103 protein-coding genes (2 of these 103 running past the window's edge) are annotated in these 114,076 nt (G+C 71.6%); 67 read left to right on the top strand and 36 right to left on the bottom strand.

Annotation, left to right across the window (positions count from 1 at the left end):
* A protein-coding gene (locus PCC79_RS05260; protein ID WP_342373210.1) for a phospholipase D-like domain-containing protein crosses the window boundary here: on the bottom strand, positions 1-1,101 show its 5' portion. Its footprint begins 132 nt before the window's first position; only the first 1,101 of its 1,233 coding nucleotides appear in the window; the start codon lies at positions 1,099-1,101; its stop codon lies beyond the left edge, outside the window.
* A gap of 100 nt (positions 1,102-1,201) precedes the next feature.
* Between PCC79_RS05260 and PCC79_RS05265 the strand changes: the two genes are divergently transcribed.
* Positions 1,202-3,706 carry a UvrD-helicase domain-containing protein gene (locus tag PCC79_RS05265; RefSeq protein WP_342373211.1) on the top strand — a complete coding sequence of 835 codons (2,505 nt, stop codon included), beginning with the start codon at positions 1,202-1,204 and terminating at the stop codon, positions 3,704-3,706.
* Between the two features lie 208 nt (positions 3,707-3,914).
* Here PCC79_RS05265 and PCC79_RS05270 read toward each other — a convergent pair whose 3' ends face one another.
* Both PCC79_RS05270 and PCC79_RS05275 read right to left on the bottom strand, forming a co-directional pair.
* Positions 3,915-4,820 (bottom strand): type IV toxin-antitoxin system AbiEi family antitoxin domain-containing protein, encoded by a 906-nt coding sequence (locus tag PCC79_RS05270; RefSeq protein ID WP_342373212.1) that lies wholly within the window; start codon positions 4,818-4,820, stop codon positions 3,915-3,917.
* Between the two features lie 217 nt (positions 4,821-5,037).
* Positions 5,038-5,922: a M23 family metallopeptidase gene (locus tag PCC79_RS05275; RefSeq protein ID WP_342373213.1), complete on the bottom strand. Its 885-nt coding sequence runs from the start codon at positions 5,920-5,922 to the stop codon at positions 5,038-5,040.
* A 249-nt stretch (positions 5,923-6,171) separates the two neighbouring features.
* Here PCC79_RS05275 and sucC point away from each other — a divergent pair, with 249 nt between their 5' ends.
* Together sucC and sucD are read left to right on the top strand one after the other, a co-directional pair.
* Positions 6,172-7,374, top strand: a complete 1,203-nt coding sequence (gene sucC / locus PCC79_RS05280) for an ADP-forming succinate--CoA ligase subunit beta (protein ID WP_342373214.1) — start codon at positions 6,172-6,174, stop codon at positions 7,372-7,374.
* A gap of 2 nt (positions 7,375-7,376) precedes the next feature.
* A complete protein-coding gene (gene sucD, locus PCC79_RS05285) occupies positions 7,377-8,258 on the top strand; it encodes a succinate--CoA ligase subunit alpha (RefSeq protein WP_342373215.1) in 882 nt (293 codons plus the stop codon).
* A gap of 15 nt (positions 8,259-8,273) precedes the next feature.
* Here sucD and PCC79_RS05290 read toward each other — a convergent pair whose 3' ends face one another.
* Complete coding sequence (locus tag PCC79_RS05290) at positions 8,274-10,088, bottom strand: hypothetical protein (RefSeq protein WP_342373216.1); 1,815 nt, start codon at positions 10,086-10,088, stop codon at positions 8,274-8,276.
* Positions 10,089-10,181: 93 nt separating this feature from the next.
* On the opposite strand from PCC79_RS05290, the gene PCC79_RS05295 reads away from it, so the two are divergent.
* The 5 genes from PCC79_RS05295 to PCC79_RS05315 are packed head-to-tail and all read left to right on the top strand — an operon-like array spanning position 10,182 to position 15,026.
* Positions 10,182-11,564: a DUF6350 family protein gene (locus tag PCC79_RS05295; RefSeq protein ID WP_342373217.1), complete on the top strand. Its 1,383-nt coding sequence runs from the start codon at positions 10,182-10,184 to the stop codon at positions 11,562-11,564.
* Between the two features lie 21 nt (positions 11,565-11,585).
* Positions 11,586-12,170, top strand: a complete 585-nt coding sequence (purN, locus tag PCC79_RS05300) for a phosphoribosylglycinamide formyltransferase (protein WP_232548878.1) — start codon at positions 11,586-11,588, stop codon at positions 12,168-12,170.
* Positions 12,167-13,723 (top strand): bifunctional phosphoribosylaminoimidazolecarboxamide formyltransferase/IMP cyclohydrolase, encoded by a 1,557-nt coding sequence (gene purH, locus PCC79_RS05305; RefSeq protein ID WP_342373218.1) that lies wholly within the window; start codon positions 12,167-12,169, stop codon positions 13,721-13,723. The genes purN and purH overlap by 4 nt, the downstream gene beginning before the upstream one ends.
* Positions 13,724-13,770: 47 nt before the next feature.
* Positions 13,771-14,625, top strand: a complete 855-nt coding sequence (locus PCC79_RS05310; RefSeq protein ID WP_342373219.1) for a bifunctional methylenetetrahydrofolate dehydrogenase/methenyltetrahydrofolate cyclohydrolase — start codon at positions 13,771-13,773, stop codon at positions 14,623-14,625.
* Positions 14,622-15,026: a DUF3017 domain-containing protein gene (locus PCC79_RS05315; RefSeq protein WP_232548875.1), complete on the top strand. Its 405-nt coding sequence runs from the start codon at positions 14,622-14,624 to the stop codon at positions 15,024-15,026. Before PCC79_RS05310 ends, PCC79_RS05315 begins: the two co-directional genes overlap by 4 nt.
* Before the next feature lie 16 nt (positions 15,027-15,042).
* Here the strand turns inward: PCC79_RS05315 and PCC79_RS05320 are convergent, their stop codons facing one another.
* Positions 15,043-16,764: an AMP-binding protein gene (locus tag PCC79_RS05320; RefSeq protein ID WP_342373220.1), complete on the bottom strand. Its 1,722-nt coding sequence runs from the start codon at positions 16,762-16,764 to the stop codon at positions 15,043-15,045.
* A 97-nt stretch (positions 16,765-16,861) separates the two neighbouring features.
* On the opposite strand from PCC79_RS05320, the gene dhaK reads away from it, so the two are divergent.
* The 3 genes from dhaK to dhaM are packed head-to-tail and all read left to right on the top strand — an operon-like array spanning position 16,862 to position 19,204.
* On the top strand, positions 16,862-17,860 hold the full coding sequence (gene dhaK, locus PCC79_RS05325; RefSeq protein WP_232548873.1) for a dihydroxyacetone kinase subunit DhaK: 999 nt from the start codon (positions 16,862-16,864) through the stop codon (positions 17,858-17,860).
* The gene (gene dhaL, locus PCC79_RS05330; protein WP_232548872.1) at positions 17,857-18,474 is read left to right on the top strand and encodes a dihydroxyacetone kinase subunit DhaL; all 618 of its coding nucleotides are present in this window, start codon (positions 17,857-17,859) and stop codon (positions 18,472-18,474) included. Before dhaK ends, dhaL begins: the two co-directional genes overlap by 4 nt.
* Before the next feature lie 7 nt (positions 18,475-18,481).
* Complete coding sequence (gene dhaM, locus PCC79_RS05335; protein WP_232548871.1) at positions 18,482-19,204, top strand: dihydroxyacetone kinase phosphoryl donor subunit DhaM; 723 nt, start codon at positions 18,482-18,484, stop codon at positions 19,202-19,204.
* A gap of 7 nt (positions 19,205-19,211) precedes the next feature.
* Here the strand turns inward: dhaM and PCC79_RS05340 are convergent, their stop codons facing one another.
* From PCC79_RS05340 to PCC79_RS05350, 3 genes are all read right to left on the bottom strand, one after another.
* A complete protein-coding gene (locus PCC79_RS05340) occupies positions 19,212-20,258 on the bottom strand; it encodes a PHB depolymerase family esterase (protein ID WP_342373221.1) in 1,047 nt (348 codons plus the stop codon).
* A 265-nt stretch (positions 20,259-20,523) separates the two neighbouring features.
* Complete coding sequence (locus tag PCC79_RS05345) at positions 20,524-21,513, bottom strand: malate dehydrogenase (RefSeq protein WP_342373222.1); 990 nt, start codon at positions 21,511-21,513, stop codon at positions 20,524-20,526.
* A 127-nt stretch (positions 21,514-21,640) separates the two neighbouring features.
* Positions 21,641-22,201: a DUF421 domain-containing protein gene (locus PCC79_RS05350; RefSeq protein ID WP_342373223.1), complete on the bottom strand. Its 561-nt coding sequence runs from the start codon at positions 22,199-22,201 to the stop codon at positions 21,641-21,643.
* An 80-nt stretch (positions 22,202-22,281) separates the two neighbouring features.
* Here PCC79_RS05350 and PCC79_RS05355 point away from each other — a divergent pair, with 80 nt between their 5' ends.
* A complete protein-coding gene (locus tag PCC79_RS05355) occupies positions 22,282-22,962 on the top strand; it encodes a histidine phosphatase family protein (RefSeq protein ID WP_232548867.1) in 681 nt (226 codons plus the stop codon).
* Between the two features lie 97 nt (positions 22,963-23,059).
* Here PCC79_RS05355 and purU read toward each other — a convergent pair whose 3' ends face one another.
* Genes purU through PCC79_RS05370 form a run of 3 tightly spaced genes read right to left on the bottom strand, consistent with a single transcriptional unit; the run spans position 23,060 to position 25,886 of the window.
* On the bottom strand, positions 23,060-23,911 hold the full coding sequence (gene purU / locus PCC79_RS05360; protein WP_425325665.1) for a formyltetrahydrofolate deformylase: 852 nt from the start codon (positions 23,909-23,911) through the stop codon (positions 23,060-23,062).
* A gap of 2 nt (positions 23,912-23,913) precedes the next feature.
* The gene (locus PCC79_RS05365; protein ID WP_342373225.1) at positions 23,914-24,867 is read right to left on the bottom strand and encodes a glycosyltransferase family 2 protein; all 954 of its coding nucleotides are present in this window, start codon (positions 24,865-24,867) and stop codon (positions 23,914-23,916) included.
* A 38-nt stretch (positions 24,868-24,905) separates the two neighbouring features.
* Positions 24,906-25,886: a patatin-like phospholipase family protein gene (locus PCC79_RS05370; protein ID WP_342373226.1), complete on the bottom strand. Its 981-nt coding sequence runs from the start codon at positions 25,884-25,886 to the stop codon at positions 24,906-24,908.
* 158 nt (positions 25,887-26,044) lie between these two features.
* Here PCC79_RS05370 and glf point away from each other — a divergent pair, with 158 nt between their 5' ends.
* The 4 genes from glf to PCC79_RS05390 are packed head-to-tail and all read left to right on the top strand — an operon-like array spanning position 26,045 to position 30,868.
* Positions 26,045-27,232, top strand: coding sequence for a UDP-galactopyranose mutase (gene glf, locus PCC79_RS05375; protein ID WP_342373227.1), 1,188 nt, complete (start codon positions 26,045-26,047; stop codon positions 27,230-27,232).
* Positions 27,229-29,235, top strand: coding sequence for a glycosyltransferase (locus tag PCC79_RS05380; protein WP_232548862.1), 2,007 nt, complete (start codon positions 27,229-27,231; stop codon positions 29,233-29,235). The genes glf and PCC79_RS05380 overlap by 4 nt, the downstream gene beginning before the upstream one ends.
* Positions 29,235-30,092 carry an ABC transporter permease gene (locus tag PCC79_RS05385; RefSeq protein WP_232548861.1) on the top strand — a complete coding sequence of 286 codons (858 nt, stop codon included), beginning with the start codon at positions 29,235-29,237 and terminating at the stop codon, positions 30,090-30,092. The genes PCC79_RS05380 and PCC79_RS05385 overlap by 1 nt, the downstream gene beginning before the upstream one ends.
* Positions 30,092-30,868: an ABC transporter ATP-binding protein gene (locus PCC79_RS05390; RefSeq protein WP_232548860.1), complete on the top strand. Its 777-nt coding sequence runs from the start codon at positions 30,092-30,094 to the stop codon at positions 30,866-30,868. Before PCC79_RS05385 ends, PCC79_RS05390 begins: the two co-directional genes overlap by 1 nt.
* Before the next feature lie 58 nt (positions 30,869-30,926).
* On the opposite strand, the gene PCC79_RS05395 is transcribed toward PCC79_RS05390, so the two are convergent.
* A complete protein-coding gene (locus PCC79_RS05395) occupies positions 30,927-31,775 on the bottom strand; it encodes a glycosyltransferase (RefSeq protein ID WP_342373228.1) in 849 nt (282 codons plus the stop codon).
* Positions 31,768-32,727, bottom strand: coding sequence for a glycosyltransferase (locus PCC79_RS05400; protein ID WP_232548858.1), 960 nt, complete (start codon positions 32,725-32,727; stop codon positions 31,768-31,770). Before PCC79_RS05400 ends, PCC79_RS05395 begins: the two co-directional genes overlap by 8 nt.
* A gap of 51 nt (positions 32,728-32,778) precedes the next feature.
* Between PCC79_RS05400 and PCC79_RS05405 the strand changes: the two genes are divergently transcribed.
* From PCC79_RS05405 to PCC79_RS05435, 7 genes are all read left to right on the top strand, one after another.
* The gene (locus PCC79_RS05405) at positions 32,779-34,110 is read left to right on the top strand and encodes a hemolysin family protein (RefSeq protein ID WP_332836180.1); all 1,332 of its coding nucleotides are present in this window, start codon (positions 32,779-32,781) and stop codon (positions 34,108-34,110) included.
* 38 nt (positions 34,111-34,148) lie between these two features.
* A complete protein-coding gene (locus PCC79_RS05410) occupies positions 34,149-35,360 on the top strand; it encodes an aminoglycoside phosphotransferase family protein (protein ID WP_342373229.1) in 1,212 nt (403 codons plus the stop codon).
* 167 nt (positions 35,361-35,527) lie between these two features.
* Positions 35,528-36,613 carry a BMP family lipoprotein gene (locus PCC79_RS05415; RefSeq protein WP_232548856.1) on the top strand — a complete coding sequence of 362 codons (1,086 nt, stop codon included), beginning with the start codon at positions 35,528-35,530 and terminating at the stop codon, positions 36,611-36,613.
* A 93-nt stretch (positions 36,614-36,706) separates the two neighbouring features.
* Positions 36,707-38,260, top strand: coding sequence for an ABC transporter ATP-binding protein (locus tag PCC79_RS05420; RefSeq protein ID WP_232548855.1), 1,554 nt, complete (start codon positions 36,707-36,709; stop codon positions 38,258-38,260).
* The gene (locus PCC79_RS05425) at positions 38,253-39,428 is read left to right on the top strand and encodes an ABC transporter permease (protein ID WP_342373230.1); all 1,176 of its coding nucleotides are present in this window, start codon (positions 38,253-38,255) and stop codon (positions 39,426-39,428) included. Before PCC79_RS05420 ends, PCC79_RS05425 begins: the two co-directional genes overlap by 8 nt.
* On the top strand, positions 39,425-40,717 hold the full coding sequence (locus tag PCC79_RS05430) for an ABC transporter permease (RefSeq protein ID WP_332836179.1): 1,293 nt from the start codon (positions 39,425-39,427) through the stop codon (positions 40,715-40,717). The genes PCC79_RS05425 and PCC79_RS05430 overlap by 4 nt, the downstream gene beginning before the upstream one ends.
* 4 nt (positions 40,718-40,721) lie before the next feature.
* Entirely contained in the window at positions 40,722-41,117 is a 396-nt protein-coding gene (locus PCC79_RS05435; RefSeq protein WP_269779367.1) for a cytidine deaminase, read from the top strand.
* A 19-nt stretch (positions 41,118-41,136) separates the two neighbouring features.
* Here PCC79_RS05435 and PCC79_RS05440 read toward each other — a convergent pair whose 3' ends face one another.
* From PCC79_RS05440 to PCC79_RS05455, 4 genes are all read right to left on the bottom strand, one after another.
* Complete coding sequence (locus PCC79_RS05440; RefSeq protein WP_342373231.1) at positions 41,137-41,820, bottom strand: class I SAM-dependent methyltransferase; 684 nt, start codon at positions 41,818-41,820, stop codon at positions 41,137-41,139.
* A gap of 47 nt (positions 41,821-41,867) precedes the next feature.
* Positions 41,868-42,749 (bottom strand): ROK family protein, encoded by an 882-nt coding sequence (locus tag PCC79_RS05445; protein WP_342373232.1) that lies wholly within the window; start codon positions 42,747-42,749, stop codon positions 41,868-41,870.
* Complete coding sequence (locus PCC79_RS05450) at positions 42,749-44,548, bottom strand: class I mannose-6-phosphate isomerase (protein ID WP_342373233.1); 1,800 nt, start codon at positions 44,546-44,548, stop codon at positions 42,749-42,751. Before PCC79_RS05450 ends, PCC79_RS05445 begins: the two co-directional genes overlap by 1 nt.
* A gap of 64 nt (positions 44,549-44,612) precedes the next feature.
* The gene (locus PCC79_RS05455) at positions 44,613-45,662 is read right to left on the bottom strand and encodes a LacI family DNA-binding transcriptional regulator (RefSeq protein WP_342373234.1); all 1,050 of its coding nucleotides are present in this window, start codon (positions 45,660-45,662) and stop codon (positions 44,613-44,615) included.
* A 120-nt stretch (positions 45,663-45,782) separates the two neighbouring features.
* On the opposite strand from PCC79_RS05455, the gene PCC79_RS05460 reads away from it, so the two are divergent.
* The 10 genes from PCC79_RS05460 to PCC79_RS05505 all read left to right on the top strand — a co-directional run bounded on the left by PCC79_RS05460 (position 45,783) and on the right by PCC79_RS05505 (position 57,217).
* On the top strand, positions 45,783-46,856 hold the full coding sequence (locus PCC79_RS05460; RefSeq protein WP_342373235.1) for a DUF4185 domain-containing protein: 1,074 nt from the start codon (positions 45,783-45,785) through the stop codon (positions 46,854-46,856).
* Positions 46,820-46,972 (top strand): hypothetical protein, encoded by a 153-nt coding sequence (locus tag PCC79_RS05465; protein ID WP_342373236.1) that lies wholly within the window; start codon positions 46,820-46,822, stop codon positions 46,970-46,972. The genes PCC79_RS05460 and PCC79_RS05465 overlap by 37 nt, the downstream gene beginning before the upstream one ends.
* Before the next feature lie 18 nt (positions 46,973-46,990).
* Positions 46,991-48,280, top strand: a complete 1,290-nt coding sequence (locus PCC79_RS05470; RefSeq protein ID WP_342373237.1) for an ABC transporter substrate-binding protein — start codon at positions 46,991-46,993, stop codon at positions 48,278-48,280.
* A 70-nt stretch (positions 48,281-48,350) separates the two neighbouring features.
* Positions 48,351-49,295, top strand: a complete 945-nt coding sequence (locus PCC79_RS05475) for a sugar ABC transporter permease (protein WP_342373238.1) — start codon at positions 48,351-48,353, stop codon at positions 49,293-49,295.
* A gap of 1 nt (position 49,296) precedes the next feature.
* On the top strand, positions 49,297-50,109 hold the full coding sequence (locus tag PCC79_RS05480) for a carbohydrate ABC transporter permease (protein WP_232550167.1): 813 nt from the start codon (positions 49,297-49,299) through the stop codon (positions 50,107-50,109).
* 9 nt (positions 50,110-50,118) lie between these two features.
* Positions 50,119-52,227, top strand: a complete 2,109-nt coding sequence (locus tag PCC79_RS05485; protein ID WP_342373239.1) for a hypothetical protein — start codon at positions 50,119-50,121, stop codon at positions 52,225-52,227.
* A 326-nt stretch (positions 52,228-52,553) separates the two neighbouring features.
* The gene (locus PCC79_RS05490; RefSeq protein WP_342373240.1) at positions 52,554-53,708 is read left to right on the top strand and encodes an adenosine deaminase; all 1,155 of its coding nucleotides are present in this window, start codon (positions 52,554-52,556) and stop codon (positions 53,706-53,708) included.
* Between the two features lie 67 nt (positions 53,709-53,775).
* Entirely contained in the window at positions 53,776-55,563 is a 1,788-nt protein-coding gene (gene metG, locus PCC79_RS05495) for a methionine--tRNA ligase (protein ID WP_342373241.1), read from the top strand.
* Positions 55,564-55,604: 41 nt separating this feature from the next.
* A complete protein-coding gene (locus tag PCC79_RS05500) occupies positions 55,605-56,267 on the top strand; it encodes an O-methyltransferase (RefSeq protein WP_232550162.1) in 663 nt (220 codons plus the stop codon).
* Positions 56,264-57,217: a formylglycine-generating enzyme family protein gene (locus tag PCC79_RS05505; protein ID WP_342373242.1), complete on the top strand. Its 954-nt coding sequence runs from the start codon at positions 56,264-56,266 to the stop codon at positions 57,215-57,217. The genes PCC79_RS05500 and PCC79_RS05505 overlap by 4 nt, the downstream gene beginning before the upstream one ends.
* Positions 57,218-57,229: 12 nt before the next feature.
* On the opposite strand, the gene PCC79_RS05510 is transcribed toward PCC79_RS05505, so the two are convergent.
* Positions 57,230-58,174, bottom strand: coding sequence for a bile acid:sodium symporter family protein (locus PCC79_RS05510; RefSeq protein ID WP_232550169.1), 945 nt, complete (start codon positions 58,172-58,174; stop codon positions 57,230-57,232).
* A gap of 76 nt (positions 58,175-58,250) precedes the next feature.
* On the opposite strand from PCC79_RS05510, the gene PCC79_RS05515 reads away from it, so the two are divergent.
* Positions 58,251-59,033, top strand: a complete 783-nt coding sequence (locus PCC79_RS05515; protein WP_232550160.1) for a maleylpyruvate isomerase N-terminal domain-containing protein — start codon at positions 58,251-58,253, stop codon at positions 59,031-59,033.
* A gap of 4 nt (positions 59,034-59,037) precedes the next feature.
* Positions 59,038-59,835 carry an RNA methyltransferase gene (locus PCC79_RS05520; RefSeq protein WP_342373243.1) on the top strand — a complete coding sequence of 266 codons (798 nt, stop codon included), beginning with the start codon at positions 59,038-59,040 and terminating at the stop codon, positions 59,833-59,835.
* A 40-nt stretch (positions 59,836-59,875) separates the two neighbouring features.
* Here PCC79_RS05520 and def read toward each other — a convergent pair whose 3' ends face one another.
* On the bottom strand, positions 59,876-60,490 hold the full coding sequence (gene def / locus PCC79_RS05525; protein WP_425325666.1) for a peptide deformylase: 615 nt from the start codon (positions 60,488-60,490) through the stop codon (positions 59,876-59,878).
* An 84-nt stretch (positions 60,491-60,574) separates the two neighbouring features.
* On the opposite strand from def, the gene PCC79_RS05530 reads away from it, so the two are divergent.
* Positions 60,575-61,537: a tyrosine recombinase XerC gene (locus PCC79_RS05530; RefSeq protein WP_425325667.1), complete on the top strand. Its 963-nt coding sequence runs from the start codon at positions 60,575-60,577 to the stop codon at positions 61,535-61,537.
* Between the two features lie 77 nt (positions 61,538-61,614).
* Here PCC79_RS05530 and PCC79_RS05535 read toward each other — a convergent pair whose 3' ends face one another.
* On the bottom strand, positions 61,615-62,640 hold the full coding sequence (locus PCC79_RS05535) for a peptidoglycan DD-metalloendopeptidase family protein (RefSeq protein WP_342373245.1): 1,026 nt from the start codon (positions 62,638-62,640) through the stop codon (positions 61,615-61,617).
* A gap of 264 nt (positions 62,641-62,904) precedes the next feature.
* Here PCC79_RS05535 and rpsB point away from each other — a divergent pair, with 264 nt between their 5' ends.
* The 6 genes from rpsB to rlmN all read left to right on the top strand — a co-directional run bounded on the left by rpsB (position 62,905) and on the right by rlmN (position 68,332).
* Entirely contained in the window at positions 62,905-63,933 is a 1,029-nt protein-coding gene (rpsB, locus tag PCC79_RS05540; protein ID WP_342373246.1) for a 30S ribosomal protein S2, read from the top strand.
* A 32-nt stretch (positions 63,934-63,965) separates the two neighbouring features.
* Positions 63,966-64,778, top strand: coding sequence for a translation elongation factor Ts (gene tsf / locus PCC79_RS05545; protein ID WP_232550154.1), 813 nt, complete (start codon positions 63,966-63,968; stop codon positions 64,776-64,778).
* Between the two features lie 147 nt (positions 64,779-64,925).
* On the top strand, positions 64,926-65,636 hold the full coding sequence (pyrH, locus tag PCC79_RS05550) for a UMP kinase (protein WP_342373247.1): 711 nt from the start codon (positions 64,926-64,928) through the stop codon (positions 65,634-65,636).
* Positions 65,637-65,662: 26 nt separating this feature from the next.
* The gene (frr, locus tag PCC79_RS05555; protein ID WP_232550151.1) at positions 65,663-66,220 is read left to right on the top strand and encodes a ribosome recycling factor; all 558 of its coding nucleotides are present in this window, start codon (positions 65,663-65,665) and stop codon (positions 66,218-66,220) included.
* A complete protein-coding gene (locus tag PCC79_RS05560; protein ID WP_342373248.1) occupies positions 66,220-67,113 on the top strand; it encodes a phosphatidate cytidylyltransferase in 894 nt (297 codons plus the stop codon). The genes frr and PCC79_RS05560 overlap by 1 nt, the downstream gene beginning before the upstream one ends.
* Before the next feature lie 58 nt (positions 67,114-67,171).
* A complete protein-coding gene (gene rlmN / locus PCC79_RS05565) occupies positions 67,172-68,332 on the top strand; it encodes a 23S rRNA (adenine(2503)-C(2))-methyltransferase RlmN (protein WP_342373594.1) in 1,161 nt (386 codons plus the stop codon).
* A gap of 164 nt (positions 68,333-68,496) precedes the next feature.
* Here the strand turns inward: rlmN and PCC79_RS05570 are convergent, their stop codons facing one another.
* Positions 68,497-69,636 (bottom strand): LOG family protein, encoded by a 1,140-nt coding sequence (locus PCC79_RS05570; protein WP_342373249.1) that lies wholly within the window; start codon positions 69,634-69,636, stop codon positions 68,497-68,499.
* A gap of 17 nt (positions 69,637-69,653) precedes the next feature.
* Between PCC79_RS05570 and dxr the strand changes: the two genes are divergently transcribed.
* From dxr to PCC79_RS05605, 7 genes are all read left to right on the top strand, one after another.
* A complete protein-coding gene (gene dxr, locus PCC79_RS05575) occupies positions 69,654-70,814 on the top strand; it encodes a 1-deoxy-D-xylulose-5-phosphate reductoisomerase (RefSeq protein ID WP_232550148.1) in 1,161 nt (386 codons plus the stop codon).
* On the top strand, positions 70,811-72,094 hold the full coding sequence (locus tag PCC79_RS05580) for a M50 family metallopeptidase (protein WP_342373250.1): 1,284 nt from the start codon (positions 70,811-70,813) through the stop codon (positions 72,092-72,094). Before dxr ends, PCC79_RS05580 begins: the two co-directional genes overlap by 4 nt.
* An 8-nt stretch (positions 72,095-72,102) precedes the next feature.
* Entirely contained in the window at positions 72,103-73,248 is a 1,146-nt protein-coding gene (gene ispG / locus PCC79_RS05585; RefSeq protein ID WP_232550146.1) for a flavodoxin-dependent (E)-4-hydroxy-3-methylbut-2-enyl-diphosphate synthase, read from the top strand.
* Complete coding sequence (locus PCC79_RS05590; RefSeq protein ID WP_232550145.1) at positions 73,245-74,075, top strand: GNAT family N-acetyltransferase; 831 nt, start codon at positions 73,245-73,247, stop codon at positions 74,073-74,075. Before ispG ends, PCC79_RS05590 begins: the two co-directional genes overlap by 4 nt.
* A gap of 266 nt (positions 74,076-74,341) precedes the next feature.
* Positions 74,342-75,367: a TerC family protein gene (locus tag PCC79_RS05595; RefSeq protein ID WP_342373251.1), complete on the top strand. Its 1,026-nt coding sequence runs from the start codon at positions 74,342-74,344 to the stop codon at positions 75,365-75,367.
* 518 nt (positions 75,368-75,885) lie between these two features.
* On the top strand, positions 75,886-77,685 hold the full coding sequence (locus PCC79_RS05600) for a proline--tRNA ligase (RefSeq protein ID WP_342373252.1): 1,800 nt from the start codon (positions 75,886-75,888) through the stop codon (positions 77,683-77,685).
* Positions 77,686-77,770: 85 nt separating this feature from the next.
* The gene (locus PCC79_RS05605; RefSeq protein WP_342373253.1) at positions 77,771-78,565 is read left to right on the top strand and encodes a sulfite exporter TauE/SafE family protein; all 795 of its coding nucleotides are present in this window, start codon (positions 77,771-77,773) and stop codon (positions 78,563-78,565) included.
* 33 nt (positions 78,566-78,598) lie between these two features.
* Here the strand turns inward: PCC79_RS05605 and PCC79_RS05610 are convergent, their stop codons facing one another.
* Positions 78,599-79,546 (bottom strand): DUF4439 domain-containing protein, encoded by a 948-nt coding sequence (locus PCC79_RS05610; RefSeq protein ID WP_342373254.1) that lies wholly within the window; start codon positions 79,544-79,546, stop codon positions 78,599-78,601.
* A 141-nt stretch (positions 79,547-79,687) separates the two neighbouring features.
* Between PCC79_RS05610 and rimP the strand changes: the two genes are divergently transcribed.
* Positions 79,688-80,221, top strand: coding sequence for a ribosome maturation factor RimP (gene rimP / locus PCC79_RS05615; RefSeq protein WP_232550140.1), 534 nt, complete (start codon positions 79,688-79,690; stop codon positions 80,219-80,221).
* A gap of 1 nt (position 80,222) precedes the next feature.
* Positions 80,223-81,191, top strand: coding sequence for a transcription termination factor NusA (gene nusA / locus PCC79_RS05620; protein WP_232550139.1), 969 nt, complete (start codon positions 80,223-80,225; stop codon positions 81,189-81,191).
* Between the two features lie 63 nt (positions 81,192-81,254).
* Here nusA and PCC79_RS05625 read toward each other — a convergent pair whose 3' ends face one another.
* The gene (locus tag PCC79_RS05625; RefSeq protein ID WP_232550138.1) at positions 81,255-81,821 is read right to left on the bottom strand and encodes a hypothetical protein; all 567 of its coding nucleotides are present in this window, start codon (positions 81,819-81,821) and stop codon (positions 81,255-81,257) included.
* 118 nt (positions 81,822-81,939) lie between these two features.
* Complete coding sequence (locus PCC79_RS05630) at positions 81,940-82,530, bottom strand: hypothetical protein (RefSeq protein WP_232550137.1); 591 nt, start codon at positions 82,528-82,530, stop codon at positions 81,940-81,942.
* A 133-nt stretch (positions 82,531-82,663) separates the two neighbouring features.
* On the opposite strand from PCC79_RS05630, the gene PCC79_RS05635 reads away from it, so the two are divergent.
* The 6 genes from PCC79_RS05635 to PCC79_RS05660 all read left to right on the top strand — a co-directional run bounded on the left by PCC79_RS05635 (position 82,664) and on the right by PCC79_RS05660 (position 89,234).
* Positions 82,664-82,936, top strand: coding sequence for a YlxR family protein (locus PCC79_RS05635; protein WP_232550136.1), 273 nt, complete (start codon positions 82,664-82,666; stop codon positions 82,934-82,936).
* 144 nt (positions 82,937-83,080) lie between these two features.
* Entirely contained in the window at positions 83,081-86,038 is a 2,958-nt protein-coding gene (gene infB, locus PCC79_RS05640; RefSeq protein ID WP_342373255.1) for a translation initiation factor IF-2, read from the top strand.
* Between the two features lie 136 nt (positions 86,039-86,174).
* Positions 86,175-86,636, top strand: coding sequence for a 30S ribosome-binding factor RbfA (gene rbfA, locus PCC79_RS05645; protein ID WP_232549785.1), 462 nt, complete (start codon positions 86,175-86,177; stop codon positions 86,634-86,636).
* On the top strand, positions 86,633-87,631 hold the full coding sequence (gene truB, locus PCC79_RS05650) for a tRNA pseudouridine(55) synthase TruB (RefSeq protein WP_342373256.1): 999 nt from the start codon (positions 86,633-86,635) through the stop codon (positions 87,629-87,631). The genes rbfA and truB overlap by 4 nt, the downstream gene beginning before the upstream one ends.
* 8 nt (positions 87,632-87,639) lie before the next feature.
* Complete coding sequence (locus PCC79_RS05655) at positions 87,640-88,560, top strand: bifunctional riboflavin kinase/FAD synthetase (protein ID WP_342373257.1); 921 nt, start codon at positions 87,640-87,642, stop codon at positions 88,558-88,560.
* Between the two features lie 221 nt (positions 88,561-88,781).
* Positions 88,782-89,234: a hypothetical protein gene (locus tag PCC79_RS05660; protein WP_232549782.1), complete on the top strand. Its 453-nt coding sequence runs from the start codon at positions 88,782-88,784 to the stop codon at positions 89,232-89,234.
* Between the two features lie 21 nt (positions 89,235-89,255).
* Here PCC79_RS05660 and PCC79_RS05665 read toward each other — a convergent pair whose 3' ends face one another.
* The 7 genes from PCC79_RS05665 to PCC79_RS05695 form a co-directional block, all read right to left on the bottom strand.
* The gene (locus PCC79_RS05665) at positions 89,256-89,765 is read right to left on the bottom strand and encodes a GNAT family N-acetyltransferase (protein WP_232549781.1); all 510 of its coding nucleotides are present in this window, start codon (positions 89,763-89,765) and stop codon (positions 89,256-89,258) included.
* 134 nt (positions 89,766-89,899) lie between these two features.
* A complete protein-coding gene (locus PCC79_RS05670) occupies positions 89,900-91,297 on the bottom strand; it encodes an NAD(P)(+) transhydrogenase (Re/Si-specific) subunit beta (RefSeq protein WP_232549780.1) in 1,398 nt (465 codons plus the stop codon).
* Between the two features lie 2 nt (positions 91,298-91,299).
* On the bottom strand, positions 91,300-91,608 hold the full coding sequence (locus PCC79_RS05675; protein ID WP_232549779.1) for an NAD(P) transhydrogenase subunit alpha: 309 nt from the start codon (positions 91,606-91,608) through the stop codon (positions 91,300-91,302).
* On the bottom strand, positions 91,605-92,822 hold the full coding sequence (locus tag PCC79_RS05680) for an NAD(P) transhydrogenase subunit alpha (protein WP_342373258.1): 1,218 nt from the start codon (positions 92,820-92,822) through the stop codon (positions 91,605-91,607). The genes PCC79_RS05675 and PCC79_RS05680 overlap by 4 nt, the downstream gene beginning before the upstream one ends.
* Before the next feature lie 81 nt (positions 92,823-92,903).
* Positions 92,904-93,569, bottom strand: coding sequence for an ABC transporter ATP-binding protein (locus PCC79_RS05685; RefSeq protein ID WP_342373259.1), 666 nt, complete (start codon positions 93,567-93,569; stop codon positions 92,904-92,906).
* 4 nt (positions 93,570-93,573) lie between these two features.
* Complete coding sequence (locus PCC79_RS05690; protein WP_232549776.1) at positions 93,574-94,536, bottom strand: hypothetical protein; 963 nt, start codon at positions 94,534-94,536, stop codon at positions 93,574-93,576.
* A complete protein-coding gene (locus PCC79_RS05695) occupies positions 94,533-95,048 on the bottom strand; it encodes a hypothetical protein (RefSeq protein ID WP_342373260.1) in 516 nt (171 codons plus the stop codon). Before PCC79_RS05695 ends, PCC79_RS05690 begins: the two co-directional genes overlap by 4 nt.
* Before the next feature lie 837 nt (positions 95,049-95,885).
* Between PCC79_RS05695 and rpsO the strand changes: the two genes are divergently transcribed.
* The 5 genes from rpsO (at position 95,886) to PCC79_RS05720 (ending at position 103,731) form a co-directional block, all read left to right on the top strand.
* A complete protein-coding gene (gene rpsO, locus PCC79_RS05700; RefSeq protein WP_232549764.1) occupies positions 95,886-96,149 on the top strand; it encodes a 30S ribosomal protein S15 in 264 nt (87 codons plus the stop codon).
* A gap of 338 nt (positions 96,150-96,487) precedes the next feature.
* Entirely contained in the window at positions 96,488-98,719 is a 2,232-nt protein-coding gene (locus tag PCC79_RS05705) for a polyribonucleotide nucleotidyltransferase (RefSeq protein ID WP_232549763.1), read from the top strand.
* A gap of 398 nt (positions 98,720-99,117) precedes the next feature.
* Complete coding sequence (locus PCC79_RS05710) at positions 99,118-100,068, top strand: hypothetical protein (protein WP_342373261.1); 951 nt, start codon at positions 99,118-99,120, stop codon at positions 100,066-100,068.
* A gap of 711 nt (positions 100,069-100,779) precedes the next feature.
* Positions 100,780-101,760, top strand: a complete 981-nt coding sequence (locus tag PCC79_RS05715; RefSeq protein WP_342371676.1) for an IS3 family transposase — start codon at positions 100,780-100,782, stop codon at positions 101,758-101,760.
* A gap of 258 nt (positions 101,761-102,018) precedes the next feature.
* Positions 102,019-103,731 (top strand): long-chain-fatty-acid--CoA ligase, encoded by a 1,713-nt coding sequence (locus tag PCC79_RS05720; protein ID WP_342373262.1) that lies wholly within the window; start codon positions 102,019-102,021, stop codon positions 103,729-103,731.
* On the opposite strand, the gene PCC79_RS05725 is transcribed toward PCC79_RS05720, so the two are convergent.
* Positions 103,715-104,506: an HAD-IIA family hydrolase gene (locus PCC79_RS05725; protein WP_232549760.1), complete on the bottom strand. Its 792-nt coding sequence runs from the start codon at positions 104,504-104,506 to the stop codon at positions 103,715-103,717. The genes PCC79_RS05720 and PCC79_RS05725 overlap by 17 nt on opposite strands.
* Positions 104,507-104,615: 109 nt before the next feature.
* On the opposite strand from PCC79_RS05725, the gene dapB reads away from it, so the two are divergent.
* Together dapB and PCC79_RS05735 are read left to right on the top strand one after the other, a co-directional pair.
* The gene (gene dapB, locus PCC79_RS05730) at positions 104,616-105,350 is read left to right on the top strand and encodes a 4-hydroxy-tetrahydrodipicolinate reductase (RefSeq protein ID WP_232549759.1); all 735 of its coding nucleotides are present in this window, start codon (positions 104,616-104,618) and stop codon (positions 105,348-105,350) included.
* Positions 105,347-106,045, top strand: a complete 699-nt coding sequence (locus tag PCC79_RS05735) for an LmeA family phospholipid-binding protein (RefSeq protein WP_342373263.1) — start codon at positions 105,347-105,349, stop codon at positions 106,043-106,045. The genes dapB and PCC79_RS05735 overlap by 4 nt, the downstream gene beginning before the upstream one ends.
* A 48-nt stretch (positions 106,046-106,093) precedes the next feature.
* Here PCC79_RS05735 and PCC79_RS05740 read toward each other — a convergent pair whose 3' ends face one another.
* On the bottom strand, positions 106,094-107,128 hold the full coding sequence (locus PCC79_RS05740; protein WP_232549757.1) for a glutathione S-transferase family protein: 1,035 nt from the start codon (positions 107,126-107,128) through the stop codon (positions 106,094-106,096).
* Between the two features lie 95 nt (positions 107,129-107,223).
* Positions 107,224-108,174, bottom strand: coding sequence for a sugar-binding transcriptional regulator (locus PCC79_RS05745; RefSeq protein WP_342373264.1), 951 nt, complete (start codon positions 108,172-108,174; stop codon positions 107,224-107,226).
* A 114-nt stretch (positions 108,175-108,288) separates the two neighbouring features.
* Between PCC79_RS05745 and PCC79_RS05750 the strand changes: the two genes are divergently transcribed.
* The 3 genes from PCC79_RS05750 to glpK all read left to right on the top strand — a co-directional run bounded on the left by PCC79_RS05750 (position 108,289) and on the right by glpK (position 112,526).
* Entirely contained in the window at positions 108,289-110,013 is a 1,725-nt protein-coding gene (locus PCC79_RS05750) for a glycerol-3-phosphate dehydrogenase/oxidase (RefSeq protein ID WP_232549755.1), read from the top strand.
* Positions 110,014-110,120: 107 nt separating this feature from the next.
* Positions 110,121-110,888 (top strand): MIP/aquaporin family protein, encoded by a 768-nt coding sequence (locus tag PCC79_RS05755; protein ID WP_332836201.1) that lies wholly within the window; start codon positions 110,121-110,123, stop codon positions 110,886-110,888.
* Positions 110,889-111,011: 123 nt separating this feature from the next.
* Entirely contained in the window at positions 111,012-112,526 is a 1,515-nt protein-coding gene (gene glpK / locus PCC79_RS05760; protein WP_342373265.1) for a glycerol kinase GlpK, read from the top strand.
* A gap of 292 nt (positions 112,527-112,818) precedes the next feature.
* Here the strand turns inward: glpK and PCC79_RS05765 are convergent, their stop codons facing one another.
* Together PCC79_RS05765 and PCC79_RS05770 are read right to left on the bottom strand one after the other, a co-directional pair.
* Positions 112,819-113,373: a GNAT family N-acetyltransferase gene (locus PCC79_RS05765; protein WP_232549753.1), complete on the bottom strand. Its 555-nt coding sequence runs from the start codon at positions 113,371-113,373 to the stop codon at positions 112,819-112,821.
* Positions 113,374-113,468: 95 nt separating this feature from the next.
* Positions 113,469-114,076: the 3' portion of a cytidylate kinase family protein gene (locus PCC79_RS05770; protein WP_232549752.1), read on the bottom strand. It continues 13 nt past the right edge of the window; the window shows 608 of its 621 coding nt (coding positions 14-621); the start codon falls outside the window, past its right edge — the gene reads right to left on this strand; its stop codon occupies positions 113,469-113,471.

Raw genomic sequence — 114,076 nt, forward strand, 5'->3', positions numbered from 1 at the left:
GGCCAGGGCCTCGTCGATCACCTGGGCGTTGACCTCGTAGTTGCCGATGAGGCTGAGCGAGTCGAGGTTGGCCGTGCCGATGGTCGACCAGATGCCGTCGATCGTGGCCGTCTTCGCGTGGACCATCGTGCCGCGGTAGAGGAACAGCCGGACGCCGCCGCGCAGCAGGGTGCGGTAGAAGCCGCGGCTCAGCCAGTCGGCAACGATGTGGTTGGACGCCGCCGGGACGATCACGCGGACGTCGACGCCCCGGGCGGCGGCGTCCGTGAGCGCGATCACGAGGTCGTCGTCGGGGATGAGGTAGGCGTGGGTGAGCCAGATGTGGTCGCGGGCGCGGTCGATCGCCTCGAGGTACATGTACCGGATGGGGTACACCCCGACGCTGGGCACGTTGCGCACCACCGAGAAGGTCGAGTGCCACAGGCGGGCCGGCGGCTGGGGCAGGGCGGCGTGGCGGCGTCCGCGTGCCCCGTTCCAGTAGTCGACGAACGCGTTCTCGAGCTCGGCCGCCGCCGGGCCACGCACGCGCAGATGGGTGTCGCGCCACTGCGTGGCGTAGAGGGAGCCGATGTTGTAGCCGCCGACGAAGGCCTCGCGGCCGTCGACGACCAGGATCTTGCGGTGGTTGAGGCCGGGGCTGCGGACGACCCGGCCGCGGAGCCCCGTCCAGGGCTGGTGGGGCATGACGGTCACGCGGTGGTCGAACCGAAAGAACTGCTGCGGCACGACCAGGTTGGCGAACCAGTCGTAGACGACGTGCACTGCGACGCCCCGGCGCGCTGCGCGGGTGAGGGCATCCTTGAATCGACGCCCCTCGGCGTCGGCCTTCCAGATGTAGGTCTCGAAGAGAATGTTCTGCGTCGCGCCGTCGATGGCGTCGATCATCGCGTCGAACAGGTCGCTGCCGCGGGTGAACACCGCCATCTCGGCCACCTCGTCCAGGCTGACGTCGACCGGCGGGGCGCTGGGAAAGCTGACGTCCCGGCGGTCGCGCTTGCGTTGGTGGTCCACGACGGCGAGCCCGGCGATCGTCGCCGCCTGCGCGGCGAGGCCGGCCCCCAGGGTCACGCGGATCGCCGTCTGCACGCGCCGGGCCACCATGGGCGCCACTGTACCTGCGCGGGGGTGGACGCCCGCGGGGTGCTGGCGGGCGCTGCCGCGCCGGTGGCCTGTCGGGGGTGACCAGTAGGCTGGCAGGGCCATGACGAACCCGTTTCCTGACCTGTTCACCTTTGCCGCGCCCCCGGAACCGTCGGTCGGACGCCCGGGCGGGTCCCCGCGGGACGAGGGGTCCGGGGACGCCCCGCGCAGGCGCCGGCGTCCGGACCCCGAAGAACTGTTGGCCGGGCTGAACCCGCCGCAGCGCGAGGCCGTGGTGCATGCCGGCTCGCCGGTGCTGGTGGTGGCAGGCGCCGGGTCGGGCAAGACGCGCGTGCTGACGCGGCGTATCGCGTGGCTGATCGGGCAGCGGGGCGTCCACCCCGGCTCGGTGCTCGCGATCACGTTCACCAACAAGGCCGCCGCGGAGATGCGCCATCGCGTGGAGGAGCTGGTGGGCAACCGGGCGCGGTTGATGTGGGTGTCCACGTTCCACTCGGCGTGCGTGCGCATCCTGCGCTCCGACATCGACCGGTTCGGCATGAGCCGGACGTTCTCGATCTACGACGACACCGACTCGAAGCGGCTCATGACCCTGGTGACCAAGGAGCTGGGGTTGGACCCGAAGCGGTACCCCGTGCGCGTGGTGATGAACGCGGTGTCGAACTGGAAGAACGAGCTGGTCGACCACGAGTCGGCCTCCTCGGCGGCCCAGACCCAGGCCGAGGAGGTGTACGCCGAGGCGTACTCCGAGTACCAGCGTCGGCTGATTGCGGCAAACGCGTTGGATTTCGACGACCTGATCATGACGACGGTGCACCTGTTGCAGGCGTTCCCCGATCTGCGGGAGACGTACCGGCGGCGCTTCCGGCACGTGCTGGTCGATGAATACCAGGACACCAACCACGCGCAGTACGCGCTGGTGCGCGAGCTGTGCGGCGACGTGGCGGGCCTGGAGGGTGCCGTCGAGGCGCCGGAGTTGCTGGTGGTGGGCGACTCCGACCAGTCGATCTACGCGTTCCGCGGCGCGACGATCCACAACATCTTGGACTTCGAGGCTGACTTCCCGGGGGCACGGACGATCCTGCTGGAGCAGAACTACCGCTCGACGCAGACGATCTTGACCGCGGCGAACGCCGTCATCACGAAGAATCCGCACCGCCCCGCGAAGAACCTGTGGTCGGACGCGGGTGATGGTGAACTCATCACGGGGTACGTGGCGGACACCGAGCACGAGGAGGCCCAGTTCATCGCGAACGAGGTCGACCGGCTGACCGACGCCGGCGTCCAGCCCTCCGACGTGGCCGTGTTCTACCGCACCAACGCGCAGTCGCGGGCCTTCGAGGAGGTGTTCATCCGCGTCGGGCTGCCGTACAAGGTGGTGGGCGGCGTCCGGTTCTACGAGCGGCGCGAGGTGCGCGACGCGATCGCGTACCTGCGGGCGATCGCCAACATTGACGACGACGTGAGCGTGCGGCGCATCCTGAACGTGCCGAAGCGGGGCATCGGCGATCGCGCCGAGGCGATGGTGGAGGCGTTCGCGACCGGGGAGCAGATCTCGTTCGGCCGGGCGCTCGACAAGGTGGACGAGGTCGTGGGCCTGGCGCCGCGCTCGGCCAAGCAGCTGCGCGGCTTCGCGGAGATGATGGCCAAGCACCGCGCGATGGTGGCCGAGGGCATCAGCGCCGATCGGATCCTGGCGAGCATCCTGGGCGATTCGGGGTATCTCGCCGAGCTGGAGGCGTCCAGTGATCCGCAGGACGCCACCCGATTGGAGAACCTGATCGAGCTGGTGAGCGTGGCCGGGGAGTTCGTCGCCGCGGCGCACACCATCGACGTGACGCCGGGGTCGTCGGGGCTGCTGGACGGGGTGTCGGGGGCGGGGTCGGACGACGCCGACGTGACGGGGGGGGGCGCCGAGGAGGGTGAGGACGAGGCCGACGGCACCGAGCTGGCCGCCGGTTCGCCGGAGCCGGACGACTCGTTGCCGGCGTTCCTGGAGCGGATCGCGCTGGTGGCCGATTCCGACCAGATCCCGGACGCCGACGGTGGCGGCGGGGTCGTGACGCTGATGACGCTGCACACGGCGAAGGGCCTGGAGTTTCCGGTGGTGTTCCTGACGGGCTTCGAGGACGGGATCTTCCCGCACCTGCGGGCGCTGACCGACCCGAAGGAGCTCGAGGAGGAGCGGCGACTCGCCTACGTCGGCATCACCCGGGCGCGGGAGCGGCTCTACCTGTCACGGGCGGCGGTGCGGGTGATGTGGGGCCAGCCGCAGTACAACCCGCCGAGCCGGTTCATCGACGAGATTCCCGACCGGCTGATCGACTGGCTCCGCGTGGGTGCCGCGGCCGGCACGTGGGCGTCGGGGGCGTCCCGGCGCCGGGAGGAGTCGTGGCGCTCGACGGTCGGCTACGGCCAGGCGGCCCCCAAGCCCAAGGCGCCCGCGGCGCTCTCGGTGGGGGACCGCGTGCTGCACACCACCTTCGGGATGGGCACGGTGACGGAGACGGCTGGTGCAGGAGACACCCTCAAGGTGGTCGTGGACTTCGGCTCCGCTGGTCTCAAGAAGCTTTCCGTCAAGCACGCCCCGATGGAGAAGCTCTGAGCCCGGCCCCGGGGTGGCGGCGACACGCTCACTCCGGTCTCAAACTCCGGTTCCGGTGGCGGAGTTTGAGACCAGAAGTGGAGTTTGAGTGCGGCAGGCACCGCGCAGCCGGCGCGAAAAACACCAGGACGCCACCGCCGGACGTCCACGCTCGGACCGCGCCGCGCTGACCGGCGCCGGCCCCACTCGGCCGGCCGAAAGGGCGACCCTAGGGCAGTCGCAGCGGCGTCTGGAGGAGGGTGCGGCTGATGCGCCGCTGCACCTGGGCCGGATGATCGAGCTCGGACCACACGACGCGAAGGAAGCCGAAGCCTCGCTCGCGGATCCAGTCCTCCCGCGCCTTCTCGGCCAGCAGGGCGGAGCGCCCTGCAGGCCCGTCGTACTTCACCGCACCGTCGAATTCCACGACGAGCCGTCCCTCCACGAGGTGGTCGACGCGGTAACCCGCACCGGGTCCGCCGACGTTGGCCTGGATCTCGAAGTGCCACGGGCTGTTGGACAGAATCCAGCGCAGACGCGATTCCCCTGGTGACTCAGTGCGCTCATCGGCCAGCTCAACGGCCCGCCGCGCGGCAACCACACCGCGGCGCAGGCGTCCGGACGCGAGCACGGAGGCCACATCATCACGGGTGCAGCAGCCCCGGTGCAGCGCGTCGTCGATCGCGACCAGTCCGGCCGTAATGCCGAATTGAGCTGCGACTTGGGCCAGCGCCAACGGCACGCCGGCGACTCGGTAGCCGTCGACCTCGACCACCTGGTCGGCCGCGCGCAACACGTGCCAGTGCCGGTGGTCGCGGATGCGGCTGCTCGTGCGGGCGTCCAACAGGTGCACCTGGCCCCAGTCGACGTCGAACAGGGCGATCCCGTGCAGGGCCAACGCGGAGTGGTGGCTCGCGACGGCGAACGGGTCATCGTCCAGCGTCGCGCGCACGAGCAGCGCATGGGTCTGGGGCCGGAACCGGCTTGCGGGCGGCAGATAAATGCCGCGGGAGGCCCGGACGAGACGGCCGTCCGCCACGAGGCGTCCGAGCGTGTGGCTGGCGCGTCCCAGATCGGACACCTGGGCGGCGGTCACGTAGCCCTGGCGCTGGGCCAGATCGATGATGTGCTGCACGCCCCCACATTTGGCCAAGGAGGGCGGAATCCGTCATCGTCCAGTGCCGCCTGTGGAGCGGGGGCGGCGTTGTCCACAGGGCGGGCATCGCCGGGGCGGATGCCCAAACGCCGCTTTGGGTCTCAAACTCCGCGACCAATCGTGGAGTTTGAGACCCAAGTGTGCGTGTCGCCGGCCCTCGGCGGGCCGGGGCCGGCCCTCGGCGGGCCGGGGGCGGTCAGGCCTGGCCGCGGGCCAGGTAGGGGGCCGGGTCGGAGTTGACGCCGTTGACGTACACCGAGAAGTGCAGGTGGGGGGCCGTCGAGAGGCCGGTGTTGCCGACGTAGCCGATCAGCTGACCGCGCTTGACGCTCTGCCCCTCGGCCACCACGAAGCTGTCCATGTGCAGGTAGGCGGTCTCCAGGGCCTCACCGTCCACCGTGCCGTGGTCGATGCGCACGTTGTTGCCCGACCCGCTGTTGTGACCCGACGCGGCCTTCGTCACCACACCGTCGAGCACTGCGTAGATCGGGGCGCCCACGGCGCCGCCGATGTCCGCCCCGCCGTGCAACCGGGTGTAGTGCAGGATCGGGTGCAGCCGCATGCCCCACGGGGAGCTGATGCCGCCCTCGGTGGGCCAGAAGAACGTGTCCGCCTCCGCGATGCGCTGGGCCTCGGAGTCGATCGCCGTCACGGTCGAGGCCAGGGCCTCCGAGCGGGCGGCCGCCGCGGCGGACGTCTGCGCGTCGGCGACCTGCTCGCCCACCTCGTCCAGCACCGCCGCGCGGTCGGACGCCGCGGCCGCGACGTCCCCGGCCGCGAGCTCCTCGCGGATCTGGTCGCGCGACGTGGAGGTCTCGCGCCCGGTGAAGGCGTCGGTGCTGCCCGCCACGGCCGCGGCCGGCGACGGCGTGGTCGCCGTCGGGGCGGCGTTGGACGCCTGGGCGTCCAACCCGGGGCTCACCAGGGCCAACGCGCCCACGGCGGACGCCGCCGCCACGGCGATGCCGATCCGGACAACCCGGCTGACCGTGGCCGAGCGACGGTCACCGGCCACGCTCGCGGGTGCGTCCACGTCGTCGATCTGACGCGGCGGGGGGGAGCCGGGAGGGGGAACAGGCACCGTCGGTCCTTCCAAAGCTGAGAGTTTTCAGAGGCGTTCGTGGCCTGGGGGGCCACCGCGCTGAGACAAACTTAGCGACTCGTTAAGGTTTCTCAGAATTCACGGCAAGGTTGCCGCGCGGTTGCCGCGGCACCCCCCGGGGTCGGGCGCCTGGGCGCGGGTTTCGCAGCGCGCGGGTCGGCCCACTAGGCTCGGCGGCGTGAGGACGCCCGCGCCGGCGCGGCGTCCGGCGTGACGAGGACGGAGATCATGGATCTTTTCGAGTACCAGGCGCGCGACCTGTTCGAGCGCCACGACGTACCCGTACTGCGGGGCATCGTGGCCACGACGCCGGAGGAGGCCCGCCGGGCCGCCGAGGAGCTCGGGACGAACGTGGTGGTCGTCAAGGCGCAGGTGAAGGTGGGCGGCCGCGGCAAGGCGGGCGGCGTGAAGCTCGCCCGCAGCCCCGAGGAGGCCGAGCAGCACGCCCGGGCCATCCTGGGCATGGACATCAAGGGCCACACGGTCAACACGGTGATGATCGCCGAGGGGGCCGACATCGCCGACGAGTACTACTTCTCCCTGCTGCTCGACCGCGCGAACCGCACCTACCTGGCGATGTTCAGCCTCGAGGGCGGCGTCGAGATCGAGACGCTGGCCGAGGAGCGCCCCGAGGCGCTCATTCGCGTCGCCGTGGACCCGCGCACGGGCCTGGACGAGTCCGTGGCGCGCCGCATCGCCGAGGAAGCCGACTTCCCGGTCGAGCTGCGCGACCAGTTCGTGAACGTGCTCGTCACGCTGGGCGACGTCTACCGCGAGGCGGACGCCACCCTGGTCGAGGTCAACCCGCTGGTGAAGACCGGCGACGGCCGCATCATCGCCCTCGACGGCAAGGTGACCCTCGACGACAACGCCGACTTCCGCCACCCGGATCGGGCCGAACTCGTCGACGAGGCGGCCATCGACCCCCTCGAGCTGCGCGCGGCCGAGAAGCACCTCAACTACGTCAAGCTCGACGGCGAGGTCGGCATCATCGGCAACGGTGCGGGGCTCGTGATGAGCACCCTCGACGTCGTGGCCTACGCCGGCGAGGATCTGCCGGGGACGCCCACGCCCGCCAACTTCCTCGACATCGGCGGCGGCGCCTCCGCCCAGGTCATGGCCGATGGGCTGGACATCATCTTGTCCGACCCGAAGGTCGAGGCGGTCTTCGTGAACGTGTTCGGTGGCATCACGGCGTGCTCCGAGGTGGCCAAGGGCATCCGGGGTGCGCTCGAGCAGCTGGGCGACAAGGCGTCCAAGCCGATCGTCGTGCGTCTGGACGGCAACGCGGTCGAGGTCGGACGCGAGATCCTCACCGAGTACGACCACCCGCTCGTGACCGTCGTCGAAACGATGGACGAGGCCGCCCGCACGGCGGCCGAACGGGCCAGCGAGGCCCTCAGCTCCAGCTCTACCTCCGGGAGGAACTGACCATGGCGATCTGGCTCGACAGGTCCAGCAAGGTGCTGGTGCAGGGCATGACCGGCACCGAGGGACGCAAGCACACCGCCCGCATGCTCGGCTTCGGCACGCGCATCGTCGCCGGCGTGACCCCCGGCAAGGGCGGGCAGTCGGTCTCCTTCGAAGAAGACCCGATCCCCGTCTTCGACTCCGTCACCGAGGCGAAGGAGGCCACCGGCGCCACGGTGTCGGTCGTCTTCGTGCCGCCGAAGTTCGCCAAGGCCGCGGTGCTGGACGCCGTGTCCGCCGGCCTCGACCTCGTGGTGGTCATCACCGAGGGCATCCCCGTGGCCGACACCGCCGAGTTCCGCGCGGCCGCCCAAGAGGCCGGCGTCCGCGTCATCGGCCCCAACTGCCCGGGCATCATCTCCCCGGGGCAGTCCAACGTCGGCATCATCCCGCCGAACATCGCAGGGCCCGGGCGCATCGGGCTGGTCTCGAAGTCGGGCACGCTGACCTACCAGATGATGTTCGAGCTGGGTGACATCGGCTTCACCACGTGCGTCGGCATCGGCGGCGATCCGATCATCGGCACCACGCACATCGACTGCCTCCAGGCGTTCCAGGACGACCCGGACACCGACGTCATCGTCATGATCGGCGAGATCGGCGGCGACGCCGAGGAGCGGGCCGCCGACTACATCCGCGAGCACGTGACCAAGCCGGTCATCGGCTACGTTGCGGGCTTCACGGCCCCCGAGGGCAAGACGATGGGCCACGCCGGCGCGATCGTCTCCGGCTCGTCCGGCACGGCGCAGGCCAAGAAGGAAGCCCTCGAGGCGGCCGGCGTCCGCGTCGGCAAGACCCCGAGCGAGACCGCAGCGCTCGCGCGGGAGGCGTACGAGAACCGCTGACCCCGCTCGACCCCGCTAGGGCGTCGTCGCAGCCGTCGGATCCGACGGGGCGGCGGCGCCCTCGCTCGTCCCCGCGCTCCCCGGCGACACCGTGCTCCCCGGCGACACCGTGCTCCCCGGCGACACCGTGCTCTCTGGCGACGCCGTGCTCTCCGGAGACGCCGTGCCCTCGGCCGTCGCGGTGGGGTCGGGCGTCGGCTCGGGCTCGGGCAGCTGCGTCACCCGCTGGGCGGCGCGGACGGAGACCTGGCCCCAGCCGGCGTCGGAGAAGTCGACCCCGTCGGTGGGGTTGGCCATGAGGTAGACGACGCGGTCGCCCACTGCCTGGACGCTGACGCGGAAGGTCGCGGTCGTCGTCTCGTCGGTCTGCTGCGTGACGGTCCACGCGGCCCCGGTGCCGGCCCCGGTGAGGTCGGTGACGCGGGTCACCTGGGCGGTGGCCGCCCGGTCCGGGCAGCCGTCGATGGCGGACGCCACGCCGACCGAGAACGCGGACGCCTCCTCGGCGGACGCGAACCGGTAGATCACCTCGTCGACGCCGAATCCGGCCGGGATGCCGGGGTCGTCGGCCAGCAGGTACGTGCGCTGCTGGGCCTCGGTCGCGTTGGGCACCGCCGTCAGGTCGACGTTCTCGCAGCGTGTGCCGACGATGCGCAGGGCGGGCATCTCGGTGCCCCGCCACGAGCCGGCCCCGGGGGTGAGGCGGGGCAGGTCGACCCCGGCCAGCCAGCCGAACGGTTCGGTGGGCGGCGGGGCGGCGTCCGCGACGGCCACCTCGGTCGGGCACTCGCCGCCCTGGGTGCACTGCCGGGCGAGCGCGTTGCCGAGCACGGACGCGACGGCGAGCACGTCGGGTGCCTCGTCGGGCTGCGTGGCGTCCACGATGTTGACGAGCGCACCCGTCTGGGCCAGGACGAAGGTGTGGTACTCGTCCTCGGTGTCCTGGAAGACGAAGGTCGCGGCCGTGGACGCGTCGGCCAGGCCGGTCACCGACCAGCCGCTGATGAGGAGCGCGGTGTTCCGTGCGCACGCGCCCAGCTCGGTGACGCGCTCGGCGAACGCGGCGCTCGCCTCGGCCTCGGACGGGTAGCCGTCGACCTGCTGCAGCAGGCCACCGGGGGCGTCCGCGGAGGTGGGGGCGAAGGTGCGCACGAAGGTCTCCGACGCCTCCGGCTCGGTGCTGGCGGGGGCGGCCAGGCAGGTCGGCTGGGGGGTGCCCGCCGACAGCTGGGTGTCCGTGCTCGCGACGTTCCAGGTCGTGTCGGCCCGCAGCCCGGCCAGGTCGTCTGCGTGCAGGAGCCGGAGGTCGACCGGATCGACGGTCGGCGTGGGGGTCGGTGTCGGGACGAGGCCCGCCTCGCCCAGCAGCAGCGAGCCGGCCACGATCGCGCCCACGACCGCGACGGTGCCGCCGATCAGCCACGGGGCCGTGCGGCGGCCCTGTCGCGGCAGGAGGGGTCGGGTCGGGGTGTCCGCGACCGTCGCGCCGGACGCCCCCCCGGCCGGGACGCGCCCGTCGGGTTCCTCCGGCTCGACCGGGTCGTCGTCCTCGTCCTCGTCCCAGTCGCTGGGGCTGAGGGCCGAGCGTCGGGGGCGGGGCAGCGACGCCTCGTCGGTGTCGCCCGGCAGGTCCTCGGCGGAGGAGCGGCGGGCGCCGGCGGTCTCGCCGGCCCCGGGCAGCACGGCGGGCGGCGGGATCGGCGTGCCGCCCGGCTCGTCGGCGGTGGCGGGGGTGCCGGGGCTGCTGCCCTCGGCGGGCTGGTGCTCCCAGTGCGTGGCGTCGTCGGAGGGGAACGCCCTGCGCGGCCGTTCCTCGTCGTGATCCGTCATGGTCCTCCCGCCTCGGCTCCTGCGGGGGGACTTTACCAACGCACGCGTGTCCGGCGGGGTTCATCCGGGCGTGTGCACGACGATGGAACCACCATGCCGACCTCCCACTCCACGCGCCCCGCGCGCTTGCCGCTGACCGTCTCCTCGCCGGGCGAGCCCGAGGCGTCCGAGACGGCGCCGCTGGGGATGCCACACGTGCCGTGGCTCGCCGCCGCACTCGTGTGGTCGGCCGCGGTGGCGGTGATGGGCCTGGCCACGGTGGCGGTGCTGGTGATCGTCGGGTGGCTCACCGCCCTGCGCACGGCGCCGTCCGCCGTCGTCCAGACCGTCGGGCAGGTGTGGTTGAGCGTCCACGGGGTCGCCGCCGAGGTGCACCCTCTCACGTGGCACCTCGCCCCCCTGACGGTGACCTTCACCCTCGGGGCCGTGTGTGCCGTCGTGGCGCACCACGTCGCCGGGCAGATCGACCCGGACGGCGTCGCGACGCCGCGGTCCCGCTGGCTGGCGTGGGCCGGTCTGGTCGCCGCCTGCGGGGTCGCCTACGCGGCGGCCTGCGGCCTGATCGCCTCCCTCGTCGCCACGCCCGAGCAGGCGGGGGCGGTGCTCGCGCCGTCGTTCGCCCTGGCGGCCACCGGCGCGGCGCTCGGCGGCCTGCGCGGGGCCGAGCTCGACCCGGGCTCCTTCCTGCCCGGCCGTGCCCGACGGCTGCCAGGGGCGATCGGCGTCGGTGTGACCGTGCTGGCGGCCGGCGCGCTCCTCGCGTTGGCCGTCGGGCTGGTCGCCCACCACGAGCAGGTGTCGGCCGCGGTCGAGGCCCTGGGGCCGGACGCCGTGGGCTCCGCCCTGCTCGTGTTGCTCCACCTCTCCTACGGCCCGAACATCGTCGGCTGGGCCGGCTCCTACGTGCTCGGCGCCGGGGTCACCTTCGGCCCGGGGACGCTCGTGACGCCCGGCACCACCCAGGTCGGCGCGCTCCCCGCGGTGCCGGTGTTCGGCGCGCTGCCGGTGGTGCCGTCGCTGTGGTCGTGGGGTTTCCTGGCGGTGGGTCCGCTCGCCGGGGCGGCGGCCGCCTGGTGGATGCTCCGCCGCCCCGTCACTGATCCCGACACCCACGCAGCCACCCCGGGGGGCGGCATGTGGACCCGAGGAAATGGCGCCATGGCGCCATTTCCTCGGGTCCACATGCCGCTCGCGGCGGTCACGATCGGCTGGGCCGCGCTGGCGGGTCTGGCGACCGCCGCCGTCTGGGTCGGGTTCTCGTGGCTCACCCGCGGCGACCTCGGCACCGCGCGGCTCGTGGGCATGGGCCCGGTGTTCCCCGACCTGCTCTGGTGGGCCGCCGGCCCCATCACCGCCGGCGCCCTCGTGGTCGGCGGCATCGTCGCCCTGCGCGCACACCGCCGGTGCTCCGGGGCACCCACGCCACCCCAGGAGGAGTCCGAGCCCGTCGGGGTGGGCGCGTCCGCCGCGTCGTGACGCGGCCGATAGGCTGACCCCATGTCCCTGCGCCTCGTGGTCCTCGTGTCGGGGTCCGGGACCCTGCTGCAGGCCCTGCTGGACGCGACCCCGCCCGCCGATGCCCCCTGGGAGGTCGTGGCCGTCGGCGCCGACCGCGGCGGCATCGAAGCACTCGCCCGCGCCGAACGCGCCGGCCTGCCGACCTTCACCGTCGCCCTGCGCGATCACCCCGACCGGCGCGCCTGGGACGCCGCACTGACCGCCGCGTGCGCCGTCCACGAGCCCGACCTGGTGATCAGCGCCGGCTTCATGAAGCTCGTCGGCGCCGACTTCCTGGGCCGCTTCGGCGGCCGCTTCCTCAACACCCACCCCGCGTTGCTGCCGAGCTTCCCCGGTGCGCACGGCGTCCGCGATGCACTCGCCCACGGCGTCAAGGTGACCGGGTGCACGATCTTCGAGGTGGACGCCGGCGTCGACACCGGCCGGATCATCGACCAGGTGGCCGTCCGGGTCGCCGATGACGACACCGAGGCCACCCTCCACGAACGGATCAAGACCGCCGAGCGCGCCCTGCTCGTCACGACCGTCACCGCCCTCGCCCGTGCCCAGGAAGGACACCCATGACCGATCGGCTCCCTCTCCGCCGTGCCCTCGTCTCCGTCTACGACAAGGCCGGCCTCGCCGAGCTCGGCCGCGCGCTGGCGGACGCCGGTGTCGAGATCGTCTCGACGGGCGGGTCCTACCGTCTGCTCTGCGAGGCGGGCATCCCCGTGACGGAGGTGGCCGAGCTGACCGGCTTCCCCGAGTGCCTCGACGGCCGGGTCAAGACGCTGCACCCGCGCGTCCACGCCGGCATCCTGGCCGATCGTCGCCTGCCGAGCCACCGCGACCAGCTCGACGAGCTCGGCATCGCCCCGTTCGACCTCGTCGTGAGCAACCTGTACCCGTTCTCCGAGACGGTCGCGTCGGGTGCGAGCGTCGATGAGTGCGTCGAGCAGATCGACATCGGCGGCCCCTCGATGGTGCGCGCGGCGGCGAAGAACCACCCGAGCGTCGCGATCATCACCGATCCGGCCCAGTACGCCGACGTCACCCGCGCGCTGGCCGAGGGCGGCTTCACCCTGGCCGAGCGCGCGGCCCTCGCGGCCGCGGCCTTCCGGCACACCGCCGCGTACGACGTCGCGGTGGCGTCGTGGATGGGCAGCCACCTGGTGGCCGCGGAGGACGGCGCCTTCCCCGACTGGATCGGCGGCACGTGGGTCAAGGAGGCCACGTTGCGCTACGGGGAGAACAGCCACCAGCCGGCCGCGCTCTACTCCTACCCGGCCGGGCCGTTCGGGATCGCCCAGGCCGAGCAGCTGCACGGCAAGGAGATGAGCTACAACAACTACACCGACGGCGACGCCGCCTACCGGGCCGCCCACGACTTCGACGAGCCCTGCGTCGCCATCATCAAGCACGCCAACCCGTGCGGCATCGCGGTCGGCGCCACGGTGGCCGAGGCGCACGCGAAGGCGCACGCCTGTGACCCGCTGAGCGCGTTCGGCGGCGTCATCGCCACCAACCGCCCGGTCAGCGTCGAGATGGCCACCACCGTGGCCGACATCTTCACCGAGGTCGTCATCGCCCCCGGCTACGACGACGGCGCCGTCGAGGTGCTGGCGCGCAAGAAGAACGTCCGGCTGCTGGTCGCGCCGCCCTACACCCACCGGGAGCGCAGCCTGCACCCGATCTCGGGTGGCGCGCTGCTGCAGGCGCCCGATCGGCTGGACGCCCCCGGCGACGACCCCGCGCACTGGGAGCTGAAGACGGGCGGGGCGGTCGATGACGCCACGCTGGCCGACCTGGCCTTCGCGTGGCGGGCGTGCCGGGCCGTGAAGTCCAACGCCATCCTGCTGGCCGCCGACGGCGCGTCCGTCGGCGTCGGCATGGGGCAGGTCAATCGCGTCGACTCCTGCAAGCTGGCCGTGGAGCGCGCGGGGGAGCGGGCGGCCGGGGCCGTCGCGGCGTCCGACGCGTTCTTCCCCTTCGCCGATGGGCCGCAGATCCTCATCGACGCCGGGGTGCGGGCGATCGTCGAGCCGGGCGGGTCCGTCCGCGACGACGAGACGATCGAGGCCTGCCGGGCTGCCGGTGTGGCGCTGTACTTCACCGGCACGCGGCACTTCTTCCACTGAGCCGACGGCCCCCACCCATCCACCGCAGCCCGAAAGAGGACCCACCCATGACCGCCCGCCCCCTCGACGGCAAGGCCACCGCCGCCGCCCTCAAGACCGAACTGGCCGCGCGCGTCACGGTGCTGGCCGAGCGGGGGGTGGTGCCCGGCCTGGGCACCGTGCTGGTCGGCGACGACGTGGCCAGCCACAACTACGTCCGCATGAAGCACCGCGACTGCGAGCAGGTGGGCATCGCGTCCCTGCAGGTCGAGCTGCCGGCGGACGCCAGCGCCCAGCGGGTGCGGGAGACGATCGAGCAACTCAACGCGGATCCGGCCTGCACCGGCTACATCGTCCAGCTGCCGCTGCCGCGCCACCTGCCCGAGAACGCCATTCTCGAGATGGTGGATCCGGACAAGGACGCCGACGGCCTCCACCCGGTGAACCTCGGACGCCTCGTGCTCAACGAACCCGCCACGCTGCCCTGCACCCCGCGCGGCATCGTGGAGCTGCTGGTGCGCCACGGCGTGGAGCTCAACGGCGCCGAGGTCGTGGTGGTGGGACGCGGGATCACCGTGGGGCGTCCGCTCGGGCTGATCCTGACCCGGCGCAGCGAGAACGCCACCGTCACGCTCTGCCACACCGGCACCCGCGACTTGGCCGCCCACCTCGCGCGCGCCGACGTCGTCGTCGCCGCCGCCGGCGTGCCCCACATGGTGACCGCGGCCATGATCCGCGGGGGCGCGGTGTGCGTCGACGTGGGCGTCAGCCGCGTGGCCGGCGTCACGACGGGCGACCTCGCCCCCGATGTGTGGGAGAAGGCGTCCCTGGTCACACCCAACCCCGGCGGGGTGGGGCCCATGACGCGCGCGATGCTGCTCAGCAACGTCGTCGACCGCGCCGAGGCGCTGGCGGGGCCGTGACCCACCGCCTCCCGGACGAGGCGAAGGATTTCCCCACCCACCACTTCCGACCGCCCCACCCGTCCGACACCGCAGATGAGCCCACCGCCGCCCGCTCCACCCGGCCCACCGGGCCACGGGCGCCGCGGCCGTGGTATGCGCTGATCTGGGGCCAGTGGCCGCTCGCGGTGACGTTGCTCGGGGTCGGTGCCGGGGTGGGCTGGGTGGCGCTGGGGCACTGGAAGCGCGGTTCGTTCCTCATCGGCGCCACCTTTGTCGTCGCCCTGGTGTTGCGCACCGTGCTCCCGGAGCGCTGGATCGGACTGCTGGGCGTCCGCGGACGGGCCGTCGACGCCGTCTGCCTCGCGGTGCTGGGGGGCGGCATCCTGCTGCTGTCCCTCATCGTCCCGCCTGCGCCGTAGGCGACGGCGGGGCGGGTCAGCGGAAGTCGCGGTCGAAGAACTGGTTTTCTCGCGAGCCGGACGCCACCCGCTCGGCCTCGGCAGCCCGCAGCTCGACGCGGCGGATCTTGCTGCTGACGGTCTTGGGCAGCGCGTCCACGAATTCAACAATGCGTACGAGCTGGTAGCCGTTGAGGTGGGTGCGGCAGTGGGCGAACAGGTCGCGGGCGAGGTCTGGGCCGGGCTCGCGGCCGGCGCCCGGGCACACGTACGCCTTCGGCACGGCGCCGCGCACCGGGTCGGGGCTCGGCACGACGGCACACTCCACCACGGCGGGGTGGATCATCAGGGCGCTCTCGAGCTCGAACGGGCTGATCTTGTAGTCGGACGCCTTGAAGACGTCGTCGGCGCGTCCGACGTAGGTGAGGTGCCCGTCGGCGTCCCGGCTGGCGATGTCGCCGGTGTGGTAGTACCCGCCCCGGGTGGCCTCGGCGGTCAGGTCATCGGCCTCGAAGTAGCCGCCCATGAGGCCGAGGTGGTGCACCGCCAGGTCGAGGCAGATCTCCCCCTCGCCCGGCCCCGTCACCGGTTCACCGGTTGCCGGGTCGACCAACTCCACCGCGTAGCCGGGCATGGGGCGCCCCATCGCCCCCGGCCGCAGGGGCTGGCCGGGGGAGTTGCCCACGGCGCAGGTCATCTCCGTCTGGCCGTAGCCGTCGCGGATGGTGTTGTTCCAGGCCGCACGCACGGCGTTGATGACCTCGGCATTGAGGGCCTCGCCGGCCCCGACCAGCTCGCGCGGCGGGTGGCTGAGCCGGCTCAGGTCGGCCTGGATCAGCATGCGCCACACCGTGGGCGGCGCGCAGAAGGTGGAGACGCGGTGGGCGTCCATCACCGCGAGCAGGGTCTCGGCGTGGAAGCGCGCGTAGTTGACGATGAACACCGTCGCCTGGGCGAGGAACGGCGCGAAGAAGTTGCTCCAGGCGTGCTTGCCCCAGCCGGGCGAGCTGATGTTCAGGTGCACGTCCCCGGGGCGCAGGCCCAGCCAGTACAGCGTCGAGAGGTGGCCGACGGGGTAGCTCACCTGGGTGTGCCGCACGAGCTTCGGATGGGCGGTGGTGCCCGAGGTGAAGTACAGCAGCGAGGTGTCGGACCCCGGCGTCGGGCCGTCCGGGGTGTACGTGACCGCCGCCTCGTGGCTGCCCGCATAGTCGACCCAGGTCGCGGGCAGGTCGTCGCCGACGCCGATCAACCGGGTGCTGGGGCGCACGAGACCGAACCGCTCGGTGAGGGCGGCGGGGGCGATCGCGAAGAGGGCGTGCGCGGTATCGACCCGCCAGGCGAGGTCGGCGTCGCTGAGCAGCGTGGAGGTCGGGATGGCGACGCCGCCGACCTTCAGCAGGCCCAGCAGCACCTCCCACAACTCCACGGTGTTGTTCAGCATGACGATCATCGCGTCGCCGCGGCGCAGGCCGAGGTCGGTGAGCCAGGCCGCCACCTGGTCGGAGCGGGCGGCCAATTCGCCGTAGGTGTGCGTGATCGCGGTCAGGTCGTCCTCGACGATGGTGAGGGCCGGCCGGTCGGGGTGCTCGCCGGCGACGACGTCGAACCACTCCAGGGCGAAGTTGAAGGCGTCCAGCTCGGGCCACCGAAAATCGGCACACACGGCGTCATGGTCGTGCGGGTGGTCGAGCAGGACGTCGCGGGCCGCGCGCACGGCGTCGGTGGCGTCGGTGGCGGGGCGTCCGGGGTAGGCCATGGGGGCAGCTTAGGACGCGGCCCCGCGGCCGGCGGGCACCGCGCGAATCCCGGCCGGCCCCTCCCGCGGGGGCCGGCGGAGTGGTTGGATGGGCCTCGTGAAAAAGCTGATCAACGACGCCAGCGATGTCGTTGCCGACGCCCTGCGTGGTATCGAGGCCGCGCATGCCGACCGGCTCCGCATCGACCACGACCACCAAGTGATCCTGCGCGCCGACGCGCCCCGGGCCGGCAAGGTCGGCATCGTCTCGGGCGGTGGCTCGGGCCACGAACCACTGCACGGCGGGTTCGTCGGGCGCGGCATGCTGGACGCGGCCTGCTGCGGTCAGGTGTTCACCTCGCCGGTGCCCGACCAGGTGATGGCCGCCACGACGGCGGTGGACGCCGGCGCCGGCGTCCTGCACCTCGTCAAGAACTACACCGGCGACGTCATGAACTTCGAGATGGCCGCCGAACTGGCCGCTGCCGAGGGCGTCCAGGTGGAGGCGGTGGTGATCGACGACGACGTCGCCGTGACCGACTCGCTCTACACGGCCGGGCGCCGCGGCGTCGGCCTCACCGTGCTGATGGAGAAGATCGTCGGCGCGGCCGCGGAGGAGGGTCTCGACCTGGCGGGCCTGGCGTCGCTGGCCCGGCGGGTGAACGCGTCGGGGCGCTCGATGGGCGTGGCGCTGACGTCGTGCACCGTCCCGCACGTGGGGCGTCCGACGTTCGACCTGGGGGAGGACGAGCTGGAGATCGGCATCGGCATCCACGGCGAACCCGGGCGCGAGCGGCGGCCGATGGCGAGCGCCCGCGAGGTCGCGGCCATGCTGGTGGAGCCGGTGCTCGCCGACCGCGATTTCACCGGCGCACCCGCCATCGTGATGCTCAACGGCATGGGCGCGACGCCGCTGCTGGAGCTGTACCTGATGTACGGCGAGGTGGCGACGCTGCTGCGCGAGGCCGGGGTGGAGATCGCCCGCAACCTCGTCGGCAACTACATCACGAGCCTCGACATGGCGGGCTGCTCGCTGACGGTGCTCGGCGCGGACGACGACATGCTGCGGCTCTGGGATGCCCCGGTGGACACCCCTGCCCTACGGTGGGGTCTGTGACGACCGTTGACCTTGCCCAGACCCAGGCGTGGCTGGCTGACTTCGCCGCCGCCATCCACGAGAACGCAGCGCTGCTGACCGACCTCGACCGCCAGATCGGCGACGCCGACCACGGTTCGAACATGGATCGGGGTCTGACCGCCGTGGCCGCCCTGAACGCCGACGACTTCGCGGACACCGCCGCCTACCTCAAGAAGGTCGGCATGACGTTGGTGAGCACCGTCGGGGGCGCCTCGGGGCCGCTGTACGGCACGTTCTTCCTGCGGTTCGCCGGCGCCCTGCCTGCGGCGGCGGACGCCGCAGGTCTCGGCGCGGCGCTGCGCGCGGGCGTGGAGGGGGTCGCGGCGCGCGGCCGCGCCGAAGAGGGCGACAAGACGATGCTGGACGCCCTCGCCCCGGCGTTGCGTGCCTACGACGAGGCGGTCGGGGAGGGTGTCCGGCCGGCGTTGGAGGCCGCCGCCGCGGCCGCCGCGACCGGCCGCGACGCGACCGTGCCGCTGGTGGCGCGCAAGGGGCGCGCCTCCTACCTGGGGGAGCGCAGCGCGGGTCACCAGGATCCGGGGGCCACGAGCGCCACGCTGCTGCTCGAGTCCGCCGCGCGGAACCTCGGCTGACGCCGCCGTGATCGGCATCGTCGTCGTCTCGCACAGCGCATCGTTGGCCGAGGCCGCGGTCTCCCTCGCGCTGGAAGTGGCGCCCCCCAGCTCCCGCCCGATCGTGCTGGCGGCGGGTGGCGTGGACGGCGGTCTGGGGACGGATGCCGCCGCCATCGCCGCGGCGCTGGGCGAGGCGGACTCCGGGGACGGCGTCCTCGTGCTGGTGGACCTGGGCAGCGCGGTGCTGTCGGCGGAGATGGCGTGCGAGTTCATCGATCCGGACGCCGCCGCGCGCGTCCGCATCTCGCCCGCGCCGCTGGTGGAGGGCCTCGTGGCGGCCACCGTGGCCGCCGCGATCGGCGGCGACCTCGCCACGTGCGACGCCGAGGCCCGGCGGGGGTGCGAGGCCAAGGGCGAACATCTGGGCGCGGGGTCGGCGGAGGTCGATGCGGGTCAGGCGCCCAGCTCGGGTGCGCGCGTGCTCGAGCTCAGGATCGACCTGCCGCACGGCTTGCACGCGCGGCCGGCGGCGGCGATCGCGAGTGCCCTGGCGCCATTCGACGCGCAGGTGACGCTGCAAAACGTGACGCGCGGTGGCGACTCCACCGAGGCCGACAGCCCGATGGGCATCCTGGCCCTGGGCGTCCGCCAGGGCGACGTGGTGGAGGCCACCGTCGACGGCCCGGACGCCGACGCCGCGGCCGCGGCGCTGCAGACCCTGGCCGACGCGGGCTTCGGCGAGTCCTGAGTCAGCCTCAGCCGCGACGCTGGTGGGCGGCGAAGAACTCCCACATCAGCTCGGACGCATCGATCTCCTGCGTGGTGACGCCCAGGGGGCTGAGGTCCACCGCCGTGCCCGGCCACGTGTGACCGCCGCCCTCGACGATGTAGCCCACCACCGCGGCGCGCCGGGCGCACCCGGCGTAGCTGATGCGGGTGACGTGCTCGCTCACCTGCATGGTGGAGGGGCGGGCGCGGCAGTCGTCCAGGTCGGCCCAGGTGGCCAGGGCGAGGTTGACCGAGTATCCCCACCGGAGGTCGGCGCTGCCGGCGAACGGGTTCACGAAGTCCGCGTCACCGTGGAAGGTGAGGACGGCCACGGGGGCGTCCGGTGGGCACGAGGCGGCATCGACGGTGGTGGTGTCGGTGGGGTCCGGGCGCCCCGCCCGGAGCCCGGCCACCGGAGCGATCGCGGCGATGAGATCCGGGCGCGCGCAGGCCAGGGCCGACGCCATGCGGCCACCGCCAGAAAAACCGGTGGCGTAGATGCGGCGCTCGTCCACGCAAGCACGGGCGTCGAGCTGGTCGACCACGGCGCTGAGGTAGGCGACGTCGTCCCGGGCACCGGCCGGGGGGAAGGCGCCCGCCGTCGTCGGCACGCCCGGCACATTCCACGCCCAGTTGCCGTCGGGCAACGGGTCGGTGGTGGGCAAGGGGATCGCCGCCGTCGGCTGGGCCACGATGAACTGCTCCCGGTCGGCGATCGCGCCCAAGCCGCTGATGCCCGCCTGGACGGTGCCGTTGGCGTTGCTGCCGTGCAGGTCGAGGACGAGCGGGAGGGCTTTGCGCGAGGGTGCATCGGGCACGTTCACGCGCACGCGCGTCGTGACGCCCGCGAAGGGGACCTCGACGAGTGAGGTGCCGGCCGGCAGGCTGCGCGCGCAGGCAGCGGCCCGGGCCTGGTCAGAGGGTGCGGCGTGTGCGGGGGGAGCGGCGGTGCCGAGGCTGCTGGCGAGAAGGGCCGCGACCGATCCGAGCGTGACGGCGAGACGACGCAGGCCGAGGGTGGGAGTGGGAGTCATGGTGGGGGATCCTCTCGACGATGAGGGGTGGAACGGGCCCAGTGTCCCGGGTGGGTGCCCGCGGGCACAAGGTGACGGCGACGGTTTTCCAGCACTCGATCACGGCAGAGGTCGGGCGCTGAGCGTGAGCCGATGAATGAGTGCGCACTCACTGCCGGGAAACCGTCGGGTCGTGCCCCGGACGCATCATCGACCGGGAATATCCCCGCGAACAACAGGGACGGCGCCCACCCCGGGGGGGCGGGCGCCGTCACGGCGGGGGGCGTCAGATGAGGCCGAGCTCCTGCACCGCGCTCTTCTCCTCGACCAGCTCGGCGACCGAGGCGTCGATCTTGGCACGCGAGAAGTCGTCGATCTCCAGACCCTGGACGATCTCGTCCGCGCCGTCGCTCACCGTGCACGGGAACGACGAGATGATGCCCTCGGGCACCCCGTAGCTGCCGTCGGACGGCACGGCCATCGACACCCAGTCACCGTCCGGGGTGCCGAGCACCCAGTCGCGCATGTGCTCGATGGTCGCGTTCGCGGCGGACGCCGCCGAGCTCGACCCACGCGCAGCGATGATGGCCGCGCCGCGCTTGGCGACGGTGGGGATGAAGTCGTTCTCCAGCCACTCCTGGTCGTTGACGGCCTCGGCCGCGTTCTTGCCGCTGACCTCGGCGTGCAACAGGTCGGGGTACTGGGTGGCGGAGTGGTTGCCCCAGATCGTCATCTTGGTGATGTCGGTCACGGCCACGCCGAGCTTGGCCGCGAGCTGGCTGATTGCCCGGTTGTGGTCGAGGCGGGTGAGGGCGTTGAACCGCTCGGCGGGGATGTCGGGGGCGTTCTTCATCGCGATGAGCGCGTTGGTGTTGGCCGGGTTGCCGGTGACGAGCACCTTGATGTCGTCGGCGGCCACGGCGTTCAGCGCCGAGCCCTGCGCGGTGAAGATGGCGCCGTTGGCGCTCAGCAGGTCGCCGCGCTCCATGCCCGCGGTGCGCGGGCGGGCGCCGACGAGCATGGCGAGGTTCACGCCGTCGAACACCTGGGTGGCGTCGTCGCCGATCTCGACGCCGGCGAGCAGCGGGAAGGCGCAGTCGTCCAACTCCATGACGACGCCCTCGAGCGCCTTCAACGCGGGGGTGATCTCGAGCAGGCGCAGCTCGACGGGGGTGTCCTTGCCCAGCAGTTCGCCGCTGGCGATGCGGAACAACAGGCTGTAGCAGATCTGGCCGGCGGCGCCGGTGACGGCGACCTTGACGGGTGCGGTGGTCATGATTTCCTCCACGGTGACGGACGTTCTCGATCAGGGGGTGGCTCAGCTTCGAACCTAGCACCGCCGGACGCCGCGCGTGCGCGTCCCGGCCCGGCGCCCGGCCTTCCCGGCGGAGCCGGGGCGCCGCTCAGGCCTGGCCCGGGGCGTCCGGGCCGGCGGCCGTGTTCGCGTCCGGGGCGCCGTGGCCGGACAGGTCGGCCAGGGCGGAGGCGTCCCCCAGCTGGCTGTGGGGGATGACGCTCAGGGTGCCGTCGGTCTCCAACACCACCGCCGCGATCTGGTGGACGTCACCGTGACCACTCTGGCGCACCGCTTGCCGCAGCTCGCTCTCGGCCATGCGGTGGGCCCGGAGGGCGTCCTTCAGCACCCGGCCGTCCTCCAGCAGGAGGGCGGGCGACGCCGTCACGGCGGAGCGGACGCCGGGCCGGCGGGAGGTGAGCGTGGCGATCAGGGCCTGGAACAGGATGAGCAACCCGAGCCCCAGAGCGCCGCCGGCGAGAGACACCTCGTTGGGCAGGATGATGGCGGACAGCATGGAGCCGAGCGCGACGGTGACGACGAAGTCGAAGGCGTTGAGCTGGCCCAGCGTCCGTTTGCCCGAGATGCGCAGGAGCAGCAGGAGGGTGACGTAGGCCACGGTGGCCGCCACCAGGACGCGCAGGAGGTCGCCCCAACCGTCGAAGAACATCGCTCCACCCCTTGTCGTCGGACTGAGCACCCACCCTAGGCGCGGTCGGGCCGGGCGGGACGCCGATTAGGCTGGGCACCATGCGCCTCCTGCTCGTCCGTCACGGCCAGACCGCCTCGAACGTCCACCGGTTGCTCGACACCGCCGTGCCCGGTGCCGACCTCGACGCGGTGGGACGCAGCCAGGCCGAGCTGCTGGTCGAGCGCTTGGCCCACCACCCGATCGATGCCGTCTACACCTCGGACCTGGTGCGCACGCAGCAGACGGTGGCCCCGTTGGCGGCCGCCCGCGGGCTCGAGCCGCGGACGATCGGCGGGTTCCGCGAGATCCAGGCGGGCGAGGACGAGATGAGCCCTGACTCGTCGCGCTACATCGCCGTCCTGAAGGCGTGGGGCGAGGGGGACCCGGAGGCGTCCCTGCCCGGTGGTGAGGACGCGGAGACGTTCCTGGAGCGGTTCGATGCCGGCATCGCCGCGGTCGAGGAGGCCGGGCACGACCTGCCGGTCGTGGTGAGTCACGGCGCCGCCCTGCGGGCCTGGGTGCTGGCGCGCGCGGTGGACCTCGACGTGGAATGGGCGGTGGCGCGTCGGATGGGCAACACGGCGGTGCTGCTCTGCGAGCGGGACGCCGCCGGTGACTGGCGGCTGCTGGACTGGGACGAGGGCGCCCCCGAGATCGGGGCGCCGGCCGAGGACGCCGGGCCCGACGAGCCGGTCGAGGAGGTCCCCGAGGGCCCCGACCTGGCGGACGCCGAGCGCTGACCCGGCCCGCGCCGACACGCTCACTTCGGGCTCAAACTCCGGCTCCGAAGCCGGAGTTTGAGCCCGAAGTGAGCGTGTCGCCGCCTCGAGGGACGCGTCAGTGGAAGATCACCGTGCGGTTGTCGTCCAGAAACACCCGGTGTTCGGCGAACAGCGCCACCGCGGCGGCGAGGGTGCGGGACTCCTGGTCCTGCCCGATGGACTGCAGCTCGGCGACGGACTTGGTGTGGTCGACGCGGGTCACGTTCTGCTCGATGATCGGCCCCTCGTCGAGGTTCTCGGTGACGAAGTGGGCCGTGGCCCCGATGAGCTTCACCCCACGCGTGTGGGCCTGCCGGTACGGGTTGGCCCCCTTGAACCCGGGCAGGAACGAGTGGTGGATGTTGATCGCCCGCCCGGCCAGGGCGGCGCACAGCTCGGGGGAGAGGATCTGCATGTAGCGGGCCAGCACCACGAGCTCCACACCGTCGGAGGCCACCGCGTCCAGCACCTCGGCCTCGAAGGCCTTCTTCGTCTCGGCCGTCACCGCACGGTGCGTGAACGGCACGCCGTGGAAGCGCGCCAACTCGCCCAGGTCGGGGTGGTTGGCCATCACGCCCGTGATCTCGATGGGGATCTGCCCGGCGCGCTGCCGGAACAGCAGGTCGTTCAGGCAGTGCCCCGCCCTGGACGCCAGCACCAGGGTGCGGCGCCGGCGTCCGACCTCGTCCAGGTGCCACGCGGCATTCAGGTACGCAGCCAGCGGGCGCACGGACTCCTCGAACGAGGCCCGCTCGAAGCCCGACTGCACCTGCACCCGCATGAAGAAGCGGCCGGTGTCGACCGAGCTGAACTGCTGCAGCTCGGTGATGTTGCCCTGGCTGGACGCGATGGCCCCGGTCACCGCGTGGACGATGCCGGGGCGGTCAGGGCACGCCAGCGTCAGGACCCAGTGGGAGGGGTCGGTCACGGTCATCCTCGCGATTGTTTCCGGGTCGCCCAGTGGTGCCGGGCGAGGTGGTATTTGCGGCGGGCCAGCGCGATGAGGCCCACCTCGCGGCTGGCTGCCTCGGCGGCGTCCACCCGCTCCTGCAGGATGTCCAGCCGGCGGTGCAGCGCCTCGAACTCGTCGGTGAGCAGCCGGGTCAGGTACAGCAATCCGCCCGCGCCGTTGCGTTCCACGTAGTCGCGCAAGTGGAGATCACGCACGAGCAGATCGAACCGCGCATGGTCGGCGTCCTGCGTGATGCTGTTGGACGCGGCCCCGGCGGCACCGGGTCGCTGGTGCCAGAAGGCCAGGGGGCGGTCCACGAAGCCCACCGCGTAGGCGCTGAGCAGCCGGAGGTGGAAGTCCCAGTCGCCGGCCACGGCCAGCTCCTCCCGGTACGTCCCGATGGTGGCGTGGACGGCGCGACGGTACAGCAACCCGATCGGCACTAACCGGTTGATGCGCAGGAGGTCCGACAGGGTGACGTCGGTGAGATCGGCCCAGAAGGGGTGGCGGCCCACCTCAACGACGCGGTCGCCGTCCAGTTCCTCCAGCACGATGATCGTGCGCGTGACGACGGCCGCCTGGCCCGGGTGTGCGTCGAGGTGCCCCACCGTCGTGGCGAGAAACTCCGGATCCCACGTGTCGTCGTCGTCGTGGACGCACACGTAGGCGCCCTCGGTCTGTGCCAGGCCGGTGTTCGTGGCGTCCTCCATGCCCGCGGACGCCGTGCGGTGCACCACGCTGACGCGCCCGCTGAACCGCGCGTCACGCTCGGCCACCAGTGCGTCCACCGGCGCAGGATCGCCGACGTCGTTGACGATCACCAGGTGCCAGTCGGTGAACGTCTGGGCCAGCACGTCGTCGAGGGCGCGTGCCAGCAAGCGCGGTCGGTTCTTGGTGCGCAGGATGATGCTGACGCGCCCCGGAACCGACATGGGCTCCAAACTAGCGTGAACGGCCCCGGGTACGCCCGTCACAGGCCTGCCTCGTCGAACGCGCGGGCCGCGCGCTCGCGTCCCAGGGCGATGAGCTCCCCGGCCCGATGGAAGTCGAAGGGGCTCGCGATGTCCATGCCGAACTCGACGAGGACGTCGGGCGGGCTGGCCGCCATCCGGAACCGCGTGATCATCGCCTGGCTGGTCTCCAACGACCGGCTCACCACGTCGGTGGTGCGCAGCCCCTTCGGCAGCGCGTCGAAGTCCGACGGCGCGGCGTCCGACGCCTGTGCGACCTCCGGGGGGCCCGCCCCCTCCGGCTGGTGGCTCCCGGCGAAGCGACCCTGCCACCAGTCCAGGACGCCGCGCACCTGGTCGGACTCCAGGACGCCGCGCCGCAGGCGTCCGGCCAGCTCGCCGAACACCCCCTCGGAGTTCGCCGACTCGCTGACCGGCTGCTGGCTGGTGCGGGTGTCGCGGGCTCCGGAGAGGGACACGGCCACGGTCAGGTCGGCGGGGGTGCCGAGCAGGGGATCCACGGGCACGGGGTTGAGGATGCCGCCGTCGGCCAGCAGCCGGCCCTGCATCATCACGGGCGTGAACACGCTGGGGATGCCGATGGACGCCCGCATGGCCAGGGCGAGCGAGCCGCGCTGGAACCACACCTCGCGGGAGGCGGTCAGGTCGGTGGCCACGGCCGTGAACGGAATGGGCAGGTCCTCGATCAGCGCGTCGTCGAGCAGGTCGGCCACCCGGTCCATCACACGGCGGCCCCAGAACACGCCCGGGCCGGAGAACGCCGGGTCGAGCAGCAGCCACACGTCGCGGGCGGTCAGGGTCTCGACCCAGGCGCGGTAGTCGTCGAGCCGGCCCACCGCCTCGAGGCCGCCGACGACCGCGCCCATGGACGTCCCGGCGATGGCCGCGACGGCGTGTCCGCGCTCCTTGAGCTCTGCCAGGACGCCGATGTGGACGTACCCCCGGGCGCCGCCGGAGCCGAGGGCGAGTGCGATGCGCATGCCGGCAGGATAGATCGGCACCGGGGCGACGGTCGGCGACGTGCCGCACGCGTCCCCGGCGGTCGGGTAGCCGCTCCGATACGCTGGACGGAGCGCCGAGGGGGCGCGACGCCTCGGTGGCACCGCCGGGGAGCCGACATGGATGGGAGATCCCCCAAGTGAATGCAGACCTCCTGGTCGTCGGGTCGGGCCTGTTCGGCCTGACCGTCGCCGAGCGGGCCGCGAACGATCTCGGCCTCAACGTCGTCGTGATCGACCGGCGCCACCACATCGGCGGCAACGCCTACTCCGAGCCGGAGGCGCAGACGGGGATCGAGGTGCACCGCTACGGCGCCCACCTGTTCCACACGAGCAACGAGCGGGTGTGGAACTACGTGAACCAGTTCACCGGGTTCACCAACTACGTGCACAAGGTGTACACGAACCACCACGGCATCGTGTACCCGATGCCGGTGAACCTGCACACGATCAACCAGTTCTTCAACGCGGCGTACTCGCCATCCGAGGCGCGGCAGCTCATCGCCGAGCAGGCCGCCGAGTTGGAGGGCAAGGAGCCGGAGAACTTCGTCGAGAAGGGCATCTCGCTGATCGGCCGCCCGCTGTACGAGGCGTTCATCATGCACTACACGGCGAAGCAGTGGCAGACGGATCCGGAGCAGCTGCCGGCGTCCATCATCAGCCGCCTCCCGGTGCGCTACAACTACGACAACCGCTACTTCAACGACACGTGGGAGGGGCTGCCGGTCGACGGCTACACCGCCTGGTTCGAGCGGATGGTCGACCACCCCCGCATCGAGGTGAAGCTCGACACCGATTTCTTCGACGACGCCCAGCCGTTCAGCAAGGGCGCGGCGGCCGGGCAGGTTCCGGTCGTCTACACCGGCCCGGTCGACCGCTACTTCGACTTCGAGGCCGGCGAGCTCGGCTGGCGCACCATCGACCTGGAGGAGGAGGTGCTGCCCATCGAGGACTTCCAGGGCACCTCCGTCATGAACTACCCGGACGCCGACGTGCCGTACACGCGCATCCACGAGTTCCGCCACTTCCACCCCGAGCGCTCCTACACCAAGGACGCGACGGTCATCATGCGCGAGTACAGCCGCTTCGCCGAGAAGGGCGACGAGCCGTACTACCCGATCAACACGGACGCCGACCGCGCGGGCCTGCTCGCCTACCGCGACCTCGCCCGCGCGGAGTCGAACGTGCTGTTCGGCGGACGCCTCGGCACGTACAAGTACCTGGACATGCACATGGCCATCGGCTCCGCGCTGAGCATGGTGGACAACAAGCTGCGGCCCCACTTCACCGAAGGGGCCCGGCTCGAGAGCGGAGGGGTGGACGCGTGAGCGAGTCCGTCGCCTACATCACCCCCCTGAACACCGAGGTGGAGGGCGCCCGTTCCCTCCGCGAGGTCGCGCGGGTGGTGTTCCCCGGGCGTGGCGACGTGGACGCCGCCGCGCTGTACGTGGACCCGCCACGCCTGCCCGAGCAGGAGGTCGGGGGAGCACCGGCGGGGGCGGCCACCGCGGCGACGGAGGAGGAGCCGCGGCCCGACGACTACCTGTCGAGCCGCTCGCTGCGTGTGCGCCGCGGGCGCCACGTATCGCTGGGCTCGTACTTCAACGCGTTCCCCGCGTCGTACTGGCGGTGGTGGACCGACGTGACCGCCGTGGTACTGCGCGTCGTCACCTCCGGCGACGGCACGGTGATCGTGTACCGCAGCAACGCCCGGGGGCAGGTGCAGCGCGTCGACAGCCGGCAGGTCGCCGAGAAGGGGGCGGAGCACCTGTTCGAGCTCACGCTGGTGCCCTTCAACGACGGCGGCTGGTACTGGTTCGACCTGGTGGGCGGCGAGGACGGCCTCGTGCTGGAGGAGGCGTCCTGGCTGGTGGAGGCCGGCGACGTCAAGGTCGGCACCGTCAACCTCGGCATGACCACGTTCAACCGGCCCGACTACGCGGTGGCCAACGTCCGCGCCATCGCGGCGTCGCAGGAGCTGGCGTCCGTGGTGCACGAGATGCTGGTGGTCGACCAGGGCACCGAACTCGTCGAGGACGAGGACGACTATGCCGCGGCCGTGGAGGAGATGGCAGGCCGGTTGCGCGTGATCCGCCAAGGCAACATGGGCGGGTCGGGCGGCTATGCCCGCGGCATGTACGAGACGCTCCAGGCCGACGCGGACGGCGTGAAGGCCGACTACTTCATGACCCTGGACGACGACATCAAGGTGGAGCCCGAGTCGATCCTGCGCGCGGTCACGTTCGCCGACTTCTGCCGCGTGCCGTCGATCGTGGGCTCCCACATGTTCGACCTGCACAACCGGACGCTGCTCAACGCGTTCGCCGAGGTCATCGACCCCTACGCCTTCCGCTGGGGCCCGCCGGACGGGCTCGGCCAGCTCGATCTCTCCGAGCGTGGCCTGCGCTCGCGCCGGCTGCTGCACCGCCGTTGGGACGCCGACTACAACGGGTGGTGGATGTGCCTGATCCCGCGCGTCGTGCTGGAGGAGGTCGGTCTGGCCCTTCCCGTCTTCATCAAGTGGGACGACTCCGAGTACTCCCTGCGGGCCCGCGAGCACGGCTACCCGACGGTGACGCTGCCCGGCTCGGCGGTGTGGCACGTGTCGTGGTTCGACAAGGACGACGCCGTCGACTGGCAGGCCTACTTCCATGAGCGCAACCGGCTGATCGCGGCCCTGCTGCACTCCGGCTTCCTCAAGGGTGGCCGCATGCTGCGCGAGTCGCTCATGGTGGAGACCAAGCACACGATCTCGATGCAGTACTACGCCGGACGCCTCGTGCTCGACGGGCTCCGGGACGTGCTCGCCGGGCCCGACCGGCTCCACGACCAGATCGCGACGGCCGCGGCCCGGGCGCGCGGCCTGAAGAAGGAGTACGTCGAGGCCCAGGTGTCGCAGGACATCGGCGCGCTGCCCGCCGTCCGCACAGCCAAACCGCGCAAGCGGCAGGAGGCAAAACCGCCGTCGACGCCCGCGCTGATCCCGTGGACGCTCTCCACCATCGTGCGGCAGGTCGCCCTGCCGCCCCGGGAGCTGTCGCGCACCTACCCCGAGGCCGCGATCCGGCACGCCGACAGCAAGTGGTACTGGATGCCGCGCTTCGACTCCGCACTCGTCACGAACGCCGACGGCACGGGCGCCTCGCTGCACCAGCGGGACCCCGCCCAGGTGCGGGCGCTCACCTGGGAGAGCGTGCGGCTGCACGCCGAGCTCGCGCGCCGGTGGGAGGCCCTGGCCAAGGAGTACCGCGACGCCCTGCCGCGCATCACGTCGCCGGAGAGCTGGGCGGAGACGTTCGCGCGCAACCCGGCCCCGGCGTCCCCCCGCTAGTGGCCGCGACCGAACTGACGGCCCCCGGGCAGGGCCGGGGGCTGCTCGACGTTCTCGCGAACCGGTACCTGCTGCGGCTCATCGTGCGCAAGGAGGTGCAGGTCCGCTACCGCGGCTCGGTGCTCGGCATCCTGTGGAGCTACATCAAGCCGGCCGTGCAGTTCGGCGTGTTCTACGTCGCGATGGGCGTGTTCCTCGGGCTCAACAAGGGCATGGAGAACTACGCGGTGTACCTGTTCAGCGGCATCATCGCGATGAACTTCTTCAACGAGGCGTTCGGCAACGCGGCGCGCTCCATCGTGGGCAACGGCAACCTGATCAAGAAGATCTACCTGCCGCGCGAGCTGTTCCCGGCATCGTCGCTGTGGGTGGCGTTCATCCACTTCGTGCCCCAGGTGATCGTCCTGCTGGTCGCGTGCGTCTTCACCGGGTGGGTGCCGAACCTGTGGGAGCTCGGAGCGGTGCTCGCGGGCTTCCTCATCATCGGCATCTTCGCCCTCGGGCTGGGCGTGGTGTTCGCGACCGCGAACGTCTTCTTCCGCGACGCGGAGAACATCGTCGACCTGCTCGTCATGGTCGCGACCTGGGCGTCCCCGGTGCTGTACGTCTGGACGATGGTGCGGGAGGCCGCGCCGTGGCTCGTCAACCTGTACTTCCTCAACCCCCTCACCGTGGCCGTCGAGCTGTTCCACTACGGGTTCTGGCACCCGACCGTGACCTCCGGCGGCACGTGGGAGATCCCGCCGCACCTGTTCTCGGTGTGGACGCCGGCGGCGCTGGTGATCTCGGTCGCCTTCCTCGTGCTCGGCGACGTGGTGTTCCGCCGCTTCGAGGGCAACTTCGCCCAGGAGCTGTGATGGTGCACGAACACGCTCCGCGGGGGGCGCAGGGCACGGCGGGCGAGGTGGTCGTCCGGGTGTCCGGGGTGGGCAAGGACTTCGTCCTGCGGCACACCCGTAGCCTCAAGGAGGCGCTCGTCTGGCTGGTGCGGGGGCGCAAGGGCGACCTGGCGAACCACTTCCACGCGCTCGACGACGTGACCTTCGACATCCACCACGGCGAGACCGTCGCCCTCATGGGGCTCAACGGCTCAGGCAAGTCGACGACGCTGAAGCTGATCTCGGGTGTCATGCGACCGGACCGGGGCAGCGTCGGCGTCCGCGGCCGCATCGCCGGCCTGATCGAGGTGGGGGCCGGGTTCCACCCCGACCTGCCGGGGCGCGACAACGTGTACCTCAACGGGGCGATCCTCGGCATGACGCACGAGGAGATCGACGCGCGGTTCGATGACATCCTCGCGTTCAGCGAGATCGGGGAGTTCATCGACACCGAGGTGAAGTTCTACTCCTCCGGCATGTACCTGCGGCTGGCCTTCGCCGTGGCCGTGCACACCGATCCCGACGTGTTCCTGGTGGACGAGATCCTCGCCGTCGGCGACGAGCCGTTCCAGCGCAAGTGCATCGGCCGCATCAAGGAGCTCGTGGCGCGCGGCAAGACGTTGGTGGTGGTGAGTCACGACCTCGATCTGGTGCAGCAGATCTGCGAGCGTGGCATCGTCATGGAATCCGGCCGGGTCGTCTTCGACGGTCCGTGTCGCGAGGCCGTGACGTTCCTGCGGGAGCGCAACCGCTGAGGCCCCGGCCCGGACGCCCGCGCAGGGGCAGGCGCAGCGGCAGGCTCCTGGGCGCGGCTCAGCGCCCGCGGAGGCGGGTGACGACGGCGTAGATGGGGCGGCGAACCCGCGTGGGGACGAAGCGCCACACGCCCCGCACCACCACGTTGCGCGCGCACTGGAACGGTGTGGTGAACCCGGTGCGCAGCATCCGGGCCTGCAACCCCAGCTCGGAGCGCAGCAGCGTCCAGCCGCCGCGGCGGGCGTAGGCGCCGGCGCCGATCCGGTAGAGCACCAGCGGCTCGGCGACGTTGCCGACTTGGGCGCCCGCCGCGATCATGCGCGCGAACAACCAGTAGTCCTCCAGCTTGTCGAGGTGCTCGTACCCGCCGGCGGCAGCGACGGCGGCGCGTCGGTACACCACGGCCGGGTGGTTGAACGGGTCCTGGAAGCGGGCGAGCGCCGCGATGGCGGCGGGGTCGGTGGGCCAGGCCCGCACGAGCCCGCGCTCGTGCTCGTCGGTCGTGAACTCCACGATCGCCGCCGAGACGAGGTCGAGCCCGCCGGCCACGAGCGGCACCTGCGTGGCGAACCGTTCCGGCAGCGAGATGTCGTCGGCGTCCGCGCGGGCCACGATCGCGTGGGCGCAGGCCGCCAGGCCCGCCTCCAGGGCGCGGGCCAGGCCCACGTTGGTCGGCAGTTCGACCAGGCGGACGCCCACCCCGCCGGTCAGCTCGCCGGACGCCGCCCGCGCGAGCACGGCGGCGATGTCGGCGGCCACCGGGCCGTCCCGGACGAGGACGACCTCGGCGGGCCGGAGCGTCTGCTCGGCCGACACCGACGCGATGGCCCGGTTCACGTGCGCGGCGACGTCGCCGGCGTAGACCGGCAGCAGGACGCTGAACGGGGGCAGGGGCGGTTCAGGCACGGCCGGCCCCCCGCTCGATCGCGGCGACGTCGGCGGCCACCGGCGTGTCGGCGAGCACCGCCGTCGTCGACGGGGGGCGTCCGACCCCCTCGCGCAGCCCGGCCCAGCCGTGGCGCACGAGGGCGATTCGGTCGGCCGAGCGCGCCAGCATGCGCGCCCAGCGCCGCAGGGTCGACCCGGCGTAGAGCAGCCGGTCCCGCACCCCGAGGGCGGGGGAGCGGGTGAACAGCCACACCTTGTTGCGCACTTCGTTGCGGAACCGGGGGCCGGGGTCGGCGTCCGACATGCCGAACACCTTCGTCAGGTGCTGGACGCGGCTCGCCGGCACGTACAGCCCCACGCCGCGGCGCAACAGCCGGGCGGTGAACTCGAAGTCGTCGTTCCACAGGAAGTAGGCCGCCTCGGGCAGACCGTGGGTGCGCACGGCGGCGGCGTCCACCAGCACGCTCACGAACGACGCCGACCGCACGGCCCGCGCGCCCACCGCCGTGGCGGCCGCGCGCGCCGACCGGGTCAGGCCGAAGCGCTCCCGCGGGGTGTTCATCGGGTGCTCCCGGCCGTCGTGCCAGTCGGCGCGCGAGGCGGCGAGCGTCACGGGGCCGGGGTGGGCGGCCCAGGCGTCCAGCAACGCCGCGAGCGCGCCGGGCAACGGCACGGTGTCGTCGTCCATGAGCCACACCCGGTCGGCGGCGTGCCGCTGCAGGGCCACGGCGACCCCGGCGGCGAATCCGCCGGCGCCACCGGTGTTGCGCGGCAGCGTGAGCACCTCGCTCACCACCGGGTGTGACGATGCGAGCGCCGCGGAGTCGTCGGTGGAGGCGTTGTCGATCACGACGACCGCGTCGACGGGGCGCTCCTGGGCCGCGAGGCCGTCCAACGTCCGGGCCAACAGGTCGCGCCGGTTCCAGGCCACGACCACCGCGACGACGCGCACCGCGGCAGGGGGAACCATGGGGGTCACCCTAGCGTGGGGAGCGTCGGAGGAGCCCGATACGCTGGCGGGGTGAACCCGACGGTCTCCAACATCGTGCTGATCCTGCTCTTCATCCTCATCGGCGGGGTGTTCGCGGCCGCGGAGATGGCCCTGGTGTCCTTGCGGGAGAGCCAGGTCCGTGCCCTGAGCACGCGCGGCAAGCGCGGCAAGACGGTGGGCAGCCTGGCCGGCGACCCCAACCTCTTCCTCTCGGCCGTGCAGATCGGCGTGACCCTGTCGGGCTTCCTGTCGGCCGCGTTCGGTGGCGCGACCCTGGCGGGCGAGCTCGCCCCCGTCCTCGTCGGATGGGGCGTGCCCGAGGCTGCCGCGTCCGCCGTGGCCCTGGTGCTCATCACCATCGCGATCTCGTACGTCTCGATCGTCGTGGGCGAGCTCAGCGCCAAGCGGTTGGCGATGCAGCGTGCCGAGGCGTTCGCCATGGCGCTGGCGCCGTTGGTGAACGTGATCGCGACGATCACCCGACCGGTCATCTGGTTCCTCGGCGTGTCGACGAACGTCGTGGTGCGGCTGCTGGGTGGTGACCCGAAGGCGTCCCGCGAGGAGGTCACGGACGAGGAGCTGCGCGCGATGGTCAGCAGCTCGGTCACGTTGGGCGACGAGGAGCGCCAGATCGTGGACGAGGTGTTCGCGGCCGGTCAGGTGAGCTTGCGGGAGGCCATGGTGCCGCGGACGGAGGTCGACTTCCTCGACGGCGACATGCCGGCCCACAAGGCCGCCCGCCAGGTGGCCGACGGCTCCCACAGCCGCTACCCGGTGATCGGGCGCGACGTCGACGACGTGCTCGGCTTCCTCCACGTGCGCGACCTGTTCGATCTCGACCCGAGCGCCCGCAACGCCCCGATCAGCCAGCTGGTGCGCCCCGTGGCGGCGCTGCCGCAGACGGTGCGGATTCTCCGCGCCCTCTCGATCATGCAGGCGGCCAACGACCATCTCGTCGTCGTCCGCGACGAGTACGGCGGTACCGCCGGCATCGTCACGATCGAGGACCTGGTGGAGGAACTCATCGGCGACATCACCGACGAGTTCGACCTGGAGGTGCCCGACGACGCCGAGGTGCCCGACGAGCTGGACGGCCTCACCACCTTGGAGCAGTTCGCGGAGCGTTACGGGCTGACGCTGCCCGACGGTCCGTACGACACGGTGGCGGGGTACCTGATGGCCACGCTGGGGCGCCTGCCCGAGGCGGGTGACTCCGTCCGCGGCGTCGTCAGCTCCGTCGGCACCGAGGAGTCGGTGCCGCAGGACGTCGAGCTGACCGTCACGGAGCTGGACGGACGCCGCGCCTCCCGCCTTCGCCTCACGCGGCACGGCGTGCCGGCCCTGGGGCTCGCCCAGGAGTAGCCTCGCGGGGGCAACCGGCCGGGGCGGGGGGAGGGCGCATGGCTGACGACGACGGCGCCGAGCTGTTGTCCTCCGACGCCGTGGCCGGGCTGCTGGGCGCCGCGGTGGAGCACGCCGGCGGCACCTTGGAGAGCTGGGCGCTGGACCACATCGATGCCAACCCCCGGCAGTCGACAACCGCCACCTACTCGGCCGTCGTGGCGTGGCCCTGGGGCCGGCGCAGCGAGCTGCTGGGCGTCAGCGCCCGCGCCCAGGGGCCGACGGCCGCCGACAGCCGCGCGGAGATCTTCGCCGACGGCGAACGCGAGGTGGCCGTCTGGCTCTATCCGAACGACCCCGACCTGCCCGGTCTGGCGCGCGCCGCCTACCCCTCCTCGCTGGCGGCGGTGCTATCCGGGTCCGGCGCGGTCGCGGGGCCGCTCCCGCCCGAGTCCCTCGAGCTGGAGATGATCGCCTATCGTCCGCGCCGACGCGCCGTATTGCGCGCGCGGGTGGCCGACGGCCCCACGTTCTACGTCAAGGTGCTGCGCGAGCGGTTGTTCGCCGACGTCTCGGAGCGTCACGCGCTGCTGGCGGACGCCGGCGTCCCGGCCCCACCGGTCGTCGCGACGACCCCGGACCATCTGCTGGTGCTCGGTGCCCTGCCCGGCACGCCGTTGGCGCGCGCCGTGTTCGACGAGGCCGCGCCGTGCACCGCCGAAGACCTCATCGGGGTGCTGGACGCGATGCCGCCGACCGTGGCGGGGCTCGGGCGGCGTCCGCCGTGGTCGGATGCGGTCGATCATTACACGGCCATGGTGGCCGCGGCGCTGCCCGCGCAGCACGACCGGCTGCATGCCCTGGCCGACGCCATCCGCACCGGTCTGGCGCCGTTGCCGCCGGGGGACGAACCCACCCACGGGGATTTCCACGAAGGGCAGATCCACGTGGACCGGGGGCGGGTGGTCGGCATCCTGGACGTCGACACCATCGGGCCCGGACGCCGCGCCGACGACCTGGCCTGCCTCATCGCGCACCTGTCGACCATCCAGCGCATGAGCTCCGCCCAGGCCGCCCGCGTCCGCACACTCCTGCAGGCCTGGGTTCCGGTGTTCGACGCCCGGGTCGACCCCGTCGAGCTGCGGCTGCGCGCGGCCGCCGTCATCATCTCGCTGGCCACGGGGCCGTACCGCGGCCAGGAGCCGGACTGGCAGCGGGAGACCACCGCCATGGTGGACGCCGCGGAGGCCCTGGTGCGGCAGGTGCTGTGACCCCGTCGTGACCTGGACCGGGCTCAGGTCACAAAGGTGTATCAAGTGCGGCGGCGTGGCCGCCCCGCCGCGTGGCGCGCCGGCGTCCGGGGCTACGATCGCCGCACGACGCGCGTGACCGCCGCGCACGCACGTGTACGACCACCTGTTCTGCCGAGGAGGCACCTGTGAAGAAGACCCTGATTGGCACCGGCCTCGCCGCCGCGCTCGTGCTGGGCGGCTGCGCCAGCCCGCCGCCCACCGCCACGCCCGACACGACGGCCGGGACGAGCACCGGCACCGCGGCCGCCGGGGCGTCCGACTTCTTGGCCTGCATGGTCTCCGACGAGGGCGGCTTCGACGACAAGTCGTTCAACGAGACCTCCTACAAGGGCATGATGGACGCGAAGTCCGAGCTGGGCATCCAGACCCGCGAGATCCAGTCCGACACGACGGCCAGCTACGCCGGCAACGTGCAGTCGATGGTGGACGCCGACTGCGACGTCATCGTCACCGTCGGTTTCGCGCTGGGTGACGCGACCCAGGCATCCGCCGAGGCCAACCCCGACATCGACTACGCGATCGTCGACTTCGCCTACGACGCGCCGCTGGACAACGTCAAGGGACTGACCTTCAACACCGCCGAGCCGGCCTTCCTGGCCGGCTACCTCGCGGCCTCGATGAGCAAGACCGGCACGGTCGGCACCTACGGCGGAGCGCCGTACCCGACCGTCACGATCTTCATGGACGGCTACGCCCAGGGCGTCGCGCACTACAACGAGGTCAAGGGCACCGACGTGCAGGTGGTCGGCTGGAACTCCGACACCCAGGACGGGGCGTTCATCCCCGGCAACAACTTCTCCGACGTGGCCGGCGCCAAGCAGCTCGCGACGAACCTGGTCTCCCAGGGTGCCGACGTGATCCTGCCCGTGGCCGGGCCGGCGTCCGAGGGTGGTCTCCAGGTGGCGCAGGAGTCCGGCGGCAACGTCGTGTCGATGTGGGTGGACTCCGACGGCTACCTCTCCATGGAGCAGTACGCCTCGGTGATCCCGACGTCGGTCGGCAAGGCGATGGACGTGGCCGTGACCGACGCGATCCGCGCCTCGTTCGAGGACTCGTTCGACAACGAGGTGTTCGTCGGCACGCTCGACAACGAGGGCGTCTACCTGGCGCCGTACCACGATTTCGAGGATCAGATCTCCGACGAGACCAAGGCCGAGATCGAGCAGCTGAAGCAGGACATCATCGACGGCACGATCACCGTCAACTCCTGATCGGAGGCGTTCCACCGCGGGGAGGCGGGCCGACAGGGCCGCCTCCCCGCGCGTGTCTCGCCCCGACGGGTGGGTTCATGGAAGGATCCGCGTGTGAACCACACGTCCGGCGGCCTGCAGTTGGCCGGCATCACGAAACGCTTTGGGTCGTTCACCGCCGTCGACTCCGTCGACCTGGAGGTGCGCCCAGGGGAGATCCACTGCCTGTTGGGTGAGAACGGGGCGGGCAAGTCCACGCTCATGAACGTCCTCTACGGGCTGCTCAAACCCGACGAGGGCCAGATCGTCATCGACGGCTCGCCCCAGAACTTCACCAACCCGCGCCAGGCCATGGCGGCCGGCATCGGCATGGTGCACCAGCACTTCATGCTGGTCGACCCGTTCACCGTGGCCGAGAACCTCATGCTGGGGCGCGAGGGCGGCTTCGTCCTCGCCAAGGACGCCGCCCGCCAGCGCGTCCGCGAACTGGGGGAGCGGTACACGATGCCGGTCGACCCCGACGCGGTCATCGAGGACCTGCCGGTCGGCGTCCAGCAGCGCGTCGAGATCCTCAAGGCGCTGGCCAATGACGCCCAGTACCTCGTGTTCGACGAGCCGACGGCCGTGCTGACACCGCAGGAGATCGACGACCTCATGGCGGTGATGGACCGGCTGCGGTCGGAGGGCCGCGCGATCGTGTTCATCACCCACAAGCTCCGCGAGGTCCGCGCCGTCGCGGACCGGATCACCGTGATGCGACGCGGCCGCATCGTGGGCCAGGCCGCGCCGACGGCGTCCGAGGCGGAGCTGGCCGAGATGATGGTCGGCCGCGCGATCGATCTGCGGGTGGCGAAGGAGGCCGCCGCCCCCGGCGAGCCGCGGCTGGTCGTGACCGGCCTCAAGGTGGCGAACACGGCCGGTGGCATCGTCGTCGACGGGGTCGACTTCGACGTGCGTGCCGGTGAGACCCTCTGCATCGCCGGCGTCCAGGGCAACGGCCAGTCCGAGCTCGTGGACGCCCTGCTCGGCAACGTGACGCCGCTGGAGGGCACGGTCACGCTCGACGGCACCGACATCACGCGCGCCACACCCCGGCAGACGATCGACGCCGGCATGGGCTTCGTGCCGGAGGATCGGGAGGCGGACGGGTTCGTCGCCCCCTTCACCATCGCGGAGAACCTCGTGCTCAACCGGTCCAACCAGGCGCCGTTCGCGCACGGTCTGGCGCTCGACTTGGCCGAGATCGACCGCAACGCCGTGGCGCTGCGGGAGGAGTTCGACATCCGCGCCCAGTCGGTGCACGACCCGATCAGCTCGCTCTCGGGCGGCAACAAGCAGAAGGTGGTGCTGGCCCGAGAGCTGAGCCGGCCGCTGAGCGTCCTCATCGCGAGCCAGCCGACGCGGGGCGTGGACGTCGGCGCCATCGAGTTCCTCCACCGCCGCATCGTCTCCGAGCGAGACAAGGGTACGGCGGTCCTGCTGGTCTCCACCGAGCTCGACGAGGTGGAGGCGCTGGCCGACCGGGTGCTCGTCATGTACCGCGGGCGCGTCGTGGGCATCGTGAGCCCCGACACGCCCCGCGAGGTGCTGGGCCTGATGATGGCGGGCGTGCCGCTCGAGGACGCCCAGGGCGCGCCCCGCCCGGGCAAGGAGGAGAACCATGGCTGAGGAGCCAGCTGACGACGCCCGCCGCGCCGCCCTGCGCGACCGTGGCCGGCGGTGGGCGACCACGGCCGGCTCGATCCTGCTGGCGCTGCTCGTGGGGGCGGTGCTGATGATCGTGTCCGACCCGGACGTGATCAGCCAGTACGCCTACGTGTTCACCGCTCCGCAGCTCGCGCTCGGGGCGTCCTGGACGAAGGTCGCCGGGGCCTACTCCGCGCTGCTCGCGGGGGCCGTCGGGTCGCCCGCGGCGCTCGCCGCGACGGCCTGGCAGGCGGCCCCGCTGATCGCGGCCGGCCTGGGCGTCGGCATCGCGTTCCGCGCCGGCCTGTTCAACATCGGTGCGCAGGGCCAGGCGATCTGGGGCTCGATCGCGGCCGCCTACGTCGGCTTCGCGTGGTCGCTGCCGCCGGTGGTGCACCTGCTGGTGGCCGTGGTCGCCGGTGTGCTCTTCGGCGCGGTGTGGGGCGGCATCGTCGGCCTGATCAAGGCCAAGACGGGCGCCCACGAGGTCATCGTCACCATCATGATGAACTTCATCGCCGCCAGCTCGCTGGCCTGGCTGCTGCTCACCCCGGCGTTCCTGCGGCCCGGCCGCATCGACCCGCTGGCCCCGCCGATCCAGCCGAGCGCGGCGTTCCCGGTCATCTACGGCCAGCTCCACGTCGGCTTCCTCGTGGCGCTGGTCGCTGCGGCGATCGTGTGGTGGCTCATGGAGCGCTCGACGATCGGCTTCGCCATCCGTGCGGTGGGCTCGAACGCGAGCGCCGCTGCCACCGCCGGTATAAACGTGGCGGGCACGACGATGGTCACCATGGCGATCTCGGGGGCCCTGGCCGGGCTGGCCGGCGTCATGTACGCGCTGGGGCCGGGAGCGAACGCGGTGGCCACCCCCCTCTCCCTCGGGCTGGTGGGGTCGGTCGGATTCGACGCCCTCACCGTCGCCCTGCTGGGGCGCAGCCGACCGGTGGGCACCGTCCTGGCCGGGCTGCTGTTCGGCGGCCTCCACTCCGGCGGCCTCGCCATGCAGAGCCTCGCGCAGACCCCGCTCACCCTGTCCACCGTGCTCCAGGCGCTCATCGTGTTGTTCGTGGCGGCGCCGGCCATCGTGAGCGCCCTGATCCCGAAGGTGCGTGCCCCCCGGCGCCCCGCCCTCGTCGGAGGTGAGGCATGACCACCACGCATCCCACAACGCTCGACGTCCCCCTCGAGCTCGACCGCACCGAGTCCGCCGCCGCGCGGCGTGCCCGGCTCTCGACCGGGGCGCTCATGCTCGTGCTCGGCGCGCTCATGGCCTGGCTCGGCTTCGGCACAAGCGGCGATGCGAGCTACGCCCTGTCGGACGCCTTCGCCGCCGTGCAGCTCCCCACCGTGGCGCTGCCCGGGCTGCCCGTGGTGCTCGTCTGCGCCCTCCTGACCCTGCTGGCCGGGGCGGGCTTCGTCTCAGGCCGGTTGTGGGGGCGGGCGAAGGCGTCCGCCGCCACCATCGCCGCCGCGGCGATCGTGCTCGGCTTCGTCACCTGGGCCGCCGCGGGGCGTCCGTTCTCGTTCCCGGTGCAGAACCAGCTCGCCGGCACCATCGCGCTGGCGACACCGCTCGTCCTCGGCGCCCTGTGCGGCGTGCTGTGCGAGAACGCCGGCGTGGTCAACGTGGCGATCGAGGGCCAGTTCCTCACCGCCGCGTTCACGGCGGCGACGGTGGGGTCGGTGACCCGCTCGATCACCGCCGCGCTGGTGGCCGGCGTCATCGCCGGCGTGCTCATGGGGGCGATGCTGGCGCTGTTCTCGATCAAGTACTTGGTGGACCAGGTGGTGCTCGGCGTCGTGCTGAACCTCTTCGCGTCCGGCCTCACCGGCTTCGTGTTCGACCAGCTCGTGCAGCCCAACTCCACCGAGCTGAACCGGGTGCCGCCCATCTCGCGGCTGGAGATCCCGCTGCTGAGCGACATCCCGCTCATCGGGCCGGTGCTGTTCAACCAGACGATCCTGGTGTACCTCGCGTTCGTGAGCGTGCCGGTGGTCTGGTTCCTGCTCTACCGGACCCGCTGGGGGCTGCGGGTGCGCTCGGTCGGCGAGCACCCCGAGGCCGCCGACACCGTCGGCATCAACGTGCGGGCCGTGCGCTGGCAGGCGGTGCTCGCGGGGGGTGTCTTCGCCGGGCTCGGTGGCTCGTTCTTCACCATCGGGTCGAGCGTCAGCTTCATCAAGGACATCACGGTCGGCAACGGCTTCATCGCGCTCGCCGCGCTGATCATGGGCCGTTGGCACCCCGTGCGGGCGGCGCTCATGGCGGTGTTCTTCGGTTTCGTCACCCAGCTGGCCTCCCAGCTCCAGACGCTGCAGACGCCCATGCCCAGCCAGTTCCTGCTCATGCTGCCGTACCTCGCGACGATCATCGCCGTGGCCGGCCTCATCGGGCGCTCGCGGGCACCGAAGGCCGACGGCGTGCCCTACACGGGATGATGGGGTGAGCGGCATCGACTGGGACGTCCTCCGCGCGGCCGCGCGGTCGGCCGCCGCGCGGGCCTATGCGCCCTACTCGGGGTACCGGGTGGGGGCCGCGGCGCTGGCGTCCGACGGGCGGATCGTCTCGGGCTGCAACGTGGAGAACGCCGGCTACGGCGTCACGCTGTGCGCCGAGTGCGGGCTGGTGTCGGACCTGGTGAACGGCGGCGGCGGACGCCTCATGGCGTTCACGTGCTGCAACGGCGCCGGTGAGGTCATCATGCCGTGCGGCCGGTGTCGACAGTTGTTGTGGGAGCACGGGGGAGCCGACCTGGTCGTGGAGACACCGCGCGGCATGGTGGGCATGGCCGAGGTGCTGCCGCAGGCCTTCGGGGCGGACGACCTCGGGCAGCGCTGAGCGCCCCCGGCCCGACGGGTCAGCGCGGTTTCGTCCACGCGATCGTGTGCCGGAAGCCGAGCCGGTGCTGCAGTCTGGCGCCGGGCATCACCGCGTCGAGCAGGGTTCTGATCTCGCCGAAGGACCTGGTCGGGTCCGCCACCGGAAACGCGTCCGGCGCGGGAGCCGCGCGTGACGGGCGGGGGTGCTTGACCATCCCGATCAGCGGGTTGGTCACCGCTGAGGCGAGTTCCCATACCGCGTCGCGCGCCGTGACCGGGGGTGCCAACCCAACGGCGAGGAACCTGCCGCCCGGAGCCAAAGCCTCCCGCACCTGGGTGAGCGCCTCCGCGGCCTCGAGATGGTGCAGGACGGCCACCATCGTGACCGCGTCCACCGCCCCGTGCTCGGCGGCCACGTTCGGAAGACACGCGTCGGTGATCGTCACGTTGGTCAGGTCGCGAGAGCGCAGCGAGGCTTCCTCGCGCATGTGGGGGTCGACGTCGATCCCCACCACCCGTTCCGCCCGGGCGGCGAGTCGCGCGACGAGCAGACCCTGGCCGCAGCCGACATCGACGGCGAGCCGGCAGGGCTCGGGCAGCCGCCGCAGCAGCCAAGGGTGGAAGTGATCGTTGTGGCTCCACGGGTGCCGCGCGTTCAGGCGGGCCAGCCCGGCCAGCGCAGTCCGCACGACCGGCAAGTGTTGGCCACCACGCACGTCCATGCCCCCATGCTGACACGGTCGTGCCGCTGCGCGTCGAGCACCGCGGACTACCCGGCCGCGCCGTGGCCCTCGCCGTACTGCGCGGCGCCGATGAGGGCGGCGGTCTCGCCGTCGGAGCCGGGCTCGATGTAAGGGGGTTCGGCGCCGGCCTCTCGGACGATCTCCTCGACCCGCGGGGTGAACCACCGCGTGGTCAGGTCCCACGACTGTGCGATCGAACCGCCCACCACCACCACGTCGGCCCCGAAGCGCACGAGCCAGGGGGAGATGGTCTCGGCCAGGGCCCCGTACGCCCTGGTCAGCACCCCGGTGGCCAGGTCATCACCGTCACGGGCGAGCTCGGCGATCGCGCGGACGTCGTGGTGCTCGCCCGTGGCGGCCGCGTGGGCGCGAGCGATGGCGCGGCGGGAGAAGGTGTCCTCCAGCGGCCGACCCTCCCACTCCAACAGGTACACCCACCCGTGCGGCGGCACGTCGGCGCCGCTGTCCACCGGCTCGCCGTTGTCGAGGAAGCATGAGCCGACGCCGGTGCCCAGGGTCAGCGCCACGAACCGCCGTGGTCGGCCGTGCAGCTCGTACTCGCCGATCGCGTAGGCGGTGACGTCGTTCAGGAACGTCACCGGCACCCCGAGCTCGGCCGACAGGTGGTCGCCCACCGCCACATCCTTCAGCGCCCCGAATTTCTCGACGCCCTCGAAGTTGCCGACACCACGCGCGTAGTCGAACGGCCCGGGGATGGCGACGGTGAGCGGCAGTCCGTCCGCGTCCCCGCCCAACCCACGCGCCGCGGCGACCAGGCCGGTCAGCAGCGTCGCGCGGTCGGCCGAGCTGTCCAGGTCGGACCGCTGCGAGCGCACCACCCGGCTTCGTTCGGGGTCGACCAACGCTGAGGTCACGTGCGTGCCGCCCACCTCCAGGACGCGCTGCATCAGGAGGCGCTCCGCCCCGAGAACCGCAGGTCCTCACCGCTCACCGATCGTGGGAACTCCGTGCCCCGGACGTGGGCGGTCAGCGTCGCGCACTCCCCGGCGCCGTCGGCCGGACGGATGGTGTACTCGCCCACGTGGGCGGGCACGATGAACGTCTCGGCGTAGTGCACCTCGTACGGTTCGAACGCCCCGGTGGGGCTCTCGACGACGGCGGCCCGGCCCTCGACGAGGTTGAGAACGTGAACCGTCGACTGCGTGTCGCGCAGGGTGGGCACGGAGAACCAGTGCCGCACCGTCTCGATGTACTCCAGTTCGTGCAGGCCGGTGCGCTCGATGCGGTAACCGTCGCCCTGCTCCAGCACATCGATCCGGTTGATGAGGTTGCTGGTCACCCAGTCGGTGTCCCGATCCCATTGCACGTTGGCGCGGGCGTGGTCGAGGTGAACGGGCCGAGGCTTGCCGTCGAGACCGACGCGGTCCCAGTCCCACATCTTGAAGGTGAAGATGTAGCTGGTGGCCGAGATCTCCAGCACCATGGTGTTGCGGGTGGAGCAGTGGACCGTGCCGGCGGGGATGAGCACGTGGTCGTGCTTGCGTGCGTTGAACCGGTTGATGAAGCGCTCGTCGGGGAAGGAGCCCTCGCCGCGCTGCGCCTTCTCGAGTTCGTCGAACATCTCGTCGAAATCGGCGCCGGGTTTCCGCCCGAGGTACACCCCGCCGTCGTCACCCACGTCGAGCAGGTAGTAGCTCTCGTCCTGGGTGTACTTCATGCCGAACTTCTCCTGGATGTACCCGGTGAGCGGGTGCACCTGGAGCGACAGGTTGCCACCCCCGAACGTGTCGAGGAAGTCGAAGCGGATGGGGAAGTCGGCCCCGAACCGGGCGAACGTCCCGGGGCCCATGAGCTCGATGGGTTTGCGCAGCACCAGGTTCTGTGACGGCATCTCGACCCGGACGCCGTCGATGTCGAGCGCGAGTGAGTTCTCCTCCGGCACGCAGTCGAATCCCCACGCGTAGTTGGGCACATCGCCCGGCAGCCCCAGCACCTCCTGCATCCAGTGGCCGCCCCAGACTCCGGGGTCGAAGTAGGGGACGAAGCGGAAGGGCCGGGTGATGGCGGCGTCCAGCGCGGAGCGAAAGGTGTCCCCGGTGATCAGCCGGGCCTCGTCGGCGGAGATGGTGGTGTCGAGCAGATAGTCGAGCGCATCGAGGAGGGGTTGCTTGTGACGGTCCGCCATGCGCCATTCGACGAAGAAGGAGCGCTTGTACTTGCGCAGGATGTCCTCGTCGCCGTTCTTGCATCGCCAATTCGGCATGCCGGCGCGCATCCGGAGCTGGTGCTCCCAGCGGGGCATGTCGGCGAGCACGAGCACGTCGGCGTCCGGTGCGGCCAGGCGAGCCCCCCAGCCCATGAGGACGATCGGGCCCGTGCGCTCGTGCACCCGGCGGCGCAGCTCGGCCAGGCGCGCCTCGTCGTAGAGATCGGCGACATTGAACTGGGTGATGTAGCCGAAGACGCGGTCGTCGCCAAGGTTGGCGGCCACCAGGGCATCGATCTCCTCGGTCGGCCTGGCCGCCTCGTCGGGCACACTCACCACGACGTCGAAGACGCGCTCGAGGCTGGCCTTCACCGCCTGCTCGTCGACGCCGGGGTAACAGTCCACGACGACGACGGCGCGATCCAGCCGAGCTGCGGCGCGGGCCAGCTCCCGCCACGCCTCGTCGGCCACCCACACGGGGGTGCCGGGGGGTTGGAGAATCGTGGGATCGACGTCGTAGTTGGGCTGATCGCTGCGCACCGGGAACTCCTTTGTTGCTCCTGCGTCTGGTAACGATACCAACTTCAGCGCTACGTGGCGAGGGTCAGGATGAATTGGGTTGCAGGCCGTGCACCACGCCCACGGACGGCATCGTCATCGTGATGGGTGGAGTGCGCTCGGCGCTGTTGATCCGGCGGAGCGTCAATTCGGCGGCGAGGCGGCCGAGCGCCTGGGCATCGTGCTCGATGAGCGTCAGCGGGTAAGGCACGAGATCGGCCAACTCGAACGTGTCGAAGCCCACCAGTCGGGGGGCGGTGCTGTGCGGCGTCCACCGCGCGTGCAGGTCGAGGAGCACGCGCAGGACGTTGATGCTGAAGCGATTGTTGGCCGTGAAGAAGGCCGCGGGGGGCTCGTCCATCGCCAGCAGCTCCCGGGTGACCCGGACCACCGCGGCGGGCTCGCTCGGCATCTGCCTGACGTAGCGCTGGTCGACCTCGACCCCTGCGTCGGTGTGGGCCTGGACGAAACCGGCGTAACGCCGGGCCGCGGTGGTGATCGTGGGCTCGCCGCCGAGGAATGCGATGGGGTGCCTGCCTTCGTCAAGCAGCTTGCCCACCTCGGTGCGCACCGCGCCGATGTCGTCAACCAGGACTGTGTCGACGCGTCCATGGTTGATCGACCGCGAGGCGAGCGCGATGGGCATCCCCGCCTTGGCTGCCGCAGCCAGGTGTGGGGCGTCTGCCCTGGCGGGGACGACGATCAGCCCCTCGATCTGGCGGGCCGAGAGGTCGCGCACCAGCTCCGCCTCGAGGCGGGGGTCGTTGTGGGAAAAGCCGGTGATGATCTGCCGACCGGCATCCTTCGCCGCCGCCTCGACCCCGAGGAGCACTTGGGCGTAGTAGGGATTGTCGATGTTGGTCACGATCACCCCGAGCAGGCCGGAGCGCTGGCCCGGCCGCATCAACCGGGCGGCCTCGTTGCGCGCATAGCCCAACTTCTTGGCTGCTGCGTGCACCTTGCGGGTCATCTCGGCGGAGACGCCCCCCTTGTCGCCGATCACCCGCGAGGCGGTCATCGGCGAGACCCCGGCCATGTTGGCGACGTCTTTGAGGGTGGGCTTCCTGGCCCGGGCGATGTCCGCCCCCTGCTCCATGGCGCACATCCTACGGCTTGGATAACAATTCGGACTCGCTCGGCCCGGCGGCCGTCGTACATGGTATCGTTACCAAGCCGGTGCCGCGGTGGCCCGTGATCACACTGAGGTGATGCAACCATGAAGAACCGACGAACACCCACTGTCAGGGCAGCGGCCGGCCTCGGCGTGTTGGCCCTGGTCGGCGTGGGCTCGCTGACCGTTGCGACCCCGGCGGCCGCACAGCCGGGAGCGGGGGCGGGCACGTGCTCGCTCGCCACGCAGCCGCTCATCGTCACGGGGGCGCAGCCGGACGCCCGCACCGAGCAGTTCGCCGCGTACGGCGACACCTCGGGCGCATGGATCGGTGCCGACTCCACCTACTCGGTCGAGTTGAAGAGAGGCACCACCGCGTGGCTCTTCTCCGACACGGTGCTCGGCACCGTGGTCGACGGCACGGTCGACATGGCCACGATGGGCTTCATCAACAACTCCATCGTCCTGGAGAAGGGGGGCCAGCTCCACGACACCGTCACCGGCGGGACGGAGCAGGAGCGTGAGGCGATCTTCGGGCCGCCCGCTGCCGACTCGTGGTTCTGGCTGGGTGCCGGCTACGTCGAGCCCAGCGGCAGGAACCTGTACATCGGTCTCAACCGCTACAACCGCTCCGGCCCGGGTCTGTGGGACTGGGCGTGGGACCACTCGGCGATCGGAACGCTCAACACCCGCACCTGGCAGGTCGAGAAGGTGACCGACCTCGACGTCGACAACGACGTGCAGTGGACGTCCTGGTACCAACGCGACCACGGCGTCACCTATCTCTACGGAGTCGACGACCAAGGGGCGCTCAAACAGGCGCATGTCGCCCGAGTGCGCGGCCAGGACCTCTCGAGGGTCGACAGGTGGGAGTTCTGGAACGGATCGACGTGGACCAAGGACTCCTCCCAGTCCGCGCCGATCCTCGACCACGTCGCCAACGAGTACTCGGTGACCCCGTTCCGGGACGGTTACCTCCTCGTCACGCACGACACCGAGGTGGTGTTCTCCAACCAGGTGGTGGCGTACACCGCGTGCAGCCCCACCGGGCCGTTCGTGAACAGGACCCCCCTGCTCCAGACCCCCGAGACCGGCCGTGGGGCTCCTACGGGGATCCGAACATCTGGACCTACAACTCCCACGTGCATCCGCAGTTCAGCGACGACGGCAGGTTGCTGATCAGCTACAACGTCAACACGTTCGACAACAACCACATCTTCGACGACGTCACGATCTACCGCCCCCGATTCTGGACCGTCACGGTGGACGACCCTGACGGCCGCCGCAACGGCTGACCCTGGAGAGGAACAACGATGTCAATCAAGAAGGCACTCACCGCACTCGCGCTCTCGAGCGCCCTGATCCTGGCCGCGTGTGGGGGTGGGGGCAGCCAGCCCTCCACCGATCCCACCGACGGCGGGGCGGACGCCCCGGCGGCGTCGGGCACGGTCAACTTCTTCACCGACAAGGCGGCCTGGGAGCCGTCGTTCGACGAGATGAACGCCGCGAGCGGGGACATCCAGTTGGAGTTCACGGGCTACTCCGATCCGGTGGCCTACGACACCTACATCCGCCAGGCGTTCCGCACCAACGACCGGCCCGACCTGTTCACCTGGCACACCGGCGGCAGTCTCGGTGAGCTGGTGGAACAGGGCCTGGTGGCCGAGACCTCCGACATCTGGGCGGAGGCCGAGGCCGACGGCCTGGTGCCCGAGGGGCTGAAGGACCAGTACACCTTTGACGGCAAGCAGTACTGCGTGCCGCTGAACGTCGCCTATTGGGCGGTGTACTACAACAAGGCCGTCTTCGCCGAGCACGGCCTGCAGCCCCCGACCACGTGGGCCGAGATGGAGACCGTCATGCAGACGCTGCGCGACGCCGGCGTCGCACCGTTGCACCAGATGAACATCATCTTCGAGTTCGTCTACTTCCAGGCGCTGCTTGCCGGCCAGAACCCGGAGACCTACCAGGGCCTGCTCGACGGCTCGGCCAGCTACACCGACAAGGACGTGAACGTCGCCGTCGACAAGTGGCAGGAGATGATCCAGCGCGGTGACTTCATCGATCCCGGTGTCACGGGTGACCCCCAGGCGATGCTGATGAACGGGGAGGTGGCCATGGCCTACTTCGGCACCTTCTTCACCGGCCAACTCGACGCCATCGACGCGGTCTCTGGTGAGGATTACGGAATCTTCCTGTTCCCGAACCTCAACCCGGCCACCGACGTCCAACCCATGGTCCTGGAGACCGGGCCCCTGTGTGTGGGCGCCGGTTCCGAGAACGAGGACGCCGCCCTCGCGTACTCGGCGTGGTGGCTCACCACCGAGGCCCAGACCGCATGGTCGCAGAGCCGCGGTGACGTGAGTTTCAACCCCAACGTCGAACTCGCCGACCCCGAACTCAAGGCGCTCGTCGCCTCCGTCACCGGCGACAACGCGGCGGACACGCTGATCCTGCCCCGGTATCTCGAGGGCAGCCCGCAACCGGTCTACCAGCTCTCGACCGAGCTGTTCGGGGCCTTCGTCACCAACGCCGATGATCCGCGGGGCATGCAGGAGGCCCTGCAGGCCGAGGCCGAGACCTACTGGGCGGAGCAGGGCTGAGGATGGCGGTGCGGCCGGTCGACCGGCCGGCCGCACCGCTCTCTGCCCCACGGAAGCGAAGGGAGGCGCCATGAGTACCGCCACCGACACACCCGAGGCGACGACTGCGGGCCCGGCGCCCGCCAGAAAGGGCGGGCCCGGTGCCCGAGCGCGACAGGAACAGGTGACCGCCGCGGGCTTCCTCGCCCCGGCGCTGATCCTGTGTGGCGTGCTGCTGTACGCACCGTTCCTCTACACGGCGTACCTGTCCCTCACAGAGTTCAACGGCCTGGGGGATCCGGAGTTCGTCGGGGTCGCGAAATACACGGAGCTGTTCGATGATCCCAACATTGTGCAGTCGATGCTCAACACCGTGATCTGGGTGGTGGGCACGCTGGTGCTGCCCGTGGGCCTGGGATTGCTGATCGCGGTGTTGGCCCACGGGCTCAAGGGCTCGTTCTGGTACCGGCTGCCGTTCCTGCTGCCGTACGCGATTTCGGGCATCGCGGTCGGCGTCATCTTCTCGTTCATCCTGCAGACCAACGGGGCACTCACGCAGGCCATGGAGTTCCTGCACCTGCCGTTCGCCGACTCGCGCTGGTTGCTCGACTGGCCGCTCAACACGTTCGTGATGATCGCCGCAGCCACCTGGCAGGGGGCCGGTGTCAACGCGCTGCTCTTCGGGGTGGGTCTCCAGTCCATACCGACCGAGCCGATCGAAGCGGCCAAGGTGGACGGCGCGACCGGGTGGTCACTGTTCAAGAACATCACGTGGCCGATGCTGGCGCCGATGACCACGGTCGTGGTGGGCCTCAGCATCGTCGGCTCGTTGAAGACGTTCGACATCGTCTGGGGCATGACCCAGGGCGGCCCCGGGCGCGTCTCGGAGACCCTCGCGATCACCATGTACAAACAGAGCTTCATGCTCAACGACTACGGGCTGGGGGCGGCGGTGGCCCTCCTGCTGACCGTGGTCACGGTCGGCGCATCACTGCTCTACCTGCGGCGTCAGCTGGCGCCGGCGAGGGAGTTCTGACATGCAACTCGTCCGCAAGGCCATTCTCGTCGTCCTTGGCGTGTTGTGGCTGATCCCGATCTACCTCATGCTGATCAACGCCGCCAAGCTGTCGGCCAATTACGGCAACGCGACCGTGTGGATCCCCGACGGGCTGGGCGGGATCGTCGAGAACTTCGCGACCGCGCTCGATCGCGGCCGCATCGCGCAAGGACTCCTGTCGACGCTGATCTACGCGGTCGTCTCGCCGATCATTGCCGTCATCATCGGCGCCATGGCGGGCTTCGCCCTGGTCGTTCTCAAGGTGAGGCGGGCCTTCATGTGGTTCGTCATCATCTTCTCCGCGACCGTGTTCCCCATCCAGATGGTGCTGATGCCGCTGTTCATGGGCTATGTGACCGTGGGCATCTTCGACACCCGGTTCGGCATGGTGCTCATCTACACGGTCATCTCGGTGCCGTTCTCGGCCTTCGTGCTGCGCAACTTCTTCTCGGGCATCGCGCAGCACGTCTACGAGGCGGCGGCCCTCGACGGGGCCAATGCGTTCCAGACCTTCTTCCGGATCTATCTCCCGATGTCCAAGTCTGCGCTGTTCGCCGTCTTTATCCTCCAGGCGACGTTCATCTGGAACGACCTCCTGTTGGGCCTCTCGCTCTCACAGGACGCCGATGTCAGGCCCGTCATGACGACCCTCGCGGCGCTGCAGTCGACCTACGGCGGCTCGACGATGCCGGTGGTGCTCGCGGGCGGACTGCTCGTGTCCCTGCCGACGCTCGTGTTGTTCCTGTGCACGCAGCGCTACTTCACCCAGGGCCTCGCCCTCGGCCAGTACTAGGAGAAGCCCATGCCGGTACCCATCGTCGACGACTTCGTCAGCGCCACCGTGGTCGACCGATTCGACGACATGCTGAACCCTTTCGGGCTCACCAACCACGTGGCCGTCGCCCAGGTCGGCCACGACGTGCTGGCGATCAGCTCGCTCAACGTCCCGCCCGTGTCGCAGGGGGAGTGTGTGACCGGGCGGTTGTACGTGGGCGGCCGACTCGCCGAGAGCTTCGGCCAGCCGGTGGAGCACACCTGGCGGCCCGACCGGGTCACGCGAGCAACGGTCATCGAGAACTGGCGGATCGAGACCATCACCGTCCTGCCCCCCGGCGCTCCGGGCGCGGTGGTGCGCATCGAGGTGACCAACGAGGGTGGGGAGCGTGAGCTCGAGCTGGGCGCCTGGGTCGACGCGCAAGTGGTCAAGAGCGTGCCCTGGCGGCGCGCCGAACCGCCGCGGGGGTACACCGTGCAGGAGCGCGACGGGGCACGTCGCCGGGCCAGGCCGGCGTCGCCCCCGAAGGGAATGGCCTTCCACGGGTCGCTCGAACCGACAGCCCAGGTCACCGCGCTGCAGGGGCTGGTCGACGCGTCGGGGACCGGTGTCGACGCCTCGGACGACGACCGCATCGTCGCGGTCAGGGCCGTGCTGGGGGCGGGGGAGACGTGGGTGGGCGCGTTCATCGTGGTGGTCGGTGACGAGGGCCACGACGTGGCGTCCTCCTTCGACGCCCTGGCGGCGGACGTGGACGGGGCCATCGCGGCGTCCGAGGAGATGTGGAACCGCGAGCTCGCCGACCTCTTCACCCCTGGTGGTGACGTCACCTCGGGGGCGCTGCCGCTGCTCGAGACGTCGAACGACGCGCTCCGCCAGCTGTACTGGTGGGGCGCCATGGGCGTGCTGTGGTTCCGCCGCGAGAACCCGGCCGGCGTCCGGTCGCGCCACTACGACACGCTCATGCCGCGCTACTGGCAGACGACCACGTTCATCTGGGACCATTCGCTCTCCTCACTCGTCCACGCGCTGAACGACCCGGAGGAGATGCGCGAGCAGATCCTGCACTGGATCGGGCTCGACATCAACGAACATTTCGGCACCGAGTGGTTGACCGGTGGGCCGGCCGGCAACTGGTACTCCGTCAACCAGTACGCGATGGTGCGGCTGGTCACCGACTACGTCACCGTCACCGGTGACGCCGGGTTCCTGGACGAACCGGTCGACGGTGGGAGGACCGTGGGCGACCACGTCCGCGAATGGGCGCTGGCCTGGCAGGACAAGCGGGTGGGATCACCCCTGGCCGATTACGGCGAGATCGACAATCTGCTGGAGTGCGTCTCCACCTATGTGCATGAGGTGGCCTCGCTCAACGCCGCCAACGTGTGGTGCATGCGCACCGCCGCGGCGTTGAGCCGCCGTCAGGGGCAACCCGGCGGGGCCGACGAGCTGGAGCGGCTGGCCGACGAACTCGTGCCCGAGATCCTGAAGCTCTACCGGCCGGGCGAGGGCTTCTTCAACGCCCGTCACCCGGACGGCACACTGGTGCCGGTCAGGCACTGTTACGACTTCTCCACCGTCGGCACGACGATCCCCCAAGACCTGCCCGGGGAGACCCGTGCCGAGATGGTTCGGTTCTTCGTGGATCACCTGCGGACGCCGTCGTGGATGAGGGCGCTCTCGGCCTGCGACGCCAACGCCGGCTTCTCCGTGCGGCCCGACCACCAGTGGAACGGCGCCTACCCGGCGTGGCCGGCCGACTCGGCCCGCGCCGCAATCCAGCTCGGTGGGGCCGACGCGGTCGCCGCGTGGCTGCCCGGATTGGCGCGGACGACGCGCCAGGGCCCGCCCGGCCAGGCGCACTTCGTCGAGGAGGTCGTCGAGCCGATCGAGGGCGGCGCCCGGAAGGCCCCCGGCCAGTGGCCCTACCTCATCGACTGGGCGTGTTCGTCCGCCGGGGCCTGGTGCGAGCTGGTGATCGAGTCGATCTTCGGCGTGCACGCCCACCCCGACGGGACCGTCACCGCCAACCCGGTGCTGGAGTACTTCGACCCGACGGCCCGCCTGCGCGGGCTGAGGCTCGGTGGGGTGACCTACGACGTCGACGCCGACGGGGTGCGGGCGGCTGCTCCCTGATGTGCCGTACGGCCGCCCGGTGCCACGCGTGACGTTCGACCAGTCGGTGCGGTCGGTGCAGTCCCTGCAGACCCTGACCCCTGCAGACCCTGACCCCTGCAAACCCTGACCCCTGCAAACCCTGACCGCAGCCGACGTCGACGGCGAGGCGACACACGGCTCCGGCAGCCGCTGCAGCAACCCGGGGTGGAAGTGGTCGTTGTGGCCCCGCGGACGTCTGTGCCCCCATGCTGACACCGTCCGGCCGAGATGCGTCGACAACGCGCGCTGGTGCATGGGTTGTCGACACCCACGGGCGATTTCTCGTCGACAAGGCGTGCTTGTGCATGGGTTGTCGACACGGCCTCGCCACCCGCGCCCGTGAGAAGATGGTCAGCCCACCTGACTTCGAGCCGGAGATCACCGTGAGCCTGAGCCCTGAGACCATCGCCGCCCTGCCCAAGGTCGTGCTGCACGACCATCTCGACGGGGGCCTGCGCGCATCGACCGTGTTCGAGATCGCCCAGGAGATCGGCCATCCCCTTCCGGCCGATGACCCGGACGCCCTGGCCACGTGGTTCTACGCCTCGGCGGAGTCGGGCACGCTCGTGGACTACCTCGAGACGTTCGTGCACACGATCGCCGTGATGCAGACCGCCGCGCACCTCGAACGCGTCGCCCGCGAGTGGGTGGTTGACCTGGCGGCCGACGGCGTTGTCTACGGCGAGGCGCGGTGGGCGCCGGAGCAGCACACGGCCGGGGGGCTCACCCTGCGCCAAGCCGTCGCGGCCGTCGGCGCCGGCCTGCGCGCGGGCATGGCGGACGCCGCGGCGTCCGGCACGCCGATGGTCGCCCGCCAGCTCGTCACCTCGCTGCGCCACACCCCGCCGAGCCGCGAGGTGGCCGACCTGGCCCGCTTCGGGGCGGACGACCTCGTCGTCGGCTTCGACCTGGCCGGCCCCGAGGACGGCTTCCCGGCCGGCGGCCACCACGAGACGTTCGCGTACCTCGCCGACCATCTCGTGCCGGTGACCATCCACGCCGGCGAGGCCGCGGGGGTGGCGTCCATCGCCGGGGCCATCGCCGAGCGCGCCCTGCGGCTGGGGCACGGGGCCCGGCTGGTGGAGGACATCGCGCCCGACGGCGACGGCTGGTCCCTCGGCCCGGTGGCGACCTGGGTACGCGACCGGCGCATCCCGCTCGAGCTGAGCCCCACGTCCAATCTGCAGACCGGCGTGTGCGCGACGGTCGCCGAGCATCCCTTCGGCCTGCTGGAGCGCCTCGGGTTCGTCGTCACCGTCAACTGCGACAACCGGCTCATGAGCCGGACGTCGCCCAGCCGCGAGATGGGCCTTCTGGTGGACGCCTTCGGCTATGACCTGGCCGACCTGCGCCGGTTCACGGTGGACGCCGCGCGCGCCGGCTTCCTGCCCCATCCGGAGCGCGAACGACTCGTCGCCGACGTCATCGAGCCCGGCTACGCGGCCGCCTCGGAGGGCTGACCCGACAGGCGATCCGCGGGGCGCAGCGCCGCCGGTCGGCCGGGGCGGCTGCCCTAGGATGAGGCGCATGACTTCTCGGATCCTCACCTGCGCGGCCTGGCCGTACGCCAATGGGCCGCGCCACATCGGGCACGTGTCCGGCTTCGCCGTGCCCGCGGACGTCTTCTCCCGCTACCAGCGCATGGTGGGTTCGGACGTCCTCATGGTCTCGGGGACCGACGAGCACGGCACGGCGATCCAGGTGAAGGCCGATTCGGAGGGGCTCACCGCGCGGGAGACCGCCGACAAGTACCACCAGGTCATCGTCGAGGACCTCCAGGCGCTCGGCCTCAGCTACGACCTCTACACGCGGACGACGACGCTCAACCACCGCGCCGTGGTCCAAGAACTCTTCACGACGTTGCACCGCAACGGCTACGTCGTCGCCGAGCGCCAGATGGGGGCGCTGTCGCCCTCCACCGGGCGCACCCTGGCCGACCGCTACATCGAGGGCACCTGCCCGATCTGCGGCTTCGACGGCGCCCGCGGCGACCAGTGCGACAACTGCGGCCGCCAGCTCGACCCGATCGACCTCATCAACCCCCGCAGCCGCATCAACGGCGAGGTGCCCGAGTTCGTCGAGACCGAGCACTTCTTCCTCGACCTGCCCGCGCTGGCCGATGCCCTCCAGCAGTGGCTGGAGACGCGCGACGACTGGCGTCCCAACGTCATCCGGTTCAGCCGCGAGTTCGCCAAGGAACTCAAGCCCCGTGCCATCACCCGCGACCTGGACTGGGGCGTGCCGATCCCGCTCCCCGCGTGGGAGAACGAGACGATGAAGCGGATCTACGTGTGGTTCGACGCGGTGATCGGCTACTTCTCGGCGTCGGTGGAGTGGGCGCGCCGCGTGGGGCGACCGGACGCGTGGCGGGAATGGTGGCAGAACGACGACGCCCGCTCCTTCTACTTCATGGGCAAGGACAACATCACGTTCCACACCGTGATCTGGCCCGGCATCCTGACCGGCGCGAACGGCGAGGGCTCGAAGGGGGGCGAGCCCAGCGCGTTCGGACGCCTCGACCTGCCGACCGAGATCGTCAGCTCCGAGTTCCTCACCATGTCGGGCTCCAAGCTCGCGTCCTCGCGCGGCCACGTGATCTACGTGCGCGACTTCCTGGCCGACTTCGGGCCGGACGCCCTGCGCTACTACATCGCCGTGGCGGGTCCCGAGAACCAGGACACCGACTTCACGTGGGACGAGTTCGTGCGTCGCGTGAACTTCGAGCTGGCCAACGAGTGGGGCAATCTCGTGAACCGCTCGGTGTCGATGGCGCACAAGAACGTCGGCGCGATCCCCGAGGCCACGGATCTGACCGAGGCCGACGAGGCGCTCTTGGCGGCGTCCCAGGAGGCGTTCACGACGGTGGGGGAGCTGCTGGAGCGGGCCCGCTTCAAGCAGGCCATCACCGAGGCGATGCGCATCGTGTCGCTGGCCAACAAGTACCTGTCGGACAACGAGCCGTGGAAGAAGAAGGACGACCCCGCCCGCCGCGACACCATCCTGCACGTGGCGCTCCAGGTCGTCAGCGACGCCAACACGCTGCTGACGCCGTTCATGCCGCACGCGGCGCAGAAGGTGTTCGAGGCCCTCGGGGGCTCGGGCGTGTGGGCGGCCCAGCCGCGCATCGTCACGCTGGACGAGGAGGGCGGCCCCAGCTACCCGGCGCTCATGGGTGACTACGCCGACGAGCTGGCCCGGTGGGAGTCGCGCCCGATCACGGCCGGGACGCCGCTGGCCAAGCCGACGCCGATCTTCGCCAAGCTGGACGAGAAGCTGGGCCAGACCGGCCCGGAGTGGGCGCCGGTGCTCTCCTGACGGATCCCGGCCCGATGGTCGCCCTGTGCGACCATGGGGCCATGGACGCGACCCGGATCGGTGCGGTCGAGGGGCTGCTGACGGCGCTCGTCGCCGAGGATGACGCCCTCGTCGCCGCCCGGACGGCGACCGAGGTCACGACCCCGGGCATCGAGGTCTCCCCGACGCTGGGCAAGCTGCTGCACCTGCTCGCCACGGTGCGTGGGGCGCGCCGGGTGCTCGAGTTCGGCACCCTGGCCGGGTATTCGACGATCTGGCTGGCCCGGGCCGTGGGGCCGGGCGGACGCGTCGTCTCCCTGGAGCTGGAGCGGCGCAACGCCGCCGTGGCCCGACGGCACCTCGAGGCGGCCGGGGTCTCGGCGTGGGTCGACATTCTGTGTGGCCCGGCGGCGAGCACCTCGGCCCTTCTGGTCGAGCGCGCCACCGAGCCCTTCGACCTCGTCCTCCTCGACGCCGACAAGGCCCCCCTGCCCCTCTACCTCGACCGGGCAGCGGCCCTCACCCGGCCGGGCGCGGTGGTCGTCATCGACAACGTCGTGCGCGGGGGCCGGATCGCGGACGACGAGGCGGCGTCCGATCCCGACGCGGCCGGCGCGCGGCAGGCGCTCGCGACGCTGGCGTCCGACCCACGCTGGGACGCCACCGCCCTGCAGACGGTCGGGCCGAAGGGCTGGGATGGCGTCGCCGTGGCGGTGCGCCGATGACCGGACCGTCGTGCCCCTGTGGGCCGCCGGGGCGGGAGCCCGGCCCCGACACCGTCCCGGACGACGGATCGTGGCTGCCCGGGTCGGGAGCCGATCGGCACCCCATTCCCCAGGCGCGGATCCCGGCAGGGACGTACACGCGGGGTGACTCCTCCGGAGACCGCAACCCGGGCGACGGGGAGGTGCCGCGCCACGAGGTGAGCCTCGATGCGTTCTGGATCGACGAGACGTCGGTGACCAACGCGGCGTTCGCGGCGTTCATCGCGGACACGGGCCACCGCACCGAGGCGGAGACCTTCGGGTTCTCCGCGGTGTTCCACCTCGCCGTGACCGCACCCCGCGTGGACGTCATGGGCCCGGCCGCAGGGACCCCGTGGTGGTGGGGCGTCCGTGGCGCGGACTGGCGCCACCCCGGCGGGCGCGACTCCACGATCGACGATCTGGCCGACCACCCGGTGGTGCACGTGAGCTGGAACGACGCGGTCGCCTACTGCGCCTGGGCGGGGCGGCGCCTGCCGACCGAGGCGGAGTGGGAGTACGCGGCCCGGGGCGGCCTCGCGTCCGCCACGTACCCCTGGGGTGACGACGCGGTGGACGCCGGCGGCTGGCGCGCGAACATCTGGCAGGGCACGTTTCCCCGGCACAACACCGGCGAGGACGGCTGGCTGACCACCGCGCCCGTCCGCACGTTCGAACCCAACGGGTACGGGCTGTGGCAGATGGTCGGCAACGTCTGGGAGTGGTGCGCGGACTGGTTCTCGCCGACGGCCTATACCGACGCCCCCGCGCGTTCGCCGCAGGGCCCGGCCACGGGAGCGGCGCGCGTGCTGCGGGGCGGCAGCTACCTGTGCCACGCGTCGTACTGCAATCGCTACCGCAACGCCGCCCGCTCCCAGAACACCCCGGACTCCTCCATGGGCAACGCCGGGTTCAGGACGGTCGCGGGCTGAGCGACCCGGGCGTCACGCGGGCGCCGCGGCGGCGTCCGGATCCTGGGCGTAGCGGGAGGCGAGCCACGAGCACGCCATGAGCTGCGCCTGGTGGAACACCATGAGCGGCAGCATGATGAGCCCGATGGGCTGGCCCGCGAAGAGCACGGTGGCCATCGGCAGGCCCGTCGCGAGTGACTTCTTGGTGCCGCACATCTGGATGGCGATCGCATCCTCACGGTTGAACCCGAGCCGGTGGGCGAGCCACCAGGTGAACCAGAGCATCAGCGCGAGGATGGCAAGACAGAAGCCAATGAGGATCAGGATGTCGACGACCGACACCATGCCCCAGATGCCCTCGCGGACGCCCTCGGAGAACGCCGCGTAGACGACCAGCACGATCGAGCCCTGATCGAAGAGCTTGAGCTTCCTGTGGCGCGCCACGAAGTCGGCCGTCCACCGCCGCGAGAGCTGCCCCAGGATGAACGGCAGCAGAATCTGCGCCATGAGATTCACGATCGAGCCGTACCCGACGGACGCCTGTCCGGTGGTGTTCATCAGCGCAATGGCCAGCAACGGGGTGACGACGACCCCCAGCAGGTTGGACGCCGACGCGCTCACGATGGCGCCCGCGACGTTGCCGCGGGCGATCGAGGTGAAGTTGATGGAGCTCTGCACGGTGGAGGGGCACAGCGTGGTGTAGACGAGCCCGGGCAGCAGGGCGGCGGGCAACACCGCGCCGGGCACGAAGCCGAGCGCGAACCCCAGCAGGGGAAACAGCACGAACGTGCAGGCGAGGATCGTCAGGTGTAGCCGCCAGTGCCGCAGCCCCGCCAGTGCCTCGGCGGGCTTGAGGCGGACGCCGTAGAGGAAGAACAGGCAGAAGATCGCGATGCGCGTGGCCCAGTCGAGGATCGGCTCACCGATGCCTCGCGCCGGCAGCACGGACGCGATCGCCGCGGCGGCGATGATCGCCATCAGGAACGGATCGAGCCGGATCTTTGCGCGTGGGGCCACGCGGACACCCTAGTGGCGCGATTGCTAGAGTCCGGACGTGGTCACAGTGCTGGAATGGAGTGCGTACGGCGAGGCCCTCGGTGAGGCGGGGGCGGTGCTGCGCGGCAATGCTGCCAGCGCGGGGCTGGGCGCGTCCGTGCCGACGTGCCCCGGCTGGGTTGTCACCGACCTGGTCACCCACGTCGGCCTCGTGCACCGGTGGGCGGCGGGGCGGATCCGCGGTGAGGGGGAGCGGCCAGACGCCGACGTCGAGGCCGAGGCGGCCGCGTCCGACGATCTGCTCGATTGGTTCGACGACGGCCTGGTCGACCTGCTGAACGCGCTGGCGTCCGCGCCGGAGGAGCTGTCGGGCGACTTCTTCCTTCCGGACGCCCCGCCGCTGCGGCTGGCGTGGGCGCGCCGCATGGCCCACGAGACCACGATCCACGCCGTGGACGCCATGGCCGCCCGGCTGGGGCGCTCCCCGCAGGCCGGTGAGGTGTGGTTCTCGGCGGCGTTCGCCGCGGACGGGCTGGACGAGTTGCTCACCGGTTTCCTGCCCCGGCCGCGGTACGAGCTGACCCCGGCGGAGCCCGACGAGGTGCTGGTCACGCCGTCGGACGTGGACGCCGGCTGGCTGGTGGAGGCCTCGGCGGAGGGGACGGAGACCTCGCGTGTCGCCGAGCTGCCCGACCTGGGCGTCGTGGCCACGGACGCGACCACCGTCACCGGTGAGGCCCGCGGGCTCTACCTCGGGCTGTGGAACCGCGGTGAGGAGCTGGCGTGCTCCGATCCGGCCTGGCTCACACGCTGGCGCGAGGGCGTCCGCGTCACGTGGTGACCCGGTGCTGATCGAGGTCGCCGACGCGTCCGACCCGCGGCTGGGGGACTACGTCGCGCTGCGCGACACGGCGCTGCGACGCTCGCTGGAGTCCGAGCGCGGGCTGTTCATCGCCGAGGGGGAGAAGGTGATCCGCCGGGCGGTCGAGGCCGGCCATCGTCCGCGCTCGTTCCTGCTCGCCGAGCGGTGGCTGCCCGGGTTGGCGGACCTGTGGGAGGCCCGGCCCGACGTGCCCGTCTACGTCGTCACCGAGGCGGTGGCCGAGGCCGTCACCGGCTTCCACGTGCACCGCGGGGCGCTGGCCTCCCTGCACCGCGCGGCGCCGGCCCGCATGGCCGACCTGCTCGACGCCCGCCGCCTCGTCGTCGCCGAGGACGTCGTCGACCACACCAACGTCGGGGCGCTGATCCGCGGCGCGGCGGGCCTGGGCTGGGACGGCGTCCTGCTCGCCCCGCGCGCCGCCGACCCGCTGTACCGCCGCGCGATCAAGGTCAGCATGGGGACGGTGTTCGCGCTGCCGTGGGCGCGCGTCAATGACTGGGCGACGGCCCTGCCGGCCCTGCGCGAGGCCGGGTTCACCGTCGTCGCGTTCGCGCTCACCCCCGACGCCGTGCCCCTGGACGCCTACGTGGCGGCGGGGGTGCCCGAGCGCCTCGCGCTGGTGGTGGGCACCGAGGGGGACGGGTTGTCGCAGCGGTGGATCGATCAGGCCGACGTCGTCGTCTCGATCCCCATGAGCCGCGGCGTCGACTCGCTCAACGTCGCCGCCGCCACGGCCGTGGCCTGCTGGGCGCTGCGCTGACCCGGGCCGAGCCGCCGCACTGCCGCACGGTGGCCGCCGATCAGTCGTCGGCGGTCTTCTTCTTCGGCGTCACCGGCCAGTCATCGGGGTAGAGGTGGGCCACGGCGTCCTTCTGCTCGGTGAGCTTGCGGAACGCGCGCGAGGAGAGCCGGTCGCCGAAGACGATGCCGTTGAGGTGGTCCGTCTCGTGCTGCAGGCAACGGGCCAGGAGGCCGGTGCCTCGGACGGTGACGGGCTCGCCCCAGGGATCGACCCCGGTGCACGTGGCCACGTCGGGGCGGGCCAGGGCCTGGTAGCCCCCGGGGTAGGAGAGGCAGCCCTCGTCGGTGGAATCCAGGCTGCGTTCCTTGCCGGTGGGTGTGGTGACGACCGGGTTGCAGATGGCGCCATGGTGGACGACGTCGTCGTCGTCGGGGCACTGGTACACGAACAGGCTGAGGTCGCGACCCACCTGGGTGGCGGCGAGCCCGACGCCCTGGGCGGCGCGCATGGTGGCGAACATGTCGGCCACCAGGCTCCGCAGGTCGTCGTCGAACTCCGTGACCGGCTTCGTCTCGGCGTGCATGACCGCTTCGCCCCACCGGGTGACGCGCAGCACCGTGCCGCCGGTCATCAGCTCTTCGATCGCCATGGTTCCTCTCCCGTGCGTTTGCATGCTCCACCGGCGCGCGCTGGCCGGGGGCAACCGCTCCATTCTGGCACGCTGGGCCGCATGGAGCCCGACGAGGTGGAGCCAACGATGGATCCCCGCGAGGCGGATCCCAGCCCGGCGCACGCCGTCGAGGCGGGGCTGGCGCCCGCCCTCGATGCGTGGGCCTCCCACCTGCGCTGGGAGCGTAACCTCGCCGCCCACACCCGCCGCGCCTATGCGGGCGACCTCGCGAACCTCGCCGGTTTCCTCGCCGGGCGGGGGACCGCGGACTGGGCGCTGGTGGACCACCGCGACCTGCGCGCCTGGCTGGCCGACCTGCACCGTCGGGGCGCTGAGCGCACGACGGTCGCGCGGCGGGCCACGGCCGCCCGGGTGTTCTTCGCCTGGGCCGTGGGCACCGGGCGCGTGCCCCACGACCCGGCTGCGGCCCTGCGCGCCCCGCGGGCGGACCGGAACCTGCCCCCCACCCTCGACCGACGGGCGACCGCCGGGGTGTTCGAACACCTCGCCGCCCGGATCGCGGCGGCCGAGGATCCTCGGGAGCAGGCCGTGGCCCTCCGGGACGCCGCGATCATCGAGGTGCTCTACTCCTGCGGGCTGCGCGTCTCCGAACTGTGCGGTCTCGACACCGGCGGCTGGGACGCCGACCGACGCCTGCTGCGCGTCCGGGGCAAGGGCGACAAGGAACGCGCCACCCCGCTGGGCGTGCCCGCCGAGCGGGCGCTCGCCGCGTGGCTGGCGGTCCGGCCCCTGCTCGCGGGGCCGGCGGCGGGGGAGTGCGTGTTCGTCGGCGAGCGGGGGGCGCGCATCGACCCGCGCGTCGTGCGGCGCATCGTCCACGCCACGCTGGCCGCCGTGCCGGACGCCCCCGATCTCGGCCCCCACGGGCTGCGGCACGCCATGGCCACCCACCTCCTCGAGGGCGGTGCGGATCTGCGCAGCGTCCAGGAGATGCTCGGCCACGCCTCGCTCGGGACCACGCAGATCTACACCCACGTCACCAACGAGCGGCTCCGCGACGCGTTCCGCCAGGCGCACCCCCGCGCCTGACCCGGGCCCAGCGCCTAGGCCCCACCCGCCCCGCGCCGGCCCGGCCAGGCGCCCCTCGCGTGCCGCACGCAACTCCCTCACCCCAGCCACCGCTGCGGGTCGGTGTGACGCCCGTTGACCTTGACCGAGAAGTGCAGGTGACAGCCGGTCGACCACCCGGTGGATCCCATCGTGCCCACGAACTGGCCGCGGGTCACCCGTTCCCCGACCCGGACGCGATACCCCTGGGCGTGCAGGTAGACCGTCTGCAGGTCCACCCCGCCGAGCTGGCCGTGGGCGATCACCAGCCGCCACCCACCCGAGGCGTCGAAGCCGACGTGGCTCACGACGCCGTCCGCGGCGGCCAGCAGCGGCGTCCCGCACCCGGCCGACAGGTCGATGCCGTTGTGCATGCGCCACTCGTGGAAGATCGGGTGGAAGCGCGGCCCGAACACCGAGCCCAGCCGCCCCGCGGTCGGCAGCGCCAGCACCCCCGACCCCGGCGGTGCCGCCCCGGACGCCGCGGCACCGCCAGCCGGGCCGAGCCCCGACGCCACGGCCGCCGCGAAAGCGGCCGCCTCACGTGCGGCCGCGCGGGCGCGCACGCCCGCGGCGGCATCGGCGGGCAGCAACCGCACCGTGGACCCGTCGAGCAGCATCAGGGGGTCGAGGTACTCCTCGGCCCGCTTCAGTCCCCAGTGCAGGCAGGCCACGGCCGGGCAGGCGTGCCCGGCGTCCAACACGCCCACCGGATCGCCGGCGGCCACCCGGGTGCCCACGGCCACGCTCGCCGTCACCGGCTCCAACGTCGAGCGCCGGTCGTCGTGCGTCACCACCACCACGTGCCGCCCCGCCACCTCGCCGGCGAACGTCACCGTCCCGGCCGCGGGGGAGACCACCGTCTCGCCCGGCGTCCCCGCCAGATCCACCCCGCGATGCCCGGCACCCCACCGCACCTCGGGCGGATCGAAACCCGTCACGACCGCCCCCGGCACCGGCAGCTGGCCGAGCGACGCCGCGGCAGCCAGCGGGGCCGCGGCGCCGACCACCGGCAGGGCCACCAGCAGGGTCACCACGCACCAGGCCGCCGCGCGCCTGGCCCACCCCCGATTCCGCCTCGTCACGCCCAGACATTAGGACGCGGGTGTCACCCGTAGTCAGCTCCGCTTTGCCCCCGCGATCGCCCCGGGACTAGACTGGAGGCAGCGACTCGGCAGATCCGGGTCGACTTCGCATGCGGTCAGACCGAACCTCGTTCGGGTCTCGCCCCGGGTGCCCACGCCAGGCGTGGGTGGGGCGCGGCGTCCGCATCAGGGGGCCGAAGAGCTCGGCCCGCAACGAACCCGAATGCGGGTCGCCCCCGTGCGCCCGCGAAGAAAGGACCGGCCATGGCCGTCGTCACCACCCGTCAGCTGCTCGAGAGCGGCGTCCACTTCGGGCACCAGACCCGTCGCTGGAACCCCAAGATGAAGCGCTTCATCTTCGGCGAGCGCAACGGCATCTACATCATCGACCTGCAGCAGTCGCTGACCTACATCGACCAGGCCTTCTCCTTCGTGCGCGACACGGTGGCCCGCGGCGGTCAGGTGCTGTTCGTCGGCACCAAGAAGCAGGCCCAGGAGGCCATCGCCGAGCAGGCGACCCGCGTGGGCATGCCCTACGTCAACCAGCGCTGGCTGGGCGGCATGCTGACCAACTACGCCACCATCTCCAAGCGCACCGCGAAGATGAAGGAGCTCGAGGCGATCGACTTCACCGACGTCGCCGGCTCGGGCCTCACCAAGAAGGAGCTCCTGCAGGAGGAGCGCAAGAAGGACAAGCTGGCGAAGACCCTCGGCGGCATCCGCGACATGCACAAGCTGCCGCAGGCCATCTGGGTCGTCGACACCAAGAAGGAGCACCTGGCGATCGACGAGGCGCGCAAGCTGCGCATCCCGATCGTGGGCATCCTCGACACCAACTGTGACCCCGACGAGGTCGACTACGCCATCCCGGGCAACGACGACGCGATCCGTTCCGTGGGCCTGCTGACCCGCATCATCGCCGACGCCGTGGCCGAGGGCCTCTTGGCGCGCAGCCAGGGTGGCCAGTCCGCCGGCGGCACCGAGGCCGAGCCGATGGCCGAGTGGGAGCGTGAGCTCCTCGGCGCCGCCGAGGTGCAGGCCACCACGTCCGAGGCCGAGGCCGTCGAGGGCAGCGACCTGCAGGGCAGCCAGCTCGTCGACGAGGTCGACGGCGCGGTCGCCGAGACCGCCGCGCTCGAGGACGCTGCGGCCGAGGGTGAGGCCGCGCAGGCCCCCGTGGCCGGCGCGTCCGGCGACGCCTCCGAGGTCCAGGCCGAGATCGACGCGTCCGCCGCGTCGCCCGCGTCCGCGGAGTCGGCCAATGCGCCGGCGTCCGCCGACGAGACCAACTGATCCGGCCCACCAGCGAACAAGGAAGCACAGACATGGCTATCACTGCTGCTGACGTCAAGAAGCTCCGCGACGCCACGGGCGCCGGAATGATGGACGCCAAGAAGGCGCTCACCGAGGCCGAGGGCGACTTCGAGGCCGCCACCGAGATCCTGCGCGTGAAGGGCGCCGCCAAGGTCAGCGGTCGCTCTGACCGCGAGGCCAGCAACGGCCTCGTGGCCGCAGCCGGCACCTCGCTCATCCAGCTTGGCGCCGAGACCGACTTCGTCGCGAAGAACGACGAGTTCGTCGCGCTGGCCGGGGAGATCGTCGAGGCCGTCGAGGCGGCCAAGGCCGACGGGGTGGAGGCGGCGCGCTCCGCCACGCTCGCGTCCGGCTCCACCGTCGAGGACGCCGTGGGCGCCCTCGCTGCGAAGATCGGGGAGAAGCTCGAGCTCGCCAACGCGGCGCACTTCGAGGCCCCGGCCGAGATCTACCTCCACCGCCGCAGCCAGGACCTGCCCCCGCAGGTCGGCGTCATGATCGAGTACACCGGCGGCACGAGCGAGTTCGTGCGCGGCATCGCGATGCAGATCGCGGCGATGAGCCCGCAGTACCTCGACCGGGAGTCCGTGCCGGCCGACGTCGTGGAGAAGGAGCGCCACGTCGCCGAGCTGACCGCCAAGGAGGAGGGCAAGCCCGAGAACATCATCGGGCGCATCGTGGAGGGTCGCCTGGGCGGCTTCTACAAGGAGGTCTGCCTCGTGGAGCAGCCGTCGGTGTCCGACGACAAGAAGACCGTCGGCCAGCTCCTGAAGGACAACGGCGTGACCGTCAAGCGTTTCGTGCGCTTCGCCGCCGGCGCCTGACCCCGGCGCAGTCCTCGGTTCTCAACTACAGTGGCGTGCACCGTCCATACGGTGCACGCCACTTCTCGTCCGTCCGGCCCCGGCCGGAGCGGGCACCGGCCGCCGGCCCGCCGCGTCACCACCACCTGTGAAGGGGGACCTGTCCCGATGTCGAAGTACCGCCGCGTTCTGCTGAAGCTCTCCGGAGAGGCGTTCGGGGGTGGCAGCGTCGGGGTCGACCCGGACATCATCGCCGGCGTCGCCGACGAGATCGCCGAGATCGTGGCGGACGGGGTCGAGGTCGCCGTCGTCACCGGCGGCGGCAACTTCTTCCGGGGTGCCCAGCTGCAGCAGCGCGGCATGGAGCGCCGCCGGGCCGACTACATGGGCATGCTCGGCACGGTCATGAACTGCCTGGCCCTGCAGGACTTCCTGGAGCAGGCCGGCGTCCCCACCCGCGTGCAGACCGCCATCACGATGGGCCAGGTCGCCGAGCCCTACATTCCGCTGCGGGCCGTTCGCCACCTCGAGAAGGGCCGGGTCGTCCTGTTCGGCGCCGGCTCCGGCATGCCGTTCTTCTCCACCGACACGGTCGCCGCTCAACGCGCCCTCGAGATTCGCGCCGACGTGCTGCTGATGAGCAAGAACGGCACCGACGGCGTCTACGACTCCGATCCGCGCACCAACCCCGAGGCCCGTCGCTACGACCAGCTCACGTACACCGACTTCCTCGCGAACGACCTCAAGGTGGCGGACGCCACCGCCATCAGCCTGGCTCGTGACAACGGCCTCCCGATGATCTTCTTCGACCTCGCCGTCCGCGGCAACATCGCCCGCGTCATTGCCGGTGAGAAGATCGGTACGTCCGTCCACGCCTGACCACCCATCCACCGAAGGGATCCACGATGACGTCCGAGATCGTCAGCTCCGCCGAACAGAAGAACCGGGGCACCGTCGAACACGCGCGGGAGGAGTTCGGTGCGATCCGCACCGGGCGCGCCCACCCGGCGATGTTCAACAAGCTCATGGTCGACTACTACGGTGCGCAGACGCCGTTGCAGCAGCTGGCCACCTTCCAGGTGCCCGAGGCGCGCATCGTGCTCATCAGCCCCTTCGACCGGGGTGCGATGGCCGGCATCGAGAAGGCGATCCGCGATTCCGACCTCGGCGTGAACCCCGCCAACGACGGCAACGTCATCCGCATCGTGATGCCGCAGCTCACCGAGGAGCGCCGCAAGGAGTACATCAAGGTCGCCCGCACCAAGGCCGAGGAGGCGCGCGTCGCGATCCGGAACAACCGCCGCCACGCCGTCGACGCGGTCAAGAAGCTGGCGAAGGACAAGGAGATCGGCGAGGACGACGCCAAGAGCGCCGAGAAGCACCTCGACACGGTCACCAAGAAGTACGAGGAGCAGGTCAACGACCTGCTCAAGGCCAAGGAAGCCGAGCTGCTCGAGGTCTGATGGCCGACGTTCCCGGCGCTGCCCCCGCGACGGGGGCACCCACCACCAAGCGGCGGTCCGCGGGCCGTGACCTGCCGGCCGCGATCGCCGTGGGGGTGGGTCTGATCGGCCTCGTCGTGGTGACGCTGGCGTGGTTCCACTGGGGTTTCATCGTCTTCGCGGCCGTGATGCTCTCGCTGGCGGCGATCGAGATCAACTGGGCGCTGCGCCGCCAGGGCGTGCGCCCGGCGATCAAGCCCATCGTGCTGGGTACCTTCGCGATGATCGTGGGCACCTACGCGGCGTCCACGGGGGTGGGGTTGCTCGACATGCCGTGGCACTCCGCCCTGCTGGCGTTCCTGGGCGCGACGGTGCTGGCGGCGCTGATCGTGCGGTTGCCGAAGGGGCACGAGCACTTCGTCCGCGACGCCGCGGGGAGCGTGTTCATCATCGGCTACGTGGCCCTGCTCGGCTCGTTCACCGCGCTGATCCTCGCCGGCGACCAGGGGGCGGCGCGCATGATCGCATTCCTGCTCTGCGTGGTCGCCAACGACACCGGCGGCTACGCGGTGGGGGTGCTCTTCGGCCGGACGCCGCTGGCGCCCGTCCTCAGCCCCAAGAAGACGTGGGAGGGCCTGGTCGGCTCGGCCGTGTTCACCGTCGGGGTCGGTGTGGCCCTGTGCATGGGGGTGCTGGGGGTGGCCTGGTGGGTCGGCGTCCTGCTCGGCCTCGTCGTGGTCGTGTTCGCCACCGTCGGCGATCTCATCGAGAGCGCGATCAAGCGCGACGTCGGCATCAAGGACATGAGTTCGATCCTGCCCGGGCACGGCGGCATCATGGACCGCCTGGACTCCATGCTGGTCGCCGCTGCCCCCGCGTGGTGGGTGATGTACCTCTTCGTCCCCGGGGGCTGAGCCCCCGCCCGTGCCCGCTGTCGGAGGGGCCCGCTAGCCTTGTCGGGTGACCGATGGACTGACCGCCGCCGAACAGGCCCGCGTCGACGAGTTGGACGCCCACGCCCGCGCCGGGCGGACGCTGCCGCTGCGCTTCGACGCCCCGCGGCGCGGCAAGCCGCCGCGGCACTGGGCCGACCTGGCCCCCGACGAGCGTCGCGCCGCCGTGACGGACGCCGGGTTGCCTGCCTTCCGCGCCTCGCAGTTCGACACCCAGTACTACCGCCACGCCAACGCCGATCCCTCGACATGGACCGACCTGCCCGCCGCCGCGCGCGACGAGGTGGCCGAGCGGTTCTTCCCGGCGCTGCTGAGCCCCGTCCGGGAGCAGGCCGCCGACGAGGGCACGACGGTCAAGACGCTGTGGCGCCTCCACGACGGGGCGCTGGTCGAGAGCGTGCTCATGGAGTACGGCGTCGCCGGCAAGCGGTCGAGCGGCTCCGGACGCCGACGCGCCACCCTGTGCGTGTCGAGCCAGGCGGGCTGCGGCATGGCCTGCCCGTTCTGCGCCACCGGCCAGGGCGGCCTGCAGCGCAACATGTCCACCGGCGAGATCGTGGCCCAGGTGGTGGCCGCAGCGGCCCGCGTCCGCCTCACCAACATCGTGTTCATGGGCATGGGCGAGCCGATGGCCAACTACAACGCCGTGATGGGTTCGGTCCGCCGCATGGTCGACGACATCGGGCTCAGCGCGCGCGGCATCACGATCTCGACCGTCGGGCTGGTGCCCCGCATCCGGCAGCTCACCACCGAAGGCGTGCCGGTCACCTTGGCCGTCAGCCTGCACGCGCCCGACGACGAACTGCGCGACACGCTGGTGCCGATCAACACCCGCTTCCCCCTCGCCGAGGTGGTGGACGCCGCGCACGCCTACTTCCGCACCACCGGGCGCCGGGTGTCGATCGAGTACGCGCTCATCCGCGACGTCAACGACCAGGCGTGGCGGGCGGACGCCCTGGGCGCGCTCCTCACCGCCGACGGCCGCGGCGCGCACTGGGTGCACGTCAACCCGATCCCACTCAACCCGACCCCGGGGTCGAAGTGGACCGCCTCGCGGCGCGCCGACGAGCACAAGTTCGTCCGGCGCCTGAACGCGCGCGGCATCGCGGCCACGATCCGCGACACCCGCGGCCGCGAGATCGACGGGGCCTGCGGGCAGCTGGCCGCCCAAGGCGCCTGATGATGACGTCGGGGAGGCCCGGGCGGTGGTCGTTGAAACCCCCGTCCGATCACCACACCGGCCTGTGCTTCGTGCTGGGCGGGTTGTGCTGACTGGCCTCGTCGGCCGTGAGCTGGCAGCTCAGTGACGGCGGGGCCAAGGTTGTGGTCCTCGCCGTGGGGCTGTTACTCGTCGCTCGCGGTGCGTGGTTGCTCGCCCGGGGGCGTCCGGCGCCTCGTCGGTGAGGGCGACGGGACGACCTCGAGGGCCTCGTCCATGCTGTCGACGAGGTGCACGTGCGGCTCCATCAGCCGCCCGGACGCCAACGCCGCCACGAGCGGCCATGCGGGGAGCTGCTCCTGCCAGTAGGCGCGCCCGACCAGGATCATCGGGGTCACCTGGCGTTCGTCGGAGGCGTAGTAGTTGCGCGTGAGGGCCTGGAAGATCTCCTGGGTTGTGCCCGCGCGGCCCGGCACATAGATGATGCCGGCGCCGCACAGGCGCAGCAGGATGTCCTCGCGGATCGCGTTGTCGAAGTACTTCGCGATGCCGGTGCCGAACACGTTGGGCGGCTCATGGCCGTAGAACCAGGTGGGGACGCCGACGTTGGCCCGGGTGCAGTCCCAACGCCGCCTGACCTCCATCGCCGCACCGACCCAGGCGCCCACGTCCGGCTCGAACGACGGCACGGACGCCAGGTGCGCGCAGGCGGCCTCCACGTCGGCGGCCGTGCCGTTGAGCGAGGCGCCCAGGTTGGCCGCCTCCATCGCGCCCGGCCCGCCGCCGGTGAGCACCAGGTGCCCGGCCTCGGCGAGGCGGCGTCCGAGGTGGGCGGTCTCGACGAAGGCGGGCGTGCCGCGTCCGACGGCGTGGCCGCCCATAACGCCGACCGCGGTGCGCGGCTCGGGCACGGCCTCGGCGAGCCCGTCGGACATGAAGTGGTCGTGCAACGCGTGGGCGACGCCGGCGTCCAGCAACCGGGAGCGGTCGCGCAGGGTCCAGGCGTAGATGACGGCGTCCTTGGTGGTCGCGTACCCGGCCTCGAGGCCCGCGTAGAGGTCCTCTGCGGCGTACAGGGCGGGCCGGTAGGCGTCGAAGGGCACCTGCGGCAGCCGCGGGAACACCGTGGCGCCGCGCTCGGCCAGCGAGGTGGCCGTGCGGTGCTTGAGCCGGCAGCCGAGGAAGAACGCGTTGTGCACCTCGACGCGCTCGAGCACCGCGCCGCGGCCGCGCAGGTCCATCGACTTCACGATGCACCCCGCGAGCGACCCGGTGCTGCGGAGGTGGGCGTCCAACGTTGCCAGCGACTCGATTTCAGCGCGCATGGTGAGAGACTAGCCAGATGCGTGACGTGGTGATCCTCGGCGGTACCGGCTCCATCGGCACCCAGGCGCTGGACGTGGTCGCCGCGCGGCCCGAGCAGTTCCGCGTCCGGGCCCTCACCGCGGGCTCCAACGTCGAGCTCGTGGCCGCCCAGGTCGCCCAGTTCCGCCCCGACGTCGTCGCGCTCAGCACGGACGCCGCGGCCGCCGCCCTGCGCGAACGGCTCGGCGACGACGCGCCCGAGATCTGGGGGAGTGGCGGCAACGACCGTGCCGCCGCGCTGCCCTGCGACGTCGTGCTCAACGCCATCACGGGCGCGGCGGGTCTCACGCCCACGCTCGCCGCGCTGGAGGCCGGCACCACGCTGGCGCTGGCCAACAAGGAGTCCCTCGTCATCGGCGGGCGGCTCGTCACGGACGCCGCCGCACCGGGCCAGCTCGTCGCGGTCGACTCCGAGCACTCCGCGTTCGCCCAGGCGCTGCGGGCGGGGCGCGCCGAGGAGGTCCGCCGGCTGGTGCTCACGGCGTCCGGCGGTCCGTTCCGCGGCCGCAGCCGCACCGAGCTGGCCGACGTGACGCCCGAACAGGCCCTGGCCCACCCCACCTGGAACATGGGCCGCGTCATCACGATCAACTCCGCCACCCTGGTCAACAAGGGTCTCGAGCTCATCGAGGCGGCGCTGCTCTACGGGGTCGACTACGACGCGATCACCGTCGTCGTCCACCCCAGCTCGGATGTGCACTCGATGGTGGAGTTCGTCGACGGCTCGACGATCGCCCAGGCGTCCCCGCCCGACATGCGGTTGCCCATCGCGCTCGGCCTGGCGTGGCCGGCGCGGGTGCCGGACGCCGCGTCCGCCTACGACTGGTCCGTGCCCCGCTCGTGGCACTTCGAGCCGCTCGACAGCGAGGCCTTCGGCGCGGTCGAACTCGCCCGGCGCTGCGGCCGCGCGGCCGGCACGGCGCCGGCGGTGTTCAATGCCGCCAACGAGGTGTGCGTGGACGCCTTCTGCGCCGGCACCCTCGGGTTCTTGGGCATCGTGGATACCGTGGAGGCCGTGGTGGCAGAACATCTGGGCGGCGCTCACGTGGCCGACGCCGATCTGAGCGTGGACGCCGTGCTCGCGGCGGACGCGTGGGCGCGCCGGCGGGCCGCCGAGCTCGCGGGGGCGCCTGCATGACCCTGGTGTGGACGATCGTGTTCGCGATCGCGTTCTTCGCGCTGCTCATGGTCTCGGTGGCGCTGCACGAGGTGGGGCACATGGTGCCGGCCAAGCTGTTCGGCGTGAAGGTGCCGCGCTACTTCGTCGGGTTCGGCCCGACGCTGTGGTCGATCCGCCGCGGGGGGACCGAGTACGGCATCAAGGCGTTCCCGCTGGGCGGTTTCGTCCAGCTGCTGGGCATGTACCCGCCGTTCGATCCCACCGCGAAGGACTCCCGCCTGCAGCGCCTCGCCGACGACGCCCGAGCCGCGGAGTGGGAGGACATCACGCCGGCCGACCGTGGCCGGTTGTTCCACGAGCGGGCCACGTGGCAGAAACTCATCGTGATGTTCGGCGGCCCGGCGATGAACCTGTTCATCGCGTTCGTGCTGATGTGGGGCGTCGTCGGACTGTACGGCGCCTGGCGCGACCAGCCGGTGGTCGCCTCGACCGTGAACTGCCTCGTCGCCGAGCCGCGGGACGACATGACGTGCACGGACGCCGACCAGCCCACCCCGTCCGTGCAGGCCGGGCTCGAGGCGGGGGACCGGATCGTGGCGTTCAACGGCACCGCGATCCACAGCCAGGGGCAGCTGTCGGAGCTGATCCGCGCCAACATGGGCGGCGAGATGACCCTCGTCGTCGAGCGGGACGGCACCGAGCTGACCCTCCCCACCGTCCACACCCTGGTCCGCCAAGTGCCCGCCACGCTCGACCCCAGCCGGGCGGTGGACGCCGGCTGGCTGGGGTTTATGCCGGTGAGCGAGTTCCAGCGCGGCGGGCCCGGCGAGGCGCTGTCGGATCTCTGGCTCATGACCCGGCAGTCGGTGGTGGCCCTCGCGCAGTTCCCGGTGCGGGTCTGGAACCTGACCGTCGACCTGGTGACCGGCCAGCCCCGGAGCCTCTATGACCCCGTGTCCATCGTGGGTGCCAGCGCGATGGCGGGGCAGGTGGCGGCGTCCGACCAGGTGGACGCCGGCGCGCGCGTCGCGTTCTTCGCGAACCTGCTCGCCGCGGTCAACCTCTTCTTGGCCCTGTTCAACCTCGTGCCGCTGCCACCCCTGGACGGCGGCCACATGGCCGGCGCGCTGTGGGAGGGCGTCCGCCGCGCGGCCGCCCGCCTCACGGGCCGGCCGCAACCCAAACCCCTCGACACGGCCAAGATGGTGCCGGTGACGTACGTGGTGGCAGGATTCCTGCTGCTCTGCGGCCTCATCGTCATCGTGGCCGATATCGTCAGACCGATGCAGTTGTCTTAAGGAGTTCCATGACCGTCAACCTCGGCATGCCCGCCACGCCCCCGCCGGTGCTCGCCCCCCGGCGCCCCACCCGCCGCATCAACGTCGGCAAGGTGGCGGTCGGCGGCGGTGCGCAGGTCTCGGTGCAGTCGATGACCACCACCAAGACCACCGACATCAACGGCACGCTGCAGCAGATCGCCGAGCTGACGGCGTCCGGCTGCGACATCGTGCGCGTGGCCGTCCCCAGCCAGGACGACGCCGACGTGCTGCACATCATCGCGAAGAAGAGCCAGATCCCGGTCATCGCGGACATCCACTTCCAGCCCAAGTACGTGTTCGCGGCGATCGACGCCGGATGCGCGGCCGTCCGCGTCAACCCGGGCAACATCAAGCAGTTCGACGACAAGGTGGGCGAGATCGCGAAGGCGGCGACCGACGCCGGCGTGAGCCTGCGGATCGGCGTCAACGCCGGGTCGCTCGACAAGCGCATCCTCGCCAAGCACGGCGGCCCGACGGCCGAGGCGCTCGCGGAGTCGGCACTGTGGGAGGCGTCCCTGTTCGAGGAGCACGACTTCCGCGACTTCAAGATCTCGGTCAAGCACAACGATCCGATCGTCATGGTGAACGCCTACCGGCAGCTCTCGGCGCAGTGCGACTACCCGCTGCACCTGGGCGTCACCGAGGCCGGCCCGGCGTTCCAGGGCACGATCAAGAGCTCGGTGGCCTTCGGGGTGCTGCTCGCCGAGGGCATCGGCGACACCATCCGCGTGTCGCTGTCGGCCCCGCCGGTGGAGGAGGTCAAGGTCGGCCTCAAGATCCTGGAGTCGCTCAACCTGCGGCAGCGCCAGATGGAGATCGTGTCGTGCCCCGGGTGCGGACGCGCCCAGGTCGACATCTGGGGGCTCGCCAACGAGGTGACCGACGGCCTGGAGGGCCTCACCGCGCCGCTGCGCATCGCCGTCATGGGCTGCGTCGTCAACGGCCCCGGCGAGGCGCGCGAGGCCGACCTCGGCGTGGCCGCCGGCAACGGCAAGGGCCAGATCTTCATCAAGGGCGAGGTCATCAAGACCGTGCCCGAGTCCGAGATCGTCGCCACGCTGATCGAGGAGGCCAACAAGCTGGCGGCCGACATGGAGCACACCGGTGAGAAGCCGGAGGTGACGGTGAGTTGAGGCACTGCCGCGTCCTCGACGAGCGCGACCGCGACCGCGTCGCGCGCATCGTCGACGCGGATCCGGTGGTCAACTGCTTCCTCGCCTCCCGGGTGGACGCCGGCGTCCTGGCACCCGGGGGCGTGGGCGAGGTGTGGGGGTATCCGCGCCGCAACCCCTACGCCCTGCTGCACCTCGGCGCGAACTGCGTCCCGGTCAACATGGACGCCGAGGCGCGCGCCGCGTTCGTCGACGATCTCGGCCGCTGGCGCAACTTCATCGCGATGGTCGGGCCGGCGTCCGACGTGCTCGGCCTGTGGCACGCCCTGTGTGAGCGCTGGGGGGAGAGCTACGAGGCGGTGCGGGTGATGCGGCCGCGGCAGTTGCTGATGGCGCGGTCCGCGGCGTCGGACGCCCCCGCCGACCCCCGCCTGCGCCTCGCCGTCGCCGACGACTTCGACTCCTACTTCAGGGCGGCCGCCGCGATGTACCACGAGGAGCTCGAGGAGGACCCCCTCATCACCAACCCCGTGGGTTACCGCACCTACGTCCGGTCCCTGATCGAGCAGCGCCGGGCGTTCACGATCGTCGAGGGTGCCGAGGTGGTGTTCAAGGCGGATCTGGGCGCCATGAGCAGCCGGGTCGCGCAGGTGCAGGGCGTGTGGGTGAAACCCGAGCTGCGGGGGAGGGGGCTGTCGGTCGGCGGCATGGCCGGCGTCACGGACGCGATCGTCGCCAGCGGCCGGACGGCGTCGCTGTACGTCAACGATTTCAACGCCCCCGCGGTCGCGACCTACCGCCGGTGTGGGTACGCCGAGGTCGGCGCGCTGGCGTCCGTGCTGTTCTGAGGTCCCCGCGGGTCGGGGGTTGTTGCGTCGCTGCCTGCCCGGATGGTTGGCCATCGCGGTCCCCGGGTGCGGGTGCGGGTGGACTGAGGGGGTCGTTGGCAACCGAGTTGACGGAACGGTCAACCACCTCGTAGGCTGGGCTGCCTGAGGGGAGTACTTCCCAAGTTCGCGACCGGTCAGTGCGGTGGCCCCATGGCAGCCCCGGTGCGACGCCCGTTCCATCGGGTGAAGGAGACCTCGGCCGTTCAACAGACCGAGGAGCCTCCATGCCTGTCGGCACACCCCTGCTCTGGGGCATCACCATTGCCGCCGTCCTCGCCCTCGTGGTGATGGACTTCCTGCTCACCCGCAAGCCCCACGAGGTCTCCATGAAGGAGGCCGTCGGCTGGTCGGTGTTCTACATCGCGCTTCCCCTGGCGTTCGGCGCGTGGGTGTGGAACACCTACGGCGGCGACCGCGGCCTGGAGTTCATGACGGGCTATCTCGTCGAGAAGACCCTGAGCGTCGACAACCTGTTCGTGTTCATGCTGCTGCTGACCGCGTTCGCGGTGCCGCGCGAACTGCGCCAGCGTGCCCTGCTGTTCGGCGTCGTCGGCGCCCTGGTGCTGCGCGGCGCGTTCATCGCGGTCGGCGCCCAGCTCGTCAGCTCGCTGTCGTGGGCGTTCCTGCTGTTCGGTGCGATCCTGTTCGCGACCGCCATCAAGACGCTGCGCGACGCGATGGCCCCCGAGGACGAGCACATCGACGTCTCCGAGCTGAAGATCGTCCGGCTCGTGCGCCGCTTCTGGCCGGTCACCGACCGGTACCACGGCCCGGCCCTCACCGCCCAGGACGGCGACGGACGCCGCGCGCTCACCCCGATGGCCCTGGTCATCCTGGCCATCCTGAGCATTGACGTGGTGTTCGCGGTCGACTCGGTGCCGGCCGTCTACGGCATCACCGACGACCCCTACCTCGTCTTCGCCACCAACGCCTTCGCCCTGCTCGGCCTGCGCGCGCTGTACTTCGTGCTCGAGGGCGCCCTCGGCAAGCTGGTGCACCTCGGCTACGGCCTGGCGGCGATCCTGGCGTTCATCGGGGTCAAGCTGGTGCTGCACTGGGCGCACGGCGTGTGGCCGTGGATCCCGGAGGTGCCCACCCTGGCGTCCCTCGGCGTCATCATCGGCATCCTCGCCCTCGTGGTCACGACCAGCCTCATCGCCACCCGGCGCGGCGACGCTGACCTCGAGGACCACGCCACCACCGCCCCGCTGCCCACCACCGACGCCGATCCGGTGCACACGCGCCCCTGAACCGGAGTCTGATCCGCGACGCAGCCCGGACGCCCCGAGCGTCCGGGCTGTCGCGCGTCGGTGGGGTGGTTTCCGATGCTCTGCTCTGGGGTGGGCTCGGTTCCGTGGGGAGGACGTGGCTCCCCGGGCGCAGGGGTGCTCGTGTGGCGGGGGAGCGGGGTGGCTCCCGGGCTGGTGTGTCCCTCGTCGGACGTGCGGGGCCCCGCCACGGAACCGCCACCCTGCCCTTCTTGTCGCCCCCCTGCCCGGAGCGCACCCCCCTGCCGTTGCGACGGCAGGGCAGTGGGCTCCCAGCAGGGTGGCGGCCAGAACGGCAGGGTGGCGACCCGAACGACAGGGTAGGCGACCCAAACGGCAGGGTGGCGACCCGAACGACAGGGTCGCGGCGGCAGCAGCAGGGTGGCGGTGCCAACGACAGGGCAACGCCCCGCACGGGGGTTCGGGCGTCCGAAACGCCTGCGCCCGCCGGGTGATCCCCAACCGGTCGCCACGCACACCATCCCCTAGGCTTGGCGTTCGTGATCACCCGCATGTCCGAACTCTTCGTCCGCACGCTCCGCGACGACCCCGCCGACGCCGAGGTGCCGAGCCACCGCTGGCTCGTGCGCGCCGGCTACATCCGCCGCGTCGCGCCCGGCATCTATTCCTGGCTGCCGCTCGGGCTGCGGGTGCTGCACAAGGTCGAGCAGATCGTCCGCGAGGAGATGGACGCCATGGGCGCCCAGGAGGTGCGGTTCCCCGCGCTGTTGCCCCGCGAGCCCTACGAGGAGACCAACCGCTGGACCGAGTACGGCCCCAACCTGTTCCGCTTGCAGGACCGCAAGGGCACCGACCTGTTGCTGGGCCCCACCCACGAGGAGCTGTTCACCCTCATGGTGAAGGACCTCTACTCCTCCTACAAGGACCTGCCGCTCAGCCTCTACCAGATCCAGACCAAGTACCGCGACGAGGCCCGGCCCCGCGCGGGGCTGCTGCGGGGCCGCGAGTTCGTCATGAAGGACTCCTACTCCTTCGACATCGACGACGCCGGTCTGGAGGCCTCCTACGCCCGGCACCGCGCGGCCTACCAGCGGATCTTCGACCGCCTGGGGCTCACCTACGTCATCGTGTCCGCCACTTCGGGCGCGATGGGCGGGTCGGCGTCGGAGGAGTTCCTCGCGGTGGCCGACATCGGCGAGGACACCTTCGTCCGCAGCCCCGGCGGGTATGCCGCCAACGTCGAGGCCGTCCGCCGCCCGCTCGCCGCGGCGCAGGACGCCTCGGACGCGCCGGCCGCCCACGTCGAGGACACCCCCGACTCGCCCACCATCGAGTCCCTCGTCGCCCTCTCCAACGACCGCTTCCCCCGTGCGGACCGCGCCTGGACGGCCGCGGACACACTCAAGAACGTGATCGTCTGCCTGCGCCACCCCGACGGCAGCCGGACGCCGCTGGCGATCGGCCTGCCTGGGGACCGGGAGGTCGACATGAAGCGTCTCGAGGCCGCCGTCGAACCCGCCGAGGTGGAGCCGTTCGGCGACGCCGAGTTCGCCGCCCACCCCCAGCTCGTCAAGGGCTACATCGGCCCCGGCGACACCCACGGCGACACCCAGGGTGGCGCCCACGGCCGCGCGCTCGGCCTGGATGCCGACGGCAAGGGCGTCCGCTATCTCACCGACCCCGCCGTGGTCGAGGGCACCCGCTGGATCACCGGCGCAAACGCTCCCGGTCACCACGTGTACGACCTGGTGTGCGGCCGCGACTTCACCAGCGACGGGGTGATCGACGTCGCCGAGATCCGCGACGGCGACCCCGCGCCCGACGGCTCCGGCCCCCTCAGCCTGGCCCGGGGCATCGAAATGGGCCACATCTTCCAGCTCGGCCGCAAGTACGCCGACGCCCTCGGCCTGAAGGTGCTCGACCCGAACGGCAAGCTCGTGACGGTCACGATGGGTTCCTACGGCATCGGTGTCTCCCGGGCGGTGGCGGCCGTCGCGGAGAGCACGTGCGACGACCGCGGCCTCGCCTGGCCGCGCAACCTGGCGCCCTTCGACGTCCACGTCGTCGCCACCGGCAAGGACGCGGCCGTGCTCGCCTGGGCCGAGGAGTTCGCCGCCGGCCTGGACGCCGCGGGCGTGGCCGTCCTGCTGGACGACCGCAAGGCCAGCCCCGGGGTCAAGTTCAACGATGCCGAGCTGCTGGGTGTGCCGACGACCGTCGTCGTCGGTCGCGGCCTGGCCGAGGGAGTCATCGAGGTCCGCGACCGCGCCACCGGGGCGAAGTCGGAGGTCTCCACCGGGGACGCCGCCGCCCACGTGATCGACCTCGTCCGCGGCTGATGCCGCCCCGGGGCGGCTGGCCCTGCCGGTGGGCCACCGCGGCCCGGCCTGACACGACGGTGCGACCGGGACGGTCGGACCGGTCGTGACCGGGCTCGAGCTGCCGCTGGCGATGATCGCCTTCCTCGTCACCGCGTCCTTCCTGGCCGGGTGGGTCGACTCGATCGTCGGCGGGGGTGGTCTCATCCAGCTGCCGAGCCTGCTGATCGGCCTGCCCGCCGACACCCCGGTGCCGACCATCTCGGGCACCAACAAGGTGCCGAGCTTCCTCGGCACATCGGTCGCTGCGCTCACCTATCTGCGACGCGTCCGCATCGCCTGGTGGGGAGTGCTGCCGCTCGTGGCCGGCTCCGCGGCCGGCTCGGCGGTGGGCGCGCGGCTGACGCACTTCCTCGACCGCGCGGCGTTCACCCCGCTCGTCCTCGCCGCGCTGGTCGGGGTCGGGGCCTACACCTGGCGCCGCCCGCAGCTCGGCCTGCACCACCGGGCCAAGCACACGGGCTGGCGGGCCCTCGCGCTGCTCGGCGCGATCGGCCTGGTCGTCGGCCTGTGGGACGGTTTCATCGGCCCCGGCACCGGCTCGTTCTTCCTCATCGCGCTCGTCGGGGTCATGGGGTATGAGTTCCTGAGCGCCACCACCTACGCGAAGCTGGCGAACCTGACGACCAACCTCGCGGCCATCGTCGTGCTGGGCGCCACCGGCAACATCCTGTGGGGCATCGCCCTGGCGATGGGGGCGGCCAACCTGCTCGGGGGCCTGACCGGTGCCCGGACGGCGCTGCGCCACGGCAACGCCTTCGTCCGGCGGGTGTTCCTGGTGGTCATCGTGGCCCTCGGCGTCAAGCTGACGTGGGACATGGTGGCCCCGCTGGTGGCCTGACCTCGCCCGCGGGAGCGAGGGTGGACGCGCGCGTCAGCTCGCCGGCAGCCCGGGCCAGCGTTCCACGAGCCCGCCCCACCGGGGGACGTCGGCGGCCGCGTCGGCCAGCGCATCCAGCAACGGCGGACGCAGCGAGGCCTCCCCGCACGCGAAGGAGCGCCCCAGCACGGGCAGCGCGTCGGCCTCCAACCGGGCGAGGAGGGCTCGGGCGGCGGTGGCGTCCGCGGGCCGATCGAGCTCGTACCAGGGCTGCGCGGGCGTCACGTGGGGGGTCGGGGTCGGGCCGAGGGCTTCGCGCAGCGCGTCGGCGTGCCCGGCCCAGGCGTCGAGCCGTCCCCGCGCCCGGTCCATCTCGTCCGCCGAGAGCCCCGGCGCCCCCGCTGCCACCTCGATGCCCCACGAGACCTCGGCACAGGCGTCCAGCGCGGCCTGGCGGGCGGCGTCCGGCGACTGCTCGGCCGGGTCGAGGACGCTGCGCGCGGGCTCCCGCGCCGCGGTGGGGTCGGCGAGCTGGTCGGCGGTGACGAGCGCCCAGGTCGCCATGGCCGCCCACACCAGCGGGTGGGCCGAGGACGCGGCCACGGACTGTTCCCTGAACGCCCTCGCCGCGCTGCCCAGCGCTTCGGCCAGCGCCGCGACCAGGGCCGGATCGGCCTGCTCGGCCGGGGGAGTCGCGGTGGCGGCGACGGGTGCCGGGGCGGGCAGCGAGACGGCGACGCACTGGTCCGCGGTCACACGGAGGGCCCACGCGATCAGTGCGGCGTGGGCGTCCGGCCACGGGGTTCCCGCGGCGGACGCGAGCGCCTCCCGCAGCGTCCCCAAGGCGACCTGCCCCGGCAGCGGCGTCGCCGTGGGCGAGGGCGCCACACGCGGGGCGCCGGCCGGTACGAGCGCGCAGCCCGGGAGCGCGACGCCGGCGATCCCGGCCAGGCCGGCGGTCAACACCGCCCGACGACCCACCTGCTTGTGAGGACCCAGCACGCGTCGAGGGTAGCCCAGCCTCACCGAGCGGGGTGGGTATGCTGGCCTGCGAGCCGGGCGGGGACCGTCACGGCGACAACCGCTCGACGCAATCGGATCTCGACACCCTCGGATCTCGACACAACTGGATGGAGTGCCCCCATGGACCACGCAGCGATCGCCGAGGTCGTGGAACCCGCCGCCCGGCAGTCCGGTCTGGAGGTCGACCGCATCGAGATCACCCGCGCGGGCAAGCGTTCCGTGCTGCGGGTCTACCTCGACGGCGACGGCCCGGAGGGCCGCGGCCCCAGCCTGGACGAGATCGCGGACGCCACGCGTGCGGTGTCCGCGGCGCTGGACGCGTCGCCGGCCACGGGGGAGGCCCCCTACACGCTCGAGGTCAGCAGCCGCGGTGTCACCCGGCCGCTGACGCAGGCGCGCCACTTCCGGCGCAACATCGGACGCCTCGTGGCGCTCACGCTGCCCGAGGAGAAACTGACCGGCCGCATCACCGGCGCCGACGAGGCCCAGGTGTCCCTCGACGTCGACGGCGCCGCGCGCGAGATCGCCCTCGGCGACATCCGCAAGGCGGTCGTCCAGGTCGAACTCCGCAAGGACGACACCGACGACCTGGGTGACACCGAGGACAGGGGCGACGACGGCGACGAGCTGGCCGCCGACGACGACAAGGAGTGACATGGACATCGACATGACCGCACTGCGGGCGCTGGAGCGCGACAAGGACATCCCGCTGACGGTGCTGGTGGACGCCCTCGAGGAGGCCCTGCTCAACGCCTACGAGAAGTCCGCCCACCCGGTGCAGGGCGCCCGGGTGAACCTGGACACCAAGACCGGCAGCGTCTCCGTGCTCGCCCCCGAGACCGACGACGAGGGCGAGGTGGTCGGCTGGTACGAGGACACGCCCGAGGGGTTCGGGCGCGTCGCGGCCGCCACCGCGCGCCAGGTGATCTTCCAGCGGCTGCGGGAGGCGGAGGACGAGCAGAAGTTCGGCCACTTCTCCGCGAAGGAGGGCGACATCGTCACCGGCGTCGTCCAGGCCGACCGCGACTCGCGCACCGTCCGGGTGGATCTCGGGCCCCTTGAGGCCATCATGCCGCTCGCCGAGCAGGTGCCGAACGAGACCTACCAGCACGGCCGCCGCATGCGCGTCTACGTGGTGGCGGTGCGGCGCGAGCCCCGCGGCCCGCAGGTCGTGGTCTCCCGGACGCACCCGAACCTGGTGCAGCGCCTGTTCCGCCAGGAGGCGCCGGAGATCGCGTCCGGCGTCGTCGAGATCAAGGCCATCGCGCGCGAGGCCGGCCACCGCACGAAGATCGCGGTGATCAGCCACGACCCCAACGTCTCCGCGAAGGGGGCCTGCATCGGGCCCATGGGGCAGCGGGTGCGCACGGTGATGACCGAGTTGAACGGGGAGAAGATCGACATCATCGACTACTCCGCCGATGGTGCCGCCTTCGTCGCCGAGGCGCTCAGCCCGGCGAAGGTCAGCGAGGTCATCGTGACCGACCAGTTCGCCAAGGCCGCCCGCGCGATCGTGCCCGACTACCAGCTCAGCCTCGCCATCGGACGCGAGGGCCAGAACGCGCGGCTCGCGGCGCGTCTGACCGGCTGGCGCATCGACATCCGGCCCGACACGCAGGCCTGAGCCGGCTGACACACGGACGCCCCGGGTTCCGCGCGGAACCCGGGGCGTCGTGGTGCGGGAGTCTCAGCGGTGGCCGCGACCGCCGCCGTAGCCGATGACGCCGGCGTCGGCCGCCTTGAGCACCGCGTCGGCCTCGGCCTGGGTGAGGGTGCCGTCGCTGACCGCCGCGTCCAGGGTGGACTGGAAGTCCGCCTTGCGGTCGGCCTGAGCATCGGCACGGATCTCGTCGAGCGCCGTGGTCACCTGCTCGGCGGTCACGCCCAGCTCGGACGCCAGCGCCTCGGCCATCGCCTGCTGCTGCGCCGCCCGATCGGGTCGGGTGCCGTCGGCCGCGTCGTCGGCCTGGGCGTGCAGGTTCTCCCGCACGGTCTCGAGCGCGGACTGCACGGTGGCCTCGTCGAGGCCGAGCTTCTCGGCGAGCGCCGCGGCGTCCGCGCCCCGCAGGCCGCCGCGCTGGCCACCCTTGCCGCCGTGCTCCCCGCGCTGCGAGGCCTCCGGCGCCGCGGTGCCGGACGCGCTGGGCGTCGGGCTCGCGGTGGTCTCGGCCTGGGCCAGCGTGGTGCCGGCGATGCCTCCGAGGGCGAGGGTGCCGGCGGCGACGCCGAGCCCCACTTTGTGAATCGTCTTCATGCGCATGGTCCTTTCGTTGGTGTAGCGGTGTTCGCTGCCCACCATGGGAGCAGGGCCGGTTGGCAACACCCTCGGGTTCACCTGTCGGGAACCTGTGAGCGGGCCCCGGTGCGGTGGGTCAGCCGTTCGTCTCGGTTGTGGCGTCCGGGGCCGGGGCACCGTCCGTGCCGGCCCCCTCGGCACCGTCTGCACTGTGTCCGCCCCCGCCCCCCGGGTGCCCTCCGCCGGGGTGCAGGTCCGCCAGGGCGGCGGTCACGGTGGCCTCGTCGATCCCCAGTCGGTCGGCGATGGCCGTCGCCAGGGTCTCCTGCAGGGCGGCTGCGTCGGGGCGCTCACCGTCGGACGGCGGGGTCTGGCTCGCCATGGTGGCGTCGATGGCCTCCTGGATCGCGGCCTCGTCGGCGTCCAGCGCCGTGGCCAGGTCGGCGGCCAGATCGCCCATGCGGGCGCCCGGGCCACCGCCGCGGCGACCCTCACCGGCGGCGCCGGTGTCTGCCCCGGAGGTGGTCGGGTCAGTGCCGCGGTTGCCGCGGGTGTCTACGGCGTCGGCGCCCGGGGCGGCGTCGGCGGGGGTGCTCCCGTTCGCGTCGGTCTGGGTGGCGGGGGTGTCGGCCGTGGCCGTTTCGGCCGCGTTGGTGACGCCGACGGCGGCGCCGACGCCCAGGGCCAGGGCGCCCAGGCCCAGGCCGACCTTCTGGATGGTGTTCATGGTTGTTCCTCTCGGTCACAGGTGGGCCCCGGGGGCCCCGATGCACCCATGGAGCCCCGCCGACCTGTCGGAGCGCCCGGGCGTTCCTGTGCCCAGGCTGGGAGTTCGGGTGCGAGCGCCCTAGGCTGACCGCGTGCCGATCCGAACCTGCGTGGGGTGCCGCCGTGCCGACGACCAGGCGGCGCTGGTCCGGCTCGCGCTGACCGCGGACGGGCTGGTCGTGGGACGCACGACGCCGGGCCGTGGCGCCTGGCTGCACCCGGGCTGCGGGCAGCTCGCCCTCCGACGCAGGGCGCTCGGCCGAGCCCTGCGGGGCGACCCCGGCCCGGCCGAGGCGGTGGCCGCCGTGCTCGCGCGCGTCGACGCGGGCGGCTCCGCTTGGGCAATCGGAGCCGAGTCGGAGTAGACTGTCAGCTGCGCTTCGCGCGACCCGCGCGAACACACCAGCACAACCAGAAGGTGGGCTAACGCTCATGACCACTCGATGAGTACCCAGAAATGAGCAGCAACGTCTAGCTGGCCTGCGCACCCGCGGGCCTGAAGGAGAGTAGTGGCCAAGGTCCGCGTCTATGAACTCGCCAAGGAGTTCGGACTCGAAAGCAAAGAGGTTCTCAACACCCTCAAGGAGATGGGCGAGTTCGTCCGCTCCGCATCCTCGACGATCGAGGCGCCCGTCGTGCGGCGGCTCACCGAGAAGTTGAAGGGCGGCTCTGCGCCGGCCCCCAGCAGCGCTCCGGCGGCGCCCACCGCTCGGCAGAGCGCTCCCGCGCCGCGTCCGGCGAGCGGGCAGACGACCGGTCGCCCGTCGCCCGGGCCGCGCCCCGGCCCGCAGCGGCCGGCGGCGCAACCTGCGCCGGCCCCCGAGCGTCCTGCCCCGACGCCGGCCCCCGCGCGTCCCGCGCCCACGCCGGCGGCCGACCCGGCACCGAGCCCGGCACCGGAGCGTCCGGCACCCTCGCCCGCGAGCGAGGCGCCCACCCCGGCGGCTCCCGCCGCGGAGCGCCCAGCTCCGGCTCCCGGGCCGCGTCCCGCCACCCCGGCTCCGCGACCCGCAGCCGCCCCGGGGGCGGAGGCGCAGAACGCAGCCGCCCCGCGTCCGGGGGCTCCGCGCCCCGGCGCGCCGCGTCCGGGTGGCCCCGCTGCCCCGGGCGCCCGCCCCGGCCCTCGGCCGGGTGGCGCTCCGGGTCAGGGTGCAGCCGGCCGTCGCACCGGCACGCCGCGTCCGGGCAACAACCCGTTCGCGTCGAGCCAGGGCATGGGCGTTCGTCGTCCGCGTCCGGACGCCCCCGCGGCCGGCGCTCCCGGCCGTCCCGGTCCCCGCCCCGGTGGCGCGCCGCGCCCCGGTGAGGGCCAGCGCATGCCGCGTCCGGGTGGCTCGGGCGGCATGCCGCGTCCCAACCCCGCCATGATGCCCAAGCAGGCCTCCGGCGCCCTGACCCCGGCGGGTCAGGGCGGACGCCCGGGCCGTCCCGGTGGTGGCCCCGGTGGCCCCGGCCGCGGTCGTCCCGGTGGCGGTGGCCCCATGGGTGGCCCGGGTGGTCCCGGTGGTGGCGGCGGCCGCGGTGGCCGTGGTGGCCGTGGCGGCACCCAGGGTGCGTTCGGTCGCGCGGGTGGCCCCGCGCGCCGCGGACGGAAGAGCAAGAAGGCGCGTCGCGCCGAGTTCGACCAGATGGAGGCCCCGACGATCGGCGGCGTCCGCATCAGGAGCGGTGAGGGCCAGACGGTCCGCCTGCGGCGCGGTGCGTCGCTGACCGACCTCGCCGAGAAGATCGGCGTCGAGCCGGCGTCCCTGGTGCAGGTGCTGTTCCACCTGGGCGAGATGGTCAACGCCACCCAGTCGGTGGCCGACGACACCCTCCAGGTGCTGGGCGCCGAGCTGAACTACAACATCGAGGTGGTCAGCCCCGAGGACGAGGACCGCGAGCTGCTCGAGTCCTTCGACCTGGAGTTCGGCGAGGACCTCGGCGACGAGGACGACCTGGCGGCACGTCCGCCGGCCGTCACCGTCATGGGTCACGTCGACCACGGCAAGACGAAGCTGCTGGACGCCCTGCGCAACAGCAACGTCGTCGCGGGGGAGGCCGGGGGCATCACCCAGGCCATCGGCGCCTACCAGGTCGCGACCGAGGTCGACGGCACCGAGCGGGCGATCACCTTCATCGACACCCCGGGTCACGAGGCATTCACCGCCATGCGTGCCCGCGGTGCGAAGTCGACCGACATCGCCGTGCTCGTGGTCGCCGCCGACGACGGCGTCATGCCCCAGACGGTCGAAGCCCTGAACCACGCCCGGGCGGCCGACGTGCCGATCGTGGTGGCGGTGAACAAGATCGACAAGGAGACCGCCGACCCGGTCAAGGTGCGCGGCGAGCTCACCGAGTACGGGCTCATCCCCGAGGAGTACGGCGGCGACACCATGTTCGTCGACGTGTCGGCCGTGACCCGCGAGGGCCTTGACCGGCTGCTCGAGGCGGTCGTGCTGACGGCGGACGCGGCGCTCGACCTGCGCGCCAACCCGGACATGCCCGCGCAGGGCGTGGCCATCGAGGCGCACCTCGACAAGGGCCGCGGCCCCGTCGCGACCGTCCTCGTCCACCGCGGCACGCTCCACACCGGCGACTCGATCGTCGCGGGCTCGGCCCACGGCCGCGTCCGGGCGATGATCAACGACCGCGGTGAGACGGTGGACGCCGCGCCGCCGTCAATGCCCGTCCAGGTGCTCGGCCTGACGTCCGTCCCGGGCGCCGGCGACAACTTCCTCGTTGTCGAAGACGACCGGATGGCCCGCCAGATCGCCGACAAGCGGGAGGCCCGCCAGCGCGCGGCACTGCTCGCCAAGACGACCCGGCGCAAGACCCTCGACCAGCTCTTCGAGCAGCTCGAGAAGGGCGAGACGCAGGAGCTCAAGCTCATCCTCAAGGGCGACTCGGCCGGCTCGGTCGAGGCGCTGGAGGACGCGCTGGCCGGCATCGACGTGGGCGACGAGGTGTCGCTGCGCGTCATCGACCGGGGTGTCGGTGCCATCACCGAGACCAACGTGTCGCTGGCGTCGGCGTCCGACGCGGTCATCATCGGCTACAACGTCCGTGCCCAGGGCAAGGCCACGCAGCTGGCCGACGCCGAGGGCGTCGACATCCGTTACTACTCGGTCATCTACGCGGCGATCGACGACGTGGAGGCGGCGCTCAAGGGCATGCTGAAGCCGATCTTCGAGGAGCAGACGATGGGTCAGGCGGAGATCCGCGAGATCTTCCGCAGCTCCAAGTTCGGCACCATCGCCGGCTGTCTGGTGATGGACGGCCACATCCGCCGCAACGCCAAGGCGCGCCTGCTGCGCGACGGGGTGGTCATCACCGACACCACGATCGCGTCCCTGCGGCGCGAGAAGGACGACGTCACCGACGTTCGCGAGGGCTACGAGTGTGGCCTGACGCTCGCGAACTACAGCGACATCAAGACCGGTGACGTGGTGGAGACCTACGAGATGGTGGAGAAGCCGAGGGACTGATCGGTCAGGGCGGGGCGGGGCCCATTCGGGTTCCCGCCCCGGCCCGGCCTCGCTGGCGCTCAGCGGGGCCGAACGCCCGACCACGCCCTGAACCCAGGGCGGGCCCCGCCCGACCGTGTCAGTGAGGAGACAAACGATGGGAAATCCCCGGTACATCAAGGTGGCCGAACAGATCAAGGTGATCGTCGCCGAGCTCATCGAGCGTCGCATCAAGGATCCCCGGCTCGGGTTCGTCACCCTCACCGACGTGCGCATGACCGGCGACGGTCGCGAAGCCACGGTGTTCTACACCGTGCTGGGGGATGAGGAGGCGCGCGCCGACACGGCCGCCGCCCTCGCGTCCGCCAACGGCATGATCCGTTCGACCGTCGGCAAGCAGCTGGGCATGAAGTTCACCCCGACCGTCACCTTCGTCCTCGACGCCGTGCCCGAGGCCGCGGCCGAGATGGAGGCCCTGCTCGCCCGGGCCCGCGCGACGGACGCCGAACTGGCCGCCGCGTCCGCCGGTGCGGCGTACGCCGGCGAGGCCGACCCCTACCGCCGGCCGGACGAGGACGACGACGAGTCGGCGGACGCCGGCCGCGACGAGGACGCGTGACCTCCGGGCTCCTCGTCGTCGACAAGCCCGGGGGCATCACGTCCCACCAGGTGGTGGCCCGGGCCCGGCGCGCGCTGGGGCTGAAGAAGGTGGGGCACGCCGGCACGCTCGACCCCATGGCCACCGGCGTGCTCGTGCTCGGCATCGGACGCGGCACGCGACTGCTCGGGCACCTGGCGCTCACCACCAAGACCTACCGGGCCACGATCCGGCTCGGCCAGGCGACCGACACCGACGACGCCGACGGCACCGTCGTGTCCGCCTCCGGCTCGACGCTCACCGGGGTCGGCCCGGCGCTGGGGGTCGAACTCGCCGCGCTCACCGGAGCGATCGCGCAGGTTCCGTCGTCGGTGTCCGCCATCAAGGTCGACGGCCAGCGTGCCTATGCCCGGGTCCGGCGCGGGGAGGAGGTCACGCTCGCTGCGCGCGAGGTGACCGTGACCCGCTTCGATGCCCTCGACGTCCGGGCCGCGGACGCCGACGGCACCCCGGTGGTCGACGTGGACGTCGTCGTCGACTGCAGTTCGGGCACCTACATCCGTGCGCTCGCCCGCGACCTCGGCGCCGCGCTGGGGGTGGGGGGTCACCTCACGGCCCTGCGCCGCACCGCCGTGGGCCCCTTCCGCGTGGAGCACGCGACGTGGGACGCCCACCTCGGGGAACTCGCCCCCGGGCAGCGCGTCGAGCTGCACCTATATCCGCTCGGTGCCATCGCGCCTCTGTGCTTCGTCACGGTCGAGGTGGACGCCGCGGCCGCGGCGGACGTCGCCGTGGGGCGGCCGCTGCCGCTGCGCCTGGACGCCGATCCGACGGCCGTGCTGCACGACGGTGAGCTGCTGGCCCTCTACCGGCCCGACGGGGACGGGGCCCGGCCCGTTGCGGTGTTGACGGCGCCCGGGGACGCCCCGGCAGGCGGCCAGACCGCCGGCGCCGTGGCGGACCGCGAGACGGAGCGCGACGCTGTAGTGTTCCGCCGAGATCCGGAGGCGAGATGAGGGGTCACGTGGGTGAGTCGGTGGTGGTCATCGGCAACTTCGACGGCGTCCACCCCGGGCACGCCGAGGTGTTGCGCCGGGCGCGCGAGGTGGGCGGCGACCTGCCGCTGGTCGTGCTGACCTTCTGGCCCCACCCGGCCTCCGTGGTGCGTCCCGGCTCGGGACCCCGCATGCTGACGCGCCTCGACGAGCGCGTCGCGCTGTTGCGCGCCGCGGGTGCCGACGAGGTGCGCGTCGTCGACTTCACCCCCGACTTCGCCCAGCAGAGCCCGGCGGAGTTCGTGGAGGCCCATCTGGTGCCCCTGCGCCCCGCCCACGTCGTGGTGGGGGAGAACTTCCGCTTCGGCCATCGCGCCGCCGGCACCGTCGAAACCCTCACCGAGCTAGCAGGGGGCCGATTCGCCGTGGTGGGCCTGCCCCTGGTTCATGTCGGCGACGAGGAGACATGCAGCTCGGCGGTGCGTGCCGCGCTCGATGCGGGCGACATCCGCCATGCTGCGACGCTGCTGGGGCGGCCGTTCCGCTTCACGGGGGTCGTGTGCCACGGCGACCACCGCGGCCGCGAGCTGGGGTACCCGACCGCCAACCTGCCCGTGCCCGACGAACTCGCCTGCCCCGCCGACGGCGTCTACGCCGGCCGCGTCACCCGCCTCGACGGCCGGGACGCCCACGGTGCCGCCCTGGCGTCCGGTGTCGAGCCCGCGGCATGGCCGGCGGCCATCTCGGTCGGATCCAACCCCACGTTCGACGGTGTCGAACGGCGCGTCGAGAGCTACGTCCTCGGCCGCACCGATCTGGAGCTGTACGACGCCCGGATCGCGGTGGATTTCGTCGATCGGATTCGTGGCCAGGTCAAGTTCTCCAGCGTGGAGCAACTCATCACGCAGATGGACGACGACGTGCGCCGGGCCCGCGCCGCGCTCGCCTGACCGCCTGCGCGAGCCCGTGACCTGCGGCGTGAGAAGCTCCGGCCCCGCGTCTTGGTGGGTGGACCAGAATCTTCTTAACTCATCAGTCGGCGGCTCACCACCCCGCTGGGGGGGCGGCACGGGTAGGTGAGCGCTCAACTGTCACCCGCAGGGGGGACTGCATGGTGAGATTCTTCCGTGAAATGCTTGAGGAGCGCCTTCGCATACAGCACACTTGAGCTGTGGATGCGGCATGGCTCTGGATCGTGCTGGTGGCGCTGGTGCTGCTGGCCCACCGGTGGATGCGGACGCGCTCGGCCGCGGTGGCGAGCTCACGTCTCGGCCTGCACCCCGCGGACGTTGCGGAGCTCAACCGCATCGCTCGCCGGCTCGTCCGCGACCACCTCACCCCAAGTTCGACCCTCGTGCGGCACCTGTGCGTCGTCCAGGACCGCGCCGTCCCGGTGCGGCGCATCGAGCCCACCGAATGGGAGGGCCGCTGGTACCTCGGCTTCGCCGACGGCACCAGCGTCGTCATCGCCGCCGACTGCCCGGCCACGGTGCTGGCCATCCGCGCGGCGCTGCTGCACGGCTCGGTGACCGTCGTGGGGGTCAGGATCGTCGACCATGGGCTCCAGCTGGACCTCATGGGCGGGCGTCAGCGCAAGAGCGTGCTCGCCGTCGCCGACGCGTGAGGCCCGGCGGGCGGCACCCCGTCAGCGCACCGTGAGCGATTTGCGGTAGATGGCCTCGGTGGGCTCGTCGGTGCCACCGTTCTCCCCGTCGATGACGGACAGGTTGACCGCGCTGCGGTGCGCGCCGGTCGGCGTGTAGTCCAGCGAGATGTACAGGGGAATGGCCGCCGGGTTGTCCGGCGTGACGCCGAGGAAGATCTCGTTGTAGCCGAGCTTTGTCGCCAGGCGCTCGAGGTAGGACGTGAGGGCAGCGCCGAGGCCCTGGCGGCGGGCGTCGGGGACGACCCACAGCAGCTTCATCTCGGGCACCAGCTCCGTGGTCGGACGGCAGTCCAGGATCACCCGGCCGCGCACCTGACCGTCCACCAATCCGACGACGACGTAGAAGTCACCTTCCGCCTGCAGATCGAGGTAGGCGGCGGACAGGCCGGCGGTCTTGGACGTCTCGTTCGCCTCCAGCGCTGCGCGGTCGTCCGCCGTGGCGAGGCGCACATCGAGCCGGGGCTGGGCCTCCTGGGCAGGGATCGCCATGGTGTTCCTTCCTCTCGCGGGCAGCCGGGGGTGGTCGCAGCCCCCAGTCTCTCCGATCGGTGGCCTTTCTCCAACAGCATCTTGCCCACCGGTCGGGGGCGCCACGAGGCGTTCACCCCCCGTTTCACCCCGGGTCAACCGAGCTCCTTCATCGCCGTCACGACGTCGGCGATCACCTGCTGCGCCGAGCCGTACAGCATCGAGGTGTTGTCGGCGTAGAACAGGGCGTTCTCGATGCCGGAGTAGCCGGCGCCCCGCCCGCGCTTGACCACGATGCACTGGCGGGCGCGGTCGGCGTCCAGGATGGGCATGCCGTAGATGGGGCTCGACGTGTCCGTGCGCGCGACGGGATTCACCACGTCGTTCGCGCCGATGACGAGTGCCACGTCAGTGAGCGGGAAGTCGGCGTTGATCTCGTCCAGGTCGAAGATCTGGTCGTAGGGGACGCCGGCCTCGGCCAGCAGGACGTTCATGTGCCCGGGCATGCGGCCGGCAACGGGGTGGATGGCGAACGAGACGCGCACCCCGGCCGCCTCCAGCAGCTTGGTCATCTCCCACACCTTGTGTTGGGCGCCGGCGACGGCCATGCCGTAGCCCGGAATGATGACGACGTTCTCGGCGTAGCGCATCATGGCGGCGGCGTCCAGGGCCGACACCTCCTTGAGCGTGCCCTCCAGCGCACCGCCGGCCTGGGCCTCACCGGTGATCGGGGCGAACAGCACGTTGGTGAGGGGCCGGTTCATGGCCTTGGCCATGAGCTGGGTGAGCAGGGTGCCCGCCGCACCGACGACGATGCCGGCAATGATGAGGGCCGGGTTCTGCAGCACGTAGCCCTCGAGGCCGACCGCGAGGCCGGTGAAGGCGTTCAGCAGCGAGATGACGACGGGCATGTCGGCGCCGCCGATCGGCGCGGTGAGCGCGAAGCCGAGGAACAGCGCGAGCGCGAAGAACGGCACCAGCAGCCACCAGTGCGGGCCCCACACGACGATGGCGACACCCACCAGCAACGTCACCATGGTGTGGATGACGTTGCCGGCGTTCTGGGCGGGCAGCCGGAAGGTTTTCTTCATGATGCCCTGCAGCTTGCAGAACGCCACGACCGAGCCGGTGAAGGCCACCGAGCCGATGAAGGCGCCCAGCATGGCCAGCACGGCGTGCAGGCCGGTCGGCGGCTGCTCGGAGGTGAACTCGACGGCCGCGATGAGCGCCGCAGCGCCGCCGCCCATGCCGTTGTAGACGGCCACCATCTGCGGCATGTCGGTCATCTTCACCACCCGGCCCAGCCACGCCGCGACGCCGCCGCCGAGGATCAGCGCGACGAGCAGCAGCACCAGGTTGACCGTCTTGCCCGGTTCGAAGTAGGCGAGCCCTCGGTCACCGGGCACGAACAGCGTGGCCACCGTGGCGAGCACCATGCCGACCCCCGCCCAGGCGATGCCCCGGCGGGCCGTCCGCGGCGAACTCATCGCCTTGAGCCCGAGGATGAACAAGACCGCGACGACGAGGTAGACCCCGTTCAGCACCCACGCCATGCTCAGGCCTCCTTGCGCGTGACGGCCCGGGCGTCGCCCTTGGCGGCGAACATGCCCAGCATGCGTTCGGTGACGACGTAGCCGCCGGCCGCGTTGGCCGCCCCGAGCAACACGGCGAGGAAGCCGAGCACCAGTTGGAGCGGGGTTTCCGCGTGCGCGAGCGCCCACATCGAGCCGACGAGCACGACGCCGTGCACGAAGTTGGAGCCCGACATCAGCGGGGTGTGCAGGATCACCGGCACCCGCGAGATCACCTCGTAGCCCACGAAGGCGGCCAACAGGAAGATGTACAGGTACAGCAGATCCATCATCGAGGATCACCTTCCGTGGGTTCGGTGGCGGACGCCGCGGGCTGCGGTTCGGCGGCTGACGCGGCGGGCCGGGGTGGGTCGGCCGGTGCGGGCTCCAGGCCCAGGGCGCGCGCGACGCCGTCATGGACGACCCGGCCGCGGTGGGTGAGCGCCGTGCCGGCGATCACCTCGTCGGACCAGTCGATCGCCAGGGCGCCGTCGACGATCATCGGCGCGGTGAAGTTGAACAGGTTGCGCGCGAACATCTCGGAGGTGTGGACGGGCATGCGGCCGGGCAGGTTGACCGGCCCGACGACCCGCGCCGGCCCGACGCGCATGTCCTTGCCGGCGACGGTTCCCTCGACGTTGCCGCCGGTCTCGGCGGCCATGTCGACCACGACGGAGCCGGGACGCATGGCGTCCAGCATCGCGCGGGTGACGATCAGTGGGGCGCGCCGGCCGGGGACGGCCGCAGTGGTGATGACGACGTCGGACTCGGCCACTGCCTTCGCGAGCGCGGACGCCTGCTGCGCGCGTTCCGCGTCGGTGAGCTCGCGGGCGTAGCCGCCCTCGCCGGCCGCGCTCACGCCCGTGTCGACGAACTTGGCGCCCAGCGACTCGACCTGCTCGCGCGTCTCGGGGCGCACGTCGTAGCCGTGGACGATGGCGCCCAAGCGCTTCGCCGTCGCGACCGCCTGGAGGCCCGCCACGCCGGCGCCGATCACCAGCACCCGGCTGGGCCGGATGGTGCCCGCGGCGTAGGTGAGCATGGGGAAGAACTTCGGCGCGCGCGCCGCGGCGATCAGCACGCACTGGTAGCCGGCCGCCGCCCCCTGGCTGGACAAGATGTCCATGCTCTGGGCCCGCGAGATGCGGGGGAGGAGTTCCATCGCGAAGGCCGTGACGCCGGCGTCCGCCAGCGTCTGGGCGTGCTCGGCGCTCGCGTAGGGCTGGAGCAGCCCCATGAGCACCTGACCGGGTCGCAGCTGCGCCTCGGCGTCGGCGGGGAGCCCGTTGATGGTCCACAGGACGTCGGCGCCCGCCACGACCTCGGCGGTGGAGTCGGCCCAGGCGACGTCGCCGAGCGATGCGGGTGTCGCGAACGACGCGTCGGTCGCGCCGCGCTCGATCAGCACGCCTGCGCCCAGGGCTGTGAGCTTCTTGACGACATCACCGACGATGGGGGAGCGAGGTTCACCCACACCGCTCGCAGGGATTCCGACCACGACCGTCATCTGTTCTCCTTTGCGACCCGGGTCGGGCCACAGGCTACTACGCGGCGTCGTGCAGCCGCGACTCTCACGACGTGGAGAGGTTCAGCCGTGGGGGGTGATCCTCCCGTCGTCGAGGTGGAGGACGCGATCGCAGCGCGTCCACACCTCAGGGTCGTGGGTCGCGATCAGCACGGCCCGGTGCTCGCGGGCCTGGGCGAGCAGATCGGACACGGCCTGGGACGCCTGATCGGCGTCCAAGTTGCTGGTGGGTTCGTCGGCGAGCACCAGGGGCGGCTCGCAGGCGAGGGCGCGTGCCAGTGCGACCCGCTGGCGTTGGCCACCGGACAGCGTGTTCACCGGGGCGTCGGACCGATGGTCCAGCCCACGTTTCTGGAGCTGGAGGTGGGCCCGTCGTGCTGCGTCGCGCCGCCCCACACCGGCCAGACGGAGGGGGAGCATGACGTTGGCGAGCGCGGTGTCCATTTCGATCAGGCCCAGATCCTGCAGCAGGACCCCCACCATGCGGCGGCGGAAGGCGGCACCGGCTGCGGTGGACGGACGAGGGACGCGCTGCCCGTCCACCGTCAGGTCACCGGAATCAGGGGTGAGGTGGCAGGCGATGAGGCGCAGCAGTGTGGTCTTTCCGGAACCCGAGGGGCCCACGAGCGCGACGGTCTCACCCGCCGCCACCTGCAGCGAGACCTCGCGCAGGGCGTGGACCGGCTGCCCGCCGAGAAAGGTCTTGCTGACCGCGTTCACGTGCAGCATGCGGTCACACCTCCTGCTCGCGCAGGGACTCAAGAGCGACGTCGGCCAAGGCCCACCGTGACCCCCACCAGGCACCGGCGAGGGTGAGCGCGGTGATCACCGTCGCCACCCAGGGCAGCACCACGGGGGCGTAGTACCCCCCTGACACCAGCTGCAGCCCGAGGAAACTCAGGGCGAGCGCCGGCAGGCTCCAGACGGCAGCGATGAAGCCCACCCAGCGTGCCCCCACCTGGAGCGGGGACGCGCCGAGGGCCCAGGCGACGATGACGCCACGTTTGTTGCTGCGCAGCAGGTGGCTGAACGCGCTCAGGGTGGTGGACAGCGTCGTGAGCATCCCGAGCGCGAAGACCGTGAGGAAGGCGACCCTGCCCTGGTACTCCGAGCGGAAGTCCCAGCGGATCTTGTCCGCGACCAGGCGCGGCTCGGCGTCCGTGACCTGACGCAACGCCTGGAGGTAGCTGCGCAACGCGTCCGGGGTGGGGTCGAGCAGCACCATGCGGGCGGCCAGGTCGACGAACGCGACGGTGTCGAGCTGGGCGACCGACGCGGGGCTCCTCGGGGAGAGGGACCCGGCCGGCGTGGGGGTGAACCCCCACCACGGATCCAGGTACCCACCCCGCGACGCGATCTCGGAGGCGGCCGACGCGCCGAACACGAGGACGTCACCGTTGCCCGAGCGAATGACGGCACAGCCGCGCTCACCGGCCAGCACCCCGGCCACCGCGGCGCGCAGCTGGGTGACGTCCGCGTCCTGGGCGGGCGGGTTGCCCACGACGAAGGAGACGGCGCGTGCCTCGACCAGGCGTTGGGCCGCCGCCAGGTCGGCGGCGCTCTGGACGGCCAATCCGGCGGAGAGGCCCAGCAGGAGGGCGGCCACCGCCACGTGCACCGCCGCCAGGACGCCCCGGGCCCCCACCCGCCACGCATCTTTCAGCCCGGTTCCGAGAGCGAACACCAGCGCGCTCATGGTTCGCGCAGCTTCGCGAGGCTTCGGGTCCGCAGGGCGAACGCCCCGACGGCGACCACGAGATCGAGGGCGAAGACGCCCAGGGCGACGGGCCACAGCCACGCGGGGAACTCCAGGCGAAGGAGGACCCAGCTCACCCAGGCGAGCGCTGCCACGCACCCGAAGGCGGCACACCACGCGAGTGCCGCCGTGGCGCTCTCGCGCCAAGCTGCGTGTGCGGGGGTGGCTCCCAGCCTCGTCCAGATGCGCAGGCGTGGGGCGGCGGCCGCCGCGAGTCCGACCCATCCGCCCGTGGCGCTGAGCCACGCCAACCCGGCGACGAAGAGCATCGCCCAGGACAGCGGCGACGTGACCATGCGCTGGAGGAGTGGGGGCTCGAGGGAGACGGCCACGGCCAGGCCACTCGAGCGCAAGGCGTCCTCGGCGGCCCGCGCGCGCTGGGGATCGGCCGTCTCGATGAGGAGTTCCCCGACCACGGCTCGTGAAGCCAGCAGGGGATAGAGGTAATCCACTCGGGGAGGTGTGCCCTGATCGGAGAACGCGGGGGCTCGGACGTCCGCCCTGGTCACTTCGTCCGCGCCGTCTCCCAGCATGCCGAGAGCAGTACCCATCCGGACTGACACGACGCGCGTGGCCGCACCATAGTCAGCACGATCAAAGGGGAGGCCGGACCACCGTAGATCGGGGTCATGGACCCCCATGCCCAAGGAGACCTCGGATTCGGGAATGAAGACGGCTCGACAGTCGTCTTCAGGAAGGACGCCGGACACGGCCGCCCAGACGCGGCCAGCCGCGACGGGATCGTCCGGTTCGCCAGGTGCGGTGTCGATGCGCAGGCTCACGGTGTGGGACGCGTCGAGGCCCATGAGACGTTCCGCCTGTGCGGTGTCGGCGGCTGCCCCATACCCCAGGATGGAGGTCAGGAGGGCCAGCAAAGGAAGCCGGAGCGCCGCGAGCCTCCACCCGACGCCGAAGCGGCTGACACTGCCGGGGCCTTGGCCGGCCTTCGGGCCGGATTTCGACCTCACGCGCACTTCGCCGCGGGCAACCAGCCGGGGAGCGCCGCAGGCAACCAGCCGGGGAGCGCCGCAGGCAACCAGCCGGGGAGGGACGCCACGCGGGCGACGAGCAGCGTGTTCATGGGGCCTCACTGGCTGGGGGGAGGTGTTGAAGAAAGCTACTCAGCCCCCCGGGGCGCGTCAAGGAACCCGGAATGGGGAGCCGGAGGCGCCAAGTGGCCGGTGCGGCCGGCGTCCGGTAGAGTGGACCCTTGGCGTCAGGACGCCCGCGGATCAAGAGAGCCACCCACACCGGGACCGGCGCCGCGCAACGGACGAGGGGAGCAGCACATGGATGCCGCAACGAAGAAGGCCACGATCGAGGAGTACGCGACGAAGCCGGGCGACACGGGTTCCCCCGACGTCCAGATCGCGCTCCTGACCAAGCGCATCGCGCACCTGACCGAGCACCTCAAGGAGCACAAGGGTGACCACCACAGCCGCCGCGGCCTCATGCTGCTCGTCGGCCAGCGTCGCCGCCTCTTGAACTACGTGGCGAAGCAGGACATCGAGCACTACCGCTCGCTGATCGCCCGCCTCGGTCTGCGTCGGTGAGGTTGGACTGAACCTGGGAGGGAGTGACCGCGCGGTCACTCCCTCTCAGCCATGTCCAGCCGCTAGCGTGGTTCCCGGACGCCGACGGCGTCCGCCACGCACCCGGGTGGTACGCACGGCGTCCGCCCAGCACAACTGAAGATCAGCACGACTGAAGATCAGTACAACTGAAGACCTGTCCACTGCTCACCTGGCCCATGCCTGCGGTCCTCGGTAGTGGCTCCCGGGACGCGAGGCCCCACCGTGCGGTGGGCGCCGGCGGGGCCCGAGGGCCTCGATCGAAGACCGATCCCTGGCCGGCGCGGGTGGGCACCCACGAAAGGAAACACTCCATGGCCATGGAGGGACCTGACCTCCGCTTCACGGAGGCCGTCATTGACAACGGCTCGTACGGCAAGCACGTCGTCCGCTTCGAGTCCGGGCTGCTGGCCCGGCAGGCGAACGGCTCGGCGGCCGTGTACCTCGACGAGGACACGATGCTGCTGAGCGCGACCACCGCCCAGAACAACCCGCGTGACGCGATCGACTTCTTCCCGCTGACGGTTGACGTCGAGGAGCGCATGTACGCTGCGGGCCGCATCCCCGGCTCGTTCTTCCGCCGCGAGGGGCGCCCCAGCGAGAACGCGATCCTCGCCTGCCGCCTCATCGACCGCCCGCTGCGCCCCTGCTTCGTCAAGGGCCTGCGCAACGAGGTCCAGGTCGTCGTCACCGTCATGGCGCTCAACCCCGACGTGCGCTACGACGTGCTGGCCATCAACGCCGCCTCGGCGTCCACCACGCTCGCCGGCCTGCCGTTCTCCGGCCCGGTCGGTGGCATCCGCGTGTCGCTCATCGGTGACCAGTGGGTCGGTTTCCCGACCGTGGCGCAGATGGAGGACTCGACGTTCGACATGGCCGTCGCCGGCCGCGTCCTGCCCGACGGTGACGTCGCGATCATGATGGTCGAGGCCGGTGGCACCGAGAGCACCGTCAACTTCGTGCGCTCCGGCAAGACCGCGCCGACCGAAGAGGTCGTCGCCGAGGGCCTCGACGCCGCCAAGCCGTTCATCAAGGCGCTGTGCGAGGCGCAGATCGAGCTGGCCAACCAGCTGCCCAAGGCCATGAGCGTCTTCCCGGTGTTCAAGGACTACGAGGACGACGTCTACGCCGCCGTGGCGGACGCCGCCAGCGAGCGCCTGCAGGCCGTCATGAGCATCGCCGGCAAGGTGGAGCGCGAGACGTCCACCGAGGAGTTGCTCGCCGCCGTCCGCCAGGAGGTCGGTGGCCGCTTCGAGGGCCGCGAGAAGGAGGTCACCGGTGCGTTCCGCGCGCTGACCAAGAAGGTGGTGCGCGGCAAGACCCTCACCGAGGGCGTCCGCATCGACGGCCGCGGCACCCGCGACATCCGCACGCTGAGCGCCGAGGTCGGCGTGATCCCGCGCGTGCACGGCTCGGCGCTGTTCATGCGCGGGGAGACCCAGATCTTGGGCGTCTCCACGCTGAACATGCTCGACATGGAGCAGAAGCTCGACACGCTGGCGCCGGAGACGACGAAGCGGTACATGCACAACTACAACTTCCCGCCCTACTCGACCGGTGAGACCGGCCGCGTCGGGTCGCCGAAGCGCCGCGAGATCGGCCACGGCGCGCTGGCCGAGCGGGCCCTGGTGCCCGTGCTGCCCTCGCGCGAGGAGTTCCCGTACGCGATCCGCCAGGTGTCCGAGGCGCTCGGCTCGAACGGGTCGACGTCCATGGGCTCGGTGTGCGCCTCGACGCTCTCGCTGCTCAACGCCGGTGTGCCGCTGGCCGCGCCGGTCGCGGGCATCGCGATGGGCCTCATGAGCGCGGAGATCGACGGTGAGATGCGCTACGTCGCGCTCACCGACATCCTCGGCGCCGAGGACGCCCTCGGTGACATGGACTTCAAGGTCGCCGGCACGCGCGAGTTCGTCACCGCCCTGCAGCTCGACACCAAGCTCGACGGCATCCCCGCCGACGTGCTCGGCGCGGCGCTGCTGCAGGCCCGCGAGGCGCGCCACACGCTGCTCGACGTGATGAGCGAGGCCATCGACTCCCCGGATGAGATGAGCCTGTTCGCGCCGCGCATCATCACGGTGAAGATCCCGGTCGACAAGATCGGCGAGGTCATCGGGCCCAAGGGCAAGGTGATCAACCAGATCCAGGACGACACCGGCGCCAACCTCTCCATCGAGGACGACGGCACGATCTACATCGGGGCGACGAACGGGGAGGCCGCGGAGGCCGCCCGCTCGGCCGTCAACGCCATCGCGAACCCGACCATGCCCGAGAAGGGTGAGCGCTACCTCGGCACCGTCGTGAAGACCATGCCGTTCGGCGCGTTCATCTCACTCATGCCCGGCAAGGACGGCCTGCTGCACATCAGCAAGCTCCGCGAGCTGAACAACGGCCAGCGCGTCGAGAACGTCGAGGACGTCGTCAGCGTGGGCCAGAAGCTCCAGGTCGAGATCTCCGAGATCGACGATCGCGGCAAGCTGTCGCTGATCCCGGTCGTGGAAGCCAAGGCGGAGGCCGCTGGCGAGTCGAAGGACGAGGCTCCGGCCGAGGCCTGATCACCTCCTCGGCGATGCCGGGTCACCGTTCGGCGGCCCGGCATCGTCGCGTCCGGGCTCGGTCGACCCCGCGGGGGCGGCGTCCTTGGCGTTCGGGGCAGCCTCCCTGTGGTTGGCGTCGGCACCCTGTCGTTGGGGTCGGCACCCTGTCGTTGGGGTTGCCTCCCTGTCGCTGGGATCGCTTCCCCATGCGAGTCCCACCACCCTGCTGTTGCAACGCTGGGGTGGTGCGTCTGGGGCAGGGTGGCGTGGAGAAGGACAGGGTGGCGTCGGTAAGGGCAGGGTGGCGGCTCCAACGGCAGGGTGGCACCCCGTTCTCCACCACTGCCAACACCTGGCCCCGGATGGCCAACACCTGGCCATGGTGTGCGGTGACCTGACGTGCTCGGATGGGATCCATGACGGACGAACCGCATCTGATCACCACCGACGAGCTGGGCCACCGCCTGGGCCTGGGCCCCACGGGCATCCGCGCGATGATCCGGTGCGGCGAGCTCGTGCGTCTGCGCCGGGGCGGGCATCTGTGGGTGCCCGGCCGGGTGTCCGAGGCGTCCGCCCCCTGTGACGCCGCCACGCTGCACCGGCTCCTCGTGCGCGCAACCCAACCGCACCTCGGCGCGTCGACCGTGGTCAGCCACACGTCGGCCGCGGTGCTGCACGGGTTGCCCGTGCCGGTGCAGCGGCTGGGGGTCGTCACCGTGATTCGCGGTGCGTCCCACGGCGGACGATCGCCGCTGCTGGTGGCGTCGGACGCCAACGTGCCGGCCAGCGACGCCACCGAGGTGGACGGCGTCCGCGTGACCACCCTGCAACGCACCCTGGTGGATCTGCTGCGCACCCAGCCCCTCGACTGGGGTGTCGCCGCCGCGGACGTCGTGCTGCGACGGGGGGTGGACGCCGCCGGCGTGGCCGAGGCGTTGGCGCGGGCCCGGGGCACCAGTGGCGTCCGCCGGGCTCGCACCGCTTGGGAACTCGCCGATCCGCTGAGCGAGTCGGTGGGGGAGTCGCGCTCGCGGGCGTTGTTCCACCTCGAGGGCATCCCGGCGCCGACGCTGCAGCGGCAGATCCGGGACGCAACGGGCCGCGTGGTCGGCACGGTGGACTTCGCGTGGGACGAAAGCAACACCGTGGGCGAGTTCGACGGGGCCGTGAAGTATGGCCCGCTGGTCCCGGCAGGGCGGACGGCCGCGGACGTCGTCATGGCCGAGAAGCGCCGCGAGGCCCTGATCCAGGCCGAGGACTGGTGGATCGTCCGCTGGGGATGGCAGGACCTGTCCCGCCCCCGTGATCTCGCCGCCCGCATCCGGCACGCGTTCACCGTCGGGCGCCGACTGCCCCGAGCCGCCTGAGCGATCCCGGTGCCACGCTCCGGGCCAGGACGAGCGTCGTTGGCGCCGGCCTCGCCACCCTGCCGATGGGCCCTCCACCCTGCCGATGGGCTCGCTACCCTGCCGATGGACTCGCTACCCTGCCCCACGCGCCACCGCCCTGTCCGTTCTGCACCACCCTGCCGCTGCACCCTGCGTGTCAGCCTGTTGTGGGACAGCGGGGTGGTGGAGAGGATTGATGATGGATAACGATGATGTTCCGTTCCGGCCGTCTCGTTCGAGCAAGTTCACCCCGCAGCAGCGTTGGGCGTTGTTGTTGGAGTATGACCAGTGTCTGGAACGAGGGAGTCGGGTGGCGTTTTGTCGGCGAATCGGGGTGTCGTCGTACACGATGAACTCGTGGGTGCAGCAGCGGGCGGCTGGGTTGATCACGGAGCCTGACCCGGCTCGTTCGCGTGGGGATCGGAGGGGCGTGTTGACGTATGAGGAGCGGCAGGAGCTGGAACGGCTCCGCCGGCAGAATGAACGCCTCAAGGTGGAGTTGGAGCAGTCCAGAGCGGCTGCTGACATCTTGGGAAAAGCTGCCGCGTTCTTGGAGGGGTTGGCCAAGAACGCGGATCAGAACCAGACCCAACCGGAGCCTCCACCGGTGCCGGGCCGGCCGGCGTGGCTGGCCGATTCCGATACCTCGAGTTTGCCCTCGATACCGCCACGTCCCTCGAAGGGGTTGGGGTGAGCGTGGTCCAGGCATGTCGCTGGCTCGGGGTGTCGCGGTCCACGCTGTATCGGTATCGCAACCCGAACCCGGCTGGTGGGGTGGTGGTGCCGCACGCGGAGCGGAACTATCCCCAGCGGCTCGCCCCTGCCGAGACTGAAGCTGTCGTGGCTAGGTTGAACGCTGAGGACGTGGCCGACATGTCGATCAGGGAAGGGTTCTACCATCTGCTCGATCGCGGGGAGTACCTGTGCTCGCTGGCCACGATGCACCGGATCATGCGGCGAGCCGGGCAGTCCACCGATCGTCGTCGACAACGGACCCGGACCGGTGTCAGGGGCCGGCGTCATGCGCCACGCCTGCACGCGACCGCGCCCCGGCAGGTGTGGTGTTGGGACATCACCAACGTGCAGGGCCCGGGACGGATCTGGTTCAAGCTGTATGTCGCGATCGATCTGTACTCCCGCTACGTGGTCGCGCACCGGGTCGAACACCACGAACGGCCCGACCTGGCCAAAGACATGTTCCAAAAGGCGTTCACCGACCAACACTGCGTTCCTGCGGTCATCCACGCCGACAACGGCTCCCCGATGCGTGCCGGCACCCTCACCGACATGTTCAGGTTGTTGCACATCACCACGTCCCACTCCCGGCCCCGAGTGTCCAACGACAACCCGTTCGCTGAAGCCGTCTTCAAAACCGTGAAGTACGACCTCGCCTACCCCGGCCGGTTCGACACCATCGACCAGGCCCAAGCCTGGTTCACCGCCTTCTTCGACCACTACAACAACCACCATCACCACGCAGGCCTGGCCGGTCACACCCCCGCCCGCGTCCATGACGGCACCTGGCCCACCACCCACGACCTGTGGACCACCACCAAAACCGCTTACGCCGCCAAACACCCCACCCGCCACCCCAAACCCCCGAAAACCCCCACACCCCCAGACCACGTCTGGATCAACCAACCCCCAACCCAACTGTCCCAAACAGCTTGATTCATTCCGTGCAACGGCAGGGTGGTGGAGCAAGGCTGGGGTGGCGTCGGTTCCGGCAGGGTGGCGGCGGTTCCGGCAGGGTGGCGGCGGTTCCGGCAGGGCGGTGGGTCCGGCCGGGGTGGCGAGGGCTCGGGCAGGGTGGTGGGTCCGGCAGGGTGGCGACGGTTGGGGCAGGGTGGCGGCAGGGCCGGCCGGGGGAGGCGCACACCCCGGTCGCGCGCGCCGCTGCCCCGGCGGCCGGCTCGCTAGGGTGGCGGCATGGCATCCGACGAGCGACGCGACGAGCGTCCGTGGGTCCGGTTCTACCAGCCGGGCGTCCCTGCGGAGATCGAGATTCCCACCACCTCGTTGGTCGACATGTGCGAGGAGTCGGTGCGCGAGGCGGGCGACGCCGTCGCGCTGGACTTCTTCGGACGCCGCACCAGCTACCGGGCCATGGGCGAGCAGATCAACCGCGTCGCCGCGGGGCTCGCGCGGCTCGGCGTCCGCGCGGGGGACCGCGTCGCGCTGATCCTGCCCAACTGTCCCCAGCACGTCGTCGCCTTCTACGCGGTGCTGCGGCTCGGGGCGGTGGTGGTGGAACACAACCCGCTCTACACCGCGCCGGAGCTGCGCCATCTCGTCGACGACCATCGCGCGGAGGTGATCATCGCCTGGGACGCCGCGGTCGCGAAGATCGCCGATTTGCCGCGCGATCTCGGGGTGCGCCACATCGTGGCGGTCAGCCTCATCGAGGCGATGCCGCTGGTCAACCGGTGGGCGCTGCGGCTGCCGATTCCCGCCCTGCGCGCCACGCGGGACTCCCTGTCCGGCCCCGCCCCCGGCGCGCTGCCCTGGCGCAGGCTCCTCGAGAACGACCCGCTCCCCGACACGCACCCGCGCCCGGCGGTGGACGACCTGGCCGCGATCCAGTACACCTCCGGCACCACGGGCCAGCCGAAGGGGGCCATGCTCACCCACCGCAACCTGCACAGCAATGCGCTGCAGGGTGAGGCGTGGATGCACGATGCGCAGTACCGCCGGGAGGTGTTCTACGCGCTGTTGCCGATGTTCCACGCGTTCGGCATGACGCTCTACCTCACCTACGGCATCCGCAAGCAGGCCCACCTCGTGCTGCTGCCACGCTTCGATGTGGACCTGGTGTTCAAGGCCTGGCGCACGGCGCCCGCCACCGTCTACTGCGCCGTGCCGCCCATCTACGCCCGGACGGCTGAGGCGGCGGCGGAGCGCGGCGTCGACCTGAGCAGCGCCAAGTTCTGCATCTCGGGCGCGATGGCCCTGACCGACGACGTCGTCGAGCGGTGGGAGTCCCTCACGGGCGGCCTGCTCGTCGAGGGCTACGGGATGACCGAGTCGTCCCCCGTGGCCCTGGGCAACCCGTTCGACGCCTCCCGACGCCGGACGGGCACGATCGGCATCCCGTTCCCCTCCACCGAGATGAAGGTGGTCGACCCCGAGGATCCCGACCGGGAGGTGGCGTGCGGTGACGACGGCGAGCTCCTCATCCGTGGCCCCCAGGTGTTCCGCGGTTACTGGGAGAACCCGGAGGAGACCGCGCGGGTGCTCCTGCCGGGCGGCTGGCTGCGCACCGGTGACATCGTGACGCAGGACGCCGACGGCTTCACCACGATCACCGACCGGGCCAAGGAACTCATCATCACCGGCGGCTTCAACGTCTCGCCCTCGGAGGTCGAGGCCGTCCTGCGCGGGCATCCCGCCCTCGTCGACGTCGCCGTGGTCGGACGCCCGGCCCCGGGAGGCGGGGAGACGGTGGTCGCGGTGGTCGTCGTCGAGCCGGGCCAGTCGGCACCGACGACCGCGGACGTCCGGGCGTTCGCCAAGCGGGAGCTCGCCGCCTACAAGGTGCCGCGCGAGGTCGTCGTGACCGACGAGTTGCCCCGCTCGATGCTCGGCAAGGTGTTGCGCAAGCAAGTGCGCGACGCCCTCGTGGACGCTACGGAGCGTCCGTGAGCAGCGGCAGGAGGTCGGCCACCGAGTCCAACACCCGCGAGGGTCGGTAGGGGAACGACTCGAGCTCCGCGGCCCGGGTCGAGCCGGTGAGCACCAGCACGGTGTGCAGGCCCGCCTCCATGCCGGCGACGATGTCGGTGCTCATGGTGTCGCCGATCATGCCGGTGCTCTCGGAGTGGGCCTGGATCTGGTTGAGCGCGGAGCGGAACATCATCGGGTTCGGCTTGCCGACGATGTAGGGCTTGCGTCCGGTGGCGGCGGTGATCATGGCGGCGAAGGCCCCGGTCGCCGGCACGATGCCGCCGTTGCCCGGCCCGGAGACGTCCGGATTGGTCACGATGAACCGCGCCCCGCCCAGGATCAGCCGGATCGCCCGCGTCGCCTGCTCGAACGACATGCCCCGGGTCTCGCCGAGCACGACGAACTCGGGGTCGAGGTCGGTGAGCACGAACCCCGCCTCGTGCAGCGCGGTCGTCAGCCCCGCCTCGCCGAGCACGTAGGCCGTCTTGTCGCCATTCTGGTTGGCGAGGAACGCGGCCGTCGCCATCGCTGAGGTCCAGATGTTCTCCTCCGGCACCTCGAGGCCGGCGCGGTGCAGGCGGGCCGCCAGGTCGCGCGGCGTCTGGATCGAGTCGTTCGTCAGCACGAGGTAGGGGGTGTCGTGCCGCGTCCAGTGGTCGATGAGTTCCTTCGCGCCGGGGATCGCGGTGTCGCCGTGCACGAGCACGCCGTCCTTGTCCGTCAGCCAGCAAGCGAGGTTCTTCGGATCGCGCATGCGTCCATCTTCGCCCATCGGTGTGAACGGAGGGCGAACGACGCCCGGACGCCACCCGCGCGGCCGACCCGCGGGTGGGCAGGGCGTCCGGGCGCTTAGGATGGCCGACATGTTGGTCGCCGTGTTCGGAGCGAAGGGGCGCATGGGCGCCGAGGTGTGCCGGGCCGTGAGCGAGGCCGACGGCCTGGAACTGGTCGCCGCCCTCGACGCGGGGGAGGATCGGACGCCGGCGGCGTCCGCCGACGTGGTGGTCGACTTCACCGTGCCGGACGCCGTGATGGAGAATCTCGCCTGGTGTGCGGAGCACGGCATCCACGCGGTCGTCGGCACCACGGGCTTCACCCCCGAGCGGCTGGACGCCGTCCGGGACCTGTTCGTCGGCTCGGGGGCGAACGTCATCGTCGCGGCCAACTTCTCCATCGGCGCGTTGCTGATGATGCACTGGGCCCAGGAGGCGGCCCGGCACTACGAGTCGGTCGAGATCATCGAGCTGCACCACCCCGACAAGGTGGACGCCCCCTCAGGGACGGCCGCCACCACCGCCCGCCGGATCGCGGCGGCCCGGGCGGACGCGGGGCTGGGCCCGGTACCGGACGCCACCACCCAGGACGCGGGGGCGCGTGGCGCGGACGTCGACGGCATCCGGGTGCACGGCGTCCGCCTGCGGGGCCTGTTCGCCAACCAGCAGGTGATCTTCGGCAACGAGGGTGAGGGGCTCACCATCACCCACAACAGCTACACGCGGGCGTCCTACATGCCGGGTGTGCTGGCCGCGGTGCGTGCGGTGGCGAGCCGACCCGGCCTCACCGTCGGCATCGAGGGCATCCTGGGGATCGGCTCGTGAAGGCGCTCGCGTGGATCGTGGGCTCCGTGCTGGTGCTCGGCGCGCTCCTCGTCGGGGCGGTGTACGTGTTCGACGCGCCGATCCGCGAACGCATCGAGGCCGAGGCGCTCAGGGAGGTGGAAGGGGCCCTGGCGGTCGAGGGCGGGGACGTCAGCGTCGAGGGGTTCCCCATCGCGTGGTACGCGGTGCGCCAGGAGTTCCCGGCGATGGAGCTCACCGCCGAGTCCGTTCCGTTCGAGCTGGCCACCGGCCCGGTCGTCGCCCACGACCTGACGGCCCGCCTCACCGACGTGGCCCTGGCCCCCGACGCCGTGCGGGCCGCCGGGCTGACCGGCACGACGCGGCTCGACTATTCCGACCTCAGCGCGCTGGCGGGTGTCGAGGTGACCCACGCCGACGGCGACCGCATTCGCTCGAGCGGCTCGTTCCGGGTTCTCGGCATGAACCTCACCGGGACGGTGACGGCCGTCCCGGTCGTGGACGCCGCCACGCAGACGGTGCGCCTGGAGGCACCGGAGGTGGACGTGGCCGGCGTCCGGATCCCCGACCAGGCCGTCGCCGCGCTCGTCGACACGGTGTGGCAGCCGGTCTCCCTCGACCTGCCCTACGCCATCGACGTGACGGCCATCACCGCGACGCAGGAAGGCCTGCTCGTGGATCTCACCGGCACCGACGTGACGTTGCCGACCGGCTAGCGCGGTGGGGTGGCGGGGGCGGGCTGGCCCGCCACCCGCCGGTCCCGCTCAGATGGCCGGGTGCGGCGAACGCTCCTGCGGACGCACCGGCGCGGGGGGCGTCCCGTCCCCGAACGGCCGCCCGCCCAGGCTCTCGCGCCCGTGCGGGGTGAGCCACGCGGCGGCGTCCGGGCCCTTCGGCACGATCTGGAGCGGGTTCAGATCGGTGTGCACCACGTAGTAGTGCTGCTTGATCTGCTCGAAGTCGATCGTGTCGCCGAACCCGGGGGTCTGGAACAGGTCCCTGGCGTAGGCCCACAGCACGGGCATCTCGCTGAGCTTGCTGCGGTTGCACTTGAAGTGGCCGTGGTAGACGGCGTCGAAGCGCACCAGCGTCGTGAACAGCCGCACGTCGGCCTCGGTGATGGTGTCGCCCATCAGGAAGCGCCGGTCGGCGAGCCGCTCCTCCAGCCAGTCCAGGGCGGCGAACAGCCGGTCGTAGGCGGCGTCGTAGGCCTCCTGGCTGCCGGCGAAGCCGCAGCGGTACACGCCGTTGTTCACCTCGGTGTAGATGCGCTGCATGACCTCGTCCATCTCGGCCCGCAGCGCTTCGGGGTAGAGATCCGGGGCGCCGTCGCGGTGGAACTCGGCCCACTCGCTGGAGAAGTCGAGCGTCATCTGGGCGTAGTCGTTGGTGACGACCTCGCCGGTCGCGACCTCGACCAACGCGGGCACCGTGATGCCGCGCGTGTACTCGGGGAAGCGCGCGAGGTAGGCGTCCTTGAGCCGGTGGATGCCGAGGACGGGGTCGACGCCGCCCTCGTCGAGATCGAAGGTCCAGCTCTCGGCGTCGTGCACGGGCCCGGGCATGCCGACGGAGAGGACGTCCTCCAGGCCCAGCAGGCGCCGCACGATGAGGGTGCGGTTGGCCCAGGGGCAGGCCCGGGCGGCGACGAGCCGGTAGCGGCCGGCCTCGACCGGGCGGTCGCCCTCGCCGGGCTCGCGGCAGACGCGGGTGGTGATGTACTGGGTGTCGCGCTCGAACGCCTTGCCCTTGCTCGAGTACTGGCCCCCCGTGGTGTGCTCCTGCGGTGAGTTGTTCATGCTTCAACCATATCGGTCGGTTCGTCACGGCGCGTGGGTTGCCATCGGGTGCACTCCCTTGTCGCCCGGCCGGGCCGCGGCCGCGGCGTCCGGCGTCATATTCGCCGCACCACGGCCCGGGCGGTGAGGTCGTCGATGACGAGGTCGGTCGCGACGCCGGCGTGCAGGGCGCCGAGCACGGCCGGGGCCCGTTGCGGGTCGGCGACCACGCAGATGCGGCGCGGCACCCGGCGCAGTTCGGCGGGGGTGAGCCCGGTGGCGCGTTGGTTGGCCTCGATGTCGGAGTACGTCCCGTCCTCGCGCAGCAGCACGGTGCAGATGTCGCCCACCACGCCGTGGCGCAGCAGCGACTCGCGTTCGGCGCGGTCGAGGTACCCCGCGGCGTACACGTGGGAGGGGATGCTCCCGGTCAGCGAGCCCACGCCGAAAACGGCCACGTCGAGCTCGGCCAGCAGGGAGAGCACGTGCTGCACGGACCGCTCCCGCCACATCGCCTTCTTCGTTGCTGCGTAGTCGAAGAAGGCGGGCACGGGGAAGAGCGTCACCTGGCTGTCGAAGGCGTCGCCGATGGATTGCAGGATCTCACCGACGTACGGCAGGCCCGACGAGGTCGGGGTCGCGCCACCGTTCATCTGCACCACCGAGGTGCCCGAGAGCGCCCGGCGCGGGAGGTGGTGGGTGAGCGCGGCCACGGTGACGCCCCACGCGACGCCGATGAGCTGGTTGTCATCGACCACCTCGGCGAGCAGCCGCGCGGCACGCTGGGCCACCTCGTCGATGCGGGCGACCACCGGGCTGGTGCCGCGCACGGTCACCAGGTGCACCGTCACCCCGAAGGCGTCCCCCAGCTCGCGCGCGATCGGGGAGCGCGATCCCACGGCGTCCGCGATGCTGATGCGCACCAGGCCGGACGCGCGCGCGTCCGCCAGCAGCCGCGACACGGTCGAGCGGGAGACACCGAGCTCGCGGGCGATGCCGTCCATCGTCTCACCGCGCACGTAGTAGCCGGTGGCGGCGAGGTACATCTGGTCGTCACGGGCGTTCACGTCACCACCCTCCTCCTGCACGTATGTGCAGAAGCGTGACACATCCGTGCAGGTCGGGCAAGGATGGGCGCGTTGTCGTAGCCATGGCACGTTGCTCACCGAGGAGAAGACCGCATGACCATCCCCACCCTGAATCCCGACCAGCGCGAGCGCGACCTCGAGGCCCTCGCCTCCGAAACCCTCGACATCCTCGTCATCGGCGGGGGCGTCACCGGCGCCGGGTCGGCGCTGGACGCCGCCACGCGCGGCCTGAAGGTGGGGATCGTCGAGGCCCAGGACTGGGCGTCCGGCACGTCCAGCCGCTCCAGCCGACTCATCCACGGTGGGCTGCGTTACCTCTACAACCTCGACTTCGCGCTGGTGGCCGAGGCCCTCGCCGAGCGCGGGCGGCTGCTCACCACGCTGGCCCCGCACCTCGTCAAGGCCCAGCCGTTCCTCTGGCCGCTGAAGCAGCGCGTGATCGAGCGCGCGTACTCCGCGGTCGGCGTCGGGCTCTATGACGTGCTCGCCGTGGCCGGTGCCGGTGGACGCAAGACCGTGCCCGTCCAGAAGCACCTGAGCAAGGCCGGCGCCAAGGAGCACTTCGCCGACGTCCGCGACGACGCCCTGATCGGCGCCATCGAGTTCTACGACGCGCGGGTGGACGACGCGCGGTTCGTCGTCAATCTCGTCCGCAGTGCGGTGCGCCACGGCGCGCGTGCCGTCTCGCGCACCCAGGTGGTCGGGCTGCTGCAGGACGCCTCGGGCCGCGTCACCGGAGCCCGGGTGGTCGACCTCGAGTCGGGCCGGGAGTTCGAGATCGCCGCGCGCGCGGTGATCAACGCCACCGGGGTGTGGACCGAGACGACCCAGGCCTACGCCAAGACCGACAAGGGCCTGAAGGTGCTCGCCAGCAAGGGCATCCACATCGTCGTGCCGCGGGAGCGGATCAAGGCGCGGTCCGGCATGTTCCTGCGCACGGAGAAGTCCGTGCTCTTCATCATCCCGTGGCGGCGCTACTGGGTGATCGGCACCACCGACACCGCCTGGCACGAGCAGCTCAAGCACCCCGTGCCCACCTCGGCGGACATCGACTACGTGCTCGACCACGCCAACGCCGTGCTGAGCGCCAACCTGACGCGCGAGGACATCATCGGCACCTATGCCGGCCTGCGGCCGCTGCTGCAGCCGGTGGGTTCCGACGAGGCCAAGTCGGCCAAGGTGTCGCGCGAGCACACCACCCTTGAGGCCGCCCCCGGGCTCGTCGTGATCGCCGGCGGCAAGTACACCACCTACCGGGTCATGGCCGCGGACGCCGTCGACCTGGCCCTCGGCGCGCGGGCCAAGCAGCTGCCGTCGATCACCAAGGAGGTGCCGCTGCTCGGCGCGGACGGCTACCGCGCGTTCGCGCGCCGTGCCGATGCGATCGCCGAGCAGTACGGTTGGGACGCCGACCTGGTCGCCGACCTGCTTGACCGCTACGGTTCGGAACTGCCCGCGCTCCTCGCGCTCGTGGACGAGGACCCGTCGCTGGGCCGGCCGCTGGGGGCGTCCCCGTGGTACCTGCGTGCCGACGTCGCGTTCGCGTGCCGCTACGAGGGCGCGCTGCACCTCGAGGACATCCTGATCCAGCGGATCCGGCTGAACTCCACGACGCCCGACCGCGGGGCGTCCGCGGTGGACGAGGTGGCCGAGGTCGCCGCGCCGATCCTCGGGTGGGACGACGAGCGTGTCGAGACGGAGAAGTCCAACTACCGGGAGCGGGCAGCCGCGGAGGTCGCCGCGCAGTCCGAATCCACGGACGCCGAGGCATCCGCCCGGCGTGTCGAGGCCGAGGACGTGGTTCCTTCGGCATTGTGAGGCCATCGGACGCCTGCGGCGTCCGGTGTTCACCCCCACTGAGAAGGCGCCCCCGGGACCGGGGGCACGGAACAAGGCACCACGGTGGTGCCGGAAAGTGAGAGCTCGTGCTCGGAACCATCTTCCTCTCCGAGACCGTGGGGACGGCGATGCTGCTCCTGCTCGGTGGCGGCGTGGTGGCCAACAACATCCTGCCCCGCAACAAGGGTGCGGGGACCGGCTTCCTCCACGTCAACTTCGGCTGGGGCCTCGCGGTGTTCGCGGGCGTCCTCGTCTCCTACGCCTCGGGCGGGCACATCAACCCTGCGGTGACGCTCGGCATCCTGGCCTCGGGCGCGACGCAGTACGTCGAGGGCGTCCCCGTCGACGCGGTGTCGACGCTGACCTACATCTCGGCACAGATGCTCGGCGCGTTCATCGGCGCCGTGCTGTGCTGGCTGGCGTACAAGAAGCAGTTCGACGACGAGGCCCCGGCGGGTGCCAAGCTGGGTGTGTTCGCGACCGGCCCGGAGATCCGCAACCCGTTGTGGAACCTCGTGACCGAGGCCATCGCGACGTTCGTGCTGGTGTTCGTGGTGCTGTCCGCCAGCGCCGGCCGCTTCTTCGGTGCCACCCCGGTCGTCAACCTCGGTTGGCTCGGTGCCCTGGGCGTCGCGCTGCTGGTGGTCGGCATCGGCATCTCCCTCGGTGGGCCCACCGGCTACGCCATCAACCCGGCCCGCGACCTCGGCCCGCGCATCGCGCACGCCGTCCTGCCGATCCCGAACAAGGGTGGCTCGGACTGGAGCTACGCCTGGATCCCGGTCGTCGGCCCGATCATCGGCGGCGTGCTCGCCGGTGTGCTCGCCCGGGTGTTGCTGCCGATGGGCCTGTGACCCCTGACCTGCTGCACGACCCTGCGGGCCGGACGCCGCGGCGTCCGGCACGCACCTCTCACGCTGAGTCAACCGACTGAGCCAACCCTTTGAGCCAACACACGATGAGGTGGAAGGAACACCATGGCTGACAAGTACGTTCTCGCAATCGACCAGGGCACCACGAGCTCGCGGGCCATCGTCTTCGACCACGGCGGCCAGATCGTCGCCACCGGTCAGAAGGAGCACGAGCAGATCTTCCCGCGCGCCGGCTGGGTGGAGCACGACCCGAAGGAGATCTGGAACAACATTCGCGAGGTGGTCGCCGAGGCGCTGGCCAAGGCGTCGCTGAACAAGGACGACCTCGTGGCCGTCGGCGTCACGAACCAGCGCGAGACGGCGATGGTGTGGGACAAGAACACCGGGGAGCCGGTGTACAACGCGATCGTCTGGCAGGACACGCGCACCGACAAGATCTGCAAGGAACTCGGTGGCGGCGACGACGACAAGTACAAGGCCAAGGTCGGCCTGCCGCTGGCGACCTACTTCGCCGGGCCGAAGGTGATGTGGATCCTGCAGAACGTCGACGGGGCCCGCGAGAAGGCCGAGGCGGGCGATCTGCTGATGGGCACGATGGACTCCTGGGTGCTGTGGAACCTGACCGGTGGCACGGACGGGGGCGTGCACGTCACCGATGTCACCAATGCCTCGCGCACCCTGCTGATGGACCTCGACACGCTGGACTGGGACGCCGGGATCGCGGCGGACATGGGCATCCCGATGTCGATGCTGCCCCAGATCCGCTCGTCGTCGGAGGAGTACGGCCGCGGGCGCGCGCGCGGGTTGCTGGGGGACGTGCCGATCGCCGGCATCCTGGGCGACCAGCAGGCCGCGACGTTCGGGCAGGCCTGCTTCGAGGTCGGCATGGCGAAGAACACCTACGGCACCGGCAACTTCATGCTCATGAACACCGGCGAGGAGAAGGTGCCGAGCAAGAACGGCCTCCTCACCACCGTGTGCTACAAGATCGGCGACAACAAGCCGATCTACGCGCTCGAGGGGTCGATCGCCGTCACCGGATCGCTGGTGCAGTGGCTGCGCGACAACCTCAAGATGTTCAGCTCCGCGCCGGAGATCGAGGAGTTGGCCGCCACGGTGGACGACAACGGCGGCGCGTACTTCGTGCCGGCGTTCTCGGGCCTGTTCGCGCCGTACTGGAAGTCGGACGCCCGGGGCGCGATCGTCGGTCTGACGCGCTACGTGAACCGGGGTCACATCGCCCGCGCCGTGCTGGAGGCGACGGCCTTCCAGACGCGTGAGGTGCTGGACGCCATGGAGGCCGACTCCGGCGTGGAGCTCGCCGAGCTCAAGGTGGACGGCGGCATGACGGCCAACGAGACGCTCATGCAGTTCCAGGCCGACCAGCTCGGTGTGGAGGTCGTCCGGCCCGTCGTGGCCGAGACCACCGCGTTGGGTGCCGCCTACGCGGCGGGCATCGCGGTGGGCTTCTGGAACGGCGAGCAGGACGTCATCGACAACTGGGCGGAGGACAAGCGCTGGAAGCCGGCCATGGACGAGGGCGAGCGAGACCGCCTGTACCGCAACTGGAAGAAGGCAGTTACGCGGACGTTCGACTGGGTCGACGACGACGTGAACTGACGCCCGCCCACCTGAGGCCCGCCGACACGCACACTCAGGTCTCAAACTCCGGTTCCGGAGCTGGAGTTTGAGCACCAAAGTGGAGTGTGGGCGGGCCTCGTGGCGTCCGGGTGCTGTGCCGTGGCAGTGCGGACGCCGCTGGCGTCGCTCGCCGGTGGGTCGCTCCGTCCGGGCGCCGGCGGTCGGAGCACGAGGGGGCGACGACTCACACTCCACTTTGGGTCTCAAACTCCAGCACCGGAACCGGAGTTTGAGACCTAAGTGAGCGTGTCGGCGCGCCTCCGGGGCGGCGTCAGGAGTCGGAGAGGGCGGTGTGCATCCGAATCATCTTCACTGTGGCCGCCTCATCGGACGTGCCGAGCGACTGGTGGGCGCCGTCGGCTCCCCAGCCCGCCGACTCCAGGAAGCGGCGCAGCGGATCGTCGGTGGAGCGCACCCACCACGTCGCCCTCGCGAACCCATCGGCCCGCAGGGTGTCGGCCACGGCGTTCAGCAGCCGCGACCCGTGCCCCTGCCGCTGCGCCGGCGGGTCGATGATGAACTCGGCCACCAGGGCGTCGCTGCCCGGATGCGCGTCCTCGTCGTCGGACGGGCCCAGCGCCGCGAAACCCACCGGCCGACCCTCCGCGATCGCCACCAGCACCCGCATGCTCGCCAGCGGCGGGCGTGTGATCGCGGCGGCCCACGACTGGGCCATCGTCTCCAGATCGACCGACCCCAGAATGTGCGCGGCCACGTCGGGCGGCATCAGCTGCTGCCAGCTCCGCCGCTGGATGGCGGCCAGGCGCTCGGCCTCCCTCGGCAGCGCGAGACGGCAGGAGTCGGCGGTGCGGGGCGCGTCGGTCACGGCGACATCCTAGCCAGCGCCGATCCAGCGCCGATCCAGCCCCCAGCCCCCAGCCCCCAGCCGGCAGCCGGCAGCCGGCACCCCGGCGCCGCACCTCAGCCCAGCTTGGCCTTCGCCGCGGCCGCGATGACGCCCACCGTGACCTCCGTCGGCCACAGGGCGCCATTCACCACCAGGTCGTAGTACTCGTTGGCGCGCGGGTCGAACCGGTACAGCTTGCGCGACAGCCCGGCACGGAAGTCGTCCTCGATCCGCTGCCGCTTCGCCGCCCGCTCCGGTGTGATGCCGGCCACCCGCGCCGCCAGCGCCACCCGCGCCGCCACGGGCCCGTCCAACTTCACGTGCAGCGTGTTCGGGCGGTGCCGCAGCACGAACTGCCCGTTGCGCCCCAGGATCACCCCGCCCCGCGCGGCGAGCGCCTCCACCTCGGCGGCGGACTCCACCGCCATTCGCGCGTAGCTGCTCTCCACCTCGAGGGACGCCGCCGCAGCGGCCCCGCTGGGGGCGTAGCTCGCGGGCGCGAAGTCGCGGACGAACCGCGCCAACGGCCCCTGGTGCTCGCGCTCCTCAACCGCCACCTCGATGCTCTCCGACGAGTACGCCTGCGCGTGCAGCGCCAGTCCGAGCCGCTCGGCGAGTGCGGACGCCACGGCGTCCATGTTCGAGCCGTAGCGCTCCCAGAGGGTGATGACGAGTGCTCCGT

This window comes from Propioniciclava soli (genome assembly GCF_038502305.1).
In the GTDB taxonomy this organism is placed as follows: Bacteria; Actinomycetota; Actinomycetes; order Propionibacteriales; family Propionibacteriaceae; genus Propioniciclava; species Propioniciclava soli.

Excerpts from the sequence above, each read along its gene's own strand:
- sucC (WP_342373214.1), top strand. The coding sequence starts at position 6,172 with ATGGATCTTTTCGAGTACCAGGCGCGCGACCTGTTCGAGCGCCACGAC.
- PCC79_RS05460 (WP_342373235.1), top strand. The coding sequence starts at position 45,783 with ATGAAGAACCGACGAACACCCACTGTCAGGGCAGCGGCCGGCCTCGGC.
- PCC79_RS05740 (WP_232549757.1), bottom strand. The coding sequence starts at position 107,128 with ATGAACAACTCACCGCAGGAGCACACCACGGGGGGCCAGTACTCGAGC.
- PCC79_RS05470 (WP_342373237.1), top strand. The coding sequence starts at position 46,991 with ATGTCAATCAAGAAGGCACTCACCGCACTCGCGCTCTCGAGCGCCCTG.
- PCC79_RS05625 (WP_232550138.1), bottom strand. The coding sequence starts at position 81,821 with ATGAAGACGATTCACAAAGTGGGGCTCGGCGTCGCCGCCGGCACCCTC.
- PCC79_RS05340 (WP_342373221.1), bottom strand. The coding sequence starts at position 20,258 with ATGACTCCCACTCCCACCCTCGGCCTGCGTCGTCTCGCCGTCACGCTC.
- PCC79_RS05390 (WP_232548860.1), top strand. The coding sequence starts at position 30,092 with ATGGTGCACGAACACGCTCCGCGGGGGGCGCAGGGCACGGCGGGCGAG.
- PCC79_RS05310 (WP_342373219.1), top strand. The coding sequence starts at position 13,771 with ATGACCGCCCGCCCCCTCGACGGCAAGGCCACCGCCGCCGCCCTCAAG.
- PCC79_RS05430 (WP_332836179.1), top strand. The coding sequence starts at position 39,425 with ATGACCACCACGCATCCCACAACGCTCGACGTCCCCCTCGAGCTCGAC.
- PCC79_RS05530 (WP_425325667.1), top strand. The coding sequence starts at position 60,575 with ATGGATCCCCGCGAGGCGGATCCCAGCCCGGCGCACGCCGTCGAGGCG.
- PCC79_RS05505 (WP_342373242.1), top strand. The coding sequence starts at position 56,264 with ATGACCGGACCGTCGTGCCCCTGTGGGCCGCCGGGGCGGGAGCCCGGC.
- purN (WP_232548878.1), top strand. The coding sequence starts at position 11,586 with ATGTCCCTGCGCCTCGTGGTCCTCGTGTCGGGGTCCGGGACCCTGCTG.
- rimP (WP_232550140.1), top strand. The coding sequence starts at position 79,688 with ATGGACCACGCAGCGATCGCCGAGGTCGTGGAACCCGCCGCCCGGCAG.
- PCC79_RS05675 (WP_232549779.1), bottom strand. The coding sequence starts at position 91,608 with ATGATGGATCTGCTGTACCTGTACATCTTCCTGTTGGCCGCCTTCGTG.
- PCC79_RS05490 (WP_342373240.1), top strand. The coding sequence starts at position 52,554 with ATGGGTTGTCGACACGGCCTCGCCACCCGCGCCCGTGAGAAGATGGTC.
- PCC79_RS05725 (WP_232549760.1), bottom strand. The coding sequence starts at position 104,506 with ATGCGCGATCCGAAGAACCTCGCTTGCTGGCTGACGGACAAGGACGGC.
- def (WP_425325666.1), bottom strand. The coding sequence starts at position 60,490 with ATGCAAACGCACGGGAGAGGAACCATGGCGATCGAAGAGCTGATGACC.
- PCC79_RS05475 (WP_342373238.1), top strand. The coding sequence starts at position 48,351 with ATGAGTACCGCCACCGACACACCCGAGGCGACGACTGCGGGCCCGGCG.
- PCC79_RS05425 (WP_342373230.1), top strand. The coding sequence starts at position 38,253 with ATGGCTGAGGAGCCAGCTGACGACGCCCGCCGCGCCGCCCTGCGCGAC.
- PCC79_RS05685 (WP_342373259.1), bottom strand. The coding sequence starts at position 93,569 with ATGCTGCACGTGAACGCGGTCAGCAAGACCTTTCTCGGCGGGCAGCCG.
- PCC79_RS05570 (WP_342373249.1), bottom strand. The coding sequence starts at position 69,636 with ATGCGCGCTGAAATCGAGTCGCTGGCAACGTTGGACGCCCACCTCCGC.
- PCC79_RS05500 (WP_232550162.1), top strand. The coding sequence starts at position 55,605 with ATGGACGCGACCCGGATCGGTGCGGTCGAGGGGCTGCTGACGGCGCTC.
- metG (WP_342373241.1), top strand. The coding sequence starts at position 53,776 with ATGACTTCTCGGATCCTCACCTGCGCGGCCTGGCCGTACGCCAATGGG.
- PCC79_RS05710 (WP_342373261.1), top strand. The coding sequence starts at position 99,118 with ATGACGGACGAACCGCATCTGATCACCACCGACGAGCTGGGCCACCGC.
- PCC79_RS05560 (WP_342373248.1), top strand. The coding sequence starts at position 66,220 with ATGGCCGACGTTCCCGGCGCTGCCCCCGCGACGGGGGCACCCACCACC.
- PCC79_RS05455 (WP_342373234.1), bottom strand. The coding sequence starts at position 45,662 with ATGGAGCAGGGGGCGGACATCGCCCGGGCCAGGAAGCCCACCCTCAAA.
- PCC79_RS05295 (WP_342373217.1), top strand. The coding sequence starts at position 10,182 with ATGCCGACCTCCCACTCCACGCGCCCCGCGCGCTTGCCGCTGACCGTC.
- dxr (WP_232550148.1), top strand. The coding sequence starts at position 69,654 with ATGCGTGACGTGGTGATCCTCGGCGGTACCGGCTCCATCGGCACCCAG.
- rpsB (WP_342373246.1), top strand. The coding sequence starts at position 62,905 with ATGGCCGTCGTCACCACCCGTCAGCTGCTCGAGAGCGGCGTCCACTTC.
- PCC79_RS05670 (WP_232549780.1), bottom strand. The coding sequence starts at position 91,297 with ATGGCGTGGGTGCTGAACGGGGTCTACCTCGTCGTCGCGGTCTTGTTC.
- PCC79_RS05485 (WP_342373239.1), top strand. The coding sequence starts at position 50,119 with ATGCCGGTACCCATCGTCGACGACTTCGTCAGCGCCACCGTGGTCGAC.
- sucD (WP_342373215.1), top strand. The coding sequence starts at position 7,377 with ATGGCGATCTGGCTCGACAGGTCCAGCAAGGTGCTGGTGCAGGGCATG.
- PCC79_RS05480 (WP_232550167.1), top strand. The coding sequence starts at position 49,297 with ATGCAACTCGTCCGCAAGGCCATTCTCGTCGTCCTTGGCGTGTTGTGG.
- PCC79_RS05690 (WP_232549776.1), bottom strand. The coding sequence starts at position 94,536 with ATGAGCGCGCTGGTGTTCGCTCTCGGAACCGGGCTGAAAGATGCGTGG.
- PCC79_RS05510 (WP_232550169.1), bottom strand. The coding sequence starts at position 58,174 with ATGGCGATCATCGCCGCCGCGGCGATCGCGTCCGTGCTGCCGGCGCGA.
- glpK (WP_342373265.1), top strand. The coding sequence starts at position 111,012 with ATGGCTGACAAGTACGTTCTCGCAATCGACCAGGGCACCACGAGCTCG.
- PCC79_RS05345 (WP_342373222.1), bottom strand. The coding sequence starts at position 21,513 with ATGACCACCGCACCCGTCAAGGTCGCCGTCACCGGCGCCGCCGGCCAG.
- PCC79_RS05705 (WP_232549763.1), top strand. The coding sequence starts at position 96,488 with ATGGAGGGACCTGACCTCCGCTTCACGGAGGCCGTCATTGACAACGGC.
- ispG (WP_232550146.1), top strand. The coding sequence starts at position 72,103 with ATGACCGTCAACCTCGGCATGCCCGCCACGCCCCCGCCGGTGCTCGCC.
- PCC79_RS05665 (WP_232549781.1), bottom strand. The coding sequence starts at position 89,765 with ATGGCGATCCCTGCCCAGGAGGCCCAGCCCCGGCTCGATGTGCGCCTC.
- PCC79_RS05720 (WP_342373262.1), top strand. The coding sequence starts at position 102,019 with ATGGCATCCGACGAGCGACGCGACGAGCGTCCGTGGGTCCGGTTCTAC.
- rpsO (WP_232549764.1), top strand. The coding sequence starts at position 95,886 with ATGGATGCCGCAACGAAGAAGGCCACGATCGAGGAGTACGCGACGAAG.
- PCC79_RS05680 (WP_342373258.1), bottom strand. The coding sequence starts at position 92,822 with ATGACGGTCGTGGTCGGAATCCCTGCGAGCGGTGTGGGTGAACCTCGC.
- PCC79_RS05400 (WP_232548858.1), bottom strand. The coding sequence starts at position 32,727 with ATGGTTCCCCCTGCCGCGGTGCGCGTCGTCGCGGTGGTCGTGGCCTGG.
- PCC79_RS05630 (WP_232550137.1), bottom strand. The coding sequence starts at position 82,530 with ATGAACACCATCCAGAAGGTCGGCCTGGGCCTGGGCGCCCTGGCCCTG.
- rbfA (WP_232549785.1), top strand. The coding sequence starts at position 86,175 with ATGGGAAATCCCCGGTACATCAAGGTGGCCGAACAGATCAAGGTGATC.
- purH (WP_342373218.1), top strand. The coding sequence starts at position 12,167 with ATGACCGATCGGCTCCCTCTCCGCCGTGCCCTCGTCTCCGTCTACGAC.
- dapB (WP_232549759.1), top strand. The coding sequence starts at position 104,616 with ATGTTGGTCGCCGTGTTCGGAGCGAAGGGGCGCATGGGCGCCGAGGTG.
- PCC79_RS05350 (WP_342373223.1), bottom strand. The coding sequence starts at position 22,201 with ATGTTCTTCGACGGTTGGGGCGACCTCCTGCGCGTCCTGGTGGCGGCC.
- nusA (WP_232550139.1), top strand. The coding sequence starts at position 80,223 with ATGGACATCGACATGACCGCACTGCGGGCGCTGGAGCGCGACAAGGAC.
- PCC79_RS05595 (WP_342373251.1), top strand. The coding sequence starts at position 74,342 with ATGCCTGTCGGCACACCCCTGCTCTGGGGCATCACCATTGCCGCCGTC.
- PCC79_RS05320 (WP_342373220.1), bottom strand. The coding sequence starts at position 16,764 with ATGGCCTACCCCGGACGCCCCGCCACCGACGCCACCGACGCCGTGCGC.
- PCC79_RS05445 (WP_342373232.1), bottom strand. The coding sequence starts at position 42,749 with ATGCAGCGCGTCCTGGAGGTGGGCGGCACGCACGTGACCTCAGCGTTG.
- PCC79_RS05290 (WP_342373216.1), bottom strand. The coding sequence starts at position 10,088 with ATGACGGATCACGACGAGGAACGGCCGCGCAGGGCGTTCCCCTCCGAC.
- tsf (WP_232550154.1), top strand. The coding sequence starts at position 63,966 with ATGGCTATCACTGCTGCTGACGTCAAGAAGCTCCGCGACGCCACGGGC.
- PCC79_RS05370 (WP_342373226.1), bottom strand. The coding sequence starts at position 25,886 with ATGCGCATCGCACTCGCCCTCGGCTCCGGCGGCGCCCGGGGGTACGTC.
- pyrH (WP_342373247.1), top strand. The coding sequence starts at position 64,926 with ATGTCGAAGTACCGCCGCGTTCTGCTGAAGCTCTCCGGAGAGGCGTTC.
- frr (WP_232550151.1), top strand. The coding sequence starts at position 65,663 with ATGACGTCCGAGATCGTCAGCTCCGCCGAACAGAAGAACCGGGGCACC.
- PCC79_RS05580 (WP_342373250.1), top strand. The coding sequence starts at position 70,811 with ATGACCCTGGTGTGGACGATCGTGTTCGCGATCGCGTTCTTCGCGCTG.
- PCC79_RS05265 (WP_342373211.1), top strand. The coding sequence starts at position 1,202 with ATGACGAACCCGTTTCCTGACCTGTTCACCTTTGCCGCGCCCCCGGAA.
- PCC79_RS05410 (WP_342373229.1), top strand. The coding sequence starts at position 34,149 with ATGGCTGACGACGACGGCGCCGAGCTGTTGTCCTCCGACGCCGTGGCC.
- PCC79_RS05750 (WP_232549755.1), top strand. The coding sequence starts at position 108,289 with ATGACCATCCCCACCCTGAATCCCGACCAGCGCGAGCGCGACCTCGAG.
- PCC79_RS05365 (WP_342373225.1), bottom strand. The coding sequence starts at position 24,867 with ATGTCGGTTCCGGGGCGCGTCAGCATCATCCTGCGCACCAAGAACCGA.
- PCC79_RS05355 (WP_232548867.1), top strand. The coding sequence starts at position 22,282 with ATGCGCCTCCTGCTCGTCCGTCACGGCCAGACCGCCTCGAACGTCCAC.
- PCC79_RS05440 (WP_342373231.1), bottom strand. The coding sequence starts at position 41,820 with ATGGACGTGCGTGGTGGCCAACACTTGCCGGTCGTGCGGACTGCGCTG.